The sequence below is a fragment of the Roseivirga pacifica genome, assembly GCF_900111145.1.
In the GTDB taxonomy this organism is placed as follows: Bacteria; Bacteroidota; Bacteroidia; order Cytophagales; family Cyclobacteriaceae; genus Roseivirga; species Roseivirga pacifica.
The window spans coordinates 1-115,343 of the sequence record NZ_FOIR01000002.1; the positions used below are offsets into that span (position 1 = coordinate 1).

Sequence of the window (115,343 nt, forward strand, 5' to 3'; positions counted from 1 at the left end):
TAAAAGATAACCATGAATACACTGATTTTGACTCAGAGAAAAGCCCGAAATATTGCACTCTTATTGGTTCTGGTAGCCCTGTTTTTAATGGGCTTCCTTACATCCTGCAAAGATGATGACGGGCCATTAACGCCAAGTGCCAGAGAATTAGCCTTCGAAAAACTATCTGGCGACTGGGACTTGGGCAATGGAGCAGGCCGAATAGAAGTAGATGGCACAGATGTTAGTGCCAACTACCCAGGCTTTACTTTATCCTTTACCGATGGCGGCTACACCACCACAAATGGAGCCGACTTGTTCAATGCAAGCGGTAGCTGGCAATGGACGGAGGAGGATGCTAAAATGCTATCGTTGGACGATGGTAAGGAAGTAACGATTACCCTACTAAACGAGAATCGTTTTACCTTCACCTTTAGCCATGCAGGAGGCAGCAGTGCCAATGGCATCAATACCTCTAATGGCATAGAAGGCAATTACACCATAAGCGTAGTAAAGTAATTATTTGTACTTAACAGCTTACAAACCCGGACATGAAAGTGTCGGGGTTTTTTATTGAAATGGAATTACTGCTTTGACAAATTTTTAGCTCGATGAATTGACAGTGCTGCCGTATAAGCCGTCAGTCCGTTGAATCAGTTTGTCAAAGTTTTATTACTGCTGAAGTCGCTTTGGTGAGGACACCTAAGCTGGCGCAGGTGGATACCCATCATCGTTTGTAATTAGGATGTACGAAAGGTCGATTTGCAATCGGTATATAGGCGGTTAATCCCGATAACTTTGACAAACTTTTAGATAGTGAAACTGATGCCATTATGGATGGTTAATAAGCCTCTTGATCCAGTTTGTCAAAGTTTACTTACTGTTTTCTGATTAACTAATGCACTGATAACCGACCAAGGTGCAAGGCCGATAGGGATTCTTTCGGTCATTCATTCGCCTTGTCGGCTCATGAGTTTCCTCAGAAAGACGGTGTATGTGGAGCTTTGTGCTAGCTCACTATGAACCATAAACAGGTTTACCTATAACTAGACCGTTTGGCAGGCCTCTCCGCTACGGTCGAGGAGAAAAGGAGAATGTCTAGGTTGAGCATAACCTGAAGCCCTATGAGGGCGAAATGTTATAATGCAAATATGTACAGAGGGCACCAAGCTTCGTAGAAGCGACATGTTTCAGAGTCTATCTAAGTTTTGTGACTAAAGGCACAATGACACTACTTGTACTTTTTATTTACTTACTACTAGTTCCTAACGGGACATGGCTATAGTAAACGTTTGGTCAATAATTAAGATTGCCCTATGGTAAAGACGGGAAGCTTCCTAAAACATCAAGAGGCTGTCTCAAAAGCCAACTACTTTCGTCATTCCCAGCCTGCCTGCCGCAGGCAGGCTTGACTGGGAATCTCCTCCAGGTTTTAGCCTGGTTTAATGAGGTTGCCGATTGGTGTTGGGGAATGACGTTTAGCTTTTGAGACAGCCTCTTGGAATGCTATTTAAAATGAAATGCTAAGCTTTTTGAGCTGCTTTTATCACTTCTAAAAATTCATCACTTAGAAGACTATAGTTAAATACCGCCAAGCCTTCCGAGCCACCAGCTTTTGCCATTTCTATTGATTGCCTTACCTCTTCCGCATTTTTGTCGTGCAGGTATTGCGCAGTATAGAGCGGCTTGCTGCCTTTTAGTGCATCAACTCCCTCGCGCGTTGCCGTTCTCACAAACTCTACCGGCTCATCGTACATTTTGTAATAGATCATCGGGAATACAAAATCAAGGTCCCAATCGTCCCAAGCTTGTCTCACGAATTTTCGGGCTAGGCTAGGAGATGCAAACACTGAAGCCGAAAGCTTCTTCTTACGTTCATGAACACCTGCAGCTATTTTGTTCACCACTTCGGTAATAGAATCGTAGCGGAACTGTTTCCAGTCCTCATCTTGGCTTGGGTCTTCTTTATCCAATGGATCGTAGCCACTTTTAGCCTTGAACTTATCGCGGCAAGTATCGCAATAGCAGAAGTCATATTCCGGCATTTCATGGTCTTGCACCAAATCGTACTTCGACCATAGGCCAGGAGGGAGAATTACATCGCAAAAGCGCACATAATCAAGCTGAACACCGTCAAGGCCTTCAAGGTCGCATATGTCCATCATTTTGTTGAAGATGTATTCTTGTACCTCTGGTTTATTTGGGCATAGCCATTGGTAGTAGTCTACATAAGGTCGCACATCCAAACTTGAGTTTCCTTCGCGGCTTACTGCATACCACTCTGGGTGTGCCTGAGCTTCTTTGTCACCTGGCTGGTTCATCGTCCACACCCAAGCATGTATTTCTAGCCCTAGAGCCTTTGCTTCAGGAATAGCTGTAGGCAAGGTATTGTGGCCACCGCCAACCAGTACGCCATGAAAGCCGGCTTCTTTTAGTTTAGTGAATTCTTGTTTCCAGTCTTCTGAAGTTTTGTCGTCTCCACCAGTCCATACCCAAAGCTTAAAATCTTCGTTTGGAGTAGCTTCGCAGCCAGTGAAAAAAGTTGGGAATGCCAAAGCGGCTCCTGTTCCCAGTCCTAGTTGTTTTAAAAAAGTACGCTTATTCATTTGTTCTTATTTCTTTCCATAGCCTACCGGTTTCGTCAATGTGCCAGTAAATACCTGCATCAAACGGATGCTGCATTATGACATGATAACGGTACTGATCGGCTTGAATTAACCATTCAATTTTTCTGCCCACCTGAAAGCTTTCCTGACTCAGTAGCGAGTCCTTTTCAGCCGAGTAGGTTCCGTGTGCTCTTTTATTCTGAATTTGTTTTCTGTGAATATCATAAAGCACTTGGCGAACCTCTTCAGAGCCAAAATCTGCATAAAAGTCGTCTTTGCTATCTGGATTTTCCTTAAAAATCACCTCGCCCCAAAACTCAGGTTCGTGCATAGCTATAGCGCGCTGTGGCGACCATACCCAATTGTTTTCTGGCAGGTTTTTACCTGTGTCTTTGTTCTTTTTCTTTACATATTCGCCATCAATCACTTCGGTTTCCCATTGTACGCGCGAAAAGTTTACGCGCCAAATATCGTTGTTCTTTGGTGGTGACGAAACCCTTGTGGTTTCTTTGAAAGAAGCCCAAGGAATGGCCACTTCTACCGACCAACCTTTGTCTTTGTCAGAAGGGTCGTTAAGTGTACCATCTATTTGTACGGCCGATTGTAAACCAGGAATATCAAACTGGTCAATGGCATGGCCGCCATCTCTATAAGGGCGGGTGAGCAACAAATCCCAAACCGTATTGAAAGCATTCATTTCAAACTCGGTATAGTAGTGTGTGTCACCATCCGGGTCTATGAAAATCTCAAAATCATTGTCGTAAAAAATCACGGCATCTCTTTCCGTAAGCTTCGCCCAAACATGTGGTTCTTCCATTTCCGCATAAAAATAGAAGTACGTATCATCCCAAGTCATTTTCACTTGTGTGTCGAAGTAGGGCTTAGGCTTTTTGTCTCCCTCAATGTCTACAAACTTGGCTGTCCAAGAAGCATTCTTCCAGCTTTCTTCATTGGCGCTGCCATCAACAGTAATGTTGTCGGTGGCTTTTTTGCTAATGTATGCACGGCCTTCAATTAAGTTATTCTGCCCTTGGCAACTCGTTATGAGCAATAGAAAAAATAGAGTAGGGAAAAGTTTACGCATAAAAAAACCTCTTCGGTTATGAAGAGGTCGAATATCTTAAATAAGTATGATTTATTAAAAGAGGTTTACACCAAAGTAGGTCTTTAGTACAGTTACCACGAAAATAAAGGCCAAAATGGTTGGTGCTAAATAGCCAATGGCAAAGTTCAAGTATTTCTGAACAAAAGAACCTTTATAGTTAGGTGCTCCGTTGGCAAGCTCTTCGTCAAGGTTGTGCTTCTTCCAAACATGAGCCGCAAAGAACACAATTAAACAACCACCAAGCGGCAGGAATGAATCGTTGGCAACATTGGCAATAAAGCTCAAGAAGTCGGTAGCACCTTCAGCACCTGGGTAAGTAATAAAATTGGTGAAGAAATCTGAGTAGCCATTACCTAGTAGGGAAGGAATACCGATAAGGTAAATTAAACCAGCTACAATCCATACAGCACGCTTTCTTACTACTTTGTGCTCGTCTACAACATAGGCAACAGGTACCTCAAGTAAAGATACCGTAGAGGTAAGGGCAGCAAAGCAAAGCAAAACAAAGAATACGGTACCTGCAATAGCACCTAGCGTTCCGCCAATAGTTCCGAAAATTTGAGGTAGGGTGACAAATATTAGTGCTGGCCCGCTGCCTACACCGTCCATTGAACCACCACTCATAAAACCAATTAGTGGAAAGATCATCATACCGGCAATTACGGCAATACCAACATCGGCAAGGGTAATAAATGCTGCTGCAGAAACTATGTTTTCTTTTTTGTTTACATAAGAACCGTAGGTGATTAAAGCACCCATACCCAATGAAAGCGAGAAGAAAGCTTGTCCTAAAGCGCTTGTTACAACTTCTGCATTAATCTCAGAAAAATCTGGTACCAAGTAAAACTTGAGTCCGTCCATTGCATTTGGTAGGGTAAGTGAATAAACCACCAAAGCCAATATCATAATGATTAGGGTAGGCATAAGGAATTTAGCTGCCTTTTCAATTCCACCCGAAACACCTTTGGAAACTACATATGCAGTGGTGCCCATAAATAGTAAGCCGTATGCGCCTACTTTAAAAACGTCTTTAACAAATTCTCCGAATTGGTCGGCAATGCCGAAGTTTCCGGCTGCCATCTCGAAGATGTATCCGAAGGCCCAACCGGCAATTACATTGTAGAATGAAAGAATAAGGAAACCACTGAAGATTCCCATTTTTCCTACAAAGTTCCACTTTTTAAAGCCTAATGCATTGAAGGCGCCAACAGGGTTTTTCTCTGTTTTTCTACCTATAGCAATTTCAGTAACCATTACAGGATAACATAGTATGAAACAGAAAATGAGGTACATAACTACAAAGGCAGCGCCACCGCCTTGTCCTACCTCATAGGGGAATCCCCAAATGTTACCCAAACCAACAGCCGAACCTGCAGCTGCCGCAATAAATCCTAGTCTACTAGAGAATCCTCCTCTTGATGCCATATTTAGAAAATTAAAATTCGAATATATGGGATTATTCGCTTTGGGCGGTAGGAAAAACTGAAAAAGTCCGAGCGATTCTATAAATGGTAAGGCGGCCGATTTTGCCCTCCACTCGAAAGGTTAATAGACAGGCCATATGGCTTGAATTAAGAGAATAAAGGAAAATGCCTTATAATTGAATTTTTAGAATTGCCTTATGGAACCATACTTTACCAACGATGCCATAGTATTGGGAATGCTCATGCTTTTGATTGCATGGGTGTTTAAAACTTCAAGCTCTGATAACCCAAAATGGAAGAAGTTTTACACTTATGTGCCTAGCATTCTGCTATGTTACTTTTTGCCAGGTTTGTTGAACTGGCCGCTAGGTTTGGTTTCTGGTGAGCAGTCGCAGCTCTATTTTATGGCTTCGCGCTACCTTTTACCAGCTTCTTTAATTCTACTTTGTTTAAGCATTGATTTAAAGGGAATTATTAACCTTGGTCCAAAGGCATTGATTATGTTCTTTGCTGCAACTGTGGGTATTGTACTTGGTGGCCCAATTGCGATTTTGCTGATTTCTACCATTGCACCAAGTGTGTTAGATATTGGCAACGGCCAAGAGGTATGGCGTGGTATGTCTACCGTAGCTGGTAGCTGGATTGGTGGTGGTGCCAATCAAGCATCTATGAAAGAGATTTTTGAAGTTGGTGACGACCTGTTTGCCACCATGATTGTGGTAGACGTGATCTGTGCTAATATATGGACAGGCTTTTTACTGTATGGGGCGAGTATTTCTAAGAAAGTAGATGGCTGGCTAAAGTCAGACACCTCATCAATCGATGACTTAAAGAGGAGAGTAGAAAACTACTCGGCTAGCATTGCTAGAAACCCGACTACAACAGACCTTATGGTGATTCTGGCCATCGGCTTTGGTGGTACAGCTTTGGCACATTGGGGTTCAGACCTAATAGCACCTTGGATGGAAACAAAAGCAGACTGGCTAGATAGAAATAACTTAAGCTCTTTGACCAGTGGCTTCTTCTGGATTGTAGTAGTAGCCACCACTGTTGGGGTTGGGCTTTCATTTACAAAATACAGAAGCTATGAAGGGGCAGGAGCATCTAAGATGGGTAGCGTTTTCATTTTTGTGTTGGTAGCCACCATTGGTATGAACATGAACATTGGTGAAATATTCGATAACCTTGGACTATTCTCAATCGGCATTACCTGGATGCTAGTGCATGTAATCATTATGATTGTAGTAGCCAAAATCATCAAGGCACCATTCTTCTTTGTAGCTGTAGGGAGTCAGGCAAACGTAGGAGGTGCGGCTTCAGCGCCTGTAGTGGCTTCGGCATTTAGCCCGGCCTTGGCACCAGTGGGAGTTTTGCTTGCAGTGTTGGGGTATGCGCTCGGTACTTATGGCGCATTAATGTGTGCGCAGCTTATGGAAAGCGTATCTCCTTAACTAGAAGAATTCAGTTAGAATGCTCATCCGCAATCTTTTGAATTAAATATTACATCTAAAAATGGCAATATTTATTAAGTTGTTGTCTGTTTAGTAGGTAGTTATAAAAATTGCATTTTACACTTTTAAATTATATGTGAACGGTGATTTGAATACTGTGAAAGTATTTTATTAGGTTTGCGACAAGGTTTTAGTCTTATATCATTTACAACTAATTAAAACCTTATGAAAAAAACCTTTTTACTACTCGCACTTTCGCTTTTTTCTATTGGCTTAAGTGCACAAACAAAAGACTCCCCGTGGTGGCTAGCTGTAGACGGTGTAAGCAACAAATTCGACTTTAGTTATTACGATGGTCTTTTCGACTTCTCTGAGAATACTTTAGGTATTCGTGTGGCTGCTGAGCGTTACTTGAACAGTAGCTTTGATTTGGATCTGGGCGTTTCTTACGGAGCTTTAAAGCATGAAGATGTTTTCGATGGTGCCGTAGCAGATCTTACTACTCGTATTTATTACAAGTTTAATAATGGTTACTTCCTAAAGGAAGAATCTAGGTTTGCTCCTTACTTGTTTGCAGGTATTGGATTAACATCATATTCTAAAGTGGAGCCTTTCTACGAAGAGTATAATGACGGTGTTTATGCCACTACGCCTTTTGGGCTAGGTTTTAGATTTTTGGTAAGCGAAAATTTCGAAATCAATACTAAGGCAGCCTTCAATAAAAGTATTTCCTATGCGCCTAACTATATGCAGTATGGTATAGGTGTGTCTTTTGCCTTATCGAGAAATAAGGACAAAGATGGCGATGGCGTACCAAACAAAGAGGACAACTGTCCTGATGAAGCAGGTCCAGCCGAAAACAACGGTTGCCCTTGGCCTGATACCGATGGTGATGGTGTGATCGATAAAGATGATGCGTGCCCAACCGTTAAAGGTAATTCGGCTAGCGGTTGTCCAGATGCCGATGGTGATGGCGTACCAGACGACAAGGACGAATGCCCTCAATTAGCAGGTTCGCTTAATGGCTGCCCAGATGCTGATGGAGATGGTGTGAAAGACAGCGAAGATGAATGTCCTAACACTGCAGGGAGTTTAAATGGTTGCCCTGATAGAGATGGTGATGGCGTAAAAGACAGTGAAGACAAGTGTCCTTCAGTAGCTGGAGGCGCCAATGGCTGCCCAGATTCTGATGGAGATGGTGTGCTAGATAATGAGGACAACTGTCCAAATACTGCAGGTTCGCTCAATGGCTGTCCTTCGCCTGCCGAAAAGGCTGATGAAGTACTAAAGTTGGCTTCAGGTCAGATTAAGTTTGCTTTGAGTAGTGATGAACTTAACGCTACGGCTAAAGCCGCACTGGATAAAGTAGCAGCGTTATTGAAGCAAACCTCGCTTAAACTAAGAATTGATGGATATGCTGATAGTACTGGTCCAGAAGAATTCAATACTTGGATTTCAAAGCAGAGAGCAAGAGCCGTTAAAGATTATCTGCAGTCTAAAGGAGTTGATGCCAATAGATTAGAAGTTAGCCCAATGGGTGAAAGCAATCCACTAGCAGATAACAGTACCTCTAATGGTCGGGCGCTTAACAGAAGAGTAGAGTTTAAAGTACTCAACTAATAAGTGTTTATGAGAAATAAAAAAGGTGGCTAAGCCACCTTTTTTATTTATTCTCGAATCATTCCGAAGCTTACACTAAGCATTGGCATGTATAATATTTTTCGGCTGCTAATACTGGTTTGAAGATCTCCGCCAATACTAAACCATTTGGTGGGCATGTAGTGGATGCTAAAGCTGCCCGAGAAACTAATACTTGTAAAGTCTTCCGACTCATATTTGAATGAATCATACCATGAATCACCATTTGGATCGAAGTGTTTGCTAATAACATCAGTTCGATCGTTACCTTGAATTATGCCAACACCACCCTGATAGGTGAACCTAATTTTGCCAGTATCTTTAAACCTACCTATCATTAGGGCAACTTGTTTGTATTTTTCGGCAGGGTCTCTATTTATTGCAATTTCAGATAGACCTAAATAGTCTACACTATAAACCGTTCTTTCAGTATTTGCACTCATTTGAATACCTGCGGTAAGTCCTAAACCTTGGTTGATGTCATCAAACGGTCCGGTCTTCATTGTTAATGAAATACCTTTAATGGATTGTGCATAAGATACTTGAGAAAATACTGTTATGAGAACTAAGGTAATTAGGCTTCCATATCTATTAAAACGCTTGAGGAAAGTGTTTTTCATTTTAAGTGTGTTTTTCGGTTGAATTATAAATGTATAATTAAAACAATCCGTTGAAATATGCAAAATGAGTGTGGATTGATTTGGGTGAGGAACCGGTATTCCTAATAAGATTTTTTATTCAAGCTTCTGTGCCTATCTTCTGGCCACTTTTTAAAAATGAAAGATCAACAAGTACCAAAGGTTACTTTTTTACATGCCATTTTACCCGTAGGGTTTCTATCGTTACTTATCGCGTACGGGCTAATTATTAGGCCGCAGTTTTTAAATCAAGACCCGTTTCCATTGGAGATGGTCTTTTTATTTGCCTCGGTTTTTGTCATAAGCCAGTTGCTCATTATGGGCTTTAAATGGAATGATATACTCGCAGCCATTGTAAAAAAGCAGTCGCGAGGTTTGCCGGCCATTCTAATTCTCTTTGCTATCGGTATTATTATAGGTTCGTGGATAGTCTGCGGAACTATACCAATGTTGATCTACTACGGCATTAAAATGATCAACCCAGATTATCTGTACGTGCTGTCATTTCTTATTCCCATTATTTTCTCTACACTAACCGGTACTTCTTGGGGCTCCATAGGAACTATTGGAGTGGTCCTGATTGGTATTGCACAAGCTGTTAATGCCGATTTGGCCATAACTGCGGGTGCTATTGTGGGTGGTGCTTATTTCGGGGATAAAATTTCGCCATTGAGCGATACAACCAATTTGGCGGCAATGGCGGCCGAAACGGATTTGTACGATCACATCCGGTCAATGATGAATACTACCTTACCGGCAGCCTTGATTGCAATAGTTATCTACTTTTTAATGGGGCTGATAAAGCCAGCGGGTGATGGATCAATTGATAATGAACATATTCAAACCACTTTGAGCGCGATAGATGAAATGTTCAACTTCAATATTTTCTTATTTATTCCACCTTTAATTGTGCTTTATGGCTCAATTAAGAAGAAGGGAACACTCCCGACTTTGCTGGCAAGCTCAATGGTTGCGGCCGTTTTGGCCTTAATATTTCAACCTTATAGTTTAGACAATGTGGTGAATACCCTGAACAAAGGATTTGATACTTCAATGGCTACTTGGATGACCGATGTACCTGAAAACGTGGTAACCCTTTTCACTAGAGGCGGACTTTACGAGCTAAGTTTTGCCATTATGTTGGCCTTTGTGATTTTTACTTTTGTAGGCGCTATTGATATGATTGATGCCATGCCGCGCATCGTAAACCGTGTATTTGCATTTGCTAAAACCCGATCGTCTGTAATTCTTTCGTCTTTGGTGGCTACGGCATTTACCAATGTAACCACCTCAAATCAAACGGCAACCAGCTTTATTATTGGCGATGCTTTTGGCCGAAAATACGATCAATTCAAGATTCCTAGAAAGGTATTGTCCAGATCCATAGAGGATTACGGAACCATGATAGAAAACATAGTGCCTTGGACAACCACTGGGGTGTTTATGGCAGCCACTTTGGGTGTAGCTGTTGCCGATTATTGGCATTGGCAATTGATGACTTTGGCTAATTTTGTAATTGCACCTTTGCTGGCAATTACTGGAAAAGGCTGTTTTTATAACGAGGCAAGTAAGAAAGAAACCGATGGAGAAGAAAGATAGATTTTCGTTTGAGACGCACTTGGCACACGATGCCGAACGCAACCCTAATGGTGCGGTTGTGCCACCAATTTATCAGAACTCCCTATTTACTTTTGAAGGCTGGGACGATATAGATGAGGCTTTCGATAATCGCTTGGACAGGTTCATTTATTCGCGTGGAAAAAACCCAACGGTGAAAGCGGTAGAAGAGAAGCTAGCCACACTTGCCGGAGGGGAGAAGTCGCAACTTTTTCCATCAGGTATGGGCGCAATTTCCGCAGCTGTAATGCACTGCGTAAATGCTGGCGACCATGTAATAACGATCAAGAACCTTTATGGTCCGGCAAGCAACTTTTTAGCTTCTTATTTAAAGCCAAAGTTTGGGGTTGAGGTGACCTTTGTAGAGGGGAAGGAAGTCTCTGATTTTGAAAATGCTATTCAAGAGAATACAAGCTTGATCTATTTAGAAAGTCCTTCTTCTGCGGTTTTCTCTTTGCAAGACATTGAAGCAGTAGCTAAACTGGCCAAGTCGAAAGGTATTAAAACCATTATTGACAATACCTGGACGAGTCCGATTTACCAAAAGCCATTGGCAATGGGAATTGACTTGGAAATTCACTCGTGTTCCAAATACATTGGTGGTCACAGCGATGTGGTAGCCGGTGTTGTCATTGGTAGTGCCAAAGATATCGATGCCATTACTTTGAAAGAATACGAATGGATAGGAGCCAAAATGGCGCCTTTTGAGGCTTGGTTGTTATTGAGGAGCTTGCGGACGCTACCTGTAAGAATGAAGCAGCATGTGGAGAATGCAAAGGCAGTTGCCGAGTTTTTAGAGAACCACCCAAAGGTGCAATTGCTACGTTGGCCGGGGGCGAAGTCTTTCGACCAGAAAGCACTAGCTGCTAAGCAAATGACAGGCTTAACCGGACTGATGGGCTTTCAGCTTAGAACAGAAAGCCTGGATAATATTAAAGCCTTTGTAAACGGGTTACAGCTCTTTCAACTAGGGGTAAGTTGGGGCGGACATGAAAGCCTGATTTACGCACCAGCTATTAGTTATTTAAAGGAGTTAAGCCCGGAGCAATTCAAAGGCTTGGGTATATCGCTGGGCGATATGCGTATTTCTGTTGGGCTGGAAAATAAGGAAGACCTTATTGCCGATTTAGATCAGGCTTTAAGTTTGATTTAGTTTTGGCGATTCTCCAACTCCGCTTTGATTTTCTTGCGCATGGCGCCAAAGGTCAAAAGTGGGTAGGCAATACCGGCCACTAAAAAGATACCTGCCATTTGGTAGCCCTCTTTGAGTTCATTAATAGCCGAGTAGATACCAACTATTGCGGCAAAAGCCACAGCCATTACCATCATACCGATTTGTACCTTTTTGTATCGGTTCGCTTTTTTGTTCAACTCGTCAGAGGAGTAATTCGCGTATTCACTTTCACTTGCCATGGCCTTAAAATGTTTTGTGCACCAAATTGTTTAAATAACTAAAATCGTCACCCTGAATTTACTTCAGGGGCTTTCTGATACTCAAATTAATAAGTCTCTAACAGTTGAAAGAGTTCATCCAGTTTAGGCGTAAGAATAATTTCCGTTCTTCTATTCAAAGCTTTGTTTTCTGGAGTGTCATTAGTTGCTACAGGCACATACTCACCACGGCCTGATGCGGTAATGGTGGCGGGATCGAGCCCGTTTTTCACCAATATGCGCACAATAGATGTAGCACGCATTACACTTAGGTCCCAGTTGTCGTTCATGTATTGCGAAGCGCGAGAAATCGGTACATTATCCGTGTGGCCCTCAACCATTACATTAATGTCTGGGTTGTCCTTGAGTACATTGGCCAATTGCGTAAGTGCGCTAACACCTTTTTCGTCAACCGAACTGCTACCAGATTTGAAAAGTAGTTTTTCAGCAAGCGAAACGTATACTTTCCCATTCTTCACTTCAACGGTAAGCTCATCATTACCCTGAAAGTTAAGTAAGGCACTGGTTACTTTATTCTTTAGGCTTTCAACCGCTCGTTCTTTATCAGCAATTAGTTTTTCGAGCTCAATTACCCGCGCCTCTCTTGTGGCTAAATCACGCGCCAGTTCTTCATTCTTTCTACGTTCAATATCTAAATCGTCTTCAATAGCCAACAAACGCTGCTGTTGTTTGGCAAGGTCAGAATTTAATTGGCTACTGTTAGAAAGTAAGTTCTCGTAAAGCTCTTTTATGCGGTCGTATTCAGCTTGTGTCTTTTTTAGTTCGGCACTTACAAGGTCGAAATCGCTTTGCAGGGCGTTGTTTTTCCCTTTTAGGTCGTCTACCTGTACTTCCAATCGGTTGATTTTTTCCTTAGCCACGTCAAGGTCTTCTTCCAATTGAACTTTGTCGTTTTCCAAGCCAGTCTTTTGCGTCATTAGCGCATCAAATTCCTTTTTTGCTACACAAGAAGAGAGCAAAGTAATGGCTAATGAAAAAATAAGTAGAGAGGAAGTGTTCGGTCTTTTCATAACACAAATATGACCATTAAGCGCGAATTGACGAAAGAAGATTGTTGAGTTTAAGCGGATAAAATACGCTGCATGCATAATATTTTCCTAAATTGATAAACTCATTGTATAACACAATTTAACTCACTTATGCGAACAGATGGAATGTTAAAAGAAGGTAGTCTTAAAGGTCAAACCATAATAGTAACCGGAGGGGGCACTGGTTTGGGGAGGTCTATGGGAAAGTACTTTCTTGAATTAGGTGCTAACCTTGTGATTACCAGTAGAAAGTTGGAGGTACTTGAAAAGGCTGCCAAAGAACTGGAAGAAGAGACTGGCGGAAAAGTATTGCCCCTGCAATGCGATGTGCGAGATTATGAGCAAGTGGAAGCAGTAATTAAGCAGACAGAAGAGCACTTTGGGAATATCACTAACCTGTTGAATAATGCGGCAGGTAACTTTGTAAGCCCAACGGAGCGCTTGTCGGCTCGCGCTTTCGAAACCATTATAGATATTGTTTTAAAAGGAACGACCAATTTTACTTTGGCCCTAGGTAAGCATTGGATTGCTAAAAAGCAGGCAGGCACAGTACTGAATATTGTAACTACCTATGCGTGGACGGGTTCGGGTTATGTGGTGCCATCAGCATGTGCTAAAGCTGGGGTTTTAGCCATGACCCGCTCATTGGCCGTGGAGTGGGCTAAGTATAAGATCCGCCTGAATGCGATTGCTCCTGGGCCATTCCCAACGGAAGGTGCATGGAGTAGGTTATTGCCCGGGGACTTGGTTAAGAAGTTCGACCCAGCTAAGCTAGTGCCAGTAGGTAGAGTAGGAGAGCACCAAGAATTAGCGAATCTTGCAGCCTACCTTATGAGCGATTTCTCGAGCTATGTGAATGGCGAAGTTGTAACCATAGATGGTGGAGAATGGCTGATGGGAGCAGGAGAGTTTAGTCACTTGGAAAAAATACCACAAGAAATGTGGGATATGCTAGAAGCTTCTCGCGGAAAAAAGCAATGAGCCCCAAAGTAATTTGGGGCTATTGGAAGGCCAAGCGGCAGCTGAAGAAGATAGATATTTGACTAACCCACGGTTTAAACCGTGGAGTATAAAACTTCACACAAACTTCAAATTCGCAAGTCATTGAGCTAACATTCGTGCTTTAGCTTGCGCTTTGTGAAGCGCACCACACTTTATACTTTGTTCTTTTTGAGTTCGTTTGTCTGTTTTGGGCAAATAAAGAGCAACAATGTGCTCATTCCAACCTCGAGCAATTCTGCCAATACACTTTCGGTGCAGCTTCGTTCTTTTAATGATCTTGGCACTTTCTACGCTTCAACAGATCCCGATTCAGCCTTTTATTACGCAAAGCTGGCTTTAACCGAGGCCGAAGAGTCGGGGAATCAATACGATTATGCAGTGGCCAAGCGTACCATTGGGCAGGTGTTTTATTTACAGGGCGCTTACGACAATGCCATAGATTACCTATCCGAATCCCTAGCCGTATTTCGCGTACTGGAACATGACAGTGAGATAGCCAAAACCATGTTGCTTTTAGGCGCTGCTTATCAGTTTCACGATTTGTGGAAGGAAGCCCTGATAGAATTTCATGCAGCCAAAACCATGTTTAGCGCACTTAAAGATCAGGTAGGTTTAGCCGAAACTTATGGCGTAATAGGACATTACTATGAAAAGACCGCTCATTATGATAGCGCCTTTTTCTACCAACAAAAAGCACTTGAGCTGTATAAGTCACTAGACGATAGCCGTGGCTTGGCCGTGATTTACGATAACATAGGCAGTATTTATGAAGATTTGGAAGCGTTTGAGCAGGCTTACGAGTACTTTATGCTTTCGGCTAAATACGATTCCATTAGCCAAAATTTGCCTGCCTTGGTAAATACGCTCAACAACCTTGGTGACACCTACCGCAAGCGCGGAATAGTAAAGGAAGCCGTGGAATATACCTATCGGGCCTTGGAACTGGCCGATTCGCTTAACCTGAATTACGAAATTTTGAGCGCTTACCATGATTTGGCCAAGGTGTATAGGGCCAATGGGCGAGAGGATTTGGCGCTACTGTATTACGACAGTGCCTACGAATTCTCTCAAGATCTTTTCAATTCGCAGATTGCTGGACAAATAGCCAATTTTCAAACGCTATACGAAACACAAGAGAAGGAACAGGAAATTGTACAGCTTGAAACTGATAAGAAAATCGGTCGGCAAACGCGTAACTCTTTGCTTTTTGGTACGGTAAGTTTTGTGTTTGCGGCCAGTATTATCATTTATCAAGAACGCACAAAACGCATACGCGAGAAGCATTTTTTTGAAGCCGAAAAATCACTTGATGAGGAGAAGATAAAGAATGCTGAGCTGAACCGAAAAGCACTGGCTACTGAGCTAGAAAACAAACAGCTTAAAGAAGAGCAGTTCCATATGGAGTTGGAAGCCCGAAGCCAAGACCTTACAGCCAAGACACTTCATATTATTCAAAAGAATAGAATTCTGCGTGAGCTAAAGCAGCAGGTGGAAGATCTGGAAAAGGAGAAGAGTAAGAAGAAGGGAATTGGCAAGATCATCAACCTGATTGACGAGAATTTTAAATTCGACAATGATTGGGAAGAATTCGAGTCGAGGTTCGATCAGGTGCATGCAGAATTTTTAGACAGGCTGAAGTGTGAATTCACAACTTTGACCACGTCCGAACTCCGCTTGGCATCGCTTATTAAAATGCAGCTTTCGTCTAAAGACATTTCCACAATATTAGGCATCTCTCCAGAGAGTCTTAGAATCTCCCGATATCGACTTAAGAAAAAACTCAATTTGGAAAAAGGACAAAAACTCAAGGCCTATTTAGAGTCTTTTTAGTGGTTTTGTTTCTTTTTTAGGGTGATGTAAGGTGTTGCTTTTCATGTGTTTACAATTTGTTGCTGCTGTTTTGTTAACGTTTTTTAGGCTTTCTTTTCACTTTGATAATACATGAGAAATAATCGAATCTCATCCGGTTTTCACCTTTGGGTTAGTAATCTGATTTAACTAACCACTATGAGAAAAACACTACTACTAGCAATTGTACTCTTACTAAATGTACAGTTTGCATGGGCCCAAACGGGAAACGTTACGGGTAGAATTATTGACGAACTGGGGCTGGCTTTGCCGGGCGCTAGTGTAATGATTAACGAACTGAATAAAGGTGTACCAACCGACAAAAACGGATACTACACAATTGTAGATGTACCGGCTGGTGAGTACACTTTAACGGTAAGCTTTATTGGCTACAAAAAGATTGAAGAGCAAATTACCGTTGCTGATGGCACTTTGGTAAAAGACTTCTCTTTGGAACCTGGTTTTACACCTGGTGGAGACGTGATTGTAATTGGTGACCGTTTGAAAGGTCAGGCAAAGGCATTGAACCAGCAAAGAACAAATGCTAACATTACCAATGTGGTGGCTGCCGACCAAATTGGTCGTTTTCCTGATGCTAACGTAGGGGATGCACTAAAGCGTATTCCTGGTATTACTATTCAGAACGACCAAGGTGAAGCCCGTAACATTATTGTACGTGGTATGGCTCCGCAGTTGAACTCTGTTACGCTAAACGGTGAGCGTATTCCTTCGGCCGAAGGCGATAACCGAAACATTCAGTTGGACCTTATTCCGGCCGACCTTATTCAGACCATTCAGGTAAATAAGGCCGTGTTGCCAAATATGGATGCCGATGCAATTGGTGGCTCTGTAAACTTGGTAACGCGCTCTGCACCATCAACTCAGCGTATTTCTGGTACTTTGGCTTCTGGTTACAACTTCCTTTCTAACAAGCCAATCTGGACGGGTACTGTGGTTGCTTCAGACCGTTTTTTGAACGATAAACTTGGTGTAGTGGCTTCTGTAAGCTACAACAACCACGACTTTGGGTCGGACAACGTAGAAGCCGTTTGGTTTGAAGGCGATAATGGTGAAGCACTTTTGGAAGAATTCGAAATTCGTGAATACAAAGTGCAGCGTATAAGAAGAAGCTTCAACCTGGCTTTGGACTATGAATTCAATGAAAACCATAAGATTTTCCTTTCGGGTGTTTACAACTGGAGAGACGACAGAGAAAACCGTTTCGCAATGGGTATTTCTGACCTGAACGAAGCCTTTGAAGACGGAAACGCCATTTCAGTTGGAGACCGCCAATGGAACCTGCCGGGTAGGGTTGAATATGAAACTAAAGGTGGAATTAGCTCTGGTAGAAACGACAACAGACGTTTGGAAGACCAACGCAATAGAAACATTAGCTTGAACGGTGAGCACCAGTTCGATCTGCTTAAAATGACATGGTCGGCTACTTATGCCAAGGCTTCTGAAAAGAGACCAAACGAGCGTTACATTAGCTACAGAGAGAGCGATATGGATGTTTACTTGGATTTAAGAAATCCTGAATTTCCATTTGCTAGCCTAAGAAATCCTGCCGATAACCTGAACATTGGCTTGAATGAAATTACTGAAGAGTTTCAGGATACTTACGATAGAGACATTAACAGTAGAGTTGATTTCCAACTACCTGTTTCGAAAAATACCATTCTGAAGTTTGGTGGACGTTTAAGAACAAAGAAGAAGTTTAGAGAAAATAGCTTCTTTGAGTATGCTCCGGTAGACGAAGATGCTTTCGGTCCAACTTTGGGTGATGTTCCGCACACCGATTATTCTGATGGAGATTTCTTGGCAGGTAGCCAGTACCAAGCGGGTATCTTTGTTACACCAGAATTCCTAGGTGGACTTGATTTTACTGATCGCTCTATGTTCGATGAGGACGATGTGTTGGACGAGTACCTACCAGGTAACTATACTGCAAACGAGAACATTTATGCAGGTTATGCCATGGCCGACATTCAGTTGAATGAGAAGCTTTCCGGTATTGTAGGGGTGCGCTACGAGGCTACAGATGTAGAGTACACTGGTAACTTATTGGATATAGATAACGGTACTTTTACGCAAGAAACTGATACTAAAAACTATGGCAACTTTATGCCGGGTGTTCACCTGAACTACAACTTTAGCGATTACTCAATTTTGAGATTCGCGTGGACAAACACAATTGCGCGTCCTAACTACTTCGATCTTGTGCCTTACGCTGAGTTTAGCCCAGACGATGAGGAGCTTGTAAGAGGTAACCCGAACTTGGAGCCAACCACTTCGATGAACTTCGATGTTATGTATGAGAACTACTTCCAAAACATTGGTTTGGTGTCTGGTGGTGTGTTCTACAAAGACATCGACAGCTTTATTTACGAGCGCGTAATCGAAGATTATACTGACCCTGATTTCGGTAATAACCTGGAGTACACTACTTTCGAAAATGGTGGTACTGCAGAGGTTTATGGTTTGGAGCTTTCTTTCCAACGCCAAATCTGGAAAGGCCTTGGCTTATACCTAAACTATACCTACACGCAGTCTAGCACTACGGGTATTCAGGATAGAGAAGATGATGAGATTGAGTTGCCTGGAACTGCCAACAACATGTTCAATGCATCGCTTTCTTGGGAAACAGACAAATTGGTGTTGAGAGCATCTTTGAACTACGCTAGCGACTACATTGATGAGTTGGGTGGCGATGCTTTCGAAGATCGTTTTTACGACAAACAAACATTCATCGATTTGAACGGTTCTTACGCATTCACTCCTAACTGGAGATTCTTCTTCGAGGTGAATAACCTTACGAACCAACCATTGAGATACTACCAAGGCGTGAGCTCTAGAACCATGCAAATGGAGTACTACAATGTGCGTTTCAACGCTGGTTTGAAATTCGACTTGTTCAAAAACTAATTGAAGACTTTTAAACGAAGGCAGTTTCGGCTGCCTTCATTTTTCTAATATGAAGCATTTAAGATTAAACATTGGCTTGGCGGCTATCATACTTTTTGCAGCTGCATGCCAAACCAACACTACAAATAATACTGAAACCACAACGGAAACAGTAAAGGCGGTAAAGCCTGTAATTGTTACCGAACCAGTGGTGTACGATACGGACGATCCTGCGATTTGGGTAAACCCTGAGGACGCATCGAAAAGCCTGATTGTGGGTACCGATAAGAATGAAGACGGTGCTTTGTTCGTGTTCGATTTGGAAGGAAAAATCGTGCAAGACAAAGTGGTCCGAGGCCTTAAGCGCCCGAACAATGTAGACATTGCCTATGGTTTGAACATTGGCGGCAAAAGTGTAGACATTGCTTTGACAGGCGAACGCATGACACACAATATGCGCTTGTTCAGCTTGCCAGATATGCAGCCGCTTGATGGTGGAGGAATCCCTGTATTTGAAGGTGAAACGGGGGTAGAGTACCGCGACCTAATGGGCGTAGCGCTTTACAAAAGACCTGCTGATGGGGCTATTTTCGCTATTATGGGTAGAAAAACTGGTCCAACAGACGGAACATACTTGTGGCAATACTTGCTTGAAGACAATGGCCAAGGAGGTGTAAAAGCTACCTTGGTTAGAAAATTCGGGATGTTTAGCGGTAACAAGGAAATTGAAGCCATTGCGGTAGATGATGAATTGGGCTACATCTATTACTCTGACGAAGGAGTAGGGGTGAGAAAGTACTATGCCGACCCTGAGAAAGGCAACGAAGAGCTGGCACTATTTGCTACCGAAGGCTTTACCGATGACCATGAGGGTATCTCGATTTTCGATACGGGAAATGGCAAAGGTTTTATCCTCGTGTCTGACCAGCAAGCCAGCCAGTTTAAGATCTATCCGCGAGAGGGAAGCGCAACTAATCCGCATGATCATACATTGATTGAAAGCGTGCTGGTTTCTACTGTAGAAAGTGATGGTTCTGAAATTAGTAATGTAGCCTTTAACGCTACTTTTAAGAGAGGAATCTTCGTAGCCATGTCTGACGATAAGACCTTTCAGTACTACCGCGTAGAAGATATTTTACCTTTAGATTAGGTCTTTATAGCGTCATACCGGAAAAATAGGCCTTAACTTTTTAAAAGGCCTATTTTATCCGGTATCTAAAAAACTTTACTATAAGGCTAGATTTAAGCCCAGATTGGTGTTGTCACCAATTGCAGGAATAGCATTATTGATTAGTATAAAACCGGTGGCGCAAGCTGCCGGTTTTTTTGTTGAGCCTTACGTTTTAGCTATGTGTAGTATCCTTGGGGATTGTGTATAGGTTTTGTTAGACTGCGTTTTTATTGTCTTCAAAATACTGTTTTAAGGAAAACGAGTATTCGTTTGACTCGATAAAATCATTTATTTCAGCTTCTATTAAGTTTTTAAGAGCTTGAACAGTTTCATTATTGTATTTGTCAATAAGCAGTTGAAGCTCTTCTATCTTTTCTTGTCTTCTATCTCTTAATTCAGGTCTATTTAACTCCAATTTACGCCATGTGATTTCACCTCTTTTACTTGTGTTGATGTGCATCAAAAGAGGTCCGAATGCTCGTAGATGGTCACCTGTTTTGTCTTTGTATGGATTTAGCATCATACAATCTTTATTTAGAAAGTCTCTCTTCTTGTTGTTACACCAATAACAACCGAAAGTCAAATTGCTCCATGTAAAAGTTAGCCTTGGATAAAGAGCTTTAGGAATAATATGTTCAATGTCACCTGGATAAATATGGGTTATTTTACTTTCACAATAAGCACACTTTTCCCTAGTCTCATCTTTAACAGCTTGTTTAACATCAGCTTTGTTGTAGCGTGACTGTTTGGTTTTATTTATAACTCCACTTGCATAAAGTTCATCCATTAAGTCTTTTGTCCAATCGTCTCCATTATTAACCAACGATTGAGGCTTAGCAATTTTGTTCAGCTCAATCATTTTTTTCTAGAAATTAATTCAACAACAGCTTGATTAATGTAATTGCTCAGACCTATCTCAGTCAATTCATGTTTGAAGGTTTGTATATTTTCAGGTGTAATTCCTGCAGATGAATATTTCTCTAGTAAATCATCTATTCTATCATCAACCCATTCAGGAGTGGTTGTCTCTATGCCAAGTGCTTGTCTGAGTATTTCATTTGCTGTTCCTGACTTTTCTACATTTTCCAATAGTTCTGATACTACCTTATTTTCTTCGTTGTAGACTAATGCATAAACATTTGAATCATTTACAGAAGAAATAATGAATGGATTATGAGAAGCTACTATAAACTGAACATTAGGAAATGCTTTTAGAAAATTTGGTAAAAGCGTTTTCTGCATTTCAGGATGCAGATGATTTTCAGGCTCGTCAAATGAAACCACAAATTGTTGGTCTGATTCATCAAACATATAAATCTGCCAAGCAAGATCTATGATTGATGCTATACCTCCTGAAACAGCATCAATACTAAATTCTCCTGAATCTGTTTCTAAAACAACTTCAGGTATTCGAACAGATAGTGATTTAAAACCTAGTTTAGGCGGTAAAACTGTACGCAATATTTCTATAAACCCTTCATAGATTCTAATTGCACCTTCATTGGCATTTACTATTTGATTTCCATATCCAAGAGCTGCTAACGAAATCAATGTTTCCTTTATAAAATAGGTTTCTGTTTTATCTGAGTGACTGCCAAAATATCGTTTAACTTGTGACTTTCTATACTGTTGAAATGCTTGCCGCTTTGTAATTACGGACGTTTTTATGTTAGGTACATTTTGGTATTTATAAATAGGTCGATGTGATGGTATATTAAAACCTTTTAAAGGTTGTTGCTGTTGGATTTGAACTTGGTATGTGGTGTCAATTTTTTTTGGAATTAGCAAGTTTGTTCTACTTCCGTTTGCATAAATTAAATCTCCAATCCTGTCAGGGTTATTCGGATTATTTGAGTCGCTAAAATTTGATTCAAATATACTTTTCCAAAACCCAGTTAAGTATTTTAACCCACCAGTTTTTTTGTCTCTTTTAGCTGTTCCTACGAGGTTGTTTTGCCATCCAAAGTGTTGATTGATTATATTCAGTAAAGTGGTCTTACCTGCACCATTTGCTCCTGTCAAAATGGTCAATCTTGGATGAAAATCAATTTGAACATTATCAAATTGTCGCCAAGATTCTATGTTTATGGATTTTATCATTTCTTTTTTAATGCAGTCTAATATTATGTGTGCGCCACTGCAGTTTCGCATACATTTGAAAATATTGTAAAACCTCCTTACAGATGTGCTATAAGTAAGTTTTATCCTCAGAAAAGCACAGGAGTGTAACTAGAACGTGTGTGTTTTCTAGTATCAAGAAAGAGATTTGCGGGCTTATTTGCAAGGGGAGAATGTTGGAAGGGGTTGAAGTTATGAGGTTATGAAGTGAAGGAGTTAGTGGTTTAAGCCACTTGGAAAAATGAACTTATTGCCCTCTACCCCTCGAGGGATGCTTCCTGGTTTGTGATTAACTAAAAACCCAATCACCAAGTAGACAACCCCTCTGTATCTCCCCTTGCAAAGGGGAGAAGTTGATTTTGTTAAGCGATTCTGTTTCTCCGATTAACTGATACACTGATAACCAATTACGGTGCAAGGCTGTTGGAGATTCTTTCTCCCGAATTCTCGGGATCAGAATGACGTACTATTGTAGCATTTGCGGTGGCCGTTACTATGAACCAAGAATAATGAACTGAAAAACCGATTTCCGTTTTCTGATATACCGATAACTAATTACCCTCTGTCCCTGAAGGGATGCCACTGATTAACTGTTACACTGATAACTAATCTCCCAATTACCTAATTCCCCAATAAACTAAACAAAAAAAGCCCACCGGATTAACCAATGAGCTTCTAGTTCTATTGTCTAATGACTATCTGGCTAATTAGCCAGCAGATTTAGCCATTCTTAAACGTGTATTTTCGTCAAGGTAGATCTTTCTCATTCTAATGTTCTGAGGAGTGATCTCCAAGTACTCATCCTTTTGGATGTACTCCATCGCTTCTTCCAAAGAGAATCTACGTGGAGGAGCAATTTTAGAGTTATCGTCAGAACCAGCAGCACGCATGTTGGTCAATTTCTTACCCTTCTGAATGTTCACTACCAAGTCGTTTTCACGGCTGTGCTCACCAATTACCTGACCAGTGTAAAGGTCTTCACCAGGAGCCACAAAGAACACGCCTCTGTCTTGCAACTTGTCGATAGAGTAAGCAGTACCCGGACCGTTCTCCATAGAGATCAACGAACCGTTTGAACGGCCTTTAATTTCGCCTTTGTAAGGCTGATATTCTTTGAATCTGTGGTTCATTACAGCCTCACCAGCAGTAGCGGTAAGTATGTTGTTTCTCAAACCGATCAAACCACGAGAAGGAATGTCGAACTCAAGGTGTTGCTGATCGCCTTTTGGCTCCATAATCTTCAACTCACCTTTACGCTGAGTCGCCAATTCAATTACTTTACCCGATACATCTTCTGGTACATCTACCACCAAGCTTTCGATTGGTTCGCAACGCTGACCGTCAATTTCCTTATAAATTACCTGCGGCTGACCTACCATAAGCTCGTAGCCTTCTCTACGCATGGTTTCAATCAATACCGACAAGTGAAGAATACCACGGCCGTAAACCAAGAACTTATCTTCGGTATCAGTTTCTTCAACCTTAAGTGCCAGGTTCTTCTCAATCTCCTTCATCAAACGGTCGCGCAAGTGGCGAGAGGTAACGAATTTACCTTCAGAACCGAAGCCAGGAGAGTTGTTAATGGTGAAGAGCATGTTCATGGTTGGCTCATCGATAGCGATACGCGGTAGTGGCTCCGGATTTTCGAAGTCAGTCAAAGTATCACCAATTTCGAAATCTTCAAGACCAACAATAGCGCAAAGGTCGCCAGCTTTTACTTCAGAAACTTTTACACGGCCAAGGCCTTCGAATACCTGAAGTTCTTTAATACGCACACGCTTAATAGAACCATCAGCCTTCGTTAAGCCCATTGATTTACCTTCTTCCAACTTACCTTGGTACACACGGCCAATGGCAATACGACCAACGTATGCAGAGTAGTCAAGCGAAGTAACTTGGAACTGAGGAGTGCCTTCTGGAGATGGTGCCTCAGGAATTGTTTCTAATATTTTGTCTAGAAGAGGAGTAATGCTGTCCGTTTGGTTTTGCCAGTCATCGCTCATCCAGCCCATTTTTGAAGAACCGTACATGGTTTCAAAATCAAGCTGCTCTTCAGTAGCATCAAGGTTAAACATAAGGTCGAACACTTGTTCGTGCACCTCATCAGGACGGCAGTTTTCTTTGTCCACTTTGTTTACCACCACGATTGGCGTAAGACCAAGGCCAAGGGCTTTGCTCAATACAAATCGGGTTTGCGGCATAGGACCTTCAAAAGCATCAACCAAAAGCAAAACGCCATCGGCCATTTTCAATACACGTTCTACTTCACCACCAAAGTCTGCGTGACCAGGCGTATCGATAATGTTAATCTTTACGTCTTTATAGGTTACAGAAACGTTTTTAGAAAGGATGGTGATTCCACGCTCACGCTCTAGGTCGTTGTTGTCTAGAATTAGTTCGCCAGACTCTTGGTTCTCGCGGAATAATTTAGACGCGTGAATGATCTTATCGACCAACGTAGTTTTACCGTGGTCTACGTGTGCGATAATGGCAATATTTCTGATGCTTTGCATAGCCGTTCTTGAATTAAGCCGCAAATGTAGTGCTTTAATATGAATTCAGCGTTATGCCTGTGAATTAGTTGATTGGAAGTGATGAAAATGCTTGATTAGGCCTAGCGGGGTGTAGTTTTTAAATATATAATTTCTGGGTGGCTGAATGTACTTGAATACCCGCTTTGACAAACTTTTAGCTCGATAAATTGATAATGCTGTAGGATAAGCCGAGAGTCCATAGATCCAGTTTGTCAAAGTTTGATTGCTGATTAACTGGTTCACCAATACACCAAACCACTTGGTCGACCCTTCGGCTACGCTCAGGGTGAAAAGGAGATTGGTTAAGCTGGCGTAAGGAGATCCTCATTATTGTTTGCAACGAGGATGTATGAAGAGTCGATTTGTAATCGGCATTTTGGCTACTGATAAACTGCTCCACAATGAACCACGAACTGGTTTTTCGATTTACTAATAACTAATCCGCTAATGACCAGTGACTAATCTACCAATTTACTTGCTAGGCCTCTCCGCTACGGTCGAGGAGAAAAGGCTGTGGGCACACGGCTCCATCGGAGCCGAATGTCATAGCCCAATGATAACGTCCGTCTCAGTGAGCTCCAGAGGAGCGACAAGTTTAACTGTTGGTTTTGTACCCTAAAGGCACAAATTAGAATTCCCGAATGCTTTTTGCTACCTATATACAGTCCCTAAAGGACAAAATTGGTGTGGGTACTAAAGCTGACGGAAGATATATAGCCTGTTTAACCGTTTTCTACTCAACTGAGAACTAGTAATAATTAGGAATATTCAACCCTAAATGAATATCACGATTGGCGATTAGGTAACCATCTTTTTGCTGTAGTTCAATAATCCCCGAACCACATCGGTTGCCTTTGGATTTTCTGACTTTTTCCGTGATCAAAGGGTCTCCCTCAAACAAAATCGAATCGATCCAATACTCCTGTTTGTTGGGTTCTTTAATTGTTAAATGCACATGCGCGGGTTCACTGCGGCTAGGGTAGGTTTCAGGCCTAAATGTATAAAAGGTGTAGCGCCCATCTTCGCCCGTTTTTGTCCAACCGCGAATGTAACCGTGCCGCCTGGCCCAACCTTTTTCGTTGCCTTTGGTAGGATAAATACCATCGCGATTGGTATGGTAGGCATAAACGATGACTCCTGCAGCAGGTGTTTTTCCATCGCTTTGAAAAACTGTACCAGTAACCACCATTTGCGGTTGAGTAGTCTCAAACTCTGGTAACGTGTCCACAGCGGTGAGTTGCTTGTTGCCATACTCCAGTAAGGCTTCGCATCCTTCGCATGGACCACCGATGGTTTGTGCTTGGCTGTTTGAAATTATAAAACCAAGCATAATTAGGGTATAAGTGAGCTTCTTCATGTCCGTTTATACGCGCAGAGGGGAAAGGAGCTTTCAACCATCGATGGACTAAAGGCTTAGCCGGATGTACTACTTTGCTAATCGGATTAGGACAATGTTTTGATCTTCTCTAAAACTATGTTCATTCTATCCTCATTGCTCAAGTCGCCAATTTCTATGCACTCACAGTTAAGTGATTTAGCCCACGCAGTATGCAGCGCTATGTTTCGACTGTCAAAATTTGGGTTGTCGTATTCACTAGCCCAGGCTAGGAATTTCTCTGATTTGGCTTTGAAAACGGGGTTGTATTCCAGTTGTTCTCCATAGCGTTCTAGTTCGCGATTCTTTAGCCTTTCCATTCTTACCGCATGTGGTAGTTTTAAGAAAACAGCTAAATCGAAGGCTGATTGCCAATAAGTGCCCCAACTCACCAATGAACCACTAACAATAGTGTTCTCAGACTTTAGAAAGGCCTTTTTGAGTTTAGCAATGCGTTGCTCTTGTGGTAGTTTTTCTTGAAACGGAATAGCTGTGCGTTTCCAATAAAAATCATCGGCATCGAGGTGCGTCCAATTGAGCTTCTGTGCGAGTGCTTTGCTCAAAGTAGTTGTCCCTGTTCCTGATCCGCCAAAGATTACGATTTTCATTTTGTCCGCGTTTAGAGCTTATTATACTGAAATAATAGGGGAGAGGTTAATGTTTTTTATCGGTTTTGTACCTAAAGGCACAAAATAGAATTAGCGAATGTTTTAAGCTACCCTTGGTTAGTCCCTATGGGACAAGGGGCTTATAATTGAAACTGAAGCCCTCTTAAACAATCAAGGCCTTACATTTGTAAGTCCTTGATTGTTCTCTATAATTTATGTTTACGCTATTTCGTATACATCACTTCGCTGCGTTTTGAGATACCGTTTTCATCAAAGGCTTCTACTTGGTAATAATAGCCGTTGTCTGTGTTAAGTGCTCTCAGCTCATAGCCTGGTTCGCCATACATGAGCGCGTTTAAGTTCAGCTTGTCCTTTTCAATTCCCCAGTAGATTACATAGCCCGTGGCGCCTTCAACTGGCTCCCAAGTTAGGTCCGCGTTTCTGCGGTCTTTTTGGCGCTTTACCTGGAAGTTGGCAGGTGTTTCTGGTAGTGCTTCTTTGCCGTTTCCGAATACACGAAACTCCGAAATCGAAAGGTACTCATTCGTGCAATACACATGATTGTAGCGGATATAACGCGCTTCAACCGGTGCTTCCAGTTCAATATAACCATGTGGCATATCGCGTTGGTTTTTGGAGTAATCGGCAATGGTTTTCCAGCTTTTTCCATCCAAAGATGCTTCAATGGTAAACTGCTGCTTTAGCGTATCTGGTCGACCGAAGATCTTACTATTGAAATCTTGGAAGTTGATCTGGATAGCCTTTACATCCATTGGTTTTTCCATGTCTACCTCAACGTAAATAGAATCATTATTGGCTTCAGACACCCAGTAAGAGCGAATTTCCTCATCGTTAATGCTATTAATGCTGAAATCGGTTATCTGCTCTTGCATGTAACCGCTGGCACTTTCATCCACCACGTTAATGTCTTTGGTAACCAAGCCCGAGTTGGTCGAAACAGGTTTGTTGTAGCTCAATAGCATCCAGCCTGTAAAGCGCTCTTTGTGTGCATCAACTTCGGTGTCGGGTAAGTAATGCGGGTAGTCGCCATAAGCCGTGTTCACATACATTTGGCCATTATCCTCAAACCCGGCTGGGTACATGCCTATACGTCTTTCGAACTTAAAGTTGACAGAAATGGCCATAGTAGCATAGTGCCAATAGTTGCCATTGTTGTCTTGTACAGTGCTTCCGTGACCTGAGCCTTTCAAAAAGCCTCCTGGTTTGTAAGAAATTGGGTTGTAGTCGGCATAGGTAAATGGTCCTAACGGACTTTTACTGGTGTACACACCATCGGCATAAACGTTCCATTGCGTGCCTGGCGCTCCGTATTCTAAGTAGTAGGTGTCTCCATGTTTTACCATCCATGGCCCTTCAATAAATGGTTTTATATCAGACCTGTGGTCTTGGCCAAAGCGCTCCCAGCCATGTTTTTCTGGGTGAAGCTGCAATAGGTCAACTTGTTCGCCTTTCGGTACAAAGTAGTTGTCAGGGTCCAGCTCTACACCGTGAATCGGGAATTTGTTTGATGATTCTTCATACAAGTAAACTTTGCCGTCATCATCGGTAAAAAGCATAGGGTCTTGTGTACCATTAGGCATGTTAATCACCGCAAAGTTGGTAGTCCAATCGCCAAGGTCTGGGTTATCCGTTTCAATGACTGCACCACGACCAGAAGGATCGCCAAGCACCAATATTTTCCCATCGCGAACGGTTGCGGCAGGGGCGTTGCTTCCGTTAAAATACCAGCTCTGCGGACGGATAAATCGCCAATTGCTCATGTCGTCCGATGTCCAGTAACCGTGCGAACGGGTTACAAACATGTAATATTTGCCTTTAAAGTTAACAATGGCCGGGTCGGCTCCAGAACGGTACGAAACGTTGTTGTTCGCTCTGTAATGCGACATGTAAGTGTAGTCGATATCGATTGGATTACAATAGGTTTGGAAGTTTTTCCTACCCATTGGTTCAATCGTGTTTTGGGTTTTTTCTTCTGGTGCCGCACAGCCAATAGCTAGCAGCAGCGGAAGAAGAAGGACGTGTTTTATGTTTTTCATACGTTAATGTGATCTATGAAAGTGAGCCCCCATCCAAATCTTCCCCCAAATGGGAAGGCTTCGTAAACTGCTAGCTTTGGCTGATACACTTCAAACTGGCAGGAAGCTTAAGCTCCTCTCCTTGGAGAGGGGTTTGGGGTGAGGCTTTTTCTTTTACTCAATAAAACCACACCTTAATCAGCGTGGCAATAATCATTAAAATGGAAATGGCTTGAGCCCAAACGTGCGCTTTGTTGTTTTTGCTAATGAACTTGGCCGCAGCATAGGCTCCCACAATTTGACCAACTGCCAGAAGTATTGCAGGCCGCCAAAGCACATTGTCGGTGAGGCTGAAATACAGGGTGGTTGGAATGGTATATATCAGAATGATGATCAGTTTGTATGTGTTCGATTGGTTGTAGGGCATGTTGTAAGCCCCAGACAAAATGCTGAGGATAAGAATGCCCACACCAATTTGAATAAAGCCACCATAGAATCCGCCTAAGAATAGAAAGGCGGCTATCAAAGCTGCTGACTTCGGAATACCCAAGCTCAATTGTTTGAAAATGCTTTTCGGTAAAACGTAAGTTGCCAATAGCCCAACCATTACAATTGATGCAATCAGGTTAAAGAAATTACCAGAAACTAGGGTTGCGCACCAAGCGCCAACCATAGCGCCTAAACATGTGGCAGCAACTGGCAATAACTGTAGCTTTTTTAAGTCAAACTGATTGAATTTTTTCAGCACCATTATACCGGTAAGGTTCTGAAAAAACACACCCGGTCGAGTAGTGGTATTTGCCATTACAAGAGGAATGCCTGTGAGTGTCATAACGCCCATGCTAAAGAGCGTTCCACTACCTGAAATGGTATTTACAATACCTGCGAGCAATCCTCCGATAATTAACAATATATCATTCGACCAGTCCACTAATGCTAGAAAGTACCTCTGTATTTGTGGTCGAATCTAGCACCATTTCCATCGGTTTTCAAAGGTATTTGCATACCGTTGGTTTCTTGCAACCATTGGAAAAGGTCTTGGCGTAGTTCTTTAGAAAGCTCTTTGTATTCAGGGTCACGAATAAGGTTGTTCATTTCCCAAGGGTCGTTCTGAATGTCGTAAAGCTCGTTAATGTCCCAAATGCCGTGGTAGCGAATAAACTTGTATTGCCCTGTTCTTACAGCGTAAGTTGTTGGCGTTTGAGGGAATGGTCTTTCCCAATAATACTCATAGTAAATGCGCTCTCTCCAGTCTTGCGGATCTTCACCTTTCAGAATAGAAAGGAAGCTTTCTCCATCCATATTGTCTGGCTTTTCTAAGCCCGCCATTTCCAAAATGGTTGGTCCAATATCGATGTTCTGAATCATCTGCTTCACTTTGTTGCGCTTAAGCACTTCTTTCGAACCATAAACCAATAGCGGAACGCGAATCGATTCTTCATAAGCCTGGCGCTTGTCAATTAAGCCGTGCTCACCGAATGAGAAACCATTGTCGCCCATGTAGAAGATCACGGTGTTGTCTAACTGACCCGTTTCTTCAATATAATCGATCACTTTTCCAATGCTCTCATCTACTGATAGCAGCGTTTCATTGTACAGTTGGTAGAATTCGTCAAAGTTGATTTGACCGTGGTACATATAGTCTACCCCGTGCCAGCTATGGCGCTGGTTTTTCACCCAGTCTGGTACGTCTTTGTAGTTGTAGTCAGGGTTCTTTTCAGGGTACATGGTAGGCGGGTAGCTAGGTGCGCCATCGGCATAAACGCCCTTGTGACGCGGTGCAGGCTTAAAATCTGCATGAACACCCTTGTGCGAAAGGTAAAGGAAAAATGGTTTTTCGCCATCTCTCTGACCCAACCAGTCAAGTGCCTCTTCGGTAAGCAAGTCGGTGATGTAAGTGCTATCTCCAAACTGTTTTTCCTCCCCATTAATGTTGATTACAGGGTTGTAATAAGTGCCTTGGCCTTTTAGGCTAAACCAATGGTCAAAGCCTTTCCTTGGGTCGGCATGGTGTTCACCCATGTGCCATTTGCCCATAAAAGCCGTTTCGTAGCCCGCTGCTTGCAAGTATTGCGGAAAGAACTTCACACTATCAGCAATTAGCGATTGGTTGTCAACCACTTGGTGGTGATGCGAAAACTGACCTGTAAGGATAGAGGCACGGCTTGGCGAACACAGCGATGTGGTTACAAAAGCGTTTTCAATGTGTGCTCCTTCAAGCGCCATTTTGTCCATGTTGGGCGTTTCCAGAAAAGGTACCTTGCCTGTAAAGCCCATGAAATCATAGCGGTGGTCATCACTCAAAATGTAGATTACATTGAGTGGTTTTTCATCGTTAACCTTGTTCAGTTTCAGGTTTTCTCCACCTGCTTTTTGGTCATTTTCCCAGTTGGTGCACGAGCTGATGATGGCCAGCATCACGCCCATTAGGGTAAATAGACTGCGTTTTCGGTTGGTCATAGTTAGTCGTTTATATTTTAAAATAGTTTCCTTATTTCAATTGCAGATATAAAAGGCTGATTTTCGATTGCCTCAAAGTCAATAGCCAAACCACCTTCAGTTTCTATTGCTAAACTTTTGCTAATGGCTCGTCTAAAGCCATAGGTAGCCGCTATGTTAAGCTGCTTAAAGTAGGTTTGCCCGTTTATCGATACATTAAAGACTCTTTCGTTGCCAGCATTTTCAAATTTTCTGTCTACTTCGGCCCAGTGTAGGGTAACCTCGTATTTACCTGCAGGTACATCGAATTGATATGCGTTTGGTGCAACTCTGTTGGTTTGGTAAACGGGGTCGAAGTTGGTGCAATAAACATCCATGTCGCTGCCAATACCTCGGTCTCTTGGCCTAAATTCGTTGCCACCATTGTAGCCGAATGTTCCAGTGGAGTAAGCTTCATCCGATAGCCAAATTACGGGCTCATTCTCGGGGTTAAAGAAGAAGTTTGCACCGCAGTTAACATGCACGCCCTCGGCCCAATTTATATTGCCAGCACTGATTAATTCAACCTCAATTTGAGTTGTTTCTTCTAAACTCCCTGCCTTGGCGCGCAATGTATTGATGCCATTTTGCAAGGGGGCATTCCAAGTGGCGATGTGGTCTTCAGTCGTTTTTTTACCCTGCGATTTTCCGTTTAACCAAAGCTTTACTTTGGTTTGGTTGCTGAATACTTGAATGGGAAAGGTTTGTTGAGCATGAAGCATTCTTTTGTTCCAGTCCATACCGGCTATTTTTAAAACTGGCTTTTTACTTTGCCATGCTTGGTTTAAGTAAAATGCATCCTTAGGCGTTCGGTCTTTGGCAACAATGCCTTTACTGTTGATTTTTGGTTCAGCATCCTGGCGTCCTTCAGAACCAAAATCGGCTATATTCCAAATGGCTGCACCAGCTAAAAAGTCTCTTTCCATAAACTCAACAAGGTTTTGCTGATGAAATATATTTTGCCATTCGATTGAGAAATCGAAGCGTTCGGGATTCAAAGACCTAATTCTTGGGTCTGCGCCTGCGCCATACTCAGTAATCAAAACAGGTTTGTTCGGTACTTTTTCTCTAAAGGCATCAAGAAATGCCCCGGCTCCACTCAGGTCTTTCTCGTACCAACCGTAATACAAGTTCCAGCCAACGATCATTGGAATCTCCGTCAAGCCCGATTTTACATAAAGATCCAAGGCCCCGTGGTTAGGAATCATGGTAAATCGGCTTGGGTCTTCGGCCCTGGTAAGTGCTTCTAGTTCCTTTGCTTGTGCTACAATCTTCTGAATGAGGGCCTGATCTCTGTCCCAGTTTCTACCTAACAGCATTTCGTTCATATAAGCCCACACAGCTACGCTTGGATGGTTGAAGTTTTGACGAATCATTTCCTGCATCATTCTCTTTGAGTTATCTAAAAACTCGGGTGAATCGGTAATGTCATGATCCAAAGGAATCTCCATGGTAACTACCAAGCCCAACCTATCGGCTTGGTCAAGTACGGCAGGGTCTTGTGGATAATGAGCTGTGCGGAAGAAGGTGCTGCCCATGCCTTTGATCAATTGTACATCGCTTACATGTCGATCGTTAGAGAGTGCATTGCCCAAGCCCGGAAAATCTTGGTGGCGATTTGTTCCCATTAGTTTTAGGTGTTCGCCATTAATAAAGAAGCCTTTTTCGGCATCAAATTCGAACCAACGAAAGCCAACTTGATTGGTTTGGTTGTCTAATATTTTACCGTTTGTATCTCGAATTTCGGTTACCAAACGGTAGAGGTGAGGGGAGTCGGGATGCCAAAGTTCAGGCTGCTGAACGGTTGGCAGGATTAGACTGGCTTCGTTTTCGCCTTGATCTAAATTCCTTTCTTGTTTGTCTTCGAAAACTAGGTTTCCACTAGGGGAGAACAGCTTGTTTGCGATAACTATGCTTTGATTGGTGTGTGCTTTAATATTCGCTTTTAGCGTAATGAGGCCTTTCTCTTTTGAAACCTGTGGAGTAGAAATGAAAAGCCCTTTGTCGCCAAATTCGCTAAAGTTGAAATGTGTTCGGTCTACTTCGTAAAGCCAAACATCGCGGTAAATTCCGCCATAGAAGTTGAAGTCGCCTTTCAATGGAGGTATTGCCTCATTGTGGCTGTTGTCTACTTTTACCAGCAGTATGTTAGGCTCTCCAAACCTTACGTGTTTTGTAATATCAATTGAAAAGGCGGTGTATCCACCTAAATGTTTGCCAACCGTTTTGCCATTCAGCATCACTTCGGCTTCTTGATTAACAGCTTCGAAGTGGAGGATATAGTTTTTTGGCGTTGTGGGTTTGGTTATGTTGAGCTGATAGGCGTACCAACCAATGCCTCTATAATAGCCCGGTCTTTCGTCAAACGGGTCGTGCGTGTTCCAAGTATGGGGTAGGTCAACGGACTCCCAGCGCGTTGAGAATTCCGTTGACGTTTCCCAATTGATGTCCTTTTTGATGAACCTCCAGTCTTCATTGATCGAACGAACGATTCGACCTTGTCCCATAGCTATGAAATGAAAGAATGAACCAAACAAGGTCAGTCCGATGATAAATCGGTTGAAAGTTCTGGACATAAGCTTTATTTAAGTGTAAAATCAGCTTCTAAACCTTCGGCCGAACTTGGGCCGATAAATACCTTAAAGTCTCCAGGCTCTGCTTTGTAGCTCATGTCTCTGGTGTAGAATTCAAGGTCTTTTACAGTTACAGTAAAACTTACTTTCTTCGATTCTCCTGGAGCAAGGCTGATTTTCTCGAAACCTTTTAGCTCTTTTACCGGACGGGTAACGCTACCAACCAAATCGCGGATGTAGAATTGAACCACTTCTTTGCCTGCGTACTTTCCGGTGTTTTTAATGGTGGCAGAAACAGTAATTGAACCGTTCATTTCCATGTTAGTGCTGCTCAATTCAATACCTGAATAATCGAATGACGTGTAGCTTTTTCCATAACCAAATGGGTAAAGTGGTTCATTCGAAACGTCTAAGTACTTACTGGTGTATTTGTTGTTTGCATCGAATGGTCTACCTGTGTTTTTCATGTTGTAATACACAGGGATTTGGCCAACGTTTTTCGGGAAAGTAATGGTCAGTTTTCCGGCAGGGTTGTGGTCGCCAAACAAAGTTTGAGCGATGGCTGGGCCAGACATGGTACCCAAGTGCCAAGCATTCATCACGGCAGGAATGTTCTCGTCAATCCACTCGATTGTTAGCGGACGACCTGCCATTACTACTGCAACTACAGGCTTACCAAGTGCATGAATCTCTTCAATAAGCGCTTGCTGTGGGCCAGGTAGGCCGATTTCTGAGCGGCTAGCAGCCTCACCACTTTGGGTGTAGTCCTCGCCAATGGCCATAATCACTACATCAGACTTTTTAGCAGCTGTAATTGCTTCCGCAAAGCCTGAACGATCGTCTCCATTAAAGTCTGCACCTCTGGCGTAATTGATTTTTACGTTTGGTGCTGTTTGTTTAATGCCATCAATTAGCGTAACCACTTTAGTTTCGTCACCGGCTACGTGCCATGTGCCAAGCATGTCCTTTTGATTGTCGGCCAAAGGGCCAATTAGTGCAACTGATTTTAATGATTTTTTCAAAGGAAGCAATTGCTCCGATTGTCCTTTAGCAGGCTCGTTTTTCAAAAGTACGATGGACTCTTTCGCAGCAAGTAGGGCGTGGTCCATTAGCTCTTTCGAGTAAAGTGTTTTTTGCTCTCTTTCTTTGTTTAGGTAGCGATATGGATCTTCGAACAGGCCAAGTTTGTACTTCATTTCGAGTACCTGGCGAACATATTCGTCAAGCGTAGCCTCTTTAATTTTGCCTTCTGCAATTAGCTCGGGAATGTATTGGCTGTAAACACCACCTTGCATATCCATTTGAACACCTGCATTAAATGCTAGTTCGGCAGCTTCTTTTAAGTTGGCTACTACACCATGCGGCACCATTTCGTTAATCGATGTGTAGTCGGTAACCACAAAGCCATCAAAGCCCCATTCGTTGCGCAGAATTTCTGTCATTAAATACTTGTTTCCCGATGCTGGAACACCGTCTACTTCATTAAAAGAAGTCATTACAGTGGTTGCTCCGGCATCCAAAGCCACCTTGTACGGTGGTAAGTAGTTCTGTCTTAACTCACGATCAGACATGTCTACGGTGTGGTAGTCTCTACCAGCTTGCGAAGCACCATAAGCTGCAAAGTGTTTTACACAGGCAAGAATGGTGGTTGGGTCACTAAGGTCCATACCTTGAATACCGCGCACTTTTGCCGCACCAATAAGGCCGCCTAAATAAGGATCTTCTCCGCTACCTTCAGCAATACGCCCCCAACGAGGGTCGCGGGCAATGTCAACCATTGGATTGTATGTCCAGTTAATTCCAGCCGAGGCAGCTTCTTTGGAATACAGGTGTGCTGTCTTTTCTATTACCTCCAAATCCCAACTAGCTGCTTCGGCCAATGGGATAGGGAAGGTGGTTTTGTAACCGTGAATTACATCTAAACCAAAAAGCAATGGAATGCCCAGCCTGGTTTCTTCTACAGCGATTTTCTGCAAGTTGATAGCATAGTCTACCGTATGCGCGTTGAACAAGTTTCCTGCTCTTCCTGCACGTAGTTCGTCCATGTAATCATCGCGGAGCACTGGGCCGGTTACATCCCAACCACTGGTGTAGAGGGTGAGTTGACCTGCCTTTTCCTCAATGGTCATTTCATTGATGAGCGAATCGATAAATTCGTTCATTTTTTCGTCTTCGACCTTTGGTTTTGGGTCGTTATTCATAAACCCCCAGCCTAGGCCAAGCATGGCCACCAACATGGAGATATTGGTTGTTAGTTTAAGGTAATGTCTCATTTCTGTAGCGCGTTATTTAGAATTTGAGAATAGCCAACTTAATAGTTCAGGCTCGGCAAATGTCGGATCCCAGCTGTTGTGGTTGGCGTTAGGGTAAATGGTGAGTTTTGCATCACCACCTTTTGCATTAATGGCTGCTGCCATGGCTTCCGAATATTTAGGAAGCACGATGTCATCCTTTCTGCCATGAAAAATCCAGAAAGGAACCTTTTTAGCATATTTGTTTGCTGCCTTTGGGTTGTCTCCACCACAAATTGGGGCTGCTGCCGCAAATGTGTTTGGCTTTCTACTCACCAGCTCGAATGTGCCCATTCCGCCCATCGATAGGCCCATTACATAAACTTTTTCGGTATTTACGTGGGCAAGCTTTGTAAGCGAATCGGTAAGCGAAAGCACACCTTGCATGGCGTTGGTTGGTTTTCCACCTTTTTTAAAGGTAAAGTGCCTTGTTCCGTTTTCATCTACCACGCGGTCTACATTGGCCCAATAGTCGTCCGTTGGGCACTGCGGAAATACGATGATGGCAGGGAAGTCTTTGCGATTTTGCGCATCTAAAAACAGCTTGCTGCCATGGGCAAGCTGCTTGTTGTTGTCGCTACCGCGTTCTCCCGCTCCGTGCAAGAATAGTACGAGCGGATACTCTTTACCTTCATCAAAGTTTTCAGGGTAAAGCACGCGGTAATTCAGCGTGCCTTTTTTGAAATCATGCGTTCTATGTTCGAAAGCTGATTTGTCCTGGGCTTTCAGCCCGAATGCCACCAAAGACAGCGCTAATATTGCTGTTAGCTTATTCATAGGTAAAACCAAGTTTGTCAAGTCCAACTTTTACTTCAGGGGCAGACATAAATAAGTCCCAGATAAGCTCGCTGCGGTAGTTTTCGATCATTACCGGAATTGGTCCTTGATCAATGGCTAAATAGCGCGGCAAGTACCAATCGTCTTGAAAACTAAAGGCATCGTATGGGCCGTAAACACCTACTAGGCTGTCGGTTTCATTGTAAAGCTTTTTCAACATGGCCATACTTTCATCAGGAGTGTAAGGGAAAGAAGAAAGTGCTGCCGTTGGAGAAATTACGCCCAAGTCTCTGTCGGGTCTGTGGCCTGCGTAGCCTCGCATTGAGTAGCTAGAAGTAAAGCCCCACATGTCTTCACCATAGCCTTCAAACTCGTTCGGGTTGGCAACCGCATGGCGGTAGTGAATTTTTGCATGGTTCTGGTTCAGCTTCCAGTAATCAGCGTATTTGTCTTTTAGGCCTTTAGGGTTAAGTCCTAAGTATGAATAATGCGCCCAGAAAAGCGGCCCTACAGGCGAATCGTTTGTTTCGTAGTGGTTCAGCTCAGTTTCAAGTCCATAGTAAATGGTGTCATTTGCAATTTCACCATTCATGGCCCAACCTTCGTGGTACACCTCAGGCTTAACCGGGTGAGTAGGAGAGGCCGCAGCCAATACGTACATGATCAAACATTCGTTATAACCGCGCACATCAAAGTTCATTTCCCAGCCATAGTTAGGCGACCAGTGCCAGTAAAGCACATTTTCGCCTTTTGTGTACCAGTTAAAGTCAATGTTTTTCCAAATGGTATTAATGCGCTCGGCAAGTTTTGCTTCGCGTTCATTGTTCTTGTCCAAATACTGGCGAACAGTTAACAACCCGGCTGCCATAAACGAGGTTTCAACCAAGTCGCCACCATCATCTTTTTGGCTAAAAGCCTTGGCTTTTCCTGTGTGGCCGTCCCACCAGTGTGGGAAGACACCGTGAAAAGTATCTGCAGTTTCTAAGAAATCAACAATCTTTTCGAATCGTTCAATTCCTTCTTCATGCGTAATGAAACCACGTTCCATTCCTACAATAATGGCCATTAAGCCAAAGCCTGAACCACCGGAAGTAATGATGTCCTTGTCATGGCTTGGGTAAATATTATCTGTGTGAAAACGCTCTCTGGCCAAACCGCTGTTTGGTTCGGCACCATCCCAGAAATACTGGAAGGTTTGATATTGCACAAGGTTCAATAGAGAGTCTTCTTCGCTTTGGCTGTCTGCACCGGTCTGCTCGTTTGCGCCTTTCGACTGGCTGCATGCATTAATGGCTAAACAGAATGCAAGCGCCAGTAAGCTTTGTAAAACAGTCTTTTTGTTCATTTTCTTAGGGTTAATTCTTTTTGGTTAATAGCTGGTAAATCCAAGTTTATCTAGTCCATCGGTGATTTCGTTGTTGCTCATGAAAAGGTCCCACAGCAATGCTGTTCTGTGGTTTTCAATCATGATCACAATAGGTCCTTGATCAATTGCCAGGTAAGAGCTGGCTACCCAACTTTCGGTTAGGTTGAAGGCATCGTAAAAGCCATAGTCGCCCCAAAGCATATCGCCCATTATGTAGTAGAAATGCTTGAGCGCTGTCATTGATTCATCTGGGGTGTATGGGAAAGATGAAAGTGCTGCTGTTGGCGTGATTACACCTAAATCGTTTGTTGGCGACTGGGCTGAGTAGCCTTCGTGATTATCGCTGGCGGTAAGTCCCCAAGCGCCTTCGCTATAGCCCACATAGTTTTTCGGGTTGGCTACTGAGTATGCGCGATTAACAAGGGTGTGGGCTTTGTTTTGCTCCCAATAATTGGCGTACTGGTCTGCTAAGTTTCTTGGGTCTAAACCAAGGAATGAATAGTGGCTGAAGAACAGTGGTCCTCCAAATTCATAACCAAGCGGAAGTTCAATGTTATAATATTCGCTACCGTTGGCCATGGCACCATTGCGCGCCCAACCTTGGTTGTAAACATCGGCAGAAATTGGGTGAGTAGGAGAGGCGGCCGCCAATACATAAATAATTAGCGATTCATTCCACCCTTGAATTTTTAGGTTCTTTTGGAAGCCAACATTTGGTGACCAGTGCCAGTAAAGCACGTTTTCTCCTTGCGTAAACCAGTCCCATTCAACTTCTTCCCAAAGTTGGGTAATGTTATCAATAATGGCTTTTTCCTGTGCATTGCCGCTGTTTAGGTATTCCCTTACGGTTAACAGACCTTGCACCATAAAGGCTGTTTCAACCAGGTCTGCCCCATCATCGTCAGAACCAAAAGGAATGGTTTCTCCAGTGTTTCCGTTCATCCAGTGTGGCCAAACGCCATGGAATCTATCTGCGTTTTTAAGAAAGGTTACAATGGTTTCTAGTCTGTCAACACCTTGTTGGCGCGTGATAAAACCTCTTTCAATACCCACAAGAATGGTCATTACGCCAAAGCCAGAGCCGCCAATGGTTACGGTGTTGCCTGAGCTGTTTCTTTCTCTTGCCAAACCGCTCGTAGGGTGGGCAAAATCCCAAAAGTATTTAAATGTTTGCTCCTGAACTTTAGTGAGCAGGGCATCGTCAGAAATTTCAGGGAATTTAAATGTAGGGTCTAATTTGGTGTAGAACTCTAGTTCATAACCACCAAAGGCTTGGCCTTCTGCACTAACTAGGCGATTGCTAAGGCTCAGCTTATATTTCTTAATAAAGTCTAAAGTACTCGTTGGGGTTACCGTAATGGTTTTGTCGTTGTTTGAAGCCTGAACCGTTACAGATTTGCCTGAAAGCGCCACGGCCGATTCGAACGACTGCACATTAATGGCATTGTTGAACTCGAAAGTAATGGTAAGGTCCGGATCAATGTTTTGGGTGCGTGGGTTATTGCCAATAGTTTCACTGTTTAAGCTTACGGCAAGCAATTCTAATGGCCCAGCCGCGGTAGAAAAGCTAAGGCTCACTGGGGTAGCAGCTGCACCCGAGGCGCTTTTAAGTTCGCTGGTTATTTCTAATGTGTATGTGCTATTTTCTTGTAAAGGTCCGTTGGTTGAAACGTAAACCGATTTACCATCGGAAGATAGGGTAGTGGTAGTGTTTATGGGTTGCTGATTGCTTGTGAGTTTTACGCCATTGCTTGTTGTTGAGGCATCAATGGCAGTAGAAAACCGAAGGCTTAAGGTGCGGTCGACAGGAACGTTGCTTGTAACATCATCAAGGCTTAGACCGATGCTGCCTGCAAATGCACTTTGCAACTCAAAAGTACCACCAGAAGGGTCGTCACTTTTGCAGCTTAATAGAAGGGTAGCTAGTAGTAGAAGGAATGCGTTTCGCATGGTTTTGTTACTTGGTAATATAATTGGGGATTTCAGCCGGAGCCGAAACCCCCAATATGAGAGTGTACTAGTATTAATTTAGTTGTTATTGCGCGGCAGCAATTGCCTGTACTTCGGCATCGGTTAATACCTTGTCGAAAACGCGCAGTTCGTCAATGAAACTGAGGTCAGAATTATGTCCCCAGCCAGTGAACCTAGGTGCACCAGAACCGATAGACATAATGTCGCAGTTAGCCCAATCGATACCATCGAATGTGCCAGATGACACCACTTGGCCATCTATATATACTTTAGCCTCTGTGCCAGAGATAGTAAATGCAAGGTGAATCCAGTCGCCAGTAGTAGGGTCTACATCGGCAGCAGCGCCACCATCGAACCAGCTTTCGCCAGCACCTGTACCTACGTTTAGCTTAAAGCGTTGCATAGTTCCTGCAGCTTCTCTGAAGAAACGGAAACCGCTTGTTCTTACATTTTGAGCAGTAGGATTGTCTGCATCTGGTGGGCCGATTACTAAAATACCAGCCCTGTCTGGCGCAGCATTTACTTTGTACCACATAGATGCACTAAACTCTTGTGTTTGAAGACTTGAAGAAGGGAAGGTTAAGTAAGAGTCCGTAGCACCTAAAAATGCCTCGTTACCTCTTAGTCCTTCACCAGCAAAGCCCACAGATCCTACTTCAGTAGCAGCAACTAGTGAAGCCTGGTCAGTGTAGTCGCCTTCAAATGGCATGTAGAATACTTCGCCAAACTCACCATTGTAAACTGTTCCACCTTCGTCAGCAATAATGCCTTGAATTTCGGATTGAGAAAGTGACTTGTTGAACATACGCAGTTCGTCCATGTAGCTTTGGTCCGAAAGGTGATTCCAACCAGCGAAACGAGGCGCACCAGACATGATCGATATGATGTCTGTATTTGTCCAATCAACACCGGCAAAAGCGCCTGTGCTTACCACTTGGCCATTGATGTAAACAGTAGCTTGTGACTGAGAAATGGTGATACCAAAGTGAACCCACTCGTCAGTTCCTGGAGTTACGTCTGCAGCAGCGCCACCATCGAACCAGCTATCGCTACCACCAGTACCTACGTTTAGCTTAAAGCGTTGCTTACCGCCAGCGTTTTCACGGAAGAAACGGAAGCCGCTTGTTCTGTTGTTTTGCGCATCTGGGTTAGCTTCATCTGGTGGTCCAATGGTTAGAATACCCGCTCTGTCTGGGTCAGCATTCACTTTCATCCAGAATACGGCACTAAACTCATCTTCCAACAAACCTTCAGTAGGGAATGTCAGGTAAGCATCGTTTGCTCCAGCGTAAGCATTACCTCCTACTTTTCCTTCTCCTGCAAAGCTAGGGGCTCCCACAACGGTAGGGTAGGTAACGCTTACTAATTCAATGTTGTCTCCATCGAATGGCATGTAGAAAATCTCACCATCGTATTTCTTCACGTAAGGCGGAACCTTAGAGAAGTCAACACTTTTTGTGGTGGTTTTTCCATCTGTATCGGTAGCCGAAACAGTAACCGTATGGTCGCCATCCGCTAGGGTTTCATAGGTGAATTCCTCGATTACTCTGCGGAAATCTTTGAATTCGCTGAAGCTGGCCAATTCTGACCCATCGAGGTTAAGGCTTATCGATTGCACTTCAATGTCATCTGTAACCTCGAATTTGAACGTTACAGGCGTAACTGTTTCATACACCTGAATTTCTGTACCCGATAGCGGGAAGTTGATTGTAACCTGCGGTGCAGACTCATCCGGTCCCGGATCTACAGCCGTAAGCTCATCTATATAACCATCCTTACAGCCTGCAAAGGCCAAAACAAGGGCAGCTATTAAATATAATTTTAATGCTTTCATGATCTCTTAGTTTACATCTAGTTGAGGAAGAATATCAATTTGCTCTAGCGGATAAGGCAAGAAGCGGTCATCGCTGCCATAAGTTCTTCCGCCATAGTTAAGCTCGGCAGTTCTGTCGTAGCGAACCAAATCGTAGAATCTGATGCCCCATTCCATACCGAATTCTGCAAACTTTTCGTCTAGTACGGTGTCAAGCGTAGCACCGCTAATGTTGCCCAAACCGGCTCTGCTTCGTACTTCGTTAATGGCTGCATCGGCACTCATTGCAGAGCTAGTTGCGCCATTTACCAAAGCTTCGGCATGCATTAGTAAAACCTCTGAGTAACGGATTACAATGAAGTTTTTGTTCGAACCGTAGCTAGTTCTTCCAGGAATTAACTGGTTGGAAGGTAAGTAGTGCTTACCGCTTGAGAACTTAGCTCTTGGGTTTGGTTGGTCGTCAGTTCTACCAATAATATCGCCATCTCTGGTGGTATTAGAGATGTAGGCAGGCAAGTTGTCGTAACCAGGCTCTGCTTCAATCATTTCAATACCTTCTTTGGTGAATAATACAGAAGTTACCAACCTGTCTTCTTCACCTCTATCAAGCATAAATTTGATGTACTTCATGCTTGGTTCCCAGAATCCCCAACCCGGGCTAGAGCCAGCTACAGCTGGTGTCCAGTTGTTAGGACCAAAGAATGCATTTAGGTAGTTAATGTTCTCACCAGAGCTTTGCCCAAAGTCAGAATACTGAAGCTCAAGTAGATTTTCATCAGCCAATTTACCAGGTATTTTAAATAGCTCGTAGTAGTCGCTGTAAAGGGTGAATGCGTTTGAGCTAATGATTTCGCCTGTTGCATCTGCAGCACCTTGGTAATCGCCCATTTCAATTTTAGCCATAGCCTTTACAGCAAGTGCTGTGTGGCGTGTAATTCCACCAGGAACATCCGTTCTTTGGTTTGGTCTTACGTTTGGCAACAAAGGCAAAGCCTCATCAATTTGTGTTGAAATATGCGTTAACACTTCTTCTCTTGTAGAAAGGTCTGTGTTGTACAATGCATCTGTTTGAGAACTTGTAGGGATCAGTATATCGCCCCACAAACGCGTTAACTGAAGCAATTCCCAAGCTCTCATTACTTTAATTTCAGCAATGTATTGGTCAGCTTCGGCAGGGTTTGCAGCAAACTCTTTGTAGCGCTCAATCTCTTCCATTGCCGCGTGGAATTTGATGATGTCATCATAAAAGTTCAACCAAGTAGAGTTGTACATCCAGAATGATCTGTCGTATCGAAACTCGTCTGTTTCAATCAAAGGTACCTGATCACCCGCTGCGTTTACATCGTCTCCGCGAACAGATAGGAGTGGGAATGTTTCCCACTGCAAGTTGTACAGTAGCTGGTAGGCACCTGTAAGCAATTGCGACATGTTTTGCGTTTGCGTATAGTCAGTGTCTTCTACCAGAATTTGATTTTCCAATGGCTCATCGAGCTTTCCATCGCAAGAGACCGTGATTAAGAACGCCATAGTAAGGGCCACAGCGCTTTTGAATATCTTATTTGGTTTCATTGTCAATTCTTTCACTTATTAAAACTTAAGGTTTATACCCAATGTGTAAATAGCCGGAATAGGGTAGGTCTGACGGTCGATACCGTTGGCCACTTCCGGGTTAAATCCATTGTAGTCGAACACCGTAAGTGGACGTTCGGCTGTAAATGTGAAACGTGTCTCTGGCATGTCAGTGAATAACTGACCTTCATTTAATGTATATGAAAGACGTACGTTCTGAATTCTGAAGTATGATCCATCTTCAACAAAGTAGTCACTCATGCTTTGGTTCCAGCCTTTTCTTAAGCCAGCAGCAGAAGGGTACTTGTTAGATGTTCCTTCGCCTGTCCAAAGGTTGGTAGCAAGGTCTGCATCAATGTTGGTGTCTTGCGTAAAGATGATCTCACCTCTTTTTCTGTTAAGAATGCTGTGACCAACTTGGCCTTGGAAATCTGCAGAGAAATCGAAGTTTTTCCAGCTTAAACCAATGTTGAAACCATAAGTAAGGTCTGGTAGGTAAGAACCTAGTACCACGCGGTCGTTGTCGTCAATTACGCCATCACCGTTTTGGTCTTTGTAGCGGAAATCACCTGGCTCAATACCAGAGTTGTTGATGAACTCATTGGTATAACCACTGTTGTCAATGTCATCTTGGCTTTGGAAAATACCGTCTGTTTCGTAACCGTAGAATGCCTGAATAGGGCTGCCAATGATAGAGCGCTGACGGAATTCTGCGGAACCTGCATTAAGGTACTGCGGTCCTCCAAGGCTCAATACCTCGTTGTTTAGGGTTGCGAAGTTACCACCAATTCGGTAGCTCAACTCGTTATTAATAAAGTCTGACCAGTTGGCTGCAAACTCGAAACCTGAGTTTCTAATCTCACCGGCACTTCTTCTTACGTTAGAACGAATAAGGGGAAGGATGATAGTTACAGCGGCATTCTTGGTGTCTCTAACAAAGTAATCTGCCTCGATAGAAAGACGCTCGTTGAACATTAATGATGAAAGACCAATGTTCAATTCTTCTGTGGTTTCCCATCTGTCCACAATATCGAAAGTTGGGATAAGCACGTTTCCAGGAGTTCTGGTGTCGTCAATTGCAACAAATCTAGGGTCGATAGTAGGAGCACCTACAGCTGCAGATACACCTGAGTTACCCAATTGTCCCCATCCACCACGGAATTTCAATAAGTCTACATTGCTAACGTTAAAGAATTCTTCTTCAGAAAGTACCCAACCGGCACCAACGGTAAAGAAGTTACCCCACTTTTGCTGGAATCTGTTGGTTCCATCTCTTCTGAAAGTACCATAAAGTAGGTATCTGTCATCGTAGTTATAAGCCAAACGGCCAAAGTATGAAGAGCCGTAGAATGCACTACCATAGTCGCCAGAACCTCCAATGTCAATTTGAGATCCGTTTAAGTACCATAGTTCATCTTGGCCTTTAGTTGGGTCTGGCTCAAGCTCCGTACCTCTTACAAACACACCTTCCGAAGTTTCGCTTCTGAAAGAGTAACCCGCTACAGCAGTTAAGTGGTGTAGGTCGAAGTCTTTGTTGAATGTTAGGTAGTTATCCCAGATTTGGTTGTTGTTGTTACCGCTGCTTCTTCTCAAAGCAGAAAGTACATTGGTAACACCGTCATGGTAAGCAAAATCAACGTTTCTCGATACTACGTTAGAGTAGCTGTAGTTGTACGCTGTTTTGAATGATAGCATCTGGGGGATTAGGTCGTACTCAAGGTAAACGTTCGCTAAAATCTTAGTTGCTTGGTTTCTGTTGTCATTGTATTCAAGGTCGTAGAAAGGGTTTTGAGAACCTCTATAACCAAGTTGCTGTGCATTTGAATACTGGTTTGGTGTAGCGGCAGTATTCTGGTCATCATACACTGGGATAATTGGCACCGCAAAGTACGATTTGAACCAAACTGAGTTTTCAGCAACGTATTGGTTGCTATTGCTCAGGTTTAGGTTTACACCCATTGTAAGTTTCTCAGAAACGTCAAAATCCAACTTAGTTCTTAAGTTGATTCTCTCATAGTCGTTTCTGGTACCCTTTAAAAGACCTTGTTGGTCAAAGTAGTTAAGCCCTACAGCGTACCTGGTAGCATCGTTACCACCGTTTACCGAAATTGAGTGGTTTTGAATAGGGGCTGTTTGAAGCACCTCGTTGTACCAGTCAGTATTTACATCCGGTACATTTGGGTTGATGTGGCTACGACCATAACGCTGAAAAGCATTGTCGATAAACGATGCATCGGCAGCAGAACCAGTAGCAAGCGCGTAATTCACGAACTGCTCGGTGTTGGCCATCTTCATTACGTTTTGCGCAACTTGCGTTCCGTAATAACCATCGTAAACAATTTGTGGTGCTTGGTTGTAATCCCCTGATTTAGTGGTGATAAGGATTACACCGTTAGAAGCTCTTACACCATAAATGGCTGATGCAGAGGCATCTTTTAGTACCGAAACAGTTTCAATGTCCGATGAGTTAAGGAAATCGATGTTGTCGAAGAACATACCGTCAACCACATAAAGTGGAGCCGAATTACTCTCTAAAGAACCTACACCACGTACACGTACAGTAGGAGAGGCACCCGGAGCACCTGCACTTACAATTTGTACTCCAGGTACTTTACCCTGAAGTGCTTGCATAGGCTGAGCGGCCGGTGTTTTAGTGAGTTCGTCTGCATTTACCGTAGCAATAGACGATGTAAGGTCCTTTTGTTCTTGCGTACCATAACCAATTACAACCACTTCGCCTAGCTCACTAACATCGGTCATTAGTGTTAGGTTAATGGTGCTTTGGTTACCTACAGTTACTTCTTGCGTAACAAAGCCAACAAAAGTGTAAACTATAACTGATTCAGCGCTGGCTACAGTTAGTCTATACTCTCCATTAGCTCCAGTAGTGGTACCATTGGTAGTACCTTTCTCTCTAATACTTACCCCAGGTAGAGGTAGGCCATCCTCCGAAGAGACGATGGTACCCGTAACTGATCTGTTTTGCGCCATGGCACCGAATGCCACAAAGCAAAACAGCAGAACGAGCAGTACTCTTAAGTACGAGCTTAGTGTTCTTTTCATACTTAGTTCATGTTTGGTTTTCAATTGGAAAAAGTTGATTAAATCGTTTGCATTTAATGATGCTATTGTAGTTAAAAGACGCTTCTACTTGCAAATTCATGTTAAAAAAAGCGGCTGTTTTTATGTGAATTTTAGAAGAAAAATTCAACGATTATTTCGCTTAAGTATCATTAAAAAATGCCGATTAGAGCAAATAGAGGTAGGGAAACGATTGCAAGTTGCGCTTTAATATCAATAATAGAAATTTGCCGATTTTAACGATTAATTATCGCCAAGGTGGGTGTTGAAGAAATTGTGAATTAAGGCAGTTGAACTTTTGCCGTTTTCACTGTCATATACCTTCTCAATTTTCTTCTTAAAATTCCAGACGGTATTTCTTCTTAAGTCTAGCATTTCGGAGAGCTGATCGAGCGTGTACTCCTTGCGTTTGTTGTTAGTTATGTAAAGAATAAAGAAGGCCTTTTCTATAGGGAACTTTATACGGTGAAAGATGGTGTTGCTGGTCACCGACTCGTTGTAGCCGCACTTGGTACACCTACGCATAAATTTAGTCTTGCCTTCGTGGTACTTGTCGTTGCCACACTTAATGCAGTGGTAGTTGGTTCCCCACTTTAGTTTCTCTAGAAAGCGGTAGCAGGTTGGCTCGTCAGGGAAGATCTTTTGAAACTGCTCGAGCGTTAGGTTCTTATTGATTAGCCTGTCTTGAAGAATTTCCTGAATGTTGTTTTTAAGCTTCCAGTTGTCAAGGTCTAGCTTAGAGTTTAACGCGTTGATCTCTTTGGTTTGCTCTTCAAGTTTTTGATTAGTGTCGGCCAGCAACAGGTTCTTTTCTTCCAACTGTTGGGTGCGTTCCTTAATTTTCTCTTCTAGCTCCTTGTTTACCTTGTCTTTAAGCTCGGCATTTTCCTGCTGTTGCCTAATGATCCGGTTTTGAGCGCGGTCTCGATTGTCTTTTAAAATTCTAACCCTATCGCTTAGTGCAAAAGTTAGGAATACCATTTCGAGCAAAAAGCTAATGTGCAAGCTGTAGTAGCTTATGGTTACCAATGGAATAACTGAAAGGAAAATGAGTGCTTTGGTTAAAAAGCCTAAGAATAAAATTCCATATGCCACTACGAAGAAGCGTGCGGGTTTGTAGCCTTTGCTCCATACCCTAATACTACAATAGAATATGAGAGATAGCGGAATAATCTCAATGTTACGATACTCGAACAACCTGTGGTTGAAGATGAGTGCATAAATAAAGAGTGCTGTCCTGAGAATTATGGCCCAGTTAATAGCCCAATAGAGCCTAGGGGAGCGCACGCTTAGGTTTAAAAATCTTCGCGAAAAGAGCAGTGACCAAAAGATGAGGGAGAATAATGCCGCTCCGTAAGCAATCTGATTCCACTGAGGCCACGATGGCCAAAGGTATTGATAGGCGATACCATCAACACACATGGCGTACACACCTACACTTATTATATATAGGCAGTAATAGATGTACTTAATTTCTCGAATAGCGAAATAGATCAGCAGATTGTAAACCCCTACAATGAAGATCATGCCATAGAAAATGCCATAGAGGAAGTACTCGTTTAGGGCGTAGCCGACAAATTCGTTTACGGTTCTTATAGAAATACGCACATCTGCGTAAGAGTGCGAGCGAACCCTAAAGTACAGGTTCTGTTGTCCTTTTATATTGGTGTCTACTATCCATTGAAAGTTTTTGTGTAGAAAGGGTTTTTCGTTGAAGGGTTGGAAATCGCCCACTTTGTCGGTGTAGTAGGTGTTGTCTTCGTTGGGGAAGTAGGCGGTAATTTCGTCAATCGTCTGATCGTAAAACTCTACCATCCACTCATGATTAAGCTCATTGGCTACTAATAGCGGAATTTTAACCCAGTAAGTACAGCTGGTGCAATAGTCTTTTGGTTTAAAGCCCGGAGTAACGCTGAACTGCTTTTGAGAAAACAGCACTTGTTCAAAAGTCATGTTGTTGGTGCTGTCGACCATCACAGGGATGTCGTTGAAGGCCAACAGGAACTCAACGTTGGAATTATCAATAAACACGCGCTCTCGCTCGCTTTGCGGGGGAGCGAAGAAGGTTATTAGAGTAATTACCAGGCTGCTTAGGTATATCATCACAGGGTTTTCTACCGTGGATTCTAAATTACAAATTCTAGTGTGATTTAAGTTAAGCTAGGTTTTGCTCTTTCTTCAGTTCGTGTTTTCTGTTTATGTAATATTTGTGTTTGGTGGGTTTGAAATTAATCTATAAAAACCATTATTTTGTATTGCATTCGATTTCAGATAAAAATTTATACCTAAATCAATAACAAGAACGAAAAATGTATTGAAACTAGTTGTTAGTTTTTATCTTGTGGATGTAAAGTACTGATTTCAACTAAAACCAAAATAAAATGTCACAATCACTCAACCGTAGATCAATGTTAAAGCAGGGGCTCCTTACCTTAGGGGGAACAGCTTTATTACCTACACTTGGCTGGGGCGAAACACCGTCCGCACCATTACCACTCAATCCGGAGGGTAAAGTAGTTTATACACCTTTGTTTAAAGAGCATACCGCTACGGTTGCTGCAAAGCTTGTGGCCAAGTTGAATGCCAATGAGAATCCGTATGGGCCTTCGCCTAAAAGTATTAAAGCATTGAAGGATGCTGCCGATGCGGGTAACCGCTATGGTTGGGGGCACCTTTCGCAGTTGGTCGATATGATTGCTGAGAAGGAGGGAGTTTCCAAAGAGCACATTATGATGGGGCCGGGTTCTTCGGACTTGTTAGAGAAATTTGCTTTAGTATACTTTATGAATGGCGGAACCGTGCTTTCTGCCGACCCTTCGTACATGTCGTTAATGAATGTAGCCAAATCGGTTGGGGCAGAATGGAAGGGCGTAACACTTAACAAAGATTGGTCGCACGATTTAGATGCCATGGAAAAGGCGATTACTCCTGATACCAAAATGGTATACATCTGTAATCCAAACAACCCAACTGGGACCATTACGAGTTATGAAAAACTTAAGGATTTCTGCTCCAGAGTATCGGAAAAAGTGCCTGTGTTTGTAGATGAGGCCTATTTAGAGTTTGTAGAAGGCGAAGATGGTAAGAGCATGGTTTCGCTTTTGAATGAAGGTAAAAACGTGATAGTGGCGCGTACTTTCTCCAAAATTCATGGCATGGCTGGTTTGCGCGTTGGTTATGTGGCGGCATTGCCAGAAACTTTGGAGGCTGTTCAGAAAATTACAAGAGGTGGAATGGGGATTTCCAACACCTCTATTTATGCGGCCATTGCCAGCATGAAAGATACAGGATTTCAGGATGCATCTCGCCTGAAAAACAAAGAGGCGCGTGATTATACATTTGGTAGACTGAAGGAAATGGGCTTTGATCCGGTTCCTTCACATACCAGCTTTATGATTTTTCCACAAACAGAATACGAAGGCCGCGAATTCTTAAATAAAATGATGGCGCACGGAATTGGTGTGCGCTCATTCGAGATTTACGACAAGACCTGGTGCCGCGTAAGTATGGGTACAATGAAGGAAATGCAACTGTTTACGGATGCATTAGGGAAGGTAATCGGGTAATCACATATAAACACGGACGCGCGGATATAACATGGATCCAGCTTTACAGAAAACACTTACTTTCATATTATTTATTCTGGTAGGATTTCTTATTCGTAAGAAATTCGCAAATAAGGATCAGGTCAATGGTATTAAGAACATGATTCTTACCATTGCCCTGCCTTCTACCATTTTTGTGGCATTAATGGGGGTGCAAATAGAGGCCTCCATGTTGATATACCCGGCTATGGCTTTGGTTTTCAACTTTGCCCTTTTTGCAATTACTCCTTTGCTGCTTAAGCTTTTTGGTATTGCTGCCGAATCGGCTCAAGGTAGAACCTTGGCTTTGCTGCTGCCTTCTTTGGCACCAGGGCTTTCTTGCTTTCCATTTATATTAGAATACTTGGGTGAAGATGCGCTTGCTAATGCTGCATTGGCCGATGTTGGCAATAAGTTCTTTGTGCTTATTTTTCTATATGTGGTGGCCATGAACTTGTTTTTGCGAAGGAATAAAGGCGAGGCAAATGGTTCGAAAGGAAAGATCAAGAGTTTGTTGCTTTCGCTAATTCAAGAACCTATTAATATGGTAATTATGCTTGCATTGGTTTTGCTTGCATTAGGCTTAAACTTTGAAAGTTTGCCATCTTTTATAGGTGATACGTTTAGCCGTTTTAGCCTTATGATGACACCAATGGTGCTGTTGTTTATTGGCTTGGCGGTAAAAATTGACCGCGAGGCATTGGGCAAAGTATTTTGTGTGCTGTTGAGTAGAGCCGGGATTTCAATGCTCTTTTCTGCCTTGATAGTAACGCTTTTTGGCTTAACGAATCCCGCAGTGATTTTGTTAGCGGTGGTTTTTCCGCTTAGCTCATGCAGTTTTTGGCCGTTTGCTCATATGGCGGCCTTCGATGCTAAAGAAGTAGAGCAAAAGAATAAGCAATTCACCTTCGATATTGAATATGGTGTGCTGGTGCTGGCCTGCTCATTGCCTATAAGCACTTTGCTTATTCTTGGTGTTTTGGCGAGTGGTCATACATTCGCTAATGTTTCAACCATTGCACTTAGCGGGGTAATTCTAATTGCATTGGGCGTTCTACCAACACTTTTAAGACGCATAAACTGGTCGACAGACGCACTGAGTTTGTCATCGAAAGACCGCAAGCGCATGGTAGAACAAACCAAGTAAAACATTTCAATTTCTTGGAGACTGGGTTTTAGCGCCATTTATGGTGTATCCAAGAATTATAAGTCGTAGCGTGAAGAGGGCTACGACTTTGCTTTTTTATGGGGCGAAATCTCTATTTTCTCGTAAACAGCGGAAAGTAGCCACCGAACAAAACGTTGCTTTGGGCAAAAAAGAAGTTTTGGCTTGCTGTATCCCCTTCGTAAGAGGTTAAAACCTTAGGCATGTTTACATAGCCGCCTTTTAGTTCTGTTTGTAGAAAGTACTTATCGAAAAACGTAATGTTTACAGCGCCAGTAAGGTTAATGCCATAGCCTGAAAGATGGTAGCGGTCGGAACGCTCTTTTTTGAGCAAAGTGACATCCGAGCGGGGAAGGATTATTCCAGTTTCAGCCCCAGCAATCAGGTTAAGGTCTATTTTGTCTTTGTTTATAATGTTGAAAAACCTGCGTAGCCCAACGTTTATGTAGTTGAGTCCGTCTGTGTGCTCGTACTGTAGAAAGCTGTAGGTAAGGTCTATTTGATCCGCGTCACTAAATGTGTTGGTGTCTCCATCCCGTTCGAAATAGCCGTTTATGTTTACGGTTTGGTATTGTTGCGCCACGTATTTCATGTGGTCCATGCCTACAGAAATTTCCCAGTTGTCTTTTATAAAATAGCCAAACCGTGCATTGAACTGCGGAGCCGAAAAGTTTAGCGGGTTGAAATAAGTATCGAATTTGAACTTACTGGGCCTGTCTTTTGCCTGAACATTGTATAGGGTAAAGTTGTGATCGTTGCCTTCAAAGTGAATGTCAGAGTCTGTATATGCCGACCAATTATAACCCCAATAGAAGTAAAATAGCCCTTTTTGTGTGTAGGACAGTTTTTTGTTTTGCTGCGCATGTGTTTTCGAAAAGCTTAATAACAATAAGAAAACTAGCGCAGCGCGAATAATTTTAAACATGATGTGTGAATAGTGAAAGTATTGATTAGGGTTTGGTGGTTTTTCAGGGCATTTATTGGTCGAATATTCCGGTTGGTAAACCATCAATGCTGGTTACATTCTTCTTCTCCCAGTATTCCTTTACGCCATCTGCGCCAATTTTGGCCGTCCAGTCGGGTAAAATAGTACGGTCTTCCTGGTAGTCCATTAGTGGCACGCCAAAGCCGCAGCTTGTTTGCACCGAATCAATGTCCATTACAAAAATATTCCGGGCACCTTCATCGGCAGGGAAGAGGTTGTAGTATTTGTCCCAGTCGGCATCTTGTCTATGAATGGTTTGTGCAGTACCATAAAGCCTTAGAATAAGTGGTTTGCCTTCGAAAGCGCAAAACATCACAGTAATGCGGTTCACTTCTTTAAGGTGGGCTGCAGTTTCATTGCCACTACCTGTAAGGTTCAGCCAAGCCACTTGCTTGTCGTTTAGTACGCGAAAGGAGTCCATGCCTTTTGGAGAAACATTTACACGGCCGTCTTTCGCGGCTGTTCCGGTAAAGTATATTTTTTGTTCGCCTATAAATTCGGTGAGTTTTTGGTCGAGTGAATCGTAGAATTTGGCCATTTGAGTTTTTGGTTTAGGATTGAAACACCACAAGTGTGTTTAAGATTCATACATATCGGAAATATTCATCTCGCAGATCTTGATCATCGCCTGAGCAATCTTATCTGTTGAGTCTTTCAGGAATGTTTCACCTTTTTCGGCAGTACTTAAAGCAGGGTTGCCAATGCCAGTGTCTTCCGTAACTTTCGACCATTTGCGTTCTACCCAAAGCCAAGGTTCCTGTACTTCGGCTATGCGATGCTTTTTCTCTTTACCTTCGCCCCAATGTGTCTTTTCAAGCACCAAGTCTGGTTGGAGTTTTAGCATCACGCTGGTTTCCATTTCATCGGCATGGTCACCCATATGCTCAAAATACTTGGTCTTGTCGAGTGTCTGAAACCAGTTGACGGTGCAGAGAAACATTTCGGGGAATTTCAGACCCAGTTCACGAAGCAGGGTTTTAAAATCGTTACCGCCATGCGTATTGAGTACCATTAGCTTTTTTATGCCTTGCCTGTTTAGTACCTCAATAATGTCGGCCAGTATGGCAAGTTGGGTAGAAGGATTCAGGTTAATGTCTAAATAGATGTCGCTTTGCCCTGTATTTACGCCAAAAGGCACAGTGGGTAGCACCATGATGTTTGCGTTTTGTTCGTAGGCTTTCCGTGCCGACTCTGCAGCTACATAATCCGCTTCATAAACATCGGTGCCATAGGGTAGGTGGTAGTTGTGTGCTTCTGTGGCACCCCAAGGTAAAATGGCCAACTCAATGTTAGCGTCTTTTAGATGTTTCCAATTGGTTTCAGCAAGTAGGTACGGTCTAATCATAGGGTGAATTTATTGATAAAAACCGATTGACCTTAAAACTCTGCTTGAAGCTTTTCTCTGTGTTGTCGTCCCCAGCGCTGTAAAGATATGAGTACTTCTTGCAGGCTGTCGCAGTAAGGAGTGGGTTCGTATTCAATAACCACGGGTGTGTCGGTATAGACTTTTCGTACCACAAAGCCGTTTTCTTCTAGGTCTTTCAGCTCATTAGATAGCACCTTGGCCGAAATACCACTAACCGTGCGTTGCAGCTGATTGAAACGCATAGGGCCTTCTTTTAGCGCGATTATTATCCTCAGTTTCCATTTGCCACCAATTACATAAAGGGCATCTTCCATGTCGCTGAGTTTGGCTTGGCATGCCGCTGCATTGTGTTCTACATTCTCCATACTTACCTAAATGTAACTACTAACCTTTGGTATAGTGCTAACTTTTGGATAGCAAATATAGATAGGTTTGTAGAATAATTCAGCAAATCAGAAATCATGAAAAAAGTAAATATTATTTATTGGGTAGCAACAGGCTTAATCTCACTTATGATGGCCTTTTCGGCCTTTAGCTATTTCACAAATCCAGATGTAGCAGCTGGTTTTGTACACTTGGGCTTTCCCGATTATTTCAGAATAGAGTTGGGTATTGCAAAAGTAATTGGAGTAATAGTGCTTTTGGCACCGGTTTGGCCTAAACTAAAGGAGTGGGCTTATGCAGGGTTTACCATTAATTTTATTTCAGCCTTTATTGCCCACCAAGCGGTAGGCGATAGCCTTTCTGATAGCGTAGGGCCAATTATTGCCTTAGTACTTTTGGCTATTTCTTACTGGGCTTTCGGAAAAAAGCAGGCTTCAAAGGCCGCAAATTAATCAAATATGTAGCTGATCAACTTGGTATCCCTTTGTTCTAAAAGTAATGTTGATCCTAGGCTGGTGGCAAGAGCTGTCCATAGGAAGCGCATGTTCGTAATCCGTTTGGCAGCCTTTGCCCATTACAAATAGACTGCCATGCGCAAGTCGCTCTTCATAAACTTCTTCGGTTTCATTATCCCTTAGTTGAAAAATTCTTTCGGCACCCAGACTAATAGAGGCGATAACTGCGGTATTACCGAAAGCTGGATGGTCAGCGTGAAAGCCTATTCCTGTATTTCCATTGGGGTAATAAATGCACACGCCTGTGTGAAATGGCCATTTCAGTAGTTCTTCAATCTTATTTCTCAATGCTTCAAGTGCTTCAAACCACGGGGCGGTTTTACCCCAAACTTCATTTGGTAAGCTGTTTTCCTCAAAAAGCCATTTATCCATAAACATCACCTTGTCAGTTTCAGGTAATTTGGCATGGTTAGGTTGGGTGTTTAAAAAAGCTTCGTTGAATAAATAGTCATTAACAATGGTGTGGTAAATGCTATTGGCTTGATTTTCTGTAAGAAAGCTTGGGTAATAATTCGCTTCGCATTTTAGGGCAGAAGTGTCCATGAATTTTGTGTCTGTTATTGCATTTCTAAACTATTATAATCTCTCCAAACTCTCTAATAAATTCATTTCAATTGCTCCATCTTTCCTTAGCTTTGTCGTCCTTAATTTGAAATTGCACATATGACGAATTACTCACATAAAATTGCTTCAGAGCTGAATATCAACCCTAAACAGGTTGAGGCCACTACCAATTTGTTGGATGAAGGAGGGACAGTACCATTTATAGCCCGTTACCGTAAAGAGGTTACCGGTAGTTTAGATGAGGTTCAAATCGCAGACATTCGCGATAGGCTGCAGCAATTGAAAGAGCTTGACAAGCGAAGAGAAGCGATTCTTAAATCGATTGACGAGCAGGATAAACTAACTGATGAACTTAAAAAGCAGATAGAAGAGGCGGAAACGCTTTCAAAGCTAGAAGATATCTATTTGCCATATAAACCAAAGCGTAAAACCCGTGCCACCAAAGCCCGCGAAAAAGGCTTACAGCCATTGGCCGATCTGATCTTTGAACAAGGAAATGCTGATGTAATGACTGAAGCTGCCAAGTTTTTGAATGAAGAAGTTGAAAATGAGGAAGATGCCTTGCAAGGTGCCCGTGATATTATTGCCGAAACGATTAACGAGGATGCCGAGGCGCGCGAACGCATGAGAAAGTACTTTTTGCAGCATGCCGTAATCAAATCGAAGGTATATACCGGCAAAGAGGAAGACGCACAGAAATACAAAGACTATTTTGAATGGGAGGAGTCGGTAAAGGATGTGCCTTCGCACCGATTGCTGGCCATGAGAAGAGGAGAGGCTGAGCTGTTTTTAATGCTCGATGTGGTGCCTGATGAAGATGGTGCTATCAACTTGTTAGAAAAGCAGTTTGTAAAAGGCAATTCTGAAACTTCTGCCCAAGTTAAACTGGCTATTAAAGACGGGTATAAGCGTTTGCTTTGTCCTTCAATGGAAACTGAATTGCGCATGCTTTCTAAAAAGAAGGCAGACGAAGAGGCCATTGATGTATTTGCTAAAAACTTGCATAAACTGCTAATGGCGGCTCCACTGGGAAGCAAGCGTGTATTAGCAATCGATCCAGGTTTTAGAACTGGCTGTAAAGTGGTTTGTCTTGATGCGCAAGGAAAACTGTTGCAGTATGAGGCCATTTTCCCGAACGAACCACAAAAACGCATAGCTGAATCCGCTGCTACCATTAAGCACATGGTAGAAGTACACGATATTGAGGCGATTGCCATAGGTAATGGTACCGCCAGTAGAGAAACGGAAGACTTTGTAAATAAGATCGGTTTGCCAAAATCGGTTACGGTGGTAATGGTGAATGAAAGTGGTGCATCGATTTATTCAGCATCCGAAATTGCGAGAAACGAATTCCCTAACCATGATGTGACTGTACGTGGTGCGGTTTCAATTGGTCGTAGGCTGATGGATCCGTTGGCAGAATTGGTGAAGTTGGATCCTAAATCAATTGGGGTAGGGCAATACCAACACGATGTAGATCAGCCGGCATTGAAAAAATCGCTTGATGATATTGTGATGAGTTGCGTGAACTCCGTTGGGGTAGAGGTGAATACAGCTTCGGAACAACTGCTTACTTATGTAGCAGGTTTGGGGCCTCAGTTAGCCAAAAACATTGTGACTTATCGCGATGAGAACGGGCCATTCAAAGACAGGTCGGCTATTAAAAATGTGCAGCGTTTAGGTGATAAGGCATTTGAGCAAGCCGCAGGTTTCCTTAGAATTAAAGGTGCTGGAAATCCACTGGATGACAGCGCGGTTCACCCAGAAGCTTATACACTGGTGGAACAAATGGCTAAAGACCTCAACTGCCAGATTGCAGACTTGATTAAAGATGAAAAGCTGCGTAAGCAAATTGACCTGAAGAAGTACGTGACTGAAACCATTGGTTTACCTACCCTTAAAGATATTCTGGAGGAATTGGCAAAGCCAGGCCGTGACCCACGCGAAAAGTTCGAAGTGTTTAGTTTTGCTGAAGGCGTTAACCACATTGAAGATCTCAAAATCGGTATGAAGATTCCTGGAATCGTGACGAATGTGACCAACTTTGGCGCATTTGTAGATGTGGGGGTGCATCAGGATGGTTTGGTGCACGTAAGTCAGTTGGCCGATCAATTTGTGAGTAATCCGGCCGAAATTGTATCGGTACAGCAAAAGGTAATGGTTACCGTAACCGAGGTAGACGTTGCCAGAAAACGTATTTCACTAAGCATGAAGGGTGAGACCAAACCTCAGCAAAAACGCAGTCAGAAGCCCAAAAGAAAGCAGCAGGATAATGGTGGAGATATGGCTGCTAAGCTTGCTGCGCTAAAGGGTAAGTTTGGACAGTAATAGTATTATAAGAGGCTGTCTCAAGAGCTAAACTTCATTCCCAGTCGAGCCTGCCTGCCTGCAGGTCGAGCATGATGGTAATAGTTGGTTTTTGAGATAGCCTCATTTTTTTGCTTCAATATTTGGGTCATTGAGAAGGTATGCATGCGAGAATAAATGCAGAATATGCTTATTTTAGAAAGCATATGCCTTTACCAAATGACGACCGAGCATAACTGTAAAACCTGTAATGAACCTTTGCGGGGAGCTTATTGCCATGTTTGTGGAGAAAAGCGTCTCATGCCTTCGGACCGTTCTTTTAAGGTTTGGTTGCAAGAAACACTTAGCAATTTTGTGCAGTTCGATGGTAAGGTAATCAAGACTTTGGTGGCTTTAATCACTCGACCTGTTAGGTTAGCAAGCGATTATTTTGAAGGTAGGCGCAGGCCATATCTTCGCATGATTAATTTGTTCTTTATAGCCAACCTTCTGTACTTTCTTACCTCGGGGCTCCAAACATTTAAAACTTCTCTGTATGTGCAGATGAATGATCAGCCATATAGTGCTTATGTGCTTAGAGTTGTAGAGAATTACTTAGAAAGGGAAGAGTTAGATATCAACGAGTTTAAGCAAGTATATGATGCAAAAACACTAGAGGTAAGCAAGCTAATGCTGGTGTTGTTGGTGGTTTTGCTCGGTTTTGTAGTATATCTGCTATTTGCGAAACAGCTGTATCTGTCCGATGCATTGAACCTCGCGTTGCAATTCTGGTCAGCTTATATTTTAATGTTTATTCTCCCTTTTTCACTCATAATCGTGGTAGGAAGGGCAACTGGTTCTCTTCAGTGGCTTTCAAGTAATTTGTTTTCAGAGCTCACCCTGTCTATTGCAACGTTTGCTTTTTCGGGAGTTTACCTTTGGTTGATACTCAGGCGCTTTAGTAAAAGCATTTGGCTACATTTTGGAAAAATTGTAGCCATTTTGGCTTCCTTTTTCTTTGTGTTTGTAATTTACCGTGCTGTTCTTTTTCTGATCACATGGCTACTAGTTTGAGGTTACCCCGCATAGCCATCGCCATCAATGTCTTTTCCAGTGTGTTCTTCTAATACTTTTAACGTTTTAGTAAGCAACTCTCGCGTTTTGTACAGCTCATGCTCCAAAAAGCGCACTCTGTCTTCTAGCGATGCTGCTCTGCTTTTTTGATCCTGAATTTGGCTTTGTTGAATAAGGTCCCAGAATAATCCCATGTTTTTCAATATTTAAGTGTGAAGGAATAATTTAAACTGTGCAGTCCTAAAGCCATGCATGTTTATGATGAATGCAATGCTGCACCTTTAACAGGTTGAGTATTCAAATGAATATGCGACCAGTTAAATCCAGATTGTTGGTCTAATGGTAATTCACTTCTGTTTCACATGTATTCCAATAACTTAGTTGTACCGATTTTAAAACTTTCAAGAAACGCAACTATGGAAAACAGAAGAAAATTCTTGATCAAATCTGCGCTCGGTGCTGCTGGTTTGATCGCTACTCCGGCTTGGGTACAAGGTGCTCCGGCCATTATCAAATCCTTCAATAAGCCTAACTCAGTGATTAATGGGGTTAAAGTAGGGTGTATTACCTACTCTTTCCGCTCCATGCCAGATCAGAGTGCCGAGGCTACACTAAAGTATGTAACTGAGGCTGGTTTGTCTGCTATTGAACTGATGGGAGAGCCGGCAGAATCTTTTGCTGGCATGCCTAAAAATCCGGCTAACATGCGAGAGATGTATGGCTTGTTTATGAAGCAGCGTGATGGTAAAGAGCTGACGACTGATGAAAAGAAGAAGTTGGCCGACCTGCGTGCTCAAAACGATGCTTATGCCAAAGAAGTGGGGAAATGGCGGACTAGAGCTGGTTTGGAACCATTCGAGAAGCTAAGAAAAATGTACAATGATGCAGGGGTTGAAATCTATGCTTTTAAGCCTAGCGCCTTTGGTATAAATGCCACAGATGCCGAAATAGCTTATGGTATGAAGGCTGCCAAGGCTTTGGGGGCTTCTCATGTTACACTAGAGCATCCATCGAATGATGCACATACGCTGCGTTTGGGTAAACTAGGTCAGAAGTACGGTATGTCAGTTGGTTACCATGGCCACGAACAGGAGACTTTTACGTTTTGGGATACCGCGCTAAAGCAAAGCAAAATGAATGGCCTTAACCTAGATGCCGGGCACTATATAGCTGCTGGCAATACCGATTTAATGGCCCTGATTGAAAAACATCACGGTAGAATTTTAAGTATGCACACCAAGGATAGAACAACGCCAGCCAATGGAAAGGGTAATTTGGCTTGGGGAGAGGGAGATACGCCTATTCCTGAGTTGCTTAACACAATGAAAAATAAGAAATACAAATTCCCGGCAACCATTGAATTGGAGTACCAAATACCTGAAGGTTCAAACGCTGTTAAAGAAGTTCAGCGTTGCGTAGAGTTTTGTCGGAACGCGATAAAATAGGGTGTCTGAAATTGTTGTTGCTTAAGTGTGGTTTAGATTTAATTGTATTAATCTAATATAATAAATTTATTTTTTGCTATGACGAATCGTTCTGCCTATTATGCAGCATGATTCGTTCTTTGATGTTTTTACTCGCGCTTTTGTGTAGTGAAATGCTATATGCGCAATCTTACCGTATCCAAAAGCAAGAGATTGGTTTTGGTATACAAGCCAAGGCCATTCTCTCTAGAATGGAAATTGTTAGTGGCTTAGAAGATTTTAAGTCTGAAGGTTATAAGGCAGGAATGCATTTCGGGGCGTTTATCCGGCTTAGGTCAGCAAACTTTTTGTTTCAGCCTGAGGTATCATATGGTACCACCTGTAATACTATTTATGCTGAAGAGTTTAGTGGTAATGAAGGAGTATCAATCAAATTTAAGATGCGTTCTTTTCAGGTGCCTATGCTTGTAGGGTACGGAATTGATTTAGGTGAAGAGGAAAATAAGACCATAAAGGTTTTGGTCGGGCCAGTCTTTGATTTTATTACAAAACATGAACTGTCTTTGAACACCGAAAGAACAAATGCCTCGCCAGTGGCTTTAGCCACAGGGGCAGAAGAAGCCTTTAATGAATTTGGAATTGGATTAAGGTTTGGAGTGGCCCTCGATTTGGACAAGCTAATAATTAACGCCTATTATGAGCACAAGCTATCCAAAACTTTCGATACGGTACTTATTGATGATGCGGGAGCTTTTGAGAATAGGCACCATCAATGGGTACTTTCTGTAGGGTTATTATTATGGAAGGCCAATTGAATCTAGGCCTTCCATTTTAATCTTAAATACTATAAGAACTTAGCTTTATAGTCTTCTTTCGCTTTAAGAATAATTTCTTTGGCTACATCTGCATGCTGAAAATCTTCAACTTCTACAGTTTTGTTTTCAAGCTTTTTATAGTCTTCAAAGAAGTTTCTAAGTTCTTTAACAAAGTGTGGGCCTAGCTCACCAATATCGTTTAGGTGGTTAACAGACATGTCGTTATTGGCTACCGCAATAATTTTATCATCAAGTTCGCCACCGTCTAGCATACGCATTACACCAATTACTTTTGCTTCAACTAAGCACATTGGCACAATTTCTATTTGAGATAAAACCAAGATGTCTAGCGGGTCATTGTCGTCACAGTAGGTTTGTGGAATAAAACCATAGTTGGCAGGGTAGTACATGCTTGAATAGATAACTCTATCCATTTTTAGTAAACCAGACTCTTTATCTAATTCGTATTTAGCTCTTGTATTCTTCGGGATTTCAATAATGCCGTTCACCACTTCCGGGGCATTATCGCCAATGGACACTTTGTGCCAAGGGTTGTTATTGTCAATCATTTGAATTGGAAAAAGTAAAGATTATATAATAGTAATTCTATATGGGTTATTGTCGATAACCCAGTCAATGTATATATTCGGTGCAAAGATATAAAAATGAAGAGAGTTCTGCTGTTATTATTGGTTTTTGCTTCATCCACCGCTGTTTTCGGACAGACTTATGATACTGAAGTTGATGTTGGGGTTAGGCTTAAGTATAATATTACCTCGTACAGTAAGTTTAAGCAAAGCGACTTACCCGATGGTTATGACTTAAAAACGTTTGGTTATGCTGTTGGAGGCTTTTTGCAGATGAGGGTAAACCACTTCTATTTTCAGCCTGAGCTGACCTATTCTTACATCCAAACTACCATTGCCGCTCCTTTGGAAAATGACCCTAATTATGACCATGGAGAAATTGAGTTGAGGTTCAACTCTTTTCAGTTGCCATTACTAGTGGGCTACAGAACCAGTTTCGATAATGTTGCGCTCAGGTTTGGGGCTGGGCCTGTTTTTACATACTTGTTCGATACAAATGGAGTGTTGGACTATACACCAGGGGCGCAAGTAGATGTTCCTGAAGATCTATTGACTGATTTTAACGACTTTACCCTTTCAGCCCGCTTTGGCGTGGGGCTCGATGTTGGTGCTTTCTTGTTCGATGTAATGTATGAAAAGGGTTTTAGCCGGTTGAATGAAGAGTTTACCATTTTTGGTGGGGAGGACCTAGGTAAAGAAAGTTCTTGGGTATTTGGTGTTGGATTTAAGCTTATTAGGCATCACCAGTAGGCATTACCTTATTAAGGCTGCTAAGACAGTCCTTCAAGGGCTGAACCTAAATTTATGCATCAACAGGCTAATAGCTTTGAAATTAGACAACTATCCGAAATACCTTTTTGGCAAGGGGGGGCAAGAGATGCTTAAAAGGTAAGCCTTAAACCTGCGCCTGCGCCATAAAACTCAAAATTAAGAGCAACAGGGTTGCTACCTGTCTTAGTTATCGAGTCGTTATAGAGGTTTACAGCGTTGATCGCCCTGTTTTTGTATCGCTGCTGAAAAACAAAAGAAAGCACATATGCTCCGGCACCTATTCCAGCTAAATACCAGTCGGGATCATTCACGTTTTCGGCAAACTCTTGGGTAATTGGCCAGAAAATAAGAATGCTTCCTGCCGCTTTGAATACATCGGCAGTGGCGCTATTTAAAAATGCGTTTTTCATCGGTTTACCAGCCGTAGGGTGGTCTTTGAGTAATTCATAGAGCTGATCGTTGTAAAGGTTAATGCCACACTTATTGAAAGCGGTTTTGAACTTCGAGATCTGAATGATCTCTATTGTTTCCATGTCGGTTTGTGCGTGAGAAAGCGAAATGCTGCTAAAGATAAACAGTGCACAGAGTAATAATCGGTACTTCATAGCTTTGGTCAGTTAAGTAATGAAGATAAAAAAAAAGCTTCCATTTCTGGAAGCTTCCTTTTCAAAATATCATTTGGCTATCTCTTAGCTAACTCAACGTAAGCACGTTCGTTAGCACCAGTGTAAACCTGGCGAGGTCTACCGATAGGCTCTTTGTTCTCTCTCATTTCCTTCCACTGAGCAATCCAACCAGGTAGACGACCCATTGCGAACATTACAGTGAACATGTCGGTAGGAATACCTAGTGCTCTGTAAATAATGCCTGAGTAGAAGTCAACGTTAGGGTAAAGCTTTCTGTCCACAAAGTACTGATCTTTCAATGCTTCTTCTTCCAAACCTTTGGCAATGTCCAATACAGGATCATTCACACCTAGTTTTTCCAATACATCGTCTGCTGCCTTTTTAATGATCTTAGCTCTAGGGTCAAAGTTTTTGTAAACTCTGTGACCGAAGCCCATCAAACGGAATGGATCGTCCTTGTCTTTTGCCTTAGCCATCCATTTCTTGGTATCGCCACCGTCTTTCTTAATGTTCTCCAACATCTCGATTACGGCTTGGTTAGCACCACCGTGCAATGGTCCCCACAAGGCATTGATACCTGCAGAAATTGAAGCATACATGCTAGCGTGAGACGAACCTACAACTCTTACGGTAGAGGTAGAGCAGTTTTGCTCGTGGTCAGCGTGAAGAATCAATAATTTATCTAGTGCAGCAGCAACAACAGGATCTACATCGTACTCCTCAGCAGGTGTAGCAAACATCATTTTCAAGAAGTTTGCAGTGTAGTTCAAGTTATTGTCTGGGTAGTTAACTGGGTGACCGATTTGATTTTTGTAAGACCAAGCTGCGAAAGTTGGCATTTTAGCAATCAAACGGATGATGCTCAAATCTACTTCGTTAGCTGCTCTATTAGGGTCTAAAGAAGCAGGGTAGAAGGCAGTTTGTGCACAAACCAAAGAAGAAAGCACGCCCATTGGGTGAGCAGTAGAAGGGAAACCTTCCAAAATCTTCTTCACATCTTCGTGTACCAAAGTGTGGTTAGTAATGTCAGACTCGAATTGCTGTAATTCTTCAGTAGTAGGAAGCTCTCCGTAAATCAAAAGGTAAGATACTTCAAGGAAGCTTGATTTTTCAGCTAGCTCTTCGATTGAGTAACCTCTGTATCTCAAAATTCCTTTTTCACCATCTAAGAATGTGATGGCACTTTTTGTAGAACCTGTGTTTTTGAATCCCGGATCGATAGTGATGATGCCGCTCTGACCTCTCAATTTTGAGATGTCGATGGCCTTCTCACTCTCAGTTCCCTCAATAACAGGGAGCTCTATTGACTTTCCGTCTACTTTAATCTCAGCAGTACTTGACATTGGCTATTTTTTGGTTTTTACGTTAATACGATATTCGTCTTTCGGGCGAATTTAATGAAATAACATTAAAAAATTGTGGTTGTTCCCAAACTCTCTAAAAGAGTTTAATTATTTCCTAATATAAGGGGTAAACCTTCGTCTCCTTGGCCTATAACCACAATTTTGGCATTGTTCGATTCGGCTAATTTTAGTGTTGCTTCTATGCCGCGCATCTTCAAAAGATTTGGTGTTAAACTGCTATTCACAATTTTATTTGCCTGTGCTTCACCCTCTGCTGCAATGCGCTTTCTCTCGGCTTCACTCTTTTCTTTGTCCAGACGGAACTGGTAGGCCAAAGCTTCTTGCTCTTGCTGCAATTTGTTCTCAATGGCCTGCTTAATTTTATCTGGCAAGTTGATAGAACGAATAAGCAATGCGGTCATTTCAACATTGTTGGTGTCGTTGCCTAATACAGCGGCTGTTTCGTTGCGAATGGCAGCTTCTACTTCAGGGCGTTTGGTAGAATAAATCTCTTCTGCCGTGAATCGGCCCATTACCTGGCGCACCGTTGAGCGCACTTCAGGAATTACCAGCGTATTAATATAGCCTAGTCTGAAGCGTTCGTATATAAACCCGATTCTATCGAACTTAGGGTAGAAACGAACCGATACGTCCACTTTAATGCTCAATCCATTTTTATCGAGCACGTCCATGGTTTCTTCGGCTTTGGTTTCAGCTACGTCAAATGTGATGAGGTCATTCCAAGGTGCTTTTACATGAAAGCCCGGAGAGATCACATTTTCTTTATCTAAACCACCTGAAAACTTCTTAAAGAGCACGGCCCTTTCATTGGCTTGAATGGTAAAGAAAATGCTTGACGACAAAGCAATAAGCACAATTAATGCGATTACTGAAATGACGATAATGGGTAAAAGTCTTCTGTTGTCCATAAGTCTTTATTTAAGTTTTGGCCAGCTTTCGGCCTAGCCAATCACCTGTAAATTTGCTTCAATTTTTTCCAAAATTTGATGCGCTACTTTTAACGCTTCGTAGCCATCTTCAATAGTTACAATTGGTGCAGTGTCATTGTTTATGGCTTCGTGAAAAGTAAATAGCTCTTCTCGGATAGCGTTGGTAGGTTCCACTTTCGGATTTTCGAAAATGATCTCCTTTTTACCCTTTCCTTCACCTAGGTCGAGTACCATAGAGAATGGTCCCTCTTCACCGGTAGCTTCTTGCATGCGTACGATTTCCGATTTCTTCTCCAGAAAATCTACGGCTATGTAAGCGTCCTTTTGGAAGAAGCGTGATTTACGCATGTTTTTAACTGCTATGCGGCTGGTGGTTAGGTTGGCCACGCAGCCATTTTCAAACTCCAGTCGGGCATTGGCAATGTCTGGCGTATCGGCCACCACATTTACTCCGCTTGCCGATATATTTTTCACTTTAGAACCTACAGCTTTTAAGATCACATCCAAATCGTGGATCATCAAATCGAGTACAACAGGTACATCTAAACCGCGAGGGTTAAACTGGGCCAGCCTGTGCGTTTCGATAAACATTGGTTGTTTAAGGTAAGGCTGTGCAGCCACAAATGCTGGGTTGAAGCGTTCTACATGACCCACCTGAATTTTCAACCCTTTCGATTTAGAAAGAGTGATAAGTTCTTCCGCTTCTTCAATGGTGTTGGTCACCGGTTTTTCGATGAACACATGTTTGCCGGCATCAAGTGCTTGTTTGGCGCAATGGAAGTGGGAGAGGGTTGGCGTAACAATGTCCACTACATCAACCGCTGCGATGAGCTGGTCGATGGTATCGTATGCTTTGATTCCCAGCTCTTCTGCTACGCTTTTGGCGTTTTCGGGCGAAGCATCGTAAAAGCCAACGAGTTCGTATTGTGGGATATCTTTAATGCATTTGATGTGAATTTTGCCGAGGTGTCCGGCTCCTAGAACGCCAATTTTTAGCATAGCTTGAGAGTTTTTTTGCTTGTGTGGCAAATGTACACTCTATTAAAAGAAGTTCTAGTTTTTGAAGTTCAAAGTTGGGAGATAGCCAAACCTGCGTTCTGAACAGCGGCTCTTTTCATATTAATCAATTCAAATAGTATAATTAATGCCCTAATTAGTTATATTGAATTCATGTGTTCCAATTTTTTCAACAAGAATATTCCAGCATGTCTTTTTCTGTTAATCATTATTATTTCCTCCTGTAGTTCAAAAGAGTCTAACGAGGTAGCCAATGAAGGTCAGCACGTTATAAAGATTGACGATTTAACCGATGTTTCTAACCTTAGTTTTAGTAAAGTAGTTGATTCGGTTTTCTATTTGCCGCTAGAAACTTCTGAAGAAGTATTAATGGGTCAAATCGAGAGCTTACAGGTTGTTGATGAGCGAATTTTTGTTTCAGATATAACTTCGAAAAGTTTATTCTCCTTTGATATGGATGGCAGATTAATCACTAAGTATTCGGCCGTAGGAGAAGGACCTGGTGAGTTCTCAACCATTAACAGCTTTACCATTAATCCTGAACGAAAAGAGGTTGTAATTGCAGGAGCTGGTAAGATATTATTTTATGATTATGAAGGTGAGTTTTTAAGAGAGTTTAAAACTGTTCTGTCAGGAAGTATGGCAGTTGCATACACTGGCAATAATCGCCTTATGGCTTATACTAATTACAAAATTCATGATGAGAAGCAAGGCGCAAATAACGTTGTGTTTTTAGATTATGAAACTGGTGATGTTATTTCGGCTAATTTGTCTTTTAACCCTAAGGCTAGGGTTGAGAACATGACTAGTTTTTTTAATAATATATCAGGCCTTCAAGGAACTTCAAAGTATTTGAGTATCCCCTACAGGAATACTGTTTGGCAAGTTTCAGGCGAAGAAGTAGATACCTTTTTTACGGTTGATTTTGGAGATAATGCACTTCCTGATTCTTTTGAGGATGAATTTCTCTCTAACTCAAAAGTCACGTCAGGAAAGTTGAGAGAGATAGAGCGTAATAACGCTTGGTATAGAATAAAAGGTGGTGGGGCGCAAATCAATAATAGGTATGTGAACTTTTCTTATGCAGGCAAAGACAGTCAATTTATTGAGGTCTTTTTTGATAAACGAAATGATCAAGGATATTCATTCAAGGTACCGCTAGAAAATGATATTGATGGAGCCAAATTCGTGGTACAGAGATCTGCCTACGAGAATTATTTTATATCAATTGCTAGCCCTGAAGTATTGCTTGGTCTTGGTGATAAGGTTGCCGACCTGAATATACTTGGAGATGGATTAGAGATTGACGGTAATCCGGTTTTAAGATTTGTCGCTTATAACTTTGAACACTTTCAAAAATAAAAAGCACCAAACCCCAATTTGCATTTTGGAACTTGGTGCTCAATACTTTTAAGTATTTAGAATTACTTCTCCGGCCCTGTCATATCATTAATTAGCACTGGCTCGCCAAAGCCAAGTTGTTTGAGCCTAGCTTTTTGTGTTTTGGCATCGCCAACCACCAGCCAGATCATTTTACTCGGATCGAGGTACTTTTTAGAAAGTGCTTGAATTTCTTCAACCGTCATATCGCGTACTATCGCTTCGCGGTCTTTCACATAGTCTGGCGACCAGCCAAACTCGCTAATGTTTTCGAGCATACTCAATTTGGCGCCAGCCGTTTCGAATGCCCTTGCATTACTCTTGATCAAATAGCCTTTGGTTGTTGCTAGGTCTTGGTCAGAATAGTTTTTGCCATAATCAGCTAAAATCTCTTTTACCAATGCGGTCGATTCTAGAGTTACATTAGTTCTTACACCACTTGAAATGGTGAAAGTACCATCTGCTTTGTTGCCCGAGAAGTTTGAGCGGATGCCATAAGTATAGCCTTTACCTTCGCGCAGTTCTTGTGTAAGCTGCGAGGCGAAGCCACCGCCACCTAAAATGTAGTTCATTACAGTAGCAGGGTAGTAGTCTTCATCCGTTGCCGGCATGGCCCCATAGCCAATATTCAGTACCGATTGCTTGGCGTTCGGTACATCGTAAAAGTATACTTTCGATTCACTTGGTGCAGCAGGCTGACTTAACTCAGGCAGTTGTACTGCCTTGGCTTCCCATGCAGTGTTAAGTTCGCTAAGCGAGGCTACTAGGTCACTTTCGGAAATATCGCCCACCACGTGCAATTTGGCCACCGAAGGCGATATGTAATTGGCGTAGTAGTTTTTCAAATCAGCAATGGTAAGCTGCTCTACGGTTTCCATTGTGCCTAAGGTGTTTTGCGCACGAATGTCATCTTTACCGTAAATCAATATTTGGTAAGCATTTGCGGCAATGGCATTCGGGTTGGCCTCTTGCTGGCGAATTTGACTGATGGTACTCTGTTTGGCCAGTTCAAATTCTTTCTCATCCCAGCGCGGCTCAAGAAGCATTTCTTCTATCAAGTCTAGCGTTGCTGCGTAGTTTTTGGTAAGCGTATTTGCAGACACGCGTATGTTCTCTTTTGTAGCGAAAATGTTAATGCGTGCCCCGAGTTGCTCAATAGCTTCCTCAAGCTCTTCTGGCGTTTTATTGGCGGTTCCTTTGGTCATTAAATCGGCCGTTAGGTTAGCTACGCCCAGCTTATCCATCGACTCTACCAATTGTCCGCCATCAATCACCAAGTTTAGTTGTACCAAAGGCACTTCATCATTTTCAATACCATAAACTTTTAGTCCGTTGCTTAGTGATGTTTCGTAAACCTTAGGGACAGTGATCTCTGGTGCTTTGCCATAGGGCGGCTCCACTGTGCGGTCAAAACTAGAAGGTGTACGCTCGTATTCGGCCTGAATAGACGCATCGAAGGTTTCTTCAGCGCCTTGTACAATGGCTTCTTCCACAACCTCAGCTTTATCGGAACCTTCCAAAGCCAATGCCAGCTGGCCCTGAGGTACAAAACTGGTGGCAATGTAGTTTTTGCCTTTGATGTACTTATTGTACACACGCATTACATCATCGGTAGATACGGCAAGAATCTGCTCAATGTCTTTTTGGATATAGCCAGGGTCGTTTGCGAAGATGTTGTACTGCGCTAACTGGAAGCCCTTGCCTAAAACGCTCGAAAGGCTATTGTAAAAACCAGTTTCTTGGCCGGCTTTAATTCTATCTAAGTCTTTTTGCGAAATGCCCTCAGCTTCAAACTTGGCAAAAGCATCGCCAATAGCTGCTTGCACATCATCCAAATCGGTATCAGCATAGGCACGAACAGACAGGTGTAGTTGGCCAGCTAACTCTGAAGTTCTGTTGTACATGCTTACGCGAGAAGTGAGCTTTTTGTCTTCTACCAACACCTGGTAAAAAGGTGCCTTTTTGCCTGAGGCCAAATATTGAGTCAACACATCCAAGGCATAAGCATCGGCTTGGTATTGCTCTACCGTAGGCCAGGTTAGCGTTAGCTCCGGTAGGCGGGCAAAATTGTCTTCGTGGTAAAGTTTTATGGTGTTTTCAACCACACCTGACCTAGGAGAGAGCGGGGCTACCTCTTCGCCACGAGGGATTTCATCAAAGTATTTTTTAACCAGCGCTTTTGCTTGGTCCACATCAAAGTCACCTGAAACCACAAGGGTAACGTTATTCGGTACGTACCAGCGGTTAAAGAATTCTTTTACATCGGCAAGGGTGGCATTCTGTAGGTCTTCCAAAGAACCTATTACCTGCCAGTTGTAAGGATGGTCGGCTGGGTACAGGTTTTTGTCGATTACGTAACTGGTGTGCCCGTATGGACGGTTGTCTACACCTTGGCGCTTTTCGTTCTTAACTACTTGTTTCTCTTTGGCTAAAACAGGGTCGGTTACAGTATTAATAAACCAGCCAAGTTTGTCGGCTTCCGCCCAAATCATCTTCTCAAGCGCATCGTTCGGAACGGTTTGGAAGTAGTTGGTTCTATCGCGAGAGGTAGAACCATTGGCGCCCGAACCACCAACTCTTGCGCTTAGTTTATCGAGTCCGCCTTTTCCAAGGTTTTCCGACTCCAAGAACAAAAGGTGCTCAAAAAGGTGTGCAAAGCCTGTTCTGCCTTCTTTTTCGCGAGCAGAACCTACGTGAGCAGTTAGTGCTACAGCTACTACTGGGTCGGAGCGGTCAACATGAAACACAACGTCTAGCCCATTGTCTAGCTCGAATTTTTCATAGTCCACACTAAAGTCGGCTTTGGTGGAACTGTTAGGAGAGGGGCTGCCGCAGCTAATGATTATAGTTGATAGGGCAACCAGACTGAGTTTTTTGAACATATTTATAGGTAGTGTTTGCTCAACGATTTACGGATTTGTAATGCGAGATTCAAGCGGTTTTTTGCGAACCGCTAATCTACTTTGCGAAAAGTGGCTGTAGGGCTACCTTGCTTGTCAATTAAAGTTAAAGTAGTTCCTTCTATTTTATAATGGGTGGTTAATACTAACGCAGTAGGGAAGGCTTTCTCATAAGGAGGTGCGTTGAGGCAGGCCTTTTCTGTTGAAACAACAGATGTTACAACCAACTTTTCTTCGGTTAATTCGCTTATTGCTCCCGCAAGATTGTTACAGCCATCAAAACCAGTAATCCGTCTGTCCCGGATCGAAATCTCTAACCTTGGCCTTTCATCGTTCTCGTTTAGTTCAATTGTTTCACCTTGAATTGTCTCTAAGGCCCAAATATCATTCAGTATAGTTTTTTTGTCGAATGTTTTGCTGAGCACTTCCGCTAAAGTGTATTGAATGTTAGATGCATCTGCTGGCGTTTGGCTTGCCTCAAGTGTATCAACTTTCACTTTAATTTGATAGATATAACCCTCCTGATAATTAAAGTTTTGTATGTTTGAATAGAAGTAATTCCAATTGCCTGAAATACTATCACTTTTGTCAATTAACAGGCACTGCATCTTGCCGGCTCCGGCATCGCAAGTCGATCTAAAACTATTCACCCAAAATGTGCTGGTAACCTCCTCTTCTGGCGTACATGCAACTGTTAAGAGAATAAGTAGTGGTAGGATAAGCTTTTTCATACGTGTTTTTATCTTTTATAAAGCTAAGCTTTATTCAGAACTAAATTGGCTTGTGGTTTTGTTTTTCAATTCGAAAAAACCTCTCAACTTTACTCTCACATAAGGCCATTTGAATGAAATATTACATCATTGCAGGGGAGGCTTCAGGCGACATGCATGCCGCCAACATGATGAAGCAAATAAAGCAGCGCGATCCGGAGGCCTACTTTCGGGTTTGGGGTGGAGATAAGATGGCCGAGCAGGCTCAGGAACTTGCAAAGCACATTCGCGAAACTTCCTTTATGGGAATCTTTGGGGTGTTGTGGAATCTGAGAACCATCAAACGAAATTTCCGCTTTTGCGAAGAGGATATCGAACAGTTTAAGCCCGATGTACTGATTCTAATAGACAATTCTGGGTTCAATTTGCGTATTGCTAAATATGTTAAACTGTCCCAACTTGATACACGGGTTTACTACTACATTCTACCACAAGCATGGGCTTGGAAGCGAAAAAGGGTGCATACTATTCATCAGTGGACGGATAGAATATTTGCTATTCTGCCCTTTGAGAAGGCTTTTTACAAATCGTATGGTTACGATGTAGATTTTGTGGGGCATCCAATAATGGATGCGCTGGCGCAGGAGAAAAAACAGCTTGCGGATAAGGAAACTTTCAGGTTGAAGTACGAATTTTCAGAAAAACCTGTCATTGCACTTTTGCCAGGAAGTAGAAAGCGCGAAATACAAACCAAGTTGCCAAAAATGCTTCAAGTAGTTAAGCATTTTCCGAACCACCAGTTTGTGGTGGCAGGCTCGCGCACGGTAGATGAATCCCTGTATGCGCAGTTCTTGCCAAGCGAAGTAAAACTCATTTTTGGAGAGCATTATAATATCTTGAACATGGCTGATGCTGCCTTGGTAACTTCCGGTACGGCAACATTGGAAACTGCGCTCTTTAATGTGCCACAAGTGGTGTGCTATAAACCAGGCTGGCTTACCTATCATTTAATGAAAAGGATCATCAGCATCAAGTATATATCAATGGTTAACCTTATACTTAACAAAGAATCTGTTAAAGAGCTGATTGAAAGTGGTTTGAACGAAGGTAAAATGGTTGGTGAACTTAAGCTTTTGTTCGATGAAACACATCGTGCGCGTATACTCGAAGACTACAAATTGTTGGCTGAGAAACTTGGAGGAACAGGTGCCTCGGAACGCGTAGCAACTTTGATGATTGAAGACATACAGAACCATTCGCAAAGGAATTAAGTTTTTGCCCTATGAATCAGCAACAAATAACCGACCTCATAGCTTCATTTCCTGCCTTTGAAGAAGTGCCTTTGGAACAGGTCGCATGGATGGTCGAGCGTGGTGAATACTTGGAAATTAAAGCGGGTGAAGTTTTCTATAAGCGTGGTGATCCGGTAGATAAACTTACGATTCTTCTAGAGGGCTTGGCGGCTTTCAGAATGGAGCAGAATGGCCAGTACAAAGAAATGATTCGCTTTGTTAAAGGCGACATTACAGGAGCGCTGCCTTACAGCCGTGCCTTTTCGGGCAATGCCAACGGAGCTATTCTTTCCGATAGTAAGATCTTTACCCTGAATAAAAGTCACTTTCAGGATTTGGTGAGTGAGTGCCACGATTTGGCGGCCATGCTCGTACATAGAATGACCGACCGTGTGCGCGATATGGTACGTTTGCAGCAGCAGAACGAAAAGCTGATGGCGCTGGGCAAACTTTCGGCTGGCTTAGCACACGAACTGAACAACCCAGCGGCAGCCATCGTGCGCAGCTCTGAAACCCTACAAAAGCATTTGGGTACTGTACCAGATAAGCTTAAGCGAATGATGACGCTTGAGATTACTGATGAGCAGATTGATCAGATCAATGTAATCGTGTTTGGTAAGTTGAACCGAACGGATAGCAAACCCCTCTCAATGTTGGAGAAATCTTCGCTGGAAGATGACTTGGTGGACTGGCTAGAAGGCAATGGCTATGGTGACTGCTACATGCTGAGCGAAACGCTGGCCGATTATGGTTTTAGCCCAACCGATTTACAGAACATGAAGGAAGAAGTTGGGCCAAAGCAATTGCCAATGCTGATGGAATGGATTGATAATGTGCTGACCACACAGCGCATGATCGGTGAAATAAAAGAAGCTTCTAACCGGATTTCTTCATTAGTGAATTCTGTAAAAAGCTATTCGCACATGGACCGCGCCAACGAGATGGAAGCTACCAATGTGCATCAGGGTATATTGAATACGCTTACTATTTTGAATCATAAGATCAAGCAAAATAGGGTAGATGTGGTAGATAATTTGGCGGAAAATATTCCAATGATATCTGCTTCTCCTGGCGAGTTAAACCAGGTTTGGACAAACGTGATTGACAATGCACTGGATGCCATGGAGGAAACCGGAGGCAAGCTTGCAATTACTTCTTGGGTTGACGGAGACAGCATTAAGGTAACCATTGCCGATTCGGGTTCTGGTATTCCGGCCGATATTCAAGACAGGATATTCGAACCGTTTTTTACCACAAAAGACATTGGAAAAGGAACAGGCTTAGGGCTAGAAACCGTAAAGCTGATAGTAGATAAACACAAAGGCTCAATTAAACTAAACTCAAACACTGAAGGCACTACTTTCGAGTTTTGCTTTCCTATTAAAGGTTAAAAAGGAATGACGAGACTACCGATTATTTTCGTGGTTGATGATGACGAACAGGTACTTGCTGCCATTAGGCGCGACCTGCGTTCCGAATATCGATCGGCATATCGTATTATGAGCACCACTTCGCCATTAGAGGCTGTAGAGGCGCTGGCCGAACTCAAAAAGAAGGGAGAAGATATTGCGCTGTTTTTGTCAGATCAGCGTATGCCTGCCATGTCAGGTGTTAAATTTCTAGAGCAGGCCAAAGTTCATTTCCCTAATGCTAAGCGGGTGTTGCTTACGGCTTATTCCGACATTGAAGCGGCCATTCAGGCAATTAACGATGTTCAGCTCGATTACTATTTGAATAAGCCTTGGGATCCTCCGGAAGAGAAATTGTATCCAGTGCTAAGCGATTTGCTTGACGAGTGGCACATCAGTCATATTCCAGAATTTAAAGGTATTCGTGTGGTGGGTTTTCAGTACTCGCCAAAGAGTCACGAGGTGAAAAACTTCCTTTCAGGAAACTTGATTCCGTATCAATGGATGGATTTTTATAAAGAACCGAAGGGAAAAGAACTCTTGGAGCTTTCGGCTTTAGACGAGAAATCTTTGCCGGTAGTCTTTTTTGAAGATGGCTCGCATGTGTGTTCGCCAAGTGCTGCACAGTTGGGCGAAAAGCTCGGCATGCGCTCCAAAGCTACTGAAGAAATGTACGATGTAGCCATAATTGGTGCTGGTCCGGCTGGTATGGCGGCAGCCGTTTATGGTGGCTCCGAAGGGTTAAAAACTTTGTTGATAGAAAAGCATGCGCCAGGTGGGCAAGCAGGTACAAGTTCGCGTATCGAGAACTATCTTGGCTTTCCTAAAGGGCTTTCGGGTGCTGATTTAACGCATCGCGCCATTACCCAAGCCAAGCGTTTTGGTATTGAATTTCTTTCACCAAAAACGGTTACAGGAATTGAAACCCAGAACCACTACAAAAAGGTGCACTTGGCCGAAGGCGAGGTGATCAACGCCAAAGCAGTGATTATAACCACAGGGGTGCAGTACCGCAAGCTCGATGCTGACGGGATTGATAACTTTACCGGAGCGGGTGTTTACTACGGTTCGGCTACTACCGAGGCGCAGGCCTGCAGAGATAAGAACGTGTATATAGTGGGTGGGGGCAATTCTGCCGGTCAAGCGGCTATGTATCTTGCCAACTTTGCCAAAAACGTGTACATCGTTATTCGCAAGCCGGACCTTTCCAGTAGCATGAGCCAGTACCTAATCGATCAGATAAACGATACGGCCAACATATCGCTGGTGCCGAAAAGCGTGGTTCACGCAGCCCATGGCAAGGAATACCTAGAGTGCGTTTCCGTAAGAAACCTTGAAACTGACGAGGTAGAACAAAAGGATGCTGGAGCACTATTGATCTTTATTGGTGCAAGGCCTTACACCAGCTGGACGGGAGAGCATATTCTTAAAAACCCGCGTGGCTTTATTAAAACGGGTAGAGATGCTCAACTGGATGAAGACTTTGCCAAGCAGTGGAAGAACAAGCGCGAACCGTTTTTGCTAGAAACCAGCATTCCGGGCGTTTTTGCTGCTGGTGATGTGCGCGAAGGCGCCATGAACCGCGTGGCCTCGGCCGTTGGAGAAGGCGCTATGTCCATTAAGTTTGTGCATGAGTATTTAGCGGAGGTGTAGGGGATGGAAGCATCCGGGCTATGAAGCGTAGGAACGGTTTGGTTGGTTAGGCCTATGCTTTATAGCCATTGTTAGGCGTTTTTTATTCATTTTTATTTTCTCGCTTATTTCCACAAGCAGCACAAAATGAAGCTTTAGGAGTTCTATATGGCTTACCACAATTTTCACAAGGAGGTCCATATTGAGCAATTCTATGGTGCATGATAGCATTTGGTTCTGTTTCCTCAAAGCCAGTAACCTCTTTATAATAGTTAAGCATTGGTTTAAAACTTTCTTCTCTTGTCATTCCAGGCTTTCTTCTTCCGAGTGCTTCTCCATAAAGCTTATGCGCAATTGCATATTCTTCTTCATCCAACATTGGGATTTCCATTTTACATCTCCAGCACCAAAGCTCTTTCATTCTCTTGTCCTCCAAGTTATATCTTGCCAATCTGGTCTTTCAAGTTTTCTCTTGCTCACAGATTCTTCACGATACAGCCAGTTCGCATTTAGCATTGTAACTCCATTGACAAATAACTGTCTTGGCTTATTCTTAAAAGTTTCTTTGTCTCCAGGTGTTGGAGCATTTAGATTCCAGCATAAGCTTTTTATTTTTTGATCCTCAAATGAGAAATCCAATTCAAATTTGTGAGCGAAATCATTCCTGATCTTTCTTATTGTGTTACAATCTTGAAATTCATATTCAGAGATCAATCCGAGAGAAAATGCAAGATTTAATCTTGAACTAAATGTTCCGATTGGCGCACCATATCCATCAATTAAATCTTTGGTCTGTTTGCAGTCAATAGGGAAATCATATAAAATTGTCTTGAGTTTCTCGTCCAGCATACTTCCTGCCATAATAGACGCACCTCTATCTGTTTTATCCTGAAACTCTTTTAAGAACTTTGAGAATATGTCAATCTTCGGATTATCGTCCATCTTTTAGTTGCGCCTAGCGTTGTATATCAGTCACATTAATGACTGATATATTCCATTTAATTTATGTTTTATGACTGATGGCACTGGAAATCAGTTGGCTAACAGTCATAAATGAGTTTTTCAGAAAAGCACAGGGGGTATTAATAGAAAGTGTGTTTTCTATCTTCAAGAAAGAGATTTGCGGGCTTATTTGCAAGGGGCAAGGTAGAGTGGTGAAGTGGGGGAGTCATGAAGTGAAGAAGTGGGTGGTTAGACCATTTTGAATCATGAATTGATTAGCCTATAACCAAAACTATTTGGTAGGCCTCTCCACTTCGGTCGAGGAGAAAAGGAAAGTGGCTAGGTTTAGCACACTGTTTTCCGCTTATCTGATTTACTGATAACTAATCACTAGTGACCAATTCACTAATCAACCAATTACCTATATAGGAGCAAGTCCGATGGGGATTCTTTCGGTCATTCATTCACCTAGTGGCTTATGAATTTCCTCAGAAAGACGGTGTAAGTGGGCTTTTGCGGTTCCCTGATTTTGAACCACGAACAATTAACTGAAATCCCTCAATGCTTAAAGGGGTGCCATTGTTTTCAGGTTAACAGATTAAGTAATAGACTTAGTCACCAGATCGCTTAACGATTTTTACGATTCGATTATTAATGATTTCCGATAGGTTCCAGTTGTAGAGTTTGGAGTCAGTTGTGCTGTAGAATTCAACAAAAACTGCATCAAGGTCTTTATCGTATTTCACGAAACTCTGATAACCCGGAACCCAGCCGCCATGCTCATATTCATAAATGGAGGCATATATTTCCTGTTCTCCCGGCTCAAATACAGACCCGTCATTCAATGCTCTTACAAATGTGCCCACGTCTTCAGCTGTCGCTACCATGCCATGATCATCCGCTTTTAGATCATAGGGGTGTCCTACGTGATAGCCACTCATTACATCATTTATATTTGCATCACTTAGGGAACCATAGGTGTTGTGCAGATTCAATGGAGTTAAAATCTCTTCTTGTATGAATTGAAAGTTGCTATAACCCAGTTCATCGTCCATTATCTTATTAATGAGCAGATAATTGGTGTTGCAATACTCATAGCTTTCACCTGGGGCAAAGTTGGCCGGTTTGTCCAGAATCAAGGCAAGGCTTTCTTCATAACTTTGCGTTGGAGCCGCCCAGAAATTTGGAGCATCCGTAAAGTTGGGCATGCCGCTTCGGTGCTGTATCATCAATCTGAGAGTGATTTGCTCAGCATTTTCAATTCTGCCAACAAGCTCGGGTAGGTAATCAGCAATGGTTTTGTCTAAAGAAAGTCGCCCGTCACTCACCAATTTGGTCACTGCAACAGCATCGTATAGTTTGCTAATGCTCGCAATTTTAAACAGAGCCTTCGGCTTGGCGGGTATCTTATTTTCTCGGTTATGCCAGCCTGCTGCATAGTACTGGGGTGCTTTGCCGGTCTGGTCTACATAGGCGACCACTCCATCAAATCCGTGGTCTATGGCTTCTTCAAGCTGTTCCTGAACGGTGTCGGGCAGCGGCAGTATCCAAGCTTTCACCAATAACCATGGCACGAAATATAGTGATATGGCTGTACCAACAAACAAAGCCACTCTGATGATGCGTTTCTTATTCTGTTTCGTCATTGGGCCTTGGTTCTTAAATGTTTTAGATCAGTCACAATGTTATTTGTAGTGTGTTTATTTCAGTTCTAGAAAACCAGATGGGGAATGAAAGTGCCATGTGTGTTTTCTTGGTCGAAGAAAGTGATTTGCGGTGGTATTTGCAAAGTTAGTGTGTTTGGAGGTGATGAAGTTAAGAGGTGAAGGAGCGGCCTCGAGAGGGACAGTACGGTTCTATGCTACTCGGTAGGCCTCTCCACTACGGTCGAGGTGAAAAGGAAGTGGCCAGGTTAGTACAGGTCTTAAGCCTTCCCACTTGGGGGAAGGTTTGGATGGGGGCTTTGTGAATCGGTTTCTGCTTCCATATTGTCGTTAATTCACCAGTAACGCATTGTACTTGCCTGTCTCAGGTAGGTCTCCCCTAAATAATAGTAGAAGTTGGTTTTTTTGTTTGCTCACCGATTCCTGATTAACTGATGCACTGATAACTGGCTATGGTGCAAGGTCGTTGGGGATACTGAAACAAGTTCAGTATGACGAGGTGTGATAGGCTTTTGTGGTAACCTAACTTCGAACCGTGAACTAAAAAACCTAACCTAAACAATTTTTCTTAGTGCCTCCTTACGGCTGAGTGCTGCTAGTGCATGATTGTCGCAGAACTCAATCACCCATTCAGGGTTGGTGTCGCCATAAGTCCGCAATGCCCAGCCAATCGCTTTGTTGATGAAGAATTCTTTGCTGCCTAGGTTGGATTCTATGACGTTGGTAAGAAATGCTGTGTCAGTCTTTTCTTTTTGTCGCATTTGAAAAAGTATTGAAACCCTTCTTAGCCACATGTGTTCGTGCGTAATCCATTGTTGAATATGGCTCGATTTTACCGTTGGGAATTTGGCCGCAATTACGCCAACTTCTACGGCCAGGGTATCAACAGTTTCCCACCAAGAATGTGTTGTTATCAGCTTTTTTAGCTGTTCAATTTCACCTTGCTGTAAATACCGCTGGCACGAGCGTATGTGATCGCATGCCGTGTAGTGAAACTCTCTTTCGGGCTGCTGATAACAAAGGTCAACAAAGTCCCAGTCTACTTTTTTCTCGCGCTTCAGTTCTGCTAAAATGGACTTTACGGCTTCTTTCCTAATGGGAGCCTTAATGCCCAAAAAGGGGAAGAGATGCTTAATGTAAGCCTCCATAGCACGTGCGTTTTCCTCGTTTTTGTGCTCATGGAGTGTAGTTTTTACCAATTCGAAAATTGCTATTGATGCGGGCTTCATAAAAACCAATAATGTTTACCGTGGGTCAATTTAAGCGAAGTTAAATAATTCGTAAGCGATTGCATTTCCTCCTCGCTCGGATAAACGGCTATTAAGAGCTGAAAATCACTTATTTGTTCAATTTTGGTGAACTTATGGACTGGCAACTGCTTGTCTTCAACCGTTTGGGTGTCTGTGTTTAAGTCCATCCAAATAAAATCAATATTATGAGCGAGTAGGATGGAAGCTGACAATTTTCCTTTTATACCCGTACCCCATAATACCAGCGGTTTTTCCGTATAGTCGAGGGATAGAAAATGCTTTAGCTTCAGTCTGAAAAAGGCTTCTTGCTGGTAGTTTTCAGAGTTCCTCGAAGTGCGTGCAGGGTGTTCGCGCCACAGTAGGGTAGTGGCGGAAAGTGTGCCAATCTTAAATCCCTTTGCATACCAATCAAAAACCAAGTCGTAATCTTCAGGGTATTCGAGGTTGGAAAGGTTTAGATCTTCCTTCCTTACCATCCAATTTGGCGAAGCAATTACGCACTCTCTGTAGATCCATTGCCAATGGTCTTGCTGATCAATACGGTCGTTTAGCCAGTTTTGGTAATCTAGGTAGCCATCCGAAACTTCACTGTCAGAAAAGTATTTTACTTTTCCTGTCACTACAGTTTTTGGGGCAGCGCTATGCATTGCTTCCACCATCAGTTGCAATCGGTCTTTGGGCATAATATCATCTGCATCCATTCGGGTAATGTACTGGCCTTTGGCCTGTTTTAAGGCCAGTTGTAGTGCAGGGATAATGCCTTTTGCATTATTCTGAAAAGGCTGAATTCTTTGATCTTCCAGTTGAAAAGCTCTTATAATATCTTCTGACTTGTCAGTAGAGTGGTCGATTACAGCGATAAGCTCCCAAAAAGAAAATGTCTGGCACTTAATAGCGCGCAGACATTCTTCTATATATTTTCCGGCATTTTTAACCGGCATAATGATACTTACAATTATTGGTGCTTCACCCATTCAGGTGAATTTACACTTTCACCAGTTTCCATTTGCCTTTTTTAAACCAAATTATGGCAATGGCTGCAATTAGCATTTCGGCTAAGGTAATGGCCAAATAAACGCCAATTGGCCCCCAATCGAGCGTTACAGCTCCAAAGTAGGCGAATGGCAGTTGGAACAACCAGAAGCAGAAAAAGTTGATAATGGTTGGTGTTTTAGTGTCGCCAGCGCCATTAAATGCTTGGGTAGTAACCATGCCAAAGGCGTAGAAAACATAGCCCGCGGCAATCACTTGCAAGCTTAATGCACCATATTTTACCACATCACTCACATCGCTAAACAAGGCGATTATTTCATGGGCAAAAATCAGGTATACCAATGAGATCGAAGCCATAAAGATGGCATTGTACTTACCAGTTTTCCATACCGATTTTTCGGCTCTATCTGGTTGGTTGGCGCCAAGATTTTGCCCTACCAAAGTGGCAGCAGCATTACTCATTCCCCAAGCTGGCATCATGGTAAACATCATTACACGAATGGAGATGGTGTAGCCTGCCAGCACATCGCTACCGAACTCTGACATTATACGCATTAAAAACACCCAGCTAGAGGTACCGATAAGGAACTGACCAATTCCACCAAGTGAAACCTTGATCATGTTCAGCATTACCTTCGACCTAAATACAAAGTCTTTAATGCCAATTTTTATGCGTCCCCAACCGAAGAAGAGAATCATAAACTGTACAAACACTGCGGTTCCGCGACCAATGGTTGTGGCAATTGCAGCACCTTCAACTCCGTATGCCGGAATTGGCCCAAACCCGAAAATGAATATCGGATCGAGAATGATGTTTAAGCAATTAGAAAGCACCAATGCCCACATGGCCATAGATGCATCACCAGCTCCTCTAAACACTGCGTTGATTAGAAATAGGAGGAAAATGGTGATGTTTCCACCAATCAAAATTCTGGTATAACCGTAGCCTTCTTCAATTAGGTTGGCTTCGCCACCCATTAAACTAAGTATTTCCTTAGGGTAAATAATACCAATAATACCGATGAGGATAGCCAAGGCAGAACCTAAAATTATGGCTTGAACTGCCGCTTCAGCAGCGCCTTTTTTGTCTTTTTCGCCAGTTCTGCGGGCTACTATTGCCGTGGCGGCCATGCTTAAACCAATGGCTAAAGCATAGAGTAGGGTGATTACCGATTCGGTAAGACCAACGGTTGCTACTGCATTTACCGAAACCTGAGAAACAAATATGATATCGACCAATGCGAAGGTTGATTCCATAAGCATCTCCAAGATCATGGGAATGGAAAGCATGAAAATCGCCTTGCGAATGCTGCCCGTAGTGAAGTCTTCTTCTTTACCGCGAATTGCGGCTATAAGTAAACGCCAATAGGATTTAAATCTATTTGTAGATTGAGTTGTCATTTTTGAGAATTATGAATTTGTAAAAAAATAAAGAGGGGCGTAAGAGGGGTTATCCTCTCACGGTCAAAACCAGTGCAATATTCGCTGTGGACTTGAACATAATTCTCACTACTTCATGATGTTTGCAAAAGAAGTGGATTTGGACAAATGAGAAAAGAGATTTTTTACTTTTTTATTAACTCCTTAAACTTTTCCATGCCAGTGGTCGCTTTTTCTTCAATAAAATAGAAGTTGTCCGAAGCGGTGGTGGCTGGTCTGCTTGGATCGATAATATAGACAGGGCAGTTGTGTGGCGTGTACTGCACAAGGCCTGCAGCGGGGTAAACTTGTAGGGATGTACCAACAACTAAAAATATATCGGCTTGCTGCGCAAAGTGTATGGCTTCTTCCATCATAGGTACAGCCTCTCCAAACCAAACGATATTAGGACGCAGCTGACTGCCTTTTTCGCATAAATCACCAAGGTTCAATTCCCAGCCATCCATTTGATACACTAAGTTTTCATCAGCGGTGCTGCGACTTTCAAACAGCTTTCCGTGCAAATGAATCACATGGCCGGAGCCTGCGTCTTCATGTAAATGATCTACGTTTTGAGTGATTATGGTTACCTCAAAATCCTGCTCTAGGGCGGCTAGCGCAAGGTGTGCTTTGTTGGGCTGTGCAGAAAGGGCTTGTTTTCTTCTTTCATTATAAAAGTGAAGCACCAATGGTGGGTTGGCATACCAGCCTTCGGGCGAGGCAACTTCCATCACATCATGCCCTTCCCATAATCCATTGGAATCGCGAAAGGTTTTTAGTCCACTTTCGGCACTAATGCCTGCGCCAGTAAGTACAACTAGTTTTTGCATGTTAGCCTATCTTAAGCTCTTCTTTGTGCTCGTTCAAAACATTGATAATGAATTGAATATGCTCGGTAAGGTCTACTTCAAGTAAATCTACTCCGGTTTGAATTTCATCTCGCTCTACTTTGGCGGCAAAGCTTTTCTGCTTTAGCTTTTTCTTAACTGATTTTGGTGTTAGTCCAACCACACCTTCCGGCCGAACTTGGCAGCAGGCAATGATAAAACCGGTCAGCTCATCGCAAGCCAAAAGGGCTTTGTCCAATTTGGTTTCGTAAGGCACGTTCCATTTTGTGTAATGGGCAGAAATGGCGTGTGCTATTTTCTCTTCACCCATATCGCGCAGCATTTTTACTATTCTGTTAGGGTGCTCTTCAGGGTACGCTTCATAGTCGGCATCGTGTAGCATGCCGGTAACCGCCCATTCTTCGGCATCTTCGCCAAAGTGTTTGCCATAGGCTTCCATTACCAGTTCTACGCTTCGGGCATGGCGCAGTAAGCTTTCGCCTTTGGTCATGCTGGTTAGAATATCTTTAGCTTCGCTTTTGGTCATTTTTTAAGGTTTTCTACAAAAAAGTCGCAAACACTTTTTCGGAATTTAGTATTCAACGGAAGGTCAGGATTGCTGTAGGTGGCATTATTTTCCATAGGCTTAGCCGATGAATCTTTTAAAACATGATTCATGCCGTCAACAATTACCAGCTTTGCCTTGGGGTTTGAAATTTGCAGTCTTTGTGCATCCTCTACATTTACCTGAAGATCTGTAGAACCATTGATTACTAGTATGGGCATGTTGAGCTTAGAAATCTCCTTTGTTGGCTCATACTTCATCCACGAGATCATAAATGGTTGAATGCTCGGGCGGAATACACTCTGTAGAAAAGGAGATACCTCTTGTACTTGTTCGCCAGATTTAAGTGAGGCAAGAATAGTATTAGCTTCTTCCAGCAGCTTAGGCGGGTTGTATGGGTTTGCTCTGAATTGCTCCTTCAATGTTTCATCAATTGGGAGGGAAGGACCAGCAATTGAGGCAAATGCTTTAACATCTTTGCCTTGTGCTATCTTCATGCCAATTAAGGAGCCTTGGCTATGGCCGGCTATGCCTACTTTTTTAAATCGTTTGTCTTCAATTAAGTAGTTGAGGAATTCAGAGGCATCGGCAATAAAATCGTCAAAACTAAGCTCCTCTTCTGCTTTGCCGGCTTTTTTGCTCAGCCCCATGCCGCGTTTGTCGTAGCGCAGGCTGGCAATTCCATTTTCGGCTAGTGCTTCGGCTAAAAGCTTGAGTGAATTGTTTTTGCCGGGCAAAGCGGCCGAGTTACCGTCCTTGTCAGTCGGGCCAGACCCTTGAATGATGAGTACTACCGGAACCTTTTTGTTGGCGTTTTCGGGGAATAAAATTACTCCACCGATTTCACCATTTTCAGTGTTGAGTAATACTTCTTCCTCCTTAAAATTTTGAGCTTTAAGAGCTGTACAAACAAGAAGAAAGAACGTGAGTAATAAAGTTTTTCCTATAGGCATGTTCTGAGAGATAAGCTAATGAAAACACTCCACAGTTTGAAGCAATTTTTTAGCCAACTTCTTAAAACATGTTAATTGGGAAATGGTGTAGCCGAAAGGTTACTTCTTCTTTGCTCGGGTTTTCTTTTTAGGCGCGTTTTGCTCAATAATGGCTTCGGCTTCATCCAAAGTCATGTCTTTCACTTCTATGTTTTTGGCCAGTTCTACCTTTACCTTGCCTTTAATAACATTGTGGCGACCCCAACGGGCTTTTTCAATGCGTACGCCAGCATCTTCCCAATTGTGAATTACCTTTTCGCGCTCTTTTTTGAGCTTGTCCTCAATCAGTTCTTCAATGTCGTTGGCTGAAAGGTTGTCCCAATCGTACTTTTTGTTCACGTTAATGAACATTTCGTTCCATTTAATGAATGGTCCAAAGCGGCCTTTTCCTTTTTGAACAGGCTTGCCTTGATACTCGTAAATTGGAGCGTCTGCTTCTTCCTTTGCCTTAATTAAGAGAATGGCCTCATCCAACTCAATATTGAGTGGGTCAGCATCTTTTGGTAGTGAAATGAACTTGGAGTTGTGCCTAATGTATGGGCCAAAACGACCAATGGCCGCAGTAACTTCCTCACCTTTATACTCGCCCACAGTTCGTGGTAGTTTGAAAAGCTCAAGCGCTTCTTCAAGGGTAATGCTTTCTATAAACTGGCCTTTTCTAAGCGAAGCGAATTTTGGTTTTTCTGCATCCTCATCATCGCTGTTTTCGCCAATTTGAACGAGTGGTCCGAACTTACCTAACCTAGCAATTACAGGTTTGCCAGATTCTGGATCGGTACCAATTTCGCGGCTACTGCCTACCTCGCTGCGCTTAATGTCTTCAGTGCTTTCTACCGTTTTATGGAATTTACCATAAAAAGAGTCGATCATGTCGTCCCACTTTTGGTAACCATGGGCTATTTGGTCGAATTCTTCTTCTACCTTGGCAGTAAATGAATAGTCGATTACGTTAGGGAAGTGGTCTACCAAAAAGTCGTTCACTACCATGGCAATGTTGGTAGGGAAGAGTTTGTTTTTCTCGGTACCCGTAATTTCCGTGTTAGTAACGGCCTTGACCTTGTTGTCTTTCAACCTAAGCTGGCGGTACTTGCGTTCCATACCATCACGGCTTTCCTTAATTACGTAATCTCTTTTTTGTATGGTCGAAATGGTTGGTGCATAAGTAGAAGGTCTACCGATGCCCATTTCTTCGAGTTTCTTTACAAGGCTAGCTTCCGTATATCGTGCCGGAGGACGCGTAAAACTCTCTCTGGCACCCATTTCGGTCAGGTCGAGTACTTCGCCCACTGCTAGCGGTGGCAGCATTCCTTTTGCTTCTTCTTCGTTTTCCTCGTCAGTCGACTCAAGGTAAACCTTAAGGAAACCGTCAAACTTCACTACTTCACCATTTGCTACAAGCGTTTCGTCAGTTGTAGAAATGCCAATGGTGGCGGTGGTTTTTTCAAGCTGTGCATCGGCCATTTGCGAGGCTGCCGCACGCTTCCATATCAAATCGTAAAGTCTCTGCTCGTTATAATTGTCGCCAGTAGAGTGTACAGCGAAATTGGTCGGGCGTATGGCTTCGTGAGCTTCTTGTGCACCTTGCGATTTGGTTTTAAATCTTCTGTTCTGCACATACTCGGCCCCATAAGCGTTGGTGATCTCGTTGGTAGCACCTTGCACGGCTTCGTTAGAAAGGTTTACGGAGTCAGTTCTCATATAGGAGATCTTACCAGCTTCGTAAAGCCTTTGTGCCAAGCTCATGGTTTGCGATACTGAGAAACTCAATTTTCTACTTGCTTCTTGCTGAAGGGTAGAAGTAGTAAACGGTGGTGCAGGGCTACGCTTGGCTGGTTTGGTTTCCAAGTTCTGAATGCTGAACTCAGCACCATTACATTTATCTAGGAAAGCTTGCGCCTCGGCTTCTGTTTTAAACTTCTTGCCAAGTTCAGCTTTTAGTTCTCTTCCTTGAATATCGAAAAGGGCAGTAATCTTGAATGAAGATTCCGCCTCGAATTTATCTACTTCTCTTTCTCTTTCTACCACCAAGCGAACAGCAACGGACTGTACGCGGCCTGCAGAAAGCCCACGCTTGATCTTCTTCCACAAAACTGGAGAAAGCTCATAACCCACAATTCGATCGAGGATTCTACGCGCTTGCTGGGCATTTACCAAATCTTCATCAATTTCACGCGGATTCTCAAGCGCCTTTTGAATGGCCGACTTTGTGATTTCCCTAAAAACGATGCGTTTAGTATTGGCAGGGTTGAGTTTTAAAGCCTCTTTTAAGTGCCAGCTAATGGCTTCTCCTTCGCGGTCATCATCACTCGCGAGGTAGATAGTGCTAGAGTCTTTCGATAATTTCCTGAGTTGCCTAATTACATCCTTTTTATCGGCTGTAACCTCATATGTCGGTTTGAATTTATTCTCAATATCAATCGCCTTATCGCCCTTTGGGAGGTCACGCACGTGGCCGTAACTAGATACTACTTTGAAGTCTTTTCCAAGGTATCCTTCAATTGTTTTTGCTTTTGCGGGGGACTCAACTATGACAAGATTTTTCGACATATTTCTAGCGATATCAAATTTATAGGCGCCTCAAAGATGCGTATAAAACTTTCAAAAAAACAAATAACTTGCTATTTCACCCTTTGAGGAAGCCAGCAATTTATATATTCACCTACAACTGAAGAAGGATAGAAATGGTTAGAAATATTCTACTAATAAGACACGCAGAAGCACAATTTCAGTCGGAAACTAACAGCGATTTTGATCGGAAGCTCTCGCATAATGGAGAGAATCAGGCGATTATGCTTGGGCAATACATTAATCAACTGCCTTTTACACTCAATGCAGTTTACACGAGTCCGTCCAAAAGAACTTTACAAACGGTAATGCACTTTATAAAGCCGCTTGAGCCAAAGCCACGAATTATGGATGCCGAGGAACTGTACGAGCCAACCTTGAATGTATTGAAAGCGGCTTTGGCTCGTTTCGATAATCAGTTTGAAAATTTGGCTATTGTGGCGCACAATCCCGCAATGGCTGGTTTGTTCACTCATTTGTGTAGCGAGATTCGTAACTACTCGCCCGGTACATGTGCTTGGTTAAGCATTGAAGCAGATACTTGGGAGGAAGTAACTGGAGGGGCTTGTGAACTGAAGGATTTTTATGTCCCAGGAATGGAGATATAACTATTGTTAGGTGTGTTGGTTGATTCATCTCAACCCACACTACCATGACATTTATATAATGCGTGCTAGAATGGTTGCGCAAAAAATGTAATTTTCTAAACAGTCATAACCACTCATTATTTAATTTCGCCCCATGGCATCATTAGGAAGACATATAATAGTTGAATACTACGACTGCAGCCCCGAAATACTGAATGACGTAGTAAATATTGAAAAGAGCATGATTAACGCGGCCGAAGAGGCTGGCGCTACAATCATAAATTCAACCTTTCACCACTTTTCACCATATGGTGTATCGGGTGTGGTGGTTATTCAAGAAAGTCACTTGGCTATTCATACCTGGCCAGAATATGGCTATGCATCGGTAGACCTTTTTACTTGTGGCGATACCGTAAACCCATGGGTTTCTTACCAACTGCTTAAAGAAGCATTTAAGGCAGGTCATGGTTCGGCAGTAGAGTTAAGCCGTGGCGAAATGGCACTATTGAAGCGCAAAAACTTTGATGTGAAGGCCCTTCGTGACGAAAAGAGCACCGATGAGGGAGACCCGATTAAAACCCGTGATGTTTGGTTTACCGAGCGTGACGATAAAATAGCACTTTCATTGAAGCATGATGGTAAATTGTACGATGTACAATCTGACTATCAGCGTGTTTCTGTTTTTAATACACAGGCTTATGGTAATATGCTTACACTCGATGGTATGGTAATGACTACCGAGAAAGATGAGTATGTGTACCATGAAATGATTACGCACATACCGATGCTTACGCACCCAAACCCTAAGCGTGCCTTAGTAATAGGTGGTGGAGATGGTGGTACTGCCAGAGAGCTGCTTCGCCACGATTCGCTGGAAGAGGTAGTGATGGTAGAGATTGACGATAAAGTAATAGAAGCAAGCAAAATGCACTTGCCTACCATTGCCTCAGCGTTGGAGCACCCAAAACTGAACCTGATTGTAGACGATGGAATTAAGTATGTGAATGATGCGGCTGATGAAAGCTTCGACTTGGTGATTGTGGATTCAACAGACCCTGTAGGCCCGGCCGAAGGACTTTTTACGGTTGACTTCTATAAAGAGGTTTACAGAATACTTTCTAAGGATGGTATAATGGTAACGCAGAGTGAGTCACCACGCTTTAACAGCAAAGTATTCAAAGAGATTTTCCAGACTTACCGTGGTATTTACGGGCAAGAGCAAGTGCATTGCTATTTGGCTTACATACCTACTTACCCAACCGGTATGTGGTCCTTCTCTTATAGTTCCAAAGGTGGTGCTCACCCAATTGCTAATTTCGATGAAGCCAAGTCAAAGGCCTTCGCAAAAGAGCATCGTTTAAAATATTACAATGAAGATTTGCACAAAGCCGCATTTGCATTGCCAAGCTTTGTTCGTGATATGATAAGTTGATTAAAATGACAGGTAGATGGGGTTTGATTTTTATACTGTTTTATTTCAATAGTATTGAATTTACTCTCGCCTATCAAAGAATTAATAAGTTAGATACCACTTTTATAGATGGTTCTGAGGTAGTAGCAATTCAATTTAATAATGACTCATTGGCATTATTAAAGGAAGGAGTAAGTCTTCAGTACTATACCACAGCATATCCCAGTTTTGAGTTCATGGACTTTGATAGTGATGGCTATGAAGATGTTGTCATAGAGCTGGTTGGAAATATACCTGGAAGACTCGATGTATTGCTATTTGATAAGATTAGTAGGTTATTTAAACCAATAGATAGTATCAAAAACTACCCTGAACCAATCCTATTGGATGTCAACAATGGTTTTTTCTATTCATATTCTAGAAATGGGTGTGCTGACAATGACTGGATTTCCTTTCTATTCAAGATTGAGGACTGGTCAGTAAAGGAGTATGCAAAGTTGGTGTTCGTCACTTGTTCGGATGACGAAGAAAAAAGAGGGTTGTTTCTAATTGATTCTAAATCGAAATTTAGATTTAGGGTTTCCACATATGAAGAGTTTGAAGGAAATGATAAATGGAGTTTTATAAGAGAATACTGGAACGAGAATTACAAAAAATATGAATAGTCAGTTCGATCCAAATGGTGTAGGTGTAAAGGGAACCCTTTTTGGTTTGCCTTACACTTTGGAAGAAGCAGAACTTGTGGTACTGCCCATTCCGTGGGATGTTACCGTTTCCTATGGTGCAGGTACTGCTGAAGGCCCTGCTGCCATTTTGGATGCTTCTTCGCAAATAGACTACTTTATGCTAGACAAGGCCGATGCTTGGAAGCATAAAGTAGTGATGGCCGAAGTACCCGAGGTTTGGCAGTCGCTTGGTGCCGAACTTCGGGTGAAAGCTGAAGCATACATTGACTGGTTAGAGTCGGGGAGCGATGCTGCTGAGCAAGATAGGATGGAGGCCATTTGTGTCGAAATCAATAAGGAAAGCACCCAACTAATGACCTATGTGGAGCAAGAGGCCAATTACTATAGACAAAAGGGTAAAAAGACTGTATTGCTTGGTGGCGACCACAGTACACCGCTAGGACATATAAAAGCATGCATTGATGCTTATAAAGGCGAGGAGATAGGCATATTGCAAATAGATGCCCATGCCGATTTGCGCGAAGCTTATGAAGGCTTTACTTATTCGCATGCGAGTATCATGTACAATGTGCTGAAGGAAACCGAACTGGCTAAATTAGTCCAAGTAGGTATTCGTGACTTGTGCCAAGCCGAAGCAGATATTATAGCTAATGATGAGCGGGTTACAACTTTCTACGATCAAAAGCTGCGAGAACGCCAATACAAAGGGGAGTACTGGAGCATTTTGTGTGATGAAATTGTGGCTAGTCTTCCGCAAAAAGTTTATATCTCTTTCGATATTGATGGGCTAGACCCAAAGCTTTGTCCTAATACAGGTACACCAGTGCCAGGTGGTTTCGAAATGGAAGAGGTTAATTACTTGTTCCGAAAGTTAAAGGAAAGCGGAAGAGAAATAATTGGAGCCGATTTAGTAGAAGTGGGCACCACAGAATGGGATGCCAATGTAGGAGCAAGAGTGCTTTGGCAGTTGGTTAACCTTTTTAGCTAAGACGAATTGTCTTACCGGCTGCAAACCAACTTTTCATTCATGCTCTTTAAACATGGGTGAGTTCTGAACAATAAAAAACCCTCGATTTTTGGTCGAGGGTTAATTTTTTACTTTGAATATCTCTAGCCGATTTTTCTAAGCTGTTCTTCGCCAGCCTTCATAATCGCGTATTCTTTCCATTGCTCGTATTCATCGCTTGCCATGGTAGAATCTGCCGGGCCAACTTCTGGCGGGGCAAAGGTAAACTCCGATTCCCACCAAAGCTTAGCGTATTCGCGCGCTTTTTCTTTGTCAATTTCAAACTGGTTTACCTGACCATCGCCTACCAGCCAAGGCTTGTTTTGCATGCTGTACTTCTGAAAAATCATCGTACGCATTTTGGTACCCATTTCATCATTTTTCTCAAAATGCGCTTTGGAGTAGGCCAATGTTTCTGGCTCAACCATTTTATTGTCCCAAAAGCGTTTCGATTTGATAATTTGAGAAGAGGTGAGCAGGTAGCCTTCACCAAATTCAAGAAGTGAGCCTTCTAAATCGCATGACCGTGCCGGCTTCTTCTTTTTCTTCTTTCCAAAACTGAATAATCCCATGTTGTTGTATTTTGAGTTAACCTAATTCAATTTGCAATATCTAAAATATTCCTTAAAGTAGAAATAAACGTAAAGCAGACGTTGCGCAATCGAATGTTAAGGCTAATCGGTTTTATGCGCTTTTTAAACGGTTGATTAAATCAATGTATTGTTGCATTGCTTCCTCGTTGCTTGTGCCTTTTAGGTTTGCCCATGCATTGTATTTGGCGGCTGCTTTAAAGTCGAAACCACCAGGGCGCTCTGTATTATTGTCGCCTTCTGTCGCTTGCTTATAAAGCCCGTAAATTTTTAAAAGATCTTCGTTACTTGGCCGCTGGGTTAAGGAATTTGCATTTTTTACGGCTTCTTCGAACTGTGCAGTTATGCTCATGAAATAAAACGTCTATTTTTGCTACGAATCTATTCTTTTTTGCCACTTATATGCTCAAGAGGTTATCATTTTTTTTGGTTTTTATGTGTCTTGGCTTCACTTTGCATGGTCAAGAATACCAAACTTGGTACCAGGGCGGCTTTCGATTAAAAGTACTTAGTGCCAAAATGACTATTGATAGTGATTTGGTTGACTTGTCTCAGTCTGATTCGGAGATTGGCTATCAAGTCGGTTTTTTTGGCCGTTTAAATGTAGATAAGATATATGTTCAGCCTGAGTTGTTGTTCTCTAAAATAAAAACAGATCTGGTTTTTCAAGATTACGATAACATAAACGGCTTTAACCCCAGAGCCGATTTTGAGTTTAACACCTTAGAAATTCCACTTGATATAGGCTATAGGATAGGCGACTTCAGAATGTTTTTTGGCCCAAGTATTAGTATTCTTATTTCGGGCGAAAGGTCTTTCCTCAACGAGGTGCAGCGCGTAACGGAAGATTATAATCGGACTAATTTGCTTTGGCACTTTGGTGTTGGAGGCGACTTCGACAAAGTGATTATTGACGTGAATTATGAGTTTGGCCTAAGTAAAACAGGGGAGAGCCTTAGCAATATTGTGGGTACTGAGTTTGTGCCAAAACAACGCCAGTGGGTTTTTGCCATTGGCCTGAATATATTCGATGACTATTAACAGCGGGGCTGATTCTTAAAATAAAAGAGCTCGTCTCAATCATCATTGAAACGAGCTCTTAAGGTAGTATTAATGTGTATTTTACTTTTTGAACTGTGGAGAAACTACCAGCTCCTTGGTACCATGGCTCCAATCGTAGAAACCTTCGCCAGATTTAACACCTAAATAACCGGCCGTTACCATGTTTACCAATAGTGGACATGGTGCATATTTAGGGTTCCCAAAACCTTCGTAAAGTACATTCATAATCGATAGGCAAACGTCCAGCCCAATAAAGTCTGCCAGTTGCAATGGTCCCATTGGGTGTGCCATGCCTAGTTTCATTACAGTGTCAATTTCTTCCACACCAGCTACACCTTCGAACAAAGAAATGATGGCCTCGTTGATCATTGGCATCAAAATTCTGTTAGAAATAAAGCCAGGGTAGTCATTAACTTCTACAGGTACTTTGCCTAGTTTTTTCGAGGTCTCCATTATTAGGTTTGTCACCTCGTTTGAGGTAGCATAACCACGAATTACCTCAACCAACTTCATTACAGGCACCGGGTTCATAAAGTGCATGCCAATTACTTTGTCGGCTCTTTTTGTTACCGAACCAATTTTAGTGATTGGAATAGAAGAAGTATTGGAAGCAAGAATACATTCCGGCTTGGTGAAGGCCTCTAGGTCTTCGAATATTTTTAGCTTGATGTCTACATTTTCGATAGCAGCTTCAACCACCAAATCAACGGTTTCAACACCAGCTTTTAGGTCAGCGTAAGTAGTAATGTTCGCCAAAGTAGCCGTTTTAGTCGCTTCATCTATTTTTTCTTTGGCCAGCATTCTGTCTAGGTTCTTTTCAATGGTTTTCAAAGCCTTTTCCAAAGCGGCTTCAGAAATATCCACTAGGTTTACCTTGAATCCGCTTTGTGCGAAAACGTGGGCAATTCCATTTCCCATTGTGCCCGAACCAATCACTGCAATTTGCTCCATAGTTTCTTTCAATTATAGTTCTCGTTATGCGCAAAGATAATTAGCTTCGGGCATTCTGAAAGAGCTTATGGCGAAACTTGAAATATGTGCTAATTCAATCGAATCGGCCTTAAATGCACAAAATGGCGGTGCCGATAGAATCGAACTTTGTATGGAGCTTGCTGTTGGCGGTGTTACGCCCAGCCATGGCATGATAAAGCTGGCCAAGGAAATGCTCGAAATTCCGGTTTATGTGTTGATAAGACCTCGAGGTGGAGACTTTTCTTTTTCGCTTTTGGAGTTGGAAATAATGAAGGAGGATGTGGCTTTTTGTGCCGAAGCAGGCTGCGAAGGGGTAGTGATTGGGGCTTTAACACCTGAAAGAAAAATACATGAGCGCATGACCTACGAGCTGATGCAAGCCGCAGGTTTTATGGATGTTACTTTTCATAAAGCTTTTGATGAGGTTGCAAATCAATTCGAGGCGCTCGATACGCTAAAGGAGCTGGGGGTGCAACGGGTGCTAACCTCGGGTGGAGAACCAACTGCACTTGCAGGTTTGGATAGGCTAGGAGAACTGCTTGAAGAAGCAGATGATGAGATTATCATTATGCCTGGTGGTGGAATCCGCTCTGCAAACCTTGGTCAGCTTATGGACTTAGGTGCCTTGGAATACCACAGTGCAGCCATACCTAAAGGCGAAAAATGGAGTAGCAAGGAGGAAATAGAGGCTTTGAAGAAGCTTCTTTAGTAAACACTGAAATTGGTGGTTTTTTTGAGTCTCTTATTCGAAATTAATCAGTTTCTGTTCTATTGCGTGTAATGAGTCTATTATCTTATTAGCCACTACTTTTTGTTTAGGGGCTGTTTCAGGACGCTTTCAATCCATTCATTGTTTAGTGGTTTTGAAGGTGTGTGATACTTGTAAAGTAAGGGTATAGAATCAACTCCGGCTAACAGAGATAGGTTCGTTCTATGCATTCCATTAATTAACTCTATCATGTTTCCATCTATAGTTATTACAGGAGGCGATACTTTTTTACCATTTAGCCATAATTCAAATAGCCTATGGGTTTTGGATATTGTTCTATGCTTACTGTTGAATATTTCGTTGTTGAGGAAAAGCCATGTTTGATAGGGGATTAAGTTGTTTACTAACTCGCTCAAATTTACATGGTGAATAATTGAGCAGTTGTCGTAATAATCACGTGAGCTTTCAGGGACTTTGTTTCTTATTGCTTCATGTTTAGAGGTAGCCCAAAGTGGGGTGGGTAACTTTATACTTCCGTTATCAAGTTCCTGAATAAATTTTCTTTCCTTGACTTTTTGATTTGTATACTCTCGAAGTGATAGGTGTTTCATTTTGTAGTTTTCAAAACCAAGTCTAGCAGAATAGGTAAGTGGTCGCTGTAACCTCCAATATATTTGGGGCCTTGGTAAGTTCTAAACGGCCGTGTGGCGCCAGTTGCTCCGGTCATAATTAGGTAATCCATGTTAAAAATTTGAGCAGTGTTATTCAATATGGAGGTTGAATTACTTCCTTCCAGCAGATTTCCGCTAACTATAAATTGATCGATAATACTCCACTGGTTTTCGAAGCTGTGTGTGCCTGCTTCGTAACGGATATCGTACATTAGGTTATACAGGTTCTCGGCTTTTGGCGACTCAATTTTTGTATCAAAAGCTAGGCCTTCTATCATGCTGGCTTCCTCCGGTTCATCGTTAAAGTCGCCTGTAATGATTACAGCAGCTTTGGGCTGAATTTTTCGGATTGAGTCCACTTTGTTACGAACGAATTCTGCTGCAAACATCCGTTTTGGTTGTGTTTCAAACTCCCCACCAAATTTGGAGGGCCAATGATTTACAAAAAGGTGTAGTGTGTCCTTATTCGGTAGTTCACCAATCACATGCAGTATTTCCCGCGTTCTACTGTCGGGATCAAACGGAAAGTTCAATGGGTAGTAGTGGTAGTTAATCAGCTTGAATTTCTCGGGTCGGTAGAGTGCGGCCACATCAATACCGCGCCTGTCTGGGGAGTCTTTGTGAATGATCTCATAACCGGCCGACTTTAGTACCGTGAACTTGGTGAGCGATTCTAGCACATATCGATTCTCTATTTCGCAAAGCCCAATTAACGGCACTGGCTCCCAACCACCCATGGCGATTATGGTTTTAGCCAACTTTTGTTGTTTATCCTGATAGCGCGCTTTTGTCCAATACCGGCCTTGGTTGGGCAGAAATTCCTCATCTATAGTGAGCGAATCATCAAAGTAGTCGAATAGATTCTCTACGTTGTAAAAGGCGATTCTAAAACCGCTGGCACCTCTTGGTGTAGGGTCAAAACTGTCGGATGATAGATAAGGCTTTGGCTTTTGAGCATGGGCCACATGGCTCAGCAAGCAAAGCGAAATAGTTAAAACCAGCTTTTGGCAAAGAAATGACTTGCGGGTTGATGTGTTCACCGATAAATGTGTGTTCTTTGCATTCAAAATACGAAACATTTCTATTCATGATTGAAATCGGCAGAAAACAAACCTTGAAAATTGGTAGAACAGTTGACTTTGGTGTGTACTTAACCAAAGACGGTGAGGAGGTGCTTTTGCCTCAGAAGTACTTGCCTGAGTCGTTCGAGGTTGGCGATGAATTGGAGGTGTTTGTGTATAAAGATCAGCAAAACAGACCTGTAGCCGTAACCACCGAACCAAAAGGGCAGGTAGGCGACATTATAGGAGCAGAGGTAACTCATGTTACCGACTTTGGTGCTTTTATAGACATTGGGCTAGAAAAGGACGTGCTGGTGCCAAAGAAGGAGCAAAGTGTGGATATGGAAGTTGGCCGAACTTATGTAGTAAAGCTGTTGATTGACCATATGACGGAGCGCATGGTAGCCACCGCAAAACTTCACTCTTTTATTAATGAAGATACCAGTGTGCTGAAGGGCAGGGAGAAGGTAGAAGTGCTGGTTTGGCACAAGACAGACCTCGGCTTTAAAGTGATTATTAACCAAGAGTTCGAAGGGCTGATCTACGAGAATGAGATCTTCGAAAGACTTCGTGCTGGCGATGTGCGTGAAGGTTATATCAAGGAAATCCGCCCTGATGGAAAAGTAGATGTTACTATTCAGCCAAGAGGCTACGAAGCGGTAATGGATTCTTCAGCTGCGATTTTGAATATTCTGGAAGAAAACGGTGGAGAAATCGATCTGGGTGACAAAAGTAATCCAGATGAAATTAAGGCTGTTTTTGAGATGAGTAAAAAGAACTTTAAAAAGGTACTAGGCGGACTTTACAAAGCTGGAAGAATCGAAATTTATGATCACCGAATTGTATTGAAGAAGTAGCCTTTTCTAGGTAAGTATTTACCTAAGTATTCCTCTAAAAAGCGGAAGGTTGACCTGAGGATGGGCCAACCTTCATCTAAACTACCTATAAAACTAAAACTAACCTAAGCTAACATGAAGCTTACTGATTTTCGCAGTTGTAATAACGATTGCATTATCAATATGCGCTGTTAGGCTAGATCTGAATCGATGTTTTAAGTTATGAAATAATTTGAAAAGGGGAAATTATATTCCATAAAATTCGTTGTGCAACAAATTTTATTCAGTCTTTCTTTAAATCTGCCTAATAGGTAGTAAAAATAGGTAAGCGGTAACTATTTGATATTCACTTCGTTGGCAATGCCGAGTGCTGTAAAGCGAATATAGAGTTTTCTCGGGTCGTCTGCAGTGGTCTCGCAGTCCCCACTTGGGTCAATCGCATAGATAAAGTAAGTCTGGCTACGTTCGTAAAGTTCTTCTTCATCGGGCTTACCAAATACCTTTAATATCGACTTTTGGTGTAAGCCTAAAACCTCTCGCTTCACCTCATAAATCTGGTCTACCATTTCTGTTCTTTTCAATTGGCAACCATCAGGGTCTGCAACCCAGGTTTCGGTATCGAAAGCATCGGTGTTTGCTTTTTTGGTACAAGCAGAAAATGAAATGAATAAAATTGAAAGTAGGAGCCAGTTACGCATGTTTTTGAGCAATTGGCTGCAAACTTACTTGGTTAGCTTTTATAAGCCAAAAAAGTGAGCCAATCAAATACACACTGCTAACGCCAACTAGCAATGCATTGAACGATTCGAAGCCTCCAAAAAAGTAAAGCACAGCAGTGGGTACTAAAAATACCCGCAGGCCTTCGCCAATAGCAGCCCAATTTCTTCGCTCGAATAGCGCTCCAAATGTTACTGTTGAATAAATAATAAGTCCGGCTACAATGCCTTTTTCAATAAAGTTTTCGTCAAACAAGTTCATATTAAAGAGGAAAAGAGCAGTGCCAGTAAGCAGTACTACGTATTGAAATATTACATAGTAATTCATGCTAATGGTGGCTTTCTGATCGAACTTTCGATAGCCAGGCTCAATTTCGTGGGGTGCGCGGTAGCCTCCCATGTATGCAGGCAACCAACCGGGCTTTTCAATAATGTAGCGCAGTTTGTCTTTAAATTTTGGAATGCTCCGCATGTCTTTCAACATATCATTATAGTGCGAAATATTGGCCCAAACTGGATTCCAACTATTCAGGTTTTTTGTAATACCGTAAGTTGGTTTTTCCTCTTCGACTTTAAATGTGCCAAACAGTTTATCCCAAATTATAAAGGTACCAGCGTGGTTTTTGTCAATGTATTTTGGATTACGGGCATGGTGTACTCTATGGTGCGATGGTGTGTTGAAAACAGCTTCGAACCACTTGGGGAGCCTGTCAATCGACTCTGTGTGGATCCAAAATTGGTACAGCAGGTTAAAGCCGGAAACTGACACCAACACAATCGGGTCGATGCCCAGCAAGGCCATTGGCGAGTAAAAGAAGAATGTCCAAATGGTTTGGGTAGAACTTTGCCTAAGCGCCACGCTCAGGTTGTATTCCTCGCTTTGGTGGTGCACGCTATGGCCGCCCCAAAACAGGTTTACTTGGTGGCTCATGCGGTGTGCCCAATAATAGAAGAAATCGTAGGCCACAAAGGCTAATATCCAAACCAACCACGTGTTTTCAAGAGTGGTAAAGCGATATGTTTCGTAAAGAAAGGTGTAAAAACCAATGGTGAGCACTTTTAAAAAAGCTCCGGTAACCTGTGATGTTACGCCACAATTAATGTTGGTAACCGCATCATTCAAACGGTACGATTTTGTCTGATGAATTCTGTGTGCAATCAGTTCAATTCCTATTAAAAGAAAGTAAACTGGAATAGCGATAACAGTAGGGTCTAAGCTCATAATTGGTTTTAAACAGACCCAATTTATGGGTTTCATTTAATACCGCAAGGGGAAATCAAACGATTGTAAGATGTAAAAATAGCCTAGCATTACGCTTTCATGTTTCTATTCGTATCTTCGCGCTCTCATTACATTACTATGGATAAGTTTATAGGCTTTTTTCGCACCGTAACCTACTTGTTATTCACTGGCGCACTGCTTTGGTCTTACGCCTACATGACCCAACAGGTAACCTATCGGTTCGATCCAAATGGCTCGGCTTTGGAAGTAGTAAATAAGGATACTTACTTCTTTGGAGCGATAGCTGTTTTTTTGCTAGCCAATATTGTTTGTAGTTGGTTTATAAATGTGCTTAAAAAGCTCAATACTACAGAAGATGGCAAAGGCTTAAGAAACCGTTCGCTTAAGCACGATTTGATTACTTGGGTAAAAGGATTTGCTGGAGTGTTGAACCTTTTCTTTGGCTTAATTCTTTTCTTTTTAGGTTTAATGAACCTTGCTGAAAGCCGTGACGCCATGGCGTTGGGCTTCTATGTTTACTTAGGGCCAGTGCTTATTGTGGCTTGGTTTTTCTACTTGGCTTATTTGCTCGGAAAAAGAAGGGCCTAGTAATTCGCTCATTTTCAGAGCACATTTTTCTTATTTTTCCATTGCCCTTTCTTAGGGGTGCATTTTTAGAATTTTAGTTCTAACTTCCGCATTGAATTGTGCGAAAGCGCACATCATTTATCGAACTCGAATAGTTGAAATACTGAATGGCGAATCAAGCAGCGAATTATACCGAAGATAGCATTCGGTCTCTCGATTGGAAAGAACACATCAGACTTAGACCCGGAATGTACATCGGTAAACTGGGTGACGGATCGGCTCAGGATGATGGAATCTACGTTTTAGTAAAAGAAGTTATAGACAACAGTATTGACGAACACATGATGGGCAACGGAAAGACCATTGATGTGAAAGTCTCTGAACACAAGGTGGAGGTGCGCGATTATGGTCGTGGTATTCCGCTGGGTAAGGTGGTAGACTGTGTGTCGAAGATTAATACCGGAGGTAAGTACGACTCTGGTGCCTTCCAAAAATCTGTAGGGTTAAATGGAGTGGGTACCAAAGCTGTGAACGCCTTGTCTACTTACTTCAAAGTTCAATCGTATAGAGACGGTAAAACCAAGGTTGCTGAATTCGAGCGTGGTGAAATCACCAACGATCCACCAGAAACAACTTCGAGTGGTAGAAATGGAACATCCGTGGTTTTCAAACCCGATGAAACCATCTTTAAAAACTACCACTTCATTCCGCAGTATTTGGATGACCTTATCTGGAACTACTGTTTCCTAAATGCGGGACTTACCATCAACTTCAATGGTCAAAAGTACCATTCGGAAAAGGGACTACACGACTTGCTATCGAGAAAAACCGATGTAGATAACCTGCGCTACCCAATTATTCACCTGCGGGGTAATGATATTGAGATTGCCATGTCTCACACCAATCAGTACGGTGAAGAATACTATTCTTTCGTAAATGGTCAATACACCACACAAGGTGGAACGCACCAAGCTGCATTAAGAGAGGCTTTGGTAAAGACTATCCGCGATTTTTATGGTAAAAACTTCGATGCTACGGATGTACGCGCCTCAATAGTTGGTGCCATTGCAGTTCGTGTGCAAGAGCCTGTGTTCGAATCGCAGACCAAGACTAAGTTGGGTTCGCAAAACGTAGCACCTGACGGCCCAACCATGCGGACTTTTGTGAATGACTTTGTTAAGAAAGAGCTTGACGATTTCTTGCACAGAAATCCTGCTGTAGCAGAGGCGCTACAAAAGCGTATCTTGCAGTCGGAGCGTGAGCGAAAAGAAATTGCCGGAATTAAAAAACTGGCCAACGACCGTGCTAAAAAGGCTAACCTTCACAATAAAAAGCTTAGGGATTGCAGAATTCACCTTGATGATAAAAAAGGTGATGAAGACATGCAAAAGGCGACAACCCTTTTTATTACTGAGGGAGATTCGGCCAGTGGTTCTATTACCAAATCGCGTAACGTACAGCTTCAGGCGGTATTTAGTTTGCGTGGTAAGCCGTTGAATTGTTTTGGTCATACCAAAAAAGTGGTGTACGAAAACGAAGAGTTCAACTTGCTTCAGCATGCTTTGAATATAGAAGACGGGCTGGAAGGACTTCGCTATGAGCGAATAGTAATTGCGACCGATGCCGATGTGGATGGTATGCACATTAGGCTACTGCTTTTAACTTACTTTTTGCAGTTCTTCCCCGATTTGGTGAGGAGAGGGCATGTCTACATTTTGGAAACCCCACTTTTCAGGGTTCGAAATAAGAAGGAGACAATTTACTGCTACAGCGACCAAGAGCGACAAGCTGCAATTAATAAGCTGGGCAATAAACCGGAAATCACGCGCTTTAAGGGTTTGGGTGAAATTTCTCCAGAGGAGTTCAAAAACTTTATTGGGCCAGACATGCGTCTAGAGCCAATTATTCTGAAGAAGGATACAAGTATTAAAGACCTTTTGACTTTCTATATGGGTAAGAATACCCCAGATAGACAGACTTTTATTATCGATAATCTTAGGGTTGAAAAAGACCTTGCGGAAGAGGTAGGTGCTTAATAGTTGTCCTGCGCCATTTGTGGTGAAAAGAGCAAGAAAATTAGAACTTTAAATGTTGCGCTATTGGCGTGTTTTGAGGTAAAATGGATCAAGAAAATCTAGAAAATAACAACGAGGAAGAAAGAGAAATGCAAGACGTAATTCCTGTCTCGGGAATGTACGAAAGCTGGTTTCTCGATTACGCTTCTTATGTAATATTGGAACGTGCCGTTCCGGCAATTGAGGATGGTTTAAAGCCTGTACAGCGTAGAATCCTCCATTCAATGAAGGAGATGGACGATGGCCGTTTTAACAAAGTGGCTAACGTTATCGGTCAAACCATGCAGTATCACCCGCACGGTGATGCCGCGATTGGAGATGCAATGGTGAACCTTGGCCAGAAGGACATCCTGATAGAAACGCAAGGTAACTGGGGAGACGTAAGAACTGGTGATAGCGCAGCTGCACCGCGTTACATTGAGGCACGCCTTTCTAAGTTTGCGCTTGATGTGGTCTTTAACCCACAAACTACCAATTGGCAACTCTCGTACGATGGACGTAAAAAAGAGCCAGTTACATTACCAGTTAAATTCCCGCTTTTACTTGCACAAGGAGTAGAGGGGATTGCAGTAGGCCTTTCAACCAAAATTCTTCCGCACAACTTTATAGAGCTGATTGATGCTTCTATAAAAATACTTAAAGGCAAAAAGCCAAAGGTTTACCCTGACTTTGCAACAGGGGGGATGGCCGATTTTTCTGAGTACAATGAAGGCTTGCGTGGCGGTAAAGTAAAAGTCCGTGCAAAAATTGAAGAGTACGATAAGAAGACGCTCGTTGTTAAAGATATTCCGTTTGGAACTACCACTACTGGCCTAATCGAATCCATTATCAAAGCCAATGATAAAGGGAAAATCAAGGTAAAAAAGGTAGTTGACAACACAGCCGAGCATGTGGAGATTTTGGTGGAGCTAGCTCCTGGTCAGTCGCCAAATATTACCATCGATGCACTGTATGCTTTTACTGATTGCGAGGTAAGCATTTCGCCAAATGCCTGTATCATTATCGATGAAAAGCCGCACTTCATTTCGGTAAATGAAATTCTTAGAATCTGTACGGATCAAACAGTAGAGCTTTTAAGAAGAGAGTTGGAGATTAGAAAAGGTGAGCTACTTGAAAAACTACTTTTCTCCTCACTTGAGAAGATTTTTATCGAGAACAGAATTTACCGAGACATTGAAGAATGTGAAACTTGGGAGGCCGTACTCGAAACAATAGATAGGGGCTTAGATCCTTATAAAAAGGATTTCTACCGCGAGATTACTACAGACGATATCATTCGTTTGACAGAAATCAAGATCAAGCGTATTTCCAAATTCGATTCATTTAAAGCAGATGAGCTGATGCGCAAACTGCAAGATGAATTGGCTGAGGTAGAGTACCACTTGGCCAATTTGGTGGAGTTTGCTATTAGTTATTTCGAAAAATTGCTAGAGAAATACGGAAAAGGTAGAGAGCGTAAAACTGAAATTAAGTCATTCGAAAATATTGCGGCTACCGTTGTGGCTGCTAACAATGCCAAGCTATATGTAAACCGCCAAGAAGGGTTTATCGGTTACGGCATGAAGAAGGACGAATTTGTATGCGACTGTTCTGATATTGATGACATCATCGTTTTTAGAAAGGATGGAAAGTTTCAGGTAGTACGCATTTCGGATAAAATCTTTGTGGGAAAAGACATTATACATGTTGACGTGTTCAAGAAAAACGATGAGCGCATGGTGTATAATGCCATCTATTTGGATGGAAAAACTGGCAGAAGCATGGTGAAGCGTTTTCAGGTGCTAGCCATGACCCGCGACAAAGAATATGATATTACCAAAGGCGAAAGAGGTTCTAAACTACTTTACTTCTCTGCAAACCCTAATGGCGAGGCGGAGCTAGTAACGGTATATTTGACTTCTGGCGCAAAGGCGAGAATCAAAGTCTTCGACTTTAGTTTTGCCGATATAGATATTAAAGGGCGTGGAGCCGGAGGAAATATTCTTACAAGGTATCCTGTTAGGAAAATCCAGCTTAAAATGGAGGGTAAGTCCACATTGGGCGGACTCGATATTTGGTACGACCAATCTGTTGGCAGACTTAACCGCGATGAGCGAGGCGAGTTGCTCGGTAATTTCCAGGCCGAGGATAGTATTTTGGTAATCTATAATTCGGGCGAGTACGAGCTTACCAGCTTTGATTTGACAAACCGCTATGAGCCAGATAAGATCATGTACATCTCAAGGTTCGACCCGGAAGGCGTTATTACGGCTGTGCATATTGATGGAGAAATGCAGATGTATTACATCAAGCGATTCCATGTAGAGACTTCTACCAGAGACAAGCGCTTCTTGTTTATCAATGAATCAAAAGGCTCAAAATTGGTAACAGCTACAGCAGAGCCAGAGCCTCAGGTTGAAATCACATATTCGGTAAAAGGTTCGCGCGAGCGCCAAAAAGCAACCTATGATGCCGATATGATGATTGATGTAAAAGGCTGGAAGGCTACCGGAAATAAGCTTTCTCCGCATAAAGTGCATAAGGTGTCGCTTATTATTACCGAAAAGCCAGAAAAGAGCAAAGAGGGGAGTGAGGAGCAAACAGAAGCTCAAGAAGCTTCAGCACAAGCTACTGAGCAGCAGGAAGCTCCAAAGGCGGCTGAGAAACCAAAACCGGCCTCAGACAGTAGTAAGAAAAAGGATGAAGACGGTAATTACAATGTAGGCGATACAATTGACTTGTTTTAACAAGTAAGGGTAGCGCTAGTATTAACTGTTTGATAATTAAGGTTAAAGAGATTTAAGGAGTGTTTATCTCCGAAAATTATTGTTACACATTAAAAGCTGTTTTGCCATAGGTAAGACAGCTTTTGTTTTATGGATAGAGAGAAAGTAAGGCAACTAACCACAATGCTTGAGGCATACGTTACGGAGAATAAAATCCGTTTGATCGATCAAGTATTGGCTAAGCGAACCAGACACTTGACCGTGGTTTTAGAGGATATTTACCATGCTCAAAACGCCAGTGCCGTAATGCGTACTTGCGACTGTTTTGGTATTCAAGACCTATACGTTACCCAAAACCTGCACGATTATAATGTGAATCCAAATGTGGTTCGAGGTGCTTCTAAATGGACCACTTTGCACAAGTATGAAAGGGAAGAGGATAGTATAAACAAGTGCATTGCTGATTTAAAAAAGAAAAATTATCGCATAGTGGGTACAACCCCAAACCCTGAAAGTGCATCTATACATACATTAAACATTGAGGAAAGAACGGCAGTTATTTTCGGTACGGAGAAGCAAGGCTTGAGCGATTATGCCAAAGCCAATGTGGACGAACTAATTCACATACCAATGCATGGATTTACCGAATCGTTCAATATTTCGGTGAGCGCAGCATTGATTCTGAACGAGTTAACCTCGCGACTCCATAACAGCGAAATTGATTGGCGTTTAACCCAAGAGGAGAAAGAAGACTTGAAATTTGAATGGTATCAGAATATCGTCAAACGCTCAGACCTTTTAATAAATATCTTTTTGAAGGAACATTCTGAAAAAATTGATGGTTAAGCTCGAAATCTTCAAACTAAAAATTACTTTTTTCAACTTTGTATCGTTTACCAAGAAACTACCGAGGAACTAAAAATTAGCTTTGACCAAAATACTTACACCACTTCTTGGTGTTTTACTTCTATTTAGCGGAGTATATACACACGCACAAACGGTTATTGAAGGTAAAGTGACCGATTCTTCCACAGGAGATCCCATTCCGTTTGCCAATGTGGTAATCAAGGGTTCGTCTGTTGGCTCCACTACCGATTTCGATGGTTTTTTTAAGATCAAAGGCGATGCTGAATCCGATACGCTGGTGGTTTCATACATTGGTTATGAAAGAAAAGAAAAGCGCTACGAAAAAGGCGTAAGCCAAGTGCTCAATTTTCAGCTTAATCCGGAGGCTACCAATTTGGGTGATTTTGTTATTGTGGCAGGGAAGCAAGAGAATCCTGCTTTTCCAATTATGCGCCAAATAATTGAAAACAAGAACCGCAACGACAAAAGGTCGCTCGATGCCTATCAGTATACTAGCTACAATAAGATTGAGGTAGATGTGGACAACATTACGGATAAGCTTCGCGAAAAGAAGTTTATGAAGCGAATAACCTCGGTTCTAGATTCTATCGAGACCATTGCTGGTGAAGATGGAAAGCCGATTTTGCCGCTTTTTATCTCCGAATCGCTTTCAGATTTCTATTATCGTTCCGAACCGCGTTTGCAGAAGGAGTATGTGCGAAACACCAAAATTACAGGCGTTGGTTTAGAGGATGGCTCATTGATCAGTCAGGTAATTGGTTCTTCATTTCAGCAGTACAATTTCTATCAAAACAGAATGAATATTGTAGACAAGGAATTCGCCTCGCCTATTGGGGATGGCTGGCGATTGCTCTACGATTATGAGCTGCAGGATAGTTTGTACATAGATGATGACTATTGTTATTTGTTGGAGTTTCAGCCGAAAAACGATCAGGAGTTGGCTTTTACTGGTAAAATGTGGATTACCAAAAATGAGTTTGCCTTGAAGAGAATTGATGTTACCATGGCAAAAACGGCTAACATCAACTTTATAGAGAAGATTAAGATTCAGCAGGAGTTGGATAGAACTGAAACTGGGCCATGGTTGCCGGTGAAATCACGAATTTTGGTTGATGTGGCAGAGCTTACCAATAACTCGGCTGGGTTCTTGGCTAAGTTTTACAGCTCCAATCAGAATCTGCAAGTAACCAAACCTAAACCTACAAGTTTTTACGAACGAGGTATTGAACTGGCAGAAGAAGCCGTAACCAATAGCGAAGACTTTTGGGCGCAGCACAGGCATGAGAAACTTAGCCCTACGGAGGTGAATGTTATCGCCATGATTGATACGCTGAATAATATTCCTTTCGTAAAAACCTGGACTGAGATAATGAAAACGGCCGCTCGTGGCTATGTGGAAGTTGGAATGTTCGACATTGGGCCGATCCCTTTAACCATTTCAGGTAATAATGTGGAAGGCTGGAGAGGCCGATTAGGTGGGCGAACCAATGAGAACTTTAGTAAAAAGTGGCAGTTCAATGGCTATGGCGCTTACGGCCTTGACGATAAAAAATGGAAGTACGGTTTTGGTGCAAAGTATATTATAGATCGGAAAAAGTGGACCACAATATCAGCCAACTACCGAACGGATATCGATCAGTTTGGTGTACAGGTAAACCCGCTAACAAGTATTGCAGAGGGTAGTGCCTTTATCGCACTAACTTCTCTGGGCGATTTGGTTCGGCCGTTTTATTACGACAGGGCACAAGTAGAGTTTGCGCGCCAGTTTTCACGGGCGTTTTCGGCTTCTGTGTCGCTAAGGAACCAAAACTTTACGCCTCTTTTTGACTTCCGATACAGAAAGGAATTGAATCGGGTAGATTCGCCATTAGGCACAGATTTTACAACCACGGAAACAATTGTTAGGCTAAAATATGCCCGCGATGAAACCTTCCTAATCAATGATAATAACCGAATTAGTTTAGGAACCTTGCGTTGGCCAATCTTCATGCTTTCATACACCCGCGGTTTCAAAGGGCCAATTAACGGAGACTTTGATTACAATAAGGTGGATATAGCGGTTTCTCAAACCCTCAAAATGGGTTTTTGGGGGAATATGAGCTACCAAATCAATGCAGGGCATATTTTCGATGAAGTTCCTTATCCCTTGCTTACGGCACACATTGGTAACGAATCTATCGTGTACACCGACATAGCTTTCAACACCATGGATTTCTATGAGTATGTGAGCGAAACCTATGGGTCGCTTAAGCTACAGCACAAGTTTGAAGGCTTTATTCTGAATAGAATCCCTTTGATTAAGAAGCTGAAGTGGAGGTTGGTAGGTACAGGTAGTATGTTATTCGGGGGAGTTAGTGAGTCTACTTTGGCAGTACAAGTGTTGGAAGATGAAAACGGCAATCCCTTGCCTCAATTCGGAACACTAAAGCCTAGCAAACCATTCACAGAGGTAGGTATTGGTATAGAAAACATCCTAAAATTCTTTAGGGTAGACTATGTGCGAAGGCTTACGTACCTAGATCAGCCAAGGGTGAGAAAATCCACAATAAAGGTTAGTTTCGATATATCCCTTTAATTCCCGCGATTTATCTCTTTTAGCCCTAGTAGAACAAAGAAATATTGCATATTTGCACTCTCTAAATTTTAACCAAATCCCGATGGTTTGTAGCATTGGGTAACAGAAAAATGAGTGATTCAAATATTAAAGTAACCTTGCCTGATGGCAATGTAAAGGAGTTTCCGCAAGGAGCATCGGCCATGGATGTGGCCATGAGTATTTCAGAAGGGCTTGCACGTAACGTATTGGCGGCCGAAGTAAACGGAGAAGTTTGGGATGCAGACAGAGCTTTGCCTGCAGAAACCGCTTTGAAACTACTCACCTGGAACGATCAGGACGGAAAATCAACATTTTGGCACTCATCGGCTCACTTAATGGCCGAAGCACTAGAGGCGCTTTACCCTGGTATTAAGCTTGGAATAGGCCCTGCCATTGAGCATGGTTATTATTACGATATCGATTTTGGTGATCAAGAATTTGACAGTGCAGACCTTGAGCAAATTGAGAACAAAATGCTCGAGTTGGCACGCGAAAAGAATACTTATAATCGCTCTGAAGTAAGCAAGTCAGATGCGATTGCTTACTTTGAAGAAAAAGGTGATGAATACAAACTAGAGCTTATTGATGGCCTAGAGGATGGTTCAATCACTTTCTACCAACAAGGTGCTTTTACGGATCTTTGCCGTGGACCACACATTCCGCATACAGGAATGATCAAAGCTGTAAAGCTACTGAATGTGGCTGGAGCATACTGGCGTGGTGACGAAAAGAGAAAGCAATTAACGCGTATTTACGGCATTACTTTCCCTAAGCAAAAGGAGTTGAAGGAATACCTTCACATGCTAGAGGAAGCCAAGAAGCGCGACCATAGAAAAATTGGTAAGGAGCTGGAGCTTTTCACTTTCTCTGAGAAAGTAGGAATGGGGCTGCCGCTTTGGTTACCAAAAGGAGCAAAGCTACGCGAGCGCTTGGAGTCATTCATGCGTAAGGCGCAAGTAAAAGCCGGCTACGAGCCTGTAGTAACGCCTCATATTGGGCATAAGAATTTGTATGTTACTTCAGGTCACTACGAGAAATACGGGGAAGATTCTTTCCAGCCAATTAATACGCCACACGAAGGCGAAGAGTTCTTGCTTAAGCCAATGAACTGCCCGCACCACTGTGAAATTTACAAGTCGAAACCAAGGTCTTATAAAGACTTACCGGTGCGTTTGGCAGAGTTTGGTACGGTTTATCGTTACGAGCAAAGTGGTGAGTTGCATGGTTTAACACGCGTTAGAGGTTTTACCCAAGATGATGCCCATATTTTCTGTAGCCAAGACCAAGTAAAAGAGGAATTTAAAAAGGTAATAGACCTGGTACTTTATGTGTTTGAGTCACTTGGCTTTGCTGACTATACAGCGCAAATAAGCTTAAGAGATCCTGAGAACAAACAAAAGTATATTGGCTCTGATGAGGCGTGGAATAAAGCGGAGAGCGCAATTATCGAAGCTGCTGCAGAAAAGAATTTAAATACTGTTACAGAGCTTGGAGAAGCGGCTTTTTATGGTCCTAAGCTAGACTTTATGGTTAAGGATGCTTTGGGTAGAAAATGGCAGCTTGGAACAATTCAGGTTGATTATAATTTACCAGAGCGATTTGAGCTAGAATATACAGGTTCTGACAACCAAAAACACAGACCGGTAATGTTGCACAGGGCACCATTTGGTTCGCTTGAGCGTTTCGTTGCCGTGCTAATTGAGCACTGCGCTGGTGAGTTTCCACTTTGGTTAACACCAGATCAGGTGGCTATTTTACCTATCTCAGAAAAATATGCCGATTATGCTCAAGAAGTTTATTCGGTTTTGGAGAACAATGACATCACAGGCTTTGTTGACCATAGAGATGAAAAAATTGGAAGAAAAATTCGCGATGCAGAAGTGAAGAAAATCCCAATTATGCTCATTGTAGGGGAGAAGGAGGCTGAAGCCAGGGCCGTAGCAGTACGTAAACATGGCGAAGGAGATGTGGGAACATTTTCAATAGACGAATTCATTACTTATTTTAATAACGAAAAAGCAAAGTCGCTTGGTAGCTCGGCAGAATAAAAATTGTTGAGTTGCACTATGTTGATTATTAGAAAAATAATAGCGACATTTGCAGTCATTTTAACAAAACAAGGAGGTTACAATCGCAAAAATGAGAAGACGCTATCCGCCAAGAGGTCGGGTAGAAGAGCCGTACAAAGTTAATGGTAAGATTACTGCCCGAGAGGTTCGGGTTGTAGGCGAAGGCATAGAGCAAGGAGTTTTTCCTCTCGCGAAAGCGCTGGAAATGGCGAAGAACGAAGGATTAGACTTGGTCGAAATCTCAGCAAAGGCGACTCCTCCGGTTTGTAAAATAATTGATTACTCTAAGTTTAAGTACGACCAAAAGAAAAAGCAGAAGGAGATTAAAGCGAAAGCTGCTAAAACGGTCATGAAGGAAATTAGGTTTGGGCCGAATACGGACGACCACGATTTCGAGTTTAAACTTAAGCACGCAATCAACTTTCTAAAAGAAGGAGCAAAGGTTAAGGCTTATGTTCATTTTAAAGGAAGAACGATTGTGTATAAGGAAAGAGGAGAAATTTTACTCCTTAAGTTTGCGCAAGCTTTGGAAGAATACGCCAAGGTTGAGCAACTGCCAAAGTTAGAAGGAAAGAGAATGTTCCTTTTCTTGGCACCTAAGCAACAGAAGAAATAATTTTTAAACAATTATTAATAATGCCTAAAGTAAAAACTAAATCTGGAGCGAAAAAGCGTTTCAAATTGACAGGAAGTGGCAAAATTAAAAGAAAGCATGCTTTCAAAAGCCACATCTTGACCAAGAAAGAGACGAAGCAGAAGCGTAATCTTACTCACATGGGCTTGGTTGACAAGTCTGATGAGAAGAACGTAAAGCACATGCTCAACATCTAATTTCTATTAGAAGGTTCTAATGTTTAACCGGAGGTTTGGCCTTAAGTATCTCGATACTCGGGATCGCCAAAAATCAAAAAATTAAATTATGCCTAGATCAGTAAACTCAGTTGCTTCAAGAGCAAAAAGAAAAAGAGTACTCAAGTTATCCAAAGGATACTGGGGAAGAAGAAAAAACGTTTGGACGGTAGCGAAAAATGCCGTTGAGAAAGGTCTCGTTTACGCTTACAGAGATAGAAAAGCGAAAAAGAGAGAATTTAGAAAATTGTGGATCCAGAGAATTAATGCAGGTGCAAGAGAGCACGGTTTGTCATATTCTCAATTTATGGGTCAGTTGGGTAAATCAGGAATTGAATTGAATAGAAAGGTTTTAGCTGACCTTGCAATGAATCATCCTGAGGCATTCAAAGCGGTAGTAGAAAAAGTTAAGTAATTCACTACCAACAAGATTCAGTACCTCGTCAAATTGGCGGGGTATTTTTTTGTAAAAAGGTGTGCAATAAGCTTGTGATTTTAAGAGTTCGTTGCTTACCTTTGCAGCCTCGAAAATGATTCGAGAGACCAATGGCGAGGTAGCTCAGTTGGTTAGAGCGCAGGATTCATAACCCTGAGGTCACGGGTTCAACTCCCGTCTTCGCTACAAAACCCAGTCGATTTCCGGCTGGGTTTTTTATTTGTTTTCACTTATAGTTCGAGGTTTGTAATCTTATAAATAAGTCATATATTACCTCGTAACCTATATTTTTTGGCCTATGGGAAAGAATAAGTTTATTACAGAGTTTGAGATAAACGCGTCTCAAAAAATGCTCTTCCCGTATTTGAGCACAGCAAGCGGACTGGCGCAGTGGTTTGCTGATGATGTGAATATTAATGAAGATAAGGTGTATATCTTCTTATGGGATGGAGAGGAGCACCGGGCCAAGAAAGCTTCACAAAGAACAAATATTAGTGTAAAGTTTGAGTTTCTACCAGAAACGGAAGAAGATGAGGGTGACCCGAACTACATCGAACTGAAGCTAAACGTGAATGAATTAACACAATCTGTGTTTATCCAAATCACCGATTATTCGGACCTAGACGATCCCGAAGAACAGCAGGATTTATGGGAGAACTTGGTGTATTCACTCAAGGAGATTTTAGGAGCTTAATAATCAGTTGTATTTTTTGGAATTACATGCGCAGGGCATGATCTTTGTTGCGCTTGGATGCTTTAGGAACGCGTGATGAAGAAAATAGACAAGTTGGTTTTTGGTTCGTTTATTGGGCCGTTCTTGCTTACCCTTATTGTTGTCGATTTTATTCTACTACTCGTTACGCTTATCCGTTACTTCGATGAGCTTTTCGGTAAAGGTTTGAGCTTCGATATCTTTGCTAAGCTAATTACATACTTCTCAATTTCTAGTTCGCCAGATGCCTTTCCTTTGGCCGTACTGTTAAGTTCTATTATGACCTTTGGTAACTTGGGTGAGCACTCAGAACTGACTGCCATAAAGAGTTCTGGTATTTCATTGGTTAGGGCACTAGTGCCAATCTTTGTCTTCGTACTTTTTCTTACTGGTGTAACCTATTATACCAATACCCAATTGGTACCTAAGGTGAACCTTAAAACTTACAGTTTGCTTTGGGATATGCGTACCAAAAAACCCGCTTTGGATATTAAAGAGGGGGTCTTTTATGATGGTATTCCTGGCTATAGCATTAAGGTAAACGACAAGGTTACCGATGAGCACCTCAAGGACATTATTATTTACGACCATACTAACCAGAATTCCCAATACAATAAGAAAGTAACCATTGCTGATTCGGGTAGAATGTATTCATTTATGAATCAGAGATACTTGGCTTTGGAGCTTTTTGATGGTACGCGGTATGAGGAAAACGTGAAAGAAACCTATCAGGATAGGTTAGATGGAGGGCAGTTTATTCGCGATAATTTTAAGTCGAGTAAAATGGTTTTCGACCTGTCTTCTTTCGATATGGGTAAGACTGACGAGAAGCTTTTTAGAAGGAGTAGATTGGTGCAAACTAGAGAGCAGTTGCTTTATGGAATTGACTCTATGTCTCGAGATTTGTATGAGAAGCGAATTCAGTTGTTCAAACAGGTCTCTATTTCTTTTAGGTTTACAGCATTGAAAGATATGGAGCCGCCAAGTAAATGGTTGGCCAGCAAAGCATTTTATGATTCAATTCGGTCTTTAAGGAAGTCGAAGGATCTGGTAGTCGAGGATACTGTTAGGGTGAATCCGATAGAAGGCTCGGGGTTGAAGGATAGGGTTGATGAAATTGTGGCTCAACAACGAACTGAAGCTTTGGAAGGAGAAGAGGTTGTGGGGGGCTTGCAAGATGGTGTAAATGCTGAGCCTGAAGCACCGGTGTCCAAAGTGATACAAGAAAAGAAGAGAAGATTGGCTGATAGGGATCTCAATATTCAGGCATTTAGAGAGTATTATAACCCTGATGATACGGTTTACTATGATCGAATGAGGTTTACCAACTCTATAAATAACGGTATCACGAATATGCGTACTGCTAAAAATAGGTTGACTACAATTTTGAGGACTGTTGAGTCAATTGAGCGAGATCAGCGCAAGTTTGTAATTACGCGTAATCAGCAAATGTCGCGTTCATTTGCTTGCCTAATTATGTTCCTCATTGGGGCACCAATTGGTTCTATTATCAAAAAAGGAGGTTTAGGTATGCCGGTAATCGTGTCGGTTATTTTCTTCCTGATTTACTACATATTGAACACTACTGGTGACAAGTGGGGGAAAGAAGATGTGATGGACCCAGTAATAGCTGTTTGGATGTCCAATGCCATTCTTTTGCCTGTTGGTTTGTTCTTTTTGCGCCAAGCCAGAAATGATGCGCGTTTGTTCGAATCGGATGCCTATGTTACCCTTATTCATAGACTAAGAAAGTTCTTCGAGAAAAGGAAAACTTTAAAAGAAGCCGAAGTTGTGAATTAAAACTAATCTCACTACTTTTGCGGCTGTTTATTTTATCACAATTATAATTTAGCTAAGCATGTATTTATCAAGCGAAAAGAAACAAGAGTTGTTTGAGAATCATGGTCGGTTAAAGTCGAAATCTGACACTGGATCTGCAGAGTCTCAAATTTCACTTTTCACCTACCGTATCAATCACCTTACAGAGCATTTGAAAACAAACAAGAAAGATCACTCTTCAAGACTTGGTCTTTTGAAATTGGTAGGTAAAAGAAGAAGACTTCTAGATTATCTATACAATAGACATATCGAAAGATATCGTGCAATTATTGCAGAATTGAATTTAAGAAAGTAAAAACTTAGCAGGGAATTCTTAGGAATTCCCTTCTTTGCTTCTAAACTAGGGCGGGTTGTTGTATCTTCCTGCCTATTTATTTATAAACAAACTATATGTCAAAAGTTATCACCAAGTCCATCAAAATGCCCGATGGCGCTGAAATCACAATTGAAACGGGTAAGTTAGCAAAGCAGGCAGACGGTTCTGTAGTAGTGAGAATGGGAAACACCATGTTATTGGCTACTGTTGTTTCTGCTCAAGATGCTAAGGAAGATGTAGACTTTCTTCCACTATCAGTTGACTATCAAGAGAAATTCGCCTCAGCAGGTAAAATCCCTGGCGGTTTTCTAAAAAGAGAGGGTAGACTCTCTGACCACGAAGTACTCATTAGCCGTTTGGTTGACCGTGCACTTCGTCCACTTTTCCCAGACGATTACCATGCCGATACGCAGGTAATGATCTCAATGATCTCGCATGACGAAAACGTAATGCCAGATTCATTGGCTGCACTTGCAGCATCTGCAGCACTTGCTGTTTCAGACATTCCATTTAACGGGCCAATTTCTGAAGTAAGAGTTGTGAAAAACGAAGGTGAATACATTGTAAACCCTTCTAAAAACATTGCAAAATCATCTGAACTAGACATTATTGTTGCTGCCGATAAGGACAACATTATGATGGTTGAAGGTGAGATGAAAGAAGTTTCTGAAGCCGATTTGCTTGAAGCAATGAAAGTGGCTCATGAAGCTATCAAAGTTCAGTGTGCCGCTCAAATTGAGTTGACCGAAGAGGTTGGTGCTACTGAAAAAAGAACTTACGATCACGAGAAGAAAGATGAGGCTTTATTAGAAAAAATGAAGTCTGCAATCTATGATAAGCTTTACGCTAGCGTTGCACAGCAAACTGCCGACAAAGCTTTGAGGAGTGCTAACATCAAAGCTATTAAAGATGAGTTTATCGAGTCTTTAGGCGAAGATCACGAATACGATGGCTTCCTTTTAAGCCAGTATTTCAAAAAACTACACAAGTCTGCTGCCAGAAACTTTGTTCTGGAAGAGCAAAAGAGATTAGACGGTAGAGAATTTACTCAAATTCGTCCGATTAGCTGCGAAGTAGATTACTTGCCTTCTGCACACGGTTCTGCTGTGTTTACAAGGGGCGAAACTCAATCACTAACATCATGTACTTTGGGTACTAAGCTAGATGAGCAGATGATTGATGGAGCTACTGAAGAAGGCTACAACAAATTCATTCTTCACTACAACTTCCCTGGTTTCTCTACTGGCGAAGTAAGACCAAACAGAGGTCCGGGTAGAAGAGAGGTTGGACACGGTAACTTGGCCCTAAGAGCTTTGAAACAAGTGTTGCCGCCTGAAGAAGAAAACCCTTACACTATTCGTTTAGTATCAGATATTCTTGAATCTAACGGTTCATCTTCTATGGCTACAGTTTGTGCTGGTTCATTGGCCATGATGGATACTGGTGTTAAGATTTCTGCACCTGTTTCGGGTATCGCTATGGGTATGATTTCTGACAGCGAAACTGGTAAGTACGCTATTCTTTCAGATATTCTTGGAGATGAAGATCACCTTGGTGATATGGACTTTAAAGTTACTGGTACATCAAAAGGTATCACGGCTTGTCAAATGGATATCAAAGTAGATGGTCTTTCTTACGAAGTTTTAGAGACTGCTTTGAACCAAGCGAAAGAAGGTAGACTTCACATTCTAAACGAAATGACACAGGCGATTGAAGAGCCTCGTGAAGATTTCAAACCACACGTTCCAAGAAGCCACAAAATGACTATCCCTCAAGATATGATTGGCGCGGTTATCGGACCAGGTGGTAAAGTAATTCAGGAAATTCAGAAAGAAACTGGCGCTACAATCAACATCGAAGAAGTTGACAACAAAGGTGTGGTTTCGATCTTCGCAATTGATGATGCTGCAATGCAAGCTGCATTGGGTAGAATTAAGGCAATTGTGGCTATGCCTGAGGTTGGCGAAACTTACGATGGTAAAGTGAAGTCAATCATGCCATTTGGTGCTTTTGTTGAGTTTATGCCTGGAAAAGACGGGTTGTTGCACATTTCTGAAATTAAATGGGAACGACTTGAAAACATGGAAGGTATACTAGAAGTTGGAGAAGAAGTGACAGTGAAACTTATAGGCATCGATAAGAAGTCTGGTAAGTTCAGATTGTCTAGAAAAGCGCTTCTTCCTAAACCAGAAAAGAAAGAAGCATAACAGTTTCGGACATACTGCGTTTGAACATATAGGAACTTTTAGTACTTTCCTTATTGTTCTGAATTGAATAGTAAAGTGTAAACCCAAAAATATTGAATGAGACAGC

General features: G+C 42.4%; 95 protein-coding genes and 1 tRNA gene (1 of these 96 running past the window's edge). 43 read left to right on the plus strand and 53 right to left on the minus strand.

Translation table 11 applies throughout. The features are described 5' to 3' along the window. Positions 1 to 12 precede the first annotated feature (12 nt). Positions 13 to 498 (plus strand): hypothetical protein, encoded by a 486-nt coding sequence (locus BMW98_RS08990; RefSeq protein WP_090258258.1) that lies wholly within the window; start codon positions 13 to 15, stop codon positions 496 to 498. A 1,004-nt stretch (positions 499 to 1,502) separates the two neighbouring features. Here the strand turns inward: BMW98_RS08990 and BMW98_RS08995 are convergent. Genes BMW98_RS08995 through BMW98_RS09005 form a run of 3 tightly spaced genes read right to left on the minus strand, consistent with a single transcriptional unit; the run spans position 1,503 to position 5,115 of the window. Further along, a complete protein-coding gene (locus tag BMW98_RS08995) occupies positions 1,503 to 2,585 on the minus strand; it encodes a family 10 glycosylhydrolase (RefSeq protein ID WP_090258259.1) in 1,083 nt (360 codons plus the stop codon). Further along, positions 2,578 to 3,669 (minus strand): carbohydrate-binding family 9-like protein, encoded by a 1,092-nt coding sequence (locus BMW98_RS09000; protein ID WP_090258260.1) that lies wholly within the window; start codon positions 3,667 to 3,669, stop codon positions 2,578 to 2,580. Before BMW98_RS09000 ends, BMW98_RS08995 begins: the two co-directional genes overlap by 8 nt. Before the next feature lie 54 nt (positions 3,670 to 3,723). Then, complete coding sequence (locus BMW98_RS09005) at positions 3,724 to 5,115, minus strand: sodium-dependent transporter (protein WP_090258261.1); 1,392 nt, start codon at positions 5,113 to 5,115, stop codon at positions 3,724 to 3,726. Between the two features lie 196 nt (positions 5,116 to 5,311). Between BMW98_RS09005 and BMW98_RS09010 the strand changes: the two genes are divergently transcribed. Further along, entirely contained in the window at positions 5,312 to 6,565 is a 1,254-nt protein-coding gene (locus tag BMW98_RS09010; RefSeq protein ID WP_090258262.1) for a DUF819 family protein, read from the plus strand. 225 nt (positions 6,566 to 6,790) lie between these two features. Next, the gene (locus BMW98_RS09015; protein ID WP_090258263.1) at positions 6,791 to 8,185 is read left to right on the plus strand and encodes an OmpA family protein; all 1,395 of its coding nucleotides are present in this window, start codon (positions 6,791 to 6,793) and stop codon (positions 8,183 to 8,185) included. A gap of 47 nt (positions 8,186 to 8,232) precedes the next feature. On the opposite strand, the gene BMW98_RS09020 is transcribed toward BMW98_RS09015, so the two are convergent. Further along, on the minus strand, positions 8,233 to 8,823 hold the full coding sequence (locus BMW98_RS09020; protein ID WP_090258264.1) for a hypothetical protein: 591 nt from the start codon (positions 8,821 to 8,823) through the stop codon (positions 8,233 to 8,235). A 156-nt stretch (positions 8,824 to 8,979) separates the two neighbouring features. Between BMW98_RS09020 and nhaC the strand changes: the two genes are divergently transcribed. Beyond that, positions 8,980 to 10,440 (plus strand): Na+/H+ antiporter NhaC, encoded by a 1,461-nt coding sequence (gene nhaC / locus BMW98_RS09025; RefSeq protein WP_090258265.1) that lies wholly within the window; start codon positions 8,980 to 8,982, stop codon positions 10,438 to 10,440. Further along, the gene (locus BMW98_RS09030; protein WP_090258266.1) at positions 10,424 to 11,611 is read left to right on the plus strand and encodes a trans-sulfuration enzyme family protein; all 1,188 of its coding nucleotides are present in this window, start codon (positions 10,424 to 10,426) and stop codon (positions 11,609 to 11,611) included. Before nhaC ends, BMW98_RS09030 begins: the two co-directional genes overlap by 17 nt. On the opposite strand, the gene BMW98_RS09035 is transcribed toward BMW98_RS09030, so the two are convergent. After that, complete coding sequence (locus tag BMW98_RS09035) at positions 11,608 to 11,871, minus strand: hypothetical protein (RefSeq protein WP_090258267.1); 264 nt, start codon at positions 11,869 to 11,871, stop codon at positions 11,608 to 11,610. The genes BMW98_RS09030 and BMW98_RS09035 overlap by 4 nt on opposite strands. 86 nt (positions 11,872 to 11,957) lie before the next feature. Next, positions 11,958 to 12,920: an OmpA family protein gene (locus BMW98_RS09040; RefSeq protein ID WP_090258268.1), complete on the minus strand. Its 963-nt coding sequence runs from the start codon at positions 12,918 to 12,920 to the stop codon at positions 11,958 to 11,960. 129 nt (positions 12,921 to 13,049) lie between these two features. Here BMW98_RS09040 and BMW98_RS09045 point away from each other — a divergent pair, with 129 nt between their 5' ends. From BMW98_RS09045 to BMW98_RS09060, 4 genes are all read left to right on the plus strand, one after another. Next, entirely contained in the window at positions 13,050 to 13,919 is an 870-nt protein-coding gene (locus BMW98_RS09045) for an SDR family oxidoreductase (protein ID WP_245733548.1), read from the plus strand. Positions 13,920 to 14,075: 156 nt separating this feature from the next. Next, entirely contained in the window at positions 14,076 to 15,770 is a 1,695-nt protein-coding gene (locus tag BMW98_RS09050; protein WP_139177470.1) for a tetratricopeptide repeat protein, read from the plus strand. A gap of 177 nt (positions 15,771 to 15,947) precedes the next feature. Further along, positions 15,948 to 18,713: a TonB-dependent receptor gene (locus BMW98_RS09055; protein WP_090258271.1), complete on the plus strand. Its 2,766-nt coding sequence runs from the start codon at positions 15,948 to 15,950 to the stop codon at positions 18,711 to 18,713. A 49-nt stretch (positions 18,714 to 18,762) separates the two neighbouring features. Then, positions 18,763 to 19,842 carry a phytase gene (locus BMW98_RS09060; protein WP_090258272.1) on the plus strand — a complete coding sequence of 360 codons (1,080 nt, stop codon included), beginning with the start codon at positions 18,763 to 18,765 and terminating at the stop codon, positions 19,840 to 19,842. Positions 19,843 to 20,077: 235 nt separating this feature from the next. On the opposite strand, the gene BMW98_RS09065 is transcribed toward BMW98_RS09060, so the two are convergent. From BMW98_RS09065 to BMW98_RS09145, 17 genes are all read right to left on the minus strand, one after another. Beyond that, complete coding sequence (locus BMW98_RS09065; protein ID WP_090258273.1) at positions 20,078 to 20,722, minus strand: HNH endonuclease; 645 nt, start codon at positions 20,720 to 20,722, stop codon at positions 20,078 to 20,080. Further along, a complete protein-coding gene (locus tag BMW98_RS09070; RefSeq protein WP_162844766.1) occupies positions 20,719 to 21,963 on the minus strand; it encodes an AAA family ATPase in 1,245 nt (414 codons plus the stop codon). The genes BMW98_RS09065 and BMW98_RS09070 overlap by 4 nt, the downstream gene beginning before the upstream one ends. A 725-nt stretch (positions 21,964 to 22,688) precedes the next feature. Next, complete coding sequence (typA, locus tag BMW98_RS09075; protein WP_090258275.1) at positions 22,689 to 24,494, minus strand: translational GTPase TypA; 1,806 nt, start codon at positions 24,492 to 24,494, stop codon at positions 22,689 to 22,691. A gap of 769 nt (positions 24,495 to 25,263) precedes the next feature. Next, entirely contained in the window at positions 25,264 to 25,872 is a 609-nt protein-coding gene (locus BMW98_RS09080; protein WP_090258276.1) for a dioxygenase family protein, read from the minus strand. An 86-nt stretch (positions 25,873 to 25,958) separates the two neighbouring features. Next, positions 25,959 to 26,498, minus strand: coding sequence for an AAA family ATPase (locus BMW98_RS09085; RefSeq protein ID WP_090258277.1), 540 nt, complete (start codon positions 26,496 to 26,498; stop codon positions 25,959 to 25,961). A gap of 224 nt (positions 26,499 to 26,722) precedes the next feature. After that, a complete protein-coding gene (locus BMW98_RS09090) occupies positions 26,723 to 28,555 on the minus strand; it encodes a family 43 glycosylhydrolase (protein ID WP_090258278.1) in 1,833 nt (610 codons plus the stop codon). Positions 28,556 to 28,712: 157 nt separating this feature from the next. After that, positions 28,713 to 29,465 (minus strand): sulfite exporter TauE/SafE family protein, encoded by a 753-nt coding sequence (locus BMW98_RS09095; RefSeq protein WP_262501595.1) that lies wholly within the window; start codon positions 29,463 to 29,465, stop codon positions 28,713 to 28,715. Between the two features lie 5 nt (positions 29,466 to 29,470). Beyond that, positions 29,471 to 30,994 carry a sulfatase family protein gene (locus BMW98_RS09100; RefSeq protein ID WP_245733550.1) on the minus strand — a complete coding sequence of 508 codons (1,524 nt, stop codon included), beginning with the start codon at positions 30,992 to 30,994 and terminating at the stop codon, positions 29,471 to 29,473. A 17-nt stretch (positions 30,995 to 31,011) separates the two neighbouring features. Beyond that, positions 31,012 to 33,588 (minus strand): glycoside hydrolase family 2 TIM barrel-domain containing protein, encoded by a 2,577-nt coding sequence (locus BMW98_RS09105; protein WP_090258281.1) that lies wholly within the window; start codon positions 33,586 to 33,588, stop codon positions 31,012 to 31,014. A gap of 5 nt (positions 33,589 to 33,593) precedes the next feature. Next, positions 33,594 to 35,858, minus strand: coding sequence for a beta-glucosidase BglX (bglX, locus tag BMW98_RS09110; RefSeq protein WP_245733552.1), 2,265 nt, complete (start codon positions 35,856 to 35,858; stop codon positions 33,594 to 33,596). Between the two features lie 12 nt (positions 35,859 to 35,870). Then, positions 35,871 to 36,653 carry a carboxylesterase family protein gene (locus BMW98_RS09115; RefSeq protein ID WP_090258282.1) on the minus strand — a complete coding sequence of 261 codons (783 nt, stop codon included), beginning with the start codon at positions 36,651 to 36,653 and terminating at the stop codon, positions 35,871 to 35,873. Continuing rightward, entirely contained in the window at positions 36,646 to 37,998 is a 1,353-nt protein-coding gene (locus tag BMW98_RS09120; RefSeq protein WP_090258283.1) for a glucoamylase family protein, read from the minus strand. The genes BMW98_RS09115 and BMW98_RS09120 overlap by 8 nt, the downstream gene beginning before the upstream one ends. A gap of 24 nt (positions 37,999 to 38,022) precedes the next feature. Next, positions 38,023 to 39,969, minus strand: a complete 1,947-nt coding sequence (locus BMW98_RS09125; RefSeq protein WP_090258284.1) for a glucoamylase family protein — start codon at positions 39,967 to 39,969, stop codon at positions 38,023 to 38,025. 85 nt (positions 39,970 to 40,054) lie between these two features. Beyond that, a complete protein-coding gene (locus tag BMW98_RS09130) occupies positions 40,055 to 41,824 on the minus strand; it encodes a LamG-like jellyroll fold domain-containing protein (protein ID WP_090258285.1) in 1,770 nt (589 codons plus the stop codon). Positions 41,825 to 41,830: 6 nt separating this feature from the next. Continuing rightward, positions 41,831 to 43,372: a RagB/SusD family nutrient uptake outer membrane protein gene (locus BMW98_RS09135; protein WP_090258286.1), complete on the minus strand. Its 1,542-nt coding sequence runs from the start codon at positions 43,370 to 43,372 to the stop codon at positions 41,831 to 41,833. An 18-nt stretch (positions 43,373 to 43,390) separates the two neighbouring features. Continuing rightward, positions 43,391 to 46,435, minus strand: coding sequence for a SusC/RagA family TonB-linked outer membrane protein (locus BMW98_RS09140; RefSeq protein ID WP_090258287.1), 3,045 nt, complete (start codon positions 46,433 to 46,435; stop codon positions 43,391 to 43,393). A 261-nt stretch (positions 46,436 to 46,696) separates the two neighbouring features. Further along, complete coding sequence (locus tag BMW98_RS09145; protein ID WP_090258288.1) at positions 46,697 to 48,556, minus strand: 7TM diverse intracellular signaling domain-containing protein; 1,860 nt, start codon at positions 48,554 to 48,556, stop codon at positions 46,697 to 46,699. Positions 48,557 to 48,834: 278 nt separating this feature from the next. Here BMW98_RS09145 and BMW98_RS09150 point away from each other — a divergent pair, with 278 nt between their 5' ends. Further along, the gene (locus BMW98_RS09150) at positions 48,835 to 50,019 is read left to right on the plus strand and encodes a pyridoxal phosphate-dependent aminotransferase (protein ID WP_090258289.1); all 1,185 of its coding nucleotides are present in this window, start codon (positions 48,835 to 48,837) and stop codon (positions 50,017 to 50,019) included. A gap of 31 nt (positions 50,020 to 50,050) precedes the next feature. Next, positions 50,051 to 51,184 carry an AEC family transporter gene (locus BMW98_RS09155; protein WP_185116629.1) on the plus strand — a complete coding sequence of 378 codons (1,134 nt, stop codon included), beginning with the start codon at positions 50,051 to 50,053 and terminating at the stop codon, positions 51,182 to 51,184. Between the two features lie 112 nt (positions 51,185 to 51,296). Here BMW98_RS09155 and BMW98_RS09160 read toward each other — a convergent pair whose 3' ends face one another. Genes BMW98_RS09160 through BMW98_RS09175 form a run of 4 tightly spaced genes read right to left on the minus strand, consistent with a single transcriptional unit; the run spans position 51,297 to position 53,918 of the window. After that, entirely contained in the window at positions 51,297 to 52,127 is an 831-nt protein-coding gene (locus BMW98_RS09160) for a hypothetical protein (RefSeq protein ID WP_222843622.1), read from the minus strand. A 52-nt stretch (positions 52,128 to 52,179) separates the two neighbouring features. After that, positions 52,180 to 52,725 carry a pyridoxamine 5'-phosphate oxidase family protein gene (locus tag BMW98_RS09165; RefSeq protein ID WP_090258290.1) on the minus strand — a complete coding sequence of 182 codons (546 nt, stop codon included), beginning with the start codon at positions 52,723 to 52,725 and terminating at the stop codon, positions 52,180 to 52,182. Between the two features lie 39 nt (positions 52,726 to 52,764). Next, on the minus strand, positions 52,765 to 53,529 hold the full coding sequence (locus tag BMW98_RS09170) for a creatininase family protein (RefSeq protein WP_090259426.1): 765 nt from the start codon (positions 53,527 to 53,529) through the stop codon (positions 52,765 to 52,767). Between the two features lie 35 nt (positions 53,530 to 53,564). Further along, positions 53,565 to 53,918: a winged helix-turn-helix transcriptional regulator gene (locus BMW98_RS09175; RefSeq protein WP_090258291.1), complete on the minus strand. Its 354-nt coding sequence runs from the start codon at positions 53,916 to 53,918 to the stop codon at positions 53,565 to 53,567. A gap of 96 nt (positions 53,919 to 54,014) precedes the next feature. On the opposite strand from BMW98_RS09175, the gene BMW98_RS09180 reads away from it, so the two are divergent. Next, entirely contained in the window at positions 54,015 to 54,389 is a 375-nt protein-coding gene (locus BMW98_RS09180) for a DoxX family protein (protein WP_090258292.1), read from the plus strand. On the opposite strand, the gene BMW98_RS09185 is transcribed toward BMW98_RS09180, so the two are convergent. Continuing rightward, on the minus strand, positions 54,390 to 54,995 hold the full coding sequence (locus BMW98_RS09185) for an alpha-ketoglutarate-dependent dioxygenase AlkB (RefSeq protein WP_090258293.1): 606 nt from the start codon (positions 54,993 to 54,995) through the stop codon (positions 54,390 to 54,392). Between the two features lie 120 nt (positions 54,996 to 55,115). Between BMW98_RS09185 and BMW98_RS09190 the strand changes: the two genes are divergently transcribed. Both BMW98_RS09190 and BMW98_RS09195 read left to right on the plus strand, forming a co-directional pair. Next, the gene (locus tag BMW98_RS09190) at positions 55,116 to 57,344 is read left to right on the plus strand and encodes a Tex family protein (RefSeq protein ID WP_090258294.1); all 2,229 of its coding nucleotides are present in this window, start codon (positions 55,116 to 55,118) and stop codon (positions 57,342 to 57,344) included. A 165-nt stretch (positions 57,345 to 57,509) separates the two neighbouring features. Next, positions 57,510 to 58,376 carry a DUF3667 domain-containing protein gene (locus BMW98_RS09195; RefSeq protein ID WP_162844764.1) on the plus strand — a complete coding sequence of 289 codons (867 nt, stop codon included), beginning with the start codon at positions 57,510 to 57,512 and terminating at the stop codon, positions 58,374 to 58,376. 2 nt (positions 58,377 to 58,378) lie between these two features. Here the strand turns inward: BMW98_RS09195 and BMW98_RS09200 are convergent, their stop codons facing one another. Continuing rightward, the gene (locus BMW98_RS09200; protein ID WP_090258296.1) at positions 58,379 to 58,570 is read right to left on the minus strand and encodes a hypothetical protein; all 192 of its coding nucleotides are present in this window, start codon (positions 58,568 to 58,570) and stop codon (positions 58,379 to 58,381) included. 222 nt (positions 58,571 to 58,792) lie between these two features. On the opposite strand from BMW98_RS09200, the gene BMW98_RS09205 reads away from it, so the two are divergent. Continuing rightward, positions 58,793 to 59,821, plus strand: coding sequence for a sugar phosphate isomerase/epimerase family protein (locus tag BMW98_RS09205; protein ID WP_090258297.1), 1,029 nt, complete (start codon positions 58,793 to 58,795; stop codon positions 59,819 to 59,821). A 107-nt stretch (positions 59,822 to 59,928) separates the two neighbouring features. Beyond that, the gene (locus BMW98_RS09210) at positions 59,929 to 60,615 is read left to right on the plus strand and encodes a porin family protein (RefSeq protein ID WP_090258298.1); all 687 of its coding nucleotides are present in this window, start codon (positions 59,929 to 59,931) and stop codon (positions 60,613 to 60,615) included. Between the two features lie 29 nt (positions 60,616 to 60,644). Here the strand turns inward: BMW98_RS09210 and BMW98_RS09215 are convergent, their stop codons facing one another. After that, the gene (locus BMW98_RS09215; protein WP_090258299.1) at positions 60,645 to 61,184 is read right to left on the minus strand and encodes an inorganic diphosphatase; all 540 of its coding nucleotides are present in this window, start codon (positions 61,182 to 61,184) and stop codon (positions 60,645 to 60,647) included. A 96-nt stretch (positions 61,185 to 61,280) separates the two neighbouring features. Here BMW98_RS09215 and BMW98_RS09220 point away from each other — a divergent pair, with 96 nt between their 5' ends. Beyond that, positions 61,281 to 61,952, plus strand: a complete 672-nt coding sequence (locus tag BMW98_RS09220) for a porin family protein (protein ID WP_090258300.1) — start codon at positions 61,281 to 61,283, stop codon at positions 61,950 to 61,952. Between the two features lie 131 nt (positions 61,953 to 62,083). Here the strand turns inward: BMW98_RS09220 and BMW98_RS09225 are convergent, their stop codons facing one another. From BMW98_RS09225 to BMW98_RS09240, 4 genes are all read right to left on the minus strand, one after another. After that, positions 62,084 to 62,578, minus strand: coding sequence for a hypothetical protein (locus BMW98_RS09225; protein ID WP_090258301.1), 495 nt, complete (start codon positions 62,576 to 62,578; stop codon positions 62,084 to 62,086). Positions 62,579 to 62,655: 77 nt separating this feature from the next. Next, positions 62,656 to 63,942 carry a citrate synthase gene (locus BMW98_RS09230; RefSeq protein WP_090258302.1) on the minus strand — a complete coding sequence of 429 codons (1,287 nt, stop codon included), beginning with the start codon at positions 63,940 to 63,942 and terminating at the stop codon, positions 62,656 to 62,658. A 104-nt stretch (positions 63,943 to 64,046) separates the two neighbouring features. Continuing rightward, positions 64,047 to 64,871: a prohibitin family protein gene (locus tag BMW98_RS09235; protein ID WP_090258303.1), complete on the minus strand. Its 825-nt coding sequence runs from the start codon at positions 64,869 to 64,871 to the stop codon at positions 64,047 to 64,049. Between the two features lie 33 nt (positions 64,872 to 64,904). Then, positions 64,905 to 65,891, minus strand: a complete 987-nt coding sequence (locus BMW98_RS09240) for a Gfo/Idh/MocA family protein (protein ID WP_090258304.1) — start codon at positions 65,889 to 65,891, stop codon at positions 64,905 to 64,907. 171 nt (positions 65,892 to 66,062) lie between these two features. Between BMW98_RS09240 and BMW98_RS09245 the strand changes: the two genes are divergently transcribed. Then, positions 66,063 to 67,271 carry a 6-bladed beta-propeller gene (locus BMW98_RS09245; RefSeq protein ID WP_090258305.1) on the plus strand — a complete coding sequence of 403 codons (1,209 nt, stop codon included), beginning with the start codon at positions 66,063 to 66,065 and terminating at the stop codon, positions 67,269 to 67,271. 62 nt (positions 67,272 to 67,333) lie between these two features. Here BMW98_RS09245 and BMW98_RS09250 read toward each other — a convergent pair whose 3' ends face one another. Together BMW98_RS09250 and BMW98_RS09255 are read right to left on the minus strand one after the other, a co-directional pair. Continuing rightward, positions 67,334 to 70,171, minus strand: a complete 2,838-nt coding sequence (locus tag BMW98_RS09250; protein WP_090258306.1) for a M16 family metallopeptidase — start codon at positions 70,169 to 70,171, stop codon at positions 67,334 to 67,336. 71 nt (positions 70,172 to 70,242) lie between these two features. Next, positions 70,243 to 70,920, minus strand: coding sequence for a DUF4377 domain-containing protein (locus BMW98_RS09255; protein WP_090258307.1), 678 nt, complete (start codon positions 70,918 to 70,920; stop codon positions 70,243 to 70,245). 113 nt (positions 70,921 to 71,033) lie between these two features. On the opposite strand from BMW98_RS09255, the gene lpxB reads away from it, so the two are divergent. From lpxB to BMW98_RS09270, 3 genes are read left to right on the plus strand one after another with little or no spacing between them, the layout of a single operon-like run. Then, on the plus strand, positions 71,034 to 72,170 hold the full coding sequence (gene lpxB, locus BMW98_RS09260; protein WP_090258308.1) for a lipid-A-disaccharide synthase: 1,137 nt from the start codon (positions 71,034 to 71,036) through the stop codon (positions 72,168 to 72,170). Positions 72,171 to 72,181: 11 nt separating this feature from the next. Further along, positions 72,182 to 73,582, plus strand: coding sequence for a sensor histidine kinase (locus BMW98_RS09265; protein ID WP_090258309.1), 1,401 nt, complete (start codon positions 72,182 to 72,184; stop codon positions 73,580 to 73,582). 6 nt (positions 73,583 to 73,588) lie between these two features. Further along, positions 73,589 to 75,253 carry an FAD-dependent oxidoreductase gene (locus BMW98_RS09270; protein ID WP_090258310.1) on the plus strand — a complete coding sequence of 555 codons (1,665 nt, stop codon included), beginning with the start codon at positions 73,589 to 73,591 and terminating at the stop codon, positions 75,251 to 75,253. An 82-nt stretch (positions 75,254 to 75,335) separates the two neighbouring features. On the opposite strand, the gene BMW98_RS09275 is transcribed toward BMW98_RS09270, so the two are convergent. The 10 genes from BMW98_RS09275 to topA form a co-directional block, all read right to left on the minus strand. Then, a complete protein-coding gene (locus BMW98_RS09275) occupies positions 75,336 to 75,653 on the minus strand; it encodes a hypothetical protein (protein ID WP_090258311.1) in 318 nt (105 codons plus the stop codon). Beyond that, positions 75,650 to 76,174 (minus strand): hypothetical protein, encoded by a 525-nt coding sequence (locus BMW98_RS09280; RefSeq protein WP_090258312.1) that lies wholly within the window; start codon positions 76,172 to 76,174, stop codon positions 75,650 to 75,652. Before BMW98_RS09280 ends, BMW98_RS09275 begins: the two co-directional genes overlap by 4 nt. A gap of 611 nt (positions 76,175 to 76,785) precedes the next feature. Beyond that, the gene (locus BMW98_RS09290) at positions 76,786 to 77,820 is read right to left on the minus strand and encodes a serine hydrolase domain-containing protein (RefSeq protein WP_090258314.1); all 1,035 of its coding nucleotides are present in this window, start codon (positions 77,818 to 77,820) and stop codon (positions 76,786 to 76,788) included. 572 nt (positions 77,821 to 78,392) lie between these two features. Next, positions 78,393 to 79,067 (minus strand): DNA alkylation repair protein, encoded by a 675-nt coding sequence (locus BMW98_RS09295; RefSeq protein ID WP_090258315.1) that lies wholly within the window; start codon positions 79,065 to 79,067, stop codon positions 78,393 to 78,395. Then, the gene (locus BMW98_RS09300; RefSeq protein ID WP_090258316.1) at positions 79,064 to 80,062 is read right to left on the minus strand and encodes a glycosyltransferase family 2 protein; all 999 of its coding nucleotides are present in this window, start codon (positions 80,060 to 80,062) and stop codon (positions 79,064 to 79,066) included. Before BMW98_RS09300 ends, BMW98_RS09295 begins: the two co-directional genes overlap by 4 nt. Before the next feature lie 10 nt (positions 80,063 to 80,072). Continuing rightward, a complete protein-coding gene (locus tag BMW98_RS09305; RefSeq protein WP_090258317.1) occupies positions 80,073 to 81,482 on the minus strand; it encodes an MATE family efflux transporter in 1,410 nt (469 codons plus the stop codon). A gap of 164 nt (positions 81,483 to 81,646) precedes the next feature. Then, positions 81,647 to 82,330, minus strand: coding sequence for an SIR2 family NAD-dependent protein deacylase (locus tag BMW98_RS09310; RefSeq protein WP_090258318.1), 684 nt, complete (start codon positions 82,328 to 82,330; stop codon positions 81,647 to 81,649). Between the two features lies 1 nt (position 82,331). Next, positions 82,332 to 82,874, minus strand: a complete 543-nt coding sequence (locus BMW98_RS09315; RefSeq protein ID WP_090258319.1) for an HD domain-containing protein — start codon at positions 82,872 to 82,874, stop codon at positions 82,332 to 82,334. Beyond that, the gene (locus tag BMW98_RS09320; RefSeq protein ID WP_090258320.1) at positions 82,871 to 83,845 is read right to left on the minus strand and encodes an alpha/beta hydrolase; all 975 of its coding nucleotides are present in this window, start codon (positions 83,843 to 83,845) and stop codon (positions 82,871 to 82,873) included. Before BMW98_RS09320 ends, BMW98_RS09315 begins: the two co-directional genes overlap by 4 nt. Before the next feature lie 99 nt (positions 83,846 to 83,944). Further along, positions 83,945 to 86,431: a type I DNA topoisomerase gene (gene topA / locus BMW98_RS09325; RefSeq protein ID WP_090258321.1), complete on the minus strand. Its 2,487-nt coding sequence runs from the start codon at positions 86,429 to 86,431 to the stop codon at positions 83,945 to 83,947. 134 nt (positions 86,432 to 86,565) lie between these two features. On the opposite strand from topA, the gene BMW98_RS09330 reads away from it, so the two are divergent. The 4 genes from BMW98_RS09330 (at position 86,566) to BMW98_RS09345 (ending at position 90,121) form a co-directional block, all read left to right on the plus strand. Then, positions 86,566 to 87,057 (plus strand): SixA phosphatase family protein, encoded by a 492-nt coding sequence (locus BMW98_RS09330; RefSeq protein WP_090258322.1) that lies wholly within the window; start codon positions 86,566 to 86,568, stop codon positions 87,055 to 87,057. Positions 87,058 to 87,190: 133 nt separating this feature from the next. Further along, positions 87,191 to 88,468 carry a polyamine aminopropyltransferase gene (gene speE / locus BMW98_RS09335; RefSeq protein WP_090258323.1) on the plus strand — a complete coding sequence of 426 codons (1,278 nt, stop codon included), beginning with the start codon at positions 87,191 to 87,193 and terminating at the stop codon, positions 88,466 to 88,468. Between the two features lie 5 nt (positions 88,469 to 88,473). After that, positions 88,474 to 89,112 (plus strand): hypothetical protein, encoded by a 639-nt coding sequence (locus tag BMW98_RS09340; RefSeq protein ID WP_090258324.1) that lies wholly within the window; start codon positions 88,474 to 88,476, stop codon positions 89,110 to 89,112. Beyond that, entirely contained in the window at positions 89,105 to 90,121 is a 1,017-nt protein-coding gene (locus tag BMW98_RS09345; protein WP_090258325.1) for an agmatinase family protein, read from the plus strand. Before BMW98_RS09340 ends, BMW98_RS09345 begins: the two co-directional genes overlap by 8 nt. Before the next feature lie 122 nt (positions 90,122 to 90,243). Here the strand turns inward: BMW98_RS09345 and BMW98_RS09350 are convergent, their stop codons facing one another. Together BMW98_RS09350 and BMW98_RS09355 are read right to left on the minus strand one after the other, a co-directional pair. Continuing rightward, a complete protein-coding gene (locus tag BMW98_RS09350; RefSeq protein ID WP_090258326.1) occupies positions 90,244 to 90,711 on the minus strand; it encodes a hypothetical protein in 468 nt (155 codons plus the stop codon). Between the two features lie 112 nt (positions 90,712 to 90,823). After that, a complete protein-coding gene (locus BMW98_RS09355; protein WP_090258327.1) occupies positions 90,824 to 91,081 on the minus strand; it encodes an acyl-CoA-binding protein in 258 nt (85 codons plus the stop codon). Between the two features lie 167 nt (positions 91,082 to 91,248). Here BMW98_RS09355 and BMW98_RS09360 point away from each other — a divergent pair, with 167 nt between their 5' ends. Then, positions 91,249 to 91,770 carry a porin family protein gene (locus tag BMW98_RS09360; protein ID WP_162844763.1) on the plus strand — a complete coding sequence of 174 codons (522 nt, stop codon included), beginning with the start codon at positions 91,249 to 91,251 and terminating at the stop codon, positions 91,768 to 91,770. Positions 91,771 to 91,851: 81 nt separating this feature from the next. Here the strand turns inward: BMW98_RS09360 and BMW98_RS09365 are convergent, their stop codons facing one another. Then, positions 91,852 to 92,742, minus strand: coding sequence for a 3-hydroxybutyryl-CoA dehydrogenase (locus BMW98_RS09365; RefSeq protein ID WP_090258329.1), 891 nt, complete (start codon positions 92,740 to 92,742; stop codon positions 91,852 to 91,854). A 67-nt stretch (positions 92,743 to 92,809) separates the two neighbouring features. Here BMW98_RS09365 and BMW98_RS09370 point away from each other — a divergent pair, with 67 nt between their 5' ends. Then, complete coding sequence (locus BMW98_RS09370) at positions 92,810 to 93,472, plus strand: copper homeostasis protein CutC (RefSeq protein ID WP_090258330.1); 663 nt, start codon at positions 92,810 to 92,812, stop codon at positions 93,470 to 93,472. A gap of 95 nt (positions 93,473 to 93,567) precedes the next feature. Here BMW98_RS09370 and BMW98_RS09375 read toward each other — a convergent pair whose 3' ends face one another. Next, entirely contained in the window at positions 93,568 to 94,083 is a 516-nt protein-coding gene (locus BMW98_RS09375; protein WP_090258331.1) for a hypothetical protein, read from the minus strand. Then, a complete protein-coding gene (locus BMW98_RS09380) occupies positions 94,080 to 95,222 on the minus strand; it encodes an endonuclease/exonuclease/phosphatase family protein (protein WP_162844762.1) in 1,143 nt (380 codons plus the stop codon). The genes BMW98_RS09375 and BMW98_RS09380 overlap by 4 nt, the downstream gene beginning before the upstream one ends. An 8-nt stretch (positions 95,223 to 95,230) precedes the next feature. Between BMW98_RS09380 and BMW98_RS09385 the strand changes: the two genes are divergently transcribed. Further along, complete coding sequence (locus BMW98_RS09385) at positions 95,231 to 96,061, plus strand: CvfB family protein (RefSeq protein WP_162844761.1); 831 nt, start codon at positions 95,231 to 95,233, stop codon at positions 96,059 to 96,061. A 314-nt stretch (positions 96,062 to 96,375) separates the two neighbouring features. On the opposite strand, the gene BMW98_RS09390 is transcribed toward BMW98_RS09385, so the two are convergent. Continuing rightward, entirely contained in the window at positions 96,376 to 96,738 is a 363-nt protein-coding gene (locus BMW98_RS09390; RefSeq protein ID WP_090258334.1) for a hypothetical protein, read from the minus strand. Beyond that, positions 96,731 to 97,978: a sterol desaturase family protein gene (locus BMW98_RS09395; RefSeq protein WP_090258335.1), complete on the minus strand. Its 1,248-nt coding sequence runs from the start codon at positions 97,976 to 97,978 to the stop codon at positions 96,731 to 96,733. Before BMW98_RS09395 ends, BMW98_RS09390 begins: the two co-directional genes overlap by 8 nt. Positions 97,979 to 98,116: 138 nt before the next feature. On the opposite strand from BMW98_RS09395, the gene BMW98_RS09400 reads away from it, so the two are divergent. The 15 genes from BMW98_RS09400 to BMW98_RS09470 all read left to right on the plus strand — a co-directional run. Then, positions 98,117 to 98,587 (plus strand): hypothetical protein, encoded by a 471-nt coding sequence (locus BMW98_RS09400; protein ID WP_090258336.1) that lies wholly within the window; start codon positions 98,117 to 98,119, stop codon positions 98,585 to 98,587. 146 nt (positions 98,588 to 98,733) lie between these two features. Continuing rightward, positions 98,734 to 100,602 (plus strand): DNA topoisomerase IV subunit B, encoded by a 1,869-nt coding sequence (locus tag BMW98_RS09405; protein ID WP_090258337.1) that lies wholly within the window; start codon positions 98,734 to 98,736, stop codon positions 100,600 to 100,602. Positions 100,603 to 100,685: 83 nt separating this feature from the next. Next, entirely contained in the window at positions 100,686 to 103,367 is a 2,682-nt protein-coding gene (locus BMW98_RS09410) for a DNA gyrase/topoisomerase IV subunit A (protein ID WP_090258338.1), read from the plus strand. A 129-nt stretch (positions 103,368 to 103,496) separates the two neighbouring features. Next, positions 103,497 to 104,192: a TrmH family RNA methyltransferase gene (locus tag BMW98_RS09415; RefSeq protein WP_090258339.1), complete on the plus strand. Its 696-nt coding sequence runs from the start codon at positions 103,497 to 103,499 to the stop codon at positions 104,190 to 104,192. Between the two features lie 82 nt (positions 104,193 to 104,274). Beyond that, entirely contained in the window at positions 104,275 to 106,788 is a 2,514-nt protein-coding gene (locus tag BMW98_RS09420) for a DUF5686 and carboxypeptidase-like regulatory domain-containing protein (RefSeq protein ID WP_090258340.1), read from the plus strand. A gap of 110 nt (positions 106,789 to 106,898) precedes the next feature. Continuing rightward, complete coding sequence (gene thrS, locus BMW98_RS09425) at positions 106,899 to 108,857, plus strand: threonine--tRNA ligase (RefSeq protein WP_090258341.1); 1,959 nt, start codon at positions 106,899 to 106,901, stop codon at positions 108,855 to 108,857. A gap of 91 nt (positions 108,858 to 108,948) precedes the next feature. Continuing rightward, on the plus strand, positions 108,949 to 109,494 hold the full coding sequence (infC, locus tag BMW98_RS09430) for a translation initiation factor IF-3 (RefSeq protein ID WP_090258342.1): 546 nt from the start codon (positions 108,949 to 108,951) through the stop codon (positions 109,492 to 109,494). A 20-nt stretch (positions 109,495 to 109,514) separates the two neighbouring features. After that, a complete protein-coding gene (rpmI, locus tag BMW98_RS09435) occupies positions 109,515 to 109,709 on the plus strand; it encodes a 50S ribosomal protein L35 (RefSeq protein WP_090258343.1) in 195 nt (64 codons plus the stop codon). Positions 109,710 to 109,797: 88 nt separating this feature from the next. Further along, positions 109,798 to 110,142, plus strand: a complete 345-nt coding sequence (rplT, locus tag BMW98_RS09440; RefSeq protein WP_090258344.1) for a 50S ribosomal protein L20 — start codon at positions 109,798 to 109,800, stop codon at positions 110,140 to 110,142. A gap of 133 nt (positions 110,143 to 110,275) precedes the next feature. After that, positions 110,276 to 110,349 (plus strand) — tRNA-Met (locus BMW98_RS09445). A gap of 112 nt (positions 110,350 to 110,461) precedes the next feature. Continuing rightward, on the plus strand, positions 110,462 to 110,857 hold the full coding sequence (locus BMW98_RS09450) for an START-like domain-containing protein (RefSeq protein WP_090258345.1): 396 nt from the start codon (positions 110,462 to 110,464) through the stop codon (positions 110,855 to 110,857). A 75-nt stretch (positions 110,858 to 110,932) separates the two neighbouring features. Then, a complete protein-coding gene (locus BMW98_RS09455; protein WP_090258346.1) occupies positions 110,933 to 112,675 on the plus strand; it encodes an LptF/LptG family permease in 1,743 nt (580 codons plus the stop codon). Between the two features lie 58 nt (positions 112,676 to 112,733). Then, positions 112,734 to 113,009, plus strand: coding sequence for a 30S ribosomal protein S15 (gene rpsO, locus BMW98_RS09460; RefSeq protein WP_090258347.1), 276 nt, complete (start codon positions 112,734 to 112,736; stop codon positions 113,007 to 113,009). A gap of 95 nt (positions 113,010 to 113,104) precedes the next feature. Further along, positions 113,105 to 115,237 carry a polyribonucleotide nucleotidyltransferase gene (pnp, locus tag BMW98_RS09465; RefSeq protein WP_090258348.1) on the plus strand — a complete coding sequence of 711 codons (2,133 nt, stop codon included), beginning with the start codon at positions 113,105 to 113,107 and terminating at the stop codon, positions 115,235 to 115,237. A 96-nt stretch (positions 115,238 to 115,333) separates the two neighbouring features. Further along, on the plus strand, positions 115,334 to 115,343 hold the 5' end (the start) of the coding sequence (locus tag BMW98_RS09470; RefSeq protein WP_090258349.1) for a sigma-70 family RNA polymerase sigma factor. 854 nt of this gene lie beyond the right edge of the window; the window shows 10 of its 864 coding nt (coding positions 1–10); it begins with the start codon at positions 115,334 to 115,336; its stop codon lies beyond the right edge, outside the window.

What these genes read in the sequence shown, in the direction of transcription:
- BMW98_RS09315 (WP_090258319.1), bottom strand. Translation starts at nt 82,874, where the DNA reads ATGACCAAAAGCGAAGCTAAAGATATTCTAACCAGCATGACCAAAGGC.
- BMW98_RS09215 (WP_090258299.1), bottom strand. Translation starts at nt 61,184, where the DNA reads ATGATTGACAATAACAACCCTTGGCACAAAGTGTCCATTGGCGATAAT.
- BMW98_RS09100 (WP_245733550.1), bottom strand. Translation starts at nt 30,994, where the DNA reads ATGACCAACCGAAAACGCAGTCTATTTACCCTAATGGGCGTGATGCTG.
- lpxB (WP_090258308.1), top strand. Translation starts at nt 71,034, where the DNA reads ATGAAATATTACATCATTGCAGGGGAGGCTTCAGGCGACATGCATGCC.
- speE (WP_090258323.1), top strand. Translation starts at nt 87,191, where the DNA reads ATGGCATCATTAGGAAGACATATAATAGTTGAATACTACGACTGCAGC.
- BMW98_RS09400 (WP_090258336.1), top strand. Translation starts at nt 98,117, where the DNA reads ATGGATAAGTTTATAGGCTTTTTTCGCACCGTAACCTACTTGTTATTC.
- typA (WP_090258275.1), bottom strand. Translation starts at nt 24,494, where the DNA reads ATGCAAAGCATCAGAAATATTGCCATTATCGCACACGTAGACCACGGT.
- BMW98_RS09200 (WP_090258296.1), bottom strand. Translation starts at nt 58,570, where the DNA reads ATGGGATTATTCTGGGACCTTATTCAACAAAGCCAAATTCAGGATCAA.
- BMW98_RS09305 (WP_090258317.1), bottom strand. Translation starts at nt 81,482, where the DNA reads ATGACAACTCAATCTACAAATAGATTTAAATCCTATTGGCGTTTACTT.
- BMW98_RS09115 (WP_090258282.1), bottom strand. Translation starts at nt 36,653, where the DNA reads ATGAATAAGCTAACAGCAATATTAGCGCTGTCTTTGGTGGCATTCGGG.
- BMW98_RS09000 (WP_090258260.1), bottom strand. Translation starts at nt 3,669, where the DNA reads ATGCGTAAACTTTTCCCTACTCTATTTTTTCTATTGCTCATAACGAGT.
- rpsO (WP_090258347.1), top strand. Translation starts at nt 112,734, where the DNA reads ATGTATTTATCAAGCGAAAAGAAACAAGAGTTGTTTGAGAATCATGGT.
- BMW98_RS09270 (WP_090258310.1), top strand. Translation starts at nt 73,589, where the DNA reads ATGACGAGACTACCGATTATTTTCGTGGTTGATGATGACGAACAGGTA.
- BMW98_RS09345 (WP_090258325.1), top strand. Translation starts at nt 89,105, where the DNA reads ATGAATAGTCAGTTCGATCCAAATGGTGTAGGTGTAAAGGGAACCCTT.
- BMW98_RS09205 (WP_090258297.1), top strand. Translation starts at nt 58,793, where the DNA reads ATGGAAAACAGAAGAAAATTCTTGATCAAATCTGCGCTCGGTGCTGCT.
- BMW98_RS09320 (WP_090258320.1), bottom strand. Translation starts at nt 83,845, where the DNA reads ATGCCTATAGGAAAAACTTTATTACTCACGTTCTTTCTTCTTGTTTGT.
- BMW98_RS09275 (WP_090258311.1), bottom strand. Translation starts at nt 75,653, where the DNA reads ATGAAAGAGCTTTGGTGCTGGAGATGTAAAATGGAAATCCCAATGTTG.
- BMW98_RS09300 (WP_090258316.1), bottom strand. Translation starts at nt 80,062, where the DNA reads ATGGGTGAAGCACCAATAATTGTAAGTATCATTATGCCGGTTAAAAAT.
- BMW98_RS09395 (WP_090258335.1), bottom strand. Translation starts at nt 97,978, where the DNA reads ATGAGCTTAGACCCTACTGTTATCGCTATTCCAGTTTACTTTCTTTTA.
- bglX (WP_245733552.1), bottom strand. Translation starts at nt 35,858, where the DNA reads ATGAGACATTACCTTAAACTAACAACCAATATCTCCATGTTGGTGGCC.
- BMW98_RS09175 (WP_090258291.1), bottom strand. Translation starts at nt 53,918, where the DNA reads ATGGAGAATGTAGAACACAATGCAGCGGCATGCCAAGCCAAACTCAGC.
- BMW98_RS09210 (WP_090258298.1), top strand. Translation starts at nt 59,929, where the DNA reads ATGATTCGTTCTTTGATGTTTTTACTCGCGCTTTTGTGTAGTGAAATG.
- BMW98_RS09370 (WP_090258330.1), top strand. Translation starts at nt 92,810, where the DNA reads ATGGCGAAACTTGAAATATGTGCTAATTCAATCGAATCGGCCTTAAAT.
- BMW98_RS09165 (WP_090258290.1), bottom strand. Translation starts at nt 52,725, where the DNA reads ATGGCCAAATTCTACGATTCACTCGACCAAAAACTCACCGAATTTATA.
- BMW98_RS09120 (WP_090258283.1), bottom strand. Translation starts at nt 37,998, where the DNA reads ATGAACAAAAAGACTGTTTTACAAAGCTTACTGGCGCTTGCATTCTGT.
- BMW98_RS09040 (WP_090258268.1), bottom strand. Translation starts at nt 12,920, where the DNA reads ATGAAAAGACCGAACACTTCCTCTCTACTTATTTTTTCATTAGCCATT.
- rpmI (WP_090258343.1), top strand. Translation starts at nt 109,515, where the DNA reads ATGCCTAAAGTAAAAACTAAATCTGGAGCGAAAAAGCGTTTCAAATTG.
- BMW98_RS09265 (WP_090258309.1), top strand. Translation starts at nt 72,182, where the DNA reads ATGAATCAGCAACAAATAACCGACCTCATAGCTTCATTTCCTGCCTTT.
- BMW98_RS09180 (WP_090258292.1), top strand. Translation starts at nt 54,015, where the DNA reads ATGAAAAAAGTAAATATTATTTATTGGGTAGCAACAGGCTTAATCTCA.
- BMW98_RS09150 (WP_090258289.1), top strand. Translation starts at nt 48,835, where the DNA reads ATGTCACAATCACTCAACCGTAGATCAATGTTAAAGCAGGGGCTCCTT.
- BMW98_RS09390 (WP_090258334.1), bottom strand. Translation starts at nt 96,738, where the DNA reads ATGCGTAACTGGCTCCTACTTTCAATTTTATTCATTTCATTTTCTGCT.
- BMW98_RS09125 (WP_090258284.1), bottom strand. Translation starts at nt 39,969, where the DNA reads ATGCGAAACGCATTCCTTCTACTACTAGCTACCCTTCTATTAAGCTGC.
- BMW98_RS09230 (WP_090258302.1), bottom strand. Translation starts at nt 63,942, where the DNA reads ATGTCAAGTACTGCTGAGATTAAAGTAGACGGAAAGTCAATAGAGCTC.
- BMW98_RS09085 (WP_090258277.1), bottom strand. Translation starts at nt 26,498, where the DNA reads ATGAAAATCGTAATCTTTGGCGGATCAGGAACAGGGACAACTACTTTG.
- BMW98_RS09035 (WP_090258267.1), bottom strand. Translation starts at nt 11,871, where the DNA reads ATGGCAAGTGAAAGTGAATACGCGAATTACTCCTCTGACGAGTTGAAC.
- BMW98_RS09220 (WP_090258300.1), top strand. Translation starts at nt 61,281, where the DNA reads ATGAAGAGAGTTCTGCTGTTATTATTGGTTTTTGCTTCATCCACCGCT.
- BMW98_RS09160 (WP_222843622.1), bottom strand. Translation starts at nt 52,127, where the DNA reads ATGTTTAAAATTATTCGCGCTGCGCTAGTTTTCTTATTGTTATTAAGC.
- BMW98_RS09195 (WP_162844764.1), top strand. Translation starts at nt 57,510, where the DNA reads ATGCTTATTTTAGAAAGCATATGCCTTTACCAAATGACGACCGAGCAT.
- BMW98_RS09135 (WP_090258286.1), bottom strand. Translation starts at nt 43,372, where the DNA reads ATGAAACCAAATAAGATATTCAAAAGCGCTGTGGCCCTTACTATGGCG.
- BMW98_RS09385 (WP_162844761.1), top strand. Translation starts at nt 95,231, where the DNA reads ATGATTGAAATCGGCAGAAAACAAACCTTGAAAATTGGTAGAACAGTT.
- BMW98_RS09330 (WP_090258322.1), top strand. Translation starts at nt 86,566, where the DNA reads ATGGTTAGAAATATTCTACTAATAAGACACGCAGAAGCACAATTTCAG.
- infC (WP_090258342.1), top strand. Translation starts at nt 108,949, where the DNA reads ATGAGAAGACGCTATCCGCCAAGAGGTCGGGTAGAAGAGCCGTACAAA.
- BMW98_RS09375 (WP_090258331.1), bottom strand. Translation starts at nt 94,083, where the DNA reads ATGAAACACCTATCACTTCGAGAGTATACAAATCAAAAAGTCAAGGAA.
- BMW98_RS09060 (WP_090258272.1), top strand. Translation starts at nt 18,763, where the DNA reads ATGAAGCATTTAAGATTAAACATTGGCTTGGCGGCTATCATACTTTTT.
- BMW98_RS09145 (WP_090258288.1), bottom strand. Translation starts at nt 48,556, where the DNA reads ATGATATACCTAAGCAGCCTGGTAATTACTCTAATAACCTTCTTCGCT.
- BMW98_RS09410 (WP_090258338.1), top strand. Translation starts at nt 100,686, where the DNA reads ATGGATCAAGAAAATCTAGAAAATAACAACGAGGAAGAAAGAGAAATG.
- BMW98_RS09130 (WP_090258285.1), bottom strand. Translation starts at nt 41,824, where the DNA reads ATGAAAGCATTAAAATTATATTTAATAGCTGCCCTTGTTTTGGCCTTT.
- BMW98_RS09235 (WP_090258303.1), bottom strand. Translation starts at nt 64,871, where the DNA reads ATGGACAACAGAAGACTTTTACCCATTATCGTCATTTCAGTAATCGCA.
- BMW98_RS09355 (WP_090258327.1), bottom strand. Translation starts at nt 91,081, where the DNA reads ATGAGCATAACTGCACAGTTCGAAGAAGCCGTAAAAAATGCAAATTCC.
- thrS (WP_090258341.1), top strand. Translation starts at nt 106,899, where the DNA reads ATGAGTGATTCAAATATTAAAGTAACCTTGCCTGATGGCAATGTAAAG.
- BMW98_RS09045 (WP_245733548.1), top strand. Translation starts at nt 13,050, where the DNA reads ATGCGAACAGATGGAATGTTAAAAGAAGGTAGTCTTAAAGGTCAAACC.
- BMW98_RS09070 (WP_162844766.1), bottom strand. Translation starts at nt 21,963, where the DNA reads ATGATAAAATCCATAAACATAGAATCTTGGCGACAATTTGATAATGTT.
- BMW98_RS09290 (WP_090258314.1), bottom strand. Translation starts at nt 77,820, where the DNA reads ATGACGAAACAGAATAAGAAACGCATCATCAGAGTGGCTTTGTTTGTT.
- BMW98_RS08995 (WP_090258259.1), bottom strand. Translation starts at nt 2,585, where the DNA reads ATGAATAAGCGTACTTTTTTAAAACAACTAGGACTGGGAACAGGAGCC.
- BMW98_RS09350 (WP_090258326.1), bottom strand. Translation starts at nt 90,711, where the DNA reads ATGGGATTATTCAGTTTTGGAAAGAAGAAAAAGAAGAAGCCGGCACGG.
- BMW98_RS09455 (WP_090258346.1), top strand. Translation starts at nt 110,933, where the DNA reads ATGAAGAAAATAGACAAGTTGGTTTTTGGTTCGTTTATTGGGCCGTTC.
- pnp (WP_090258348.1), top strand. Translation starts at nt 113,105, where the DNA reads ATGTCAAAAGTTATCACCAAGTCCATCAAAATGCCCGATGGCGCTGAA.
- BMW98_RS09010 (WP_090258262.1), top strand. Translation starts at nt 5,312, where the DNA reads ATGGAACCATACTTTACCAACGATGCCATAGTATTGGGAATGCTCATG.
- BMW98_RS09255 (WP_090258307.1), bottom strand. Translation starts at nt 70,920, where the DNA reads ATGAAAAAGCTTATCCTACCACTACTTATTCTCTTAACAGTTGCATGT.
- BMW98_RS08990 (WP_090258258.1), top strand. Translation starts at nt 13, where the DNA reads ATGAATACACTGATTTTGACTCAGAGAAAAGCCCGAAATATTGCACTC.
- BMW98_RS09250 (WP_090258306.1), bottom strand. Translation starts at nt 70,171, where the DNA reads ATGTTCAAAAAACTCAGTCTGGTTGCCCTATCAACTATAATCATTAGC.
- rplT (WP_090258344.1), top strand. Translation starts at nt 109,798, where the DNA reads ATGCCTAGATCAGTAAACTCAGTTGCTTCAAGAGCAAAAAGAAAAAGA.
- BMW98_RS09185 (WP_090258293.1), bottom strand. Translation starts at nt 54,995, where the DNA reads ATGGACACTTCTGCCCTAAAATGCGAAGCGAATTATTACCCAAGCTTT.
- BMW98_RS09415 (WP_090258339.1), top strand. Translation starts at nt 103,497, where the DNA reads ATGGATAGAGAGAAAGTAAGGCAACTAACCACAATGCTTGAGGCATAC.
- BMW98_RS09055 (WP_090258271.1), top strand. Translation starts at nt 15,948, where the DNA reads ATGAGAAAAACACTACTACTAGCAATTGTACTCTTACTAAATGTACAG.
- BMW98_RS09140 (WP_090258287.1), bottom strand. Translation starts at nt 46,435, where the DNA reads ATGAAAAGAACACTAAGCTCGTACTTAAGAGTACTGCTCGTTCTGCTG.
- BMW98_RS09005 (WP_090258261.1), bottom strand. Translation starts at nt 5,115, where the DNA reads ATGGCATCAAGAGGAGGATTCTCTAGTAGACTAGGATTTATTGCGGCA.
- BMW98_RS09020 (WP_090258264.1), bottom strand. Translation starts at nt 8,823, where the DNA reads ATGAAAAACACTTTCCTCAAGCGTTTTAATAGATATGGAAGCCTAATT.
- BMW98_RS09295 (WP_090258315.1), bottom strand. Translation starts at nt 79,067, where the DNA reads ATGAAGCCCGCATCAATAGCAATTTTCGAATTGGTAAAAACTACACTC.
- BMW98_RS09155 (WP_185116629.1), top strand. Translation starts at nt 50,051, where the DNA reads ATGGATCCAGCTTTACAGAAAACACTTACTTTCATATTATTTATTCTG.
- BMW98_RS09190 (WP_090258294.1), top strand. Translation starts at nt 55,116, where the DNA reads ATGACGAATTACTCACATAAAATTGCTTCAGAGCTGAATATCAACCCT.
- BMW98_RS09310 (WP_090258318.1), bottom strand. Translation starts at nt 82,330, where the DNA reads ATGCAAAAACTAGTTGTACTTACTGGCGCAGGCATTAGTGCCGAAAGT.
- BMW98_RS09380 (WP_162844762.1), bottom strand. Translation starts at nt 95,222, where the DNA reads ATGTTTCGTATTTTGAATGCAAAGAACACACATTTATCGGTGAACACA.
- BMW98_RS09080 (WP_090258276.1), bottom strand. Translation starts at nt 25,872, where the DNA reads ATGAAGAAGCTCACTTATACCCTAATTATGCTTGGTTTTATAATTTCA.
- BMW98_RS09360 (WP_162844763.1), top strand. Translation starts at nt 91,249, where the DNA reads ATGACTATTGATAGTGATTTGGTTGACTTGTCTCAGTCTGATTCGGAG.
- BMW98_RS09405 (WP_090258337.1), top strand. Translation starts at nt 98,734, where the DNA reads ATGGCGAATCAAGCAGCGAATTATACCGAAGATAGCATTCGGTCTCTC.
- BMW98_RS09030 (WP_090258266.1), top strand. Translation starts at nt 10,424, where the DNA reads ATGGAGAAGAAAGATAGATTTTCGTTTGAGACGCACTTGGCACACGAT.
- topA (WP_090258321.1), bottom strand. Translation starts at nt 86,431, where the DNA reads ATGTCGAAAAATCTTGTCATAGTTGAGTCCCCCGCAAAAGCAAAAACA.
- nhaC (WP_090258265.1), top strand. Translation starts at nt 8,980, where the DNA reads ATGAAAGATCAACAAGTACCAAAGGTTACTTTTTTACATGCCATTTTA.
- BMW98_RS09105 (WP_090258281.1), bottom strand. Translation starts at nt 33,588, where the DNA reads ATGTCCAGAACTTTCAACCGATTTATCATCGGACTGACCTTGTTTGGT.
- BMW98_RS09015 (WP_090258263.1), top strand. Translation starts at nt 6,791, where the DNA reads ATGAAAAAAACCTTTTTACTACTCGCACTTTCGCTTTTTTCTATTGGC.
- BMW98_RS09245 (WP_090258305.1), top strand. Translation starts at nt 66,063, where the DNA reads ATGTGTTCCAATTTTTTCAACAAGAATATTCCAGCATGTCTTTTTCTG.
- BMW98_RS09225 (WP_090258301.1), bottom strand. Translation starts at nt 62,578, where the DNA reads ATGAAGTACCGATTATTACTCTGTGCACTGTTTATCTTTAGCAGCATT.
- BMW98_RS09280 (WP_090258312.1), bottom strand. Translation starts at nt 76,174, where the DNA reads ATGGACGATAATCCGAAGATTGACATATTCTCAAAGTTCTTAAAAGAG.
- BMW98_RS09340 (WP_090258324.1), top strand. Translation starts at nt 88,474, where the DNA reads ATGACAGGTAGATGGGGTTTGATTTTTATACTGTTTTATTTCAATAGT.
- BMW98_RS09065 (WP_090258273.1), bottom strand. Translation starts at nt 20,722, where the DNA reads ATGATTGAGCTGAACAAAATTGCTAAGCCTCAATCGTTGGTTAATAAT.
- BMW98_RS09090 (WP_090258278.1), bottom strand. Translation starts at nt 28,555, where the DNA reads ATGAAAAACATAAAACACGTCCTTCTTCTTCCGCTGCTGCTAGCTATT.
- BMW98_RS09365 (WP_090258329.1), bottom strand. Translation starts at nt 92,742, where the DNA reads ATGGAGCAAATTGCAGTGATTGGTTCGGGCACAATGGGAAATGGAATT.
- BMW98_RS09240 (WP_090258304.1), bottom strand. Translation starts at nt 65,891, where the DNA reads ATGCTAAAAATTGGCGTTCTAGGAGCCGGACACCTCGGCAAAATTCAC.
- BMW98_RS09450 (WP_090258345.1), top strand. Translation starts at nt 110,462, where the DNA reads ATGGGAAAGAATAAGTTTATTACAGAGTTTGAGATAAACGCGTCTCAA.